The following is a 115,343-nucleotide window of genomic DNA, read 5'->3' as shown; positions in this document are numbered from 1 at the left end:
ACTAGCAATTTCTTGCGGTTGCTTCTGCTCGACGTTGCGGACGATGGGGGTAACCAGGCCGCGAGGTGTAGCGACCGCTACCGCAACATCAACCTGCTGGTGTTTGAGCATCGCTTTCTCGCCCCAAGACACATTGGCCTCCGGGACTTCACACAGGGCGAGAGCCACTGCGCGGACGATAAGGTCGTTTATCGATGACTTGACCTGCAACGCAGCGTTTAGCTGGCTGCGCAGAGAGATTAGGGCATCGATCCGGCAAGCGCCTTTCACATAAAAATGCGGAACCTGCTGCTTCGATTCGGTTAGCCGACGGGCAATGGTCAGGCGCGTCATGCTGTGGGGTACGCTCTCCGCTGCAGCAGCCGATTGTTGGTCTGTTGGTGCCGAAGGAGGAGCGGGCGTGTTAAGCGGCGCTGTATCGACTGCAGATTCGACTTCGTTGCTCATGGTTATGGAGTTCCTATGTCATCGCTCTATTCGCTAACTTATATAACTATTATATCTACTTATCAAGTGGTAGCTGAGAATGTGAGCGTCTGGTGAGCGAGGTTGACATGGTAATCTAGGTTATCTATGTTTGGCCTTGCTGAGTTAGCAATCAGTTTCGGCCCAGAACTATTAAACCAAGCAGGAATCCGCCCATGCCCAGCGATAATCAAATGCCTCCTCCTGCCCAATGCCCGCTGAATCGCTGGAGTCGGCGGTGGTTATCGGAGACCATACGGCAAGGTATACAGATCTTTCTTGCTGCCATGGCTGATACCGTGCCACGGTGATTTCACTCGGTTGGACAAGCGGCTTTCCCTTTGGGCGGCTCAGTTTGTGTGAGCCGCTTGGTCTTTTATTGCGAGGCTGGCTGCAGGTTTTGCAGAGCAAAAAGTGCCGCTGAAGAGGGTTTCCAGGCTCTCCTCAGTGGCAACGGGTGACGAGTGCTCCGGCCATCCGTGAAGAAGCAAAAGACACGCTCCGGAAAACATTACTGACAGCAGTACGATTGCGCCTGGGCCCGCCATTTTGCGATGCCAGTTGGCGAGTACCGGTAGCGCCGCCTTTGCGAGGCGAGTCGGTGACTGGAGCGCAGCCCGAACGCGCCGGGCGCCTTCAAGAAACAGCACGATGATCGACACTACCAATACGCAACAGCCGAACATAAATGACTCCTTACTCTTGACTCTGCGTTATGCATACCGAAGTTCGGCCGTTGAGCATTACCTCAAGTTCGACCGTACCAGCGGCGTCAGCGGTGAAATGCGTCTGCATCGTGCCTTTGGTGCTGTAATGGCCGTGTGGTTTCAGACGCTCGATGGTGATGCGTTGGGGGCCGGGAGCGGTTCCGGGATACAAGACCAATTCTAGATCCTGCCCATCGTGGCTTCTCGCTTTGGCTACCAGCACCTGCGGAAATTCGGCGCCCGTCAACAGTGGGCCTCGAAGCGCCTCGGCTGTAGGGCCCTGGGTCAGCGAATGGCGATAACCATCGCGCTGCATGAGTCGACCGAGAAAGGCGGTGGCATTGGCGAGATTTGAACCCTCGTATGACAAGACACCATTATCGAGCTTGCGGCCACATTGCTGATCGAGAGCGTTGAGGATCGCTTCGCTAAATTCGGTGTCGCCGATCTCTCGAGCCTGCATTAACAGGCCACCATAGATCATCGTGAATCCACGGCGATAATTGCCGAAATCCAGGCCCTTGCCGGGGATTTTCATTTGGCGCAAGCCGTTCTGTTCAACGATCAGGGGTGCCATGTCGTTTCTGGCCATGGCCCAGAAGCGCTTGGCATGCTCGCTGGAAATCAGGTTCATCCCCTGTACCGCACCGGCGTCTCCCCCTGGGAAGGGCGCGGTAGCCCCGGTCAGGCTGGAGCGAAGGGATACCACACTACCGCTGGCAGTCGTAAACTCACGCTCGAAGCTGTCCAGGAATGGTTGTCTAAGCTCATCCAGTTGGTGTGTGCCAAACAGGCGGTCATACACCGCGACGCTCCTGAGGGCGAAGAAGTTGCAGCCGGTGTAGATCCAGTTGGGTTCGCAAGGGAACAGACAGTAACTGCTGTTAGCAAAGTTCCACATCAGAGAGCGGTTGATGCTGTGTATGTCGTGCTCGTAGGCGGTATCGTCGTTCCAACGAAAGGTCAGGCTGCCAGGCTTGGCGTAGCGATGGTCTCCAGTATTGAGCATGTACATGCCGACCTGCTGCCCGAAGTAGCCAGTTAGCATGACGTTGTCTTTGTCGACGGGGTCGGGGTCGTACTTCAGATTGCCCCAGAGATTTTCCAGTCGCCAGTAGTCCCAGATCGGACGCTGCAAGTACTGCTCGATAAGCCGCCGCTGGGCTTCGCTCAAATAGCCATGGAAGTTGGGCGTGTATTGAGACTGCATTTGCGCCAACCCATAGCCCAGAAAGTTGAGCTGATAGCGTAGTGATGCAGTCTGGAACTGGTCGATTCGGTCAAAGTGTTCGAGCTGCCCGACGGGCTGCAGTGCCCTTTCGAGTATCAGTCTGGAAAGTGCGACCTCATCGGCCCCGAGCTCGTGGTTGGCGGGGGGAATGTGGGGCGCGGCTCTGGCTGTGACAGCCTGCATGGCATCGGGCAGATAGGCATTGCGTTGCTCACGTCGCCCCAGGTCGCGTTGATGCACCTTGCTGCGTTTTAGGTATTTGCGCACTTGCCAGGCTAGACATATGGCTGCTGTCAACCAGGGAGCCCAAGGCCAAGTGGCATCGCCGCTCAGTGTGCCAGCAAGAATTGCGCTACCGAGCCAGATCAATGGTGGTGCGACCACAACTCCTGTCGCGAACCAGGCGAAGAGAGCTGTTGCAAACAATAGCAACGTGACAGGAATAAGCAGCAGTGACCAGCCGCCCACGGCAAGAAAGCCTGCACCTGGAAACAATAGCCCCAGGCCACTAGCTTGCCAGAACGCTGACAAGTTCAGCAGCCACGGCAGAAGGCCCAGTACCACCGCCGATAAGTACAAAGCGGAGATCAGGCGCTGACGTTTTAGGGAAACAGGCCCCGTTCGTTCTGTGTTTTTGATGACTTCAGGCTGGATAGGGATGTAATTGTTCACGGCTTCACCCTCTCTTCGCTACGTCAGGAACTGAAAACACGGGGCGTTCATTGGATAGTTCGTTGAACCCGTGAATGCCGTGGTAACGGCCAATTCCGCTGCCGTTTATCCCGCCAAACGGTAGACCCGGATCTACTGCATGCAGGATGACGTCGTTATGAGTGACGCCGCCGGAAGAGGTATGAAGCAGTACATTGTCGACAAATGCGTCATCGTTGCTGAACACATAGAGCGCCAGCGGTTTGCCATGAGCATTGATCACGCGGATCGCCTCATCGATGGAGTCCCAGGTCATCACCGGAAGCAGTGGGCCAAAGATTTCTTCCTGCATAATTGTGGCAGTTGCCGGAACATCTATGAGCACCGTCGGGTGGACCGTGAGATCAGCTGCTTCTATTTCCCCTCCACAAGCCAGTGAAGCTCCGCGCTGCAGCGCGTCTTGTAGATAGCCCTGCAGGCGCTGCAGATTTCTTCCATTCACGATGCAACCAAATGCGTTTTTGTCGAGAAAGCCCTGGGGATAGAAGAGTGTCCTCACCGTTTCACACAGGTGCTGAACGAGTTCATCACGCAGGTCTTTGCGTACCCAGACATGATCAGGGGCCAGACAGAGTTGCCCGGCATTGGTGCAGCGGCCTCGAATGATCTTTTCTGCTGCGTCTTTGAGGTCGACAGTGTGGTCGATGATGACGGGGCACTTCCCGCCCAGTTCAAGCGTGACGGAGCTCAAGTGCCGCGCCGCGGCGGCCATGATGGTGCGACCGACTGCCGGGCTACCCGTGAAGAACACGTGATCGAAAGGTAGCTCCTGCATTTGCTCCGCGAGTTCTACACCACCTTCGAATACAGCGACCTCGGCTTCATCGAAGCTCTCGGCAATGATTCGGGCAATCACCTGGCTACTTGCGGGTGTTAGCTCGTTGGGTTTGACGATAGCGCAATTGCCCGCCGCAACGATTGCCACCAGCGGCTGCAGCACTAACAAAATGGGGAAGTTCCAAGGGCCATAAAGCGCGCAGACTCCGCGAGGCTCTCGCACGATGCGCGCGCTGGCGCCTGGTATGGGCAGTGAGGGATTAACCTCCAAAGGGGTCATCCATTTCTTCAAATGAATGACTGCATTATCGATCTCCGCGATGACTGCACCAAATTCTGGGGAGCTTGTGCGAGGGCGGCGAAGGTCGGTGGTCAGTGCTTCGACAATTTCTTCTTGGTTGCGGAGGATGGCCTGTTTGAGGCGCTGAAGCTTGTTGATTCGCGCATCAGCATTGGAGGCCTTTACCACTGCCTGATGCCGTTTCTGCATAGCGAACACGCGTTGCAGTTCTGCTAACGAGCTTTGCATTTTTGTTCTTCTTGAGTAGGGAGCTTGTAAAAAAGTCTGGTTTCAATGAGTGGCAGGAGTCCAATAGATTGCGGAGCGAGATTCATAGCGATAGCCTATAAATCAGCTCGCTGATTGGTACGTATGGATGAAAAGGCTCGACGCCAGACAGTTGAATTACTTTGTTGTGCTTGCTGAGGAGCGCTCGTTTACGCGCGCTGCGGCCAGGCTGCATGTGGCACAACCTTCCATTTCTGTTCAGATCCGCAAGCTGGAAGAGTTTTTTGGATTCGCCCTGTTCCTGCGCTCCACACGGAGTGTCGAGCTTACGAAGGAGGGGCAGGAGATTCTCGGCAGTGTGGCGGCCGTAGTCGATACCAGTCGCAAACTTCGGGAGCATGCCTCAGCTCTTCGGGAGCGTAACGACTTGTCCTGTCGCCTTGGCGCGACACCATTTTCGGTCTTCGTACCCGAGCGCACACAGGTGGTGTCGGCGGCCGCGAAGGACTATCCGTCGTTGCTGTTGGAGGTCATTGGTACCCCTCAGCCTGAGCAACTGGATGCATTACTGAGAATGGAGATTGATGCAGCGTTCTACATGGGCCACGAGTTGCAGGACTCGAAGCTGTTTGAACGCTTGGTGATCCGGCGGGTACCGTTCAACCTAGTGGTACCGGCGAACAGCGCGCTTGCGGCCAAACCATCCATTGCACTTGCTGACCTCGCGCAGACGCCCATCGCATTTTTTGCCCGAGAGCATGGCCCCGTGCTTTTCGATCAGCTAACCCAATGGCTTGTGCAGGACGGCGGTGCGCAATGCATCGTGCCTCCAGAATCCCATCCGTTTGCACTCGCTAGTTTTGCAGCGGCACAAGGTATCTGCGCGATCAGCATTGATTGGTTTGTTCGGGGAGACAGTGTTCCTGACGGGCATGTGGTGCGTCCATTTGCCGAACCGCGGGTGTCAGCAGAAATGTCGCTGGTGCGTCTTGCGCAGATGCAGCGAAAGCGCGGCCTTGAACAATTCTGGGCCAGTGCCCAGCACTACGTCCAAGCTATCCAGCACCCATAAACCTTTCCCATCATCCTCTCCTGTGTCTTTACAACTGTCTTCTGGACAGCCGCTTCCTGTTCGTGTCAGAGTGAGAAATGAAGGTTATCTAGGTTAACTACGATAACTAAAACAGCGCTACCCACACAGGGCGGCAGCCAAGCAGGCCAGTCCCGTCCCAGGAGAATAAAAATGCCCCTTTCGGTTAAAGCCGCCGTTGCATTCGGCCCCAACGAGCCTCTGCAGATTCGTGAAGTGACTCTTGCTGATCCAGGCCCTGGTGAAGTGTTAGTGAAGCTGAAGGCCACCGGCCTTTGTCATTCGGACCTGAGTGCCCTCGAAGGCAAGATCCCGCAGGCGTTCCCAGTGATATTGGGGCATGAGGGGGTAGGGGACGTGGTCGCAGTTGGTGAGGGTGTCAGCGAGTTTGCCGTGGGTGATCGGGTGATTCCGTACCTAGTGCCTGATTGTGGCGAATGTGCGTTCTGCAAGTCGGGGCGTACTAACCTGTGTGTGCAGATGCTGGCGCGCCGCCAATCCGCGAAAACACCGTTTTCGCTCGATGGTCAGCCAATTGCCTCTTACATGGGGCTCGGCACCTTCGCCGAAATGACCGTCGTGCCGGTCGACAGCCTGGTCAAGGTCAATGAGCAGGCACGAACTGATCATGCGTGCTGCATCGCTTGCGGCGTAACTACCGGCTTGGGGGCTGCGATGATCACCGCCAAGGTCACGCCAGGATCTTCAGTGGCGGTATTCGGTACCGGCGGCGTGGGGCTCAGTGTGATTCAAGGGGCCAAGATCGCCGGTGCGTCGCGAATCATTGCCATCGACACCAATTCGGCCAAGGCAGAGGTGGCTAGGAAAGTCGGCGCCACCGATTTCATCAACCCAAAGGAGGTTGAGAACGTTGTTGCCGAAGTCCAGAAGTTGACCGGTTTGGGCGTCGATTTTGCGTTCGAGTGCGTTGGAGTTCCAGCTCTGGCTCGACAAGCCTTGGAAAGTACCAACCCGGCTTGGGGACTTTCGGTATGCGTAGGGGTGATTCCTGCTGGCCAGGAGCTCAGCACTGTTCCTTTTACCCTAATGACCGGCCGGAAATGGACAGGCTCATTGATGGGCGGTGCCAAGCGCCAAGACGTAGCGCGCTTCGTCGACATGTACGTGGAAGGCCAATACAACTTGGACGATCTGGTCTCCCATCATCTCGAACTCGATGAGATCAATCGTGGTTTCGACATGATGCGCACTGGTGAGTCCGTTCGGTCGGTCGTGGTTTATTCGGCTGAGTGACGCATCGGGCAGTCTGTGCCGTCGACTCGGATTGAGCAGACGGCGAGGTACTGCCTCTCTTCAACAGCAACACCTTGCGCGACGCCAAAACTGGCCGGCGTCGCCAGCCAAAACAATAAGAGGATGTACAAACATGAGCAACGCACGCTTCACATCCGATCAATTGCGCGAATTGACCCAGTTCAAGGTCGAGGTTCATGACCCGCGTTATATCGTAGAACCCATCGTCTCGGGCGGTGAGTTTCTGTATGACCCCCAAGTGCTCTGGGATTGGCGTGAAGACTGCGCCTGGGGGCTGTCGGATGGGTCCATTTTAATCTCGGAAATCGGTGGGCAACCCCAGGCGCAAACTGACTGGTCGATGGGACACGGCGGTCTCTATCGCCTACATGCCGACAATCGCTGGGAAACGCTGATGGCTCCTGGCGTAGGGCGGCAAGCTGGCGTATTCCGGCCCATCATCGCGCCAGCGGATTGGGGCGATTGGGGTAATCACATTTTCTTTTGCAGCCAAGTGGTGCCGCACCGCCGGGGTGCCGTGATGGATCATATGATCTATTGCCTGGCGCCGGGCGAGAGCATTCCATATCCCTTCGCCATCGCACCGCGATCAGGCAAAGAACAGATCTCCGGCGCTTTGCTGCCGGGTGTATTCGGTCGCAAGGGCACACCGGAAGAAGGTCTGCTGCTGATTTTCAGCATGCATAACAGCACGATCTACGCAGTACGCCCGGATGGTTCTGTCACACCTTGGTTGGTGATGGACGGCGAACAAGGTCCGGGGCCGGTCATGCCGTATCGCTTGTATTACGCCGATCCGCAGGTGGTGGGCGAGGAGAACATGCTGGTGCTTGAAGGAAAATGGAGTACCAACTTCGGCGGAGAGCAGACTCATGAATTCCGCACAGCGAATTATCGTATCGCCGATGGCACGGTTCATCCGCAGCCTATTGCTGCCTTGCAGGGTGGCACTACACTGCGAGCCCCGAAGGGCTTCGGTCCGTTGGGTGGGGAGGCATTCCGTCCCGAGTACGCGGGGTTCATGTCTTCCGTTCATTGGGCAGAAGGTGATTCCAGCGCGCCTCTGCCTTATACAACGTCAATTATTCATCGCGACTCCGAGGGCCGGGAGCATGTATTCGCTTCCAATATCCAGGCGGGCCAGAACCTGATCGGTTTCGCCGGTGACCGGATGATCGTGACCAACACGGGCCACAGCTACTCCTCGGGGAATTTCAAATACCCCGACGGCTCAGTGTTCGCCATTCGTTACGTAGGCTGAGGGTTGAAATACATCCGCTGCGCGGATCCCGATGAATCTTCGGATTTTGCGCGGTGGATGAGTTAGACGGGGGATCACGCGATGCAAGAAAAAAAGCCGGCCCTGGAACTGGAAGGCAAGGTGGCCTTGATCAGTGGTGGGGCGCGGGGGATTGGTGCCGCCATCGCCACTTTGTTCGAGACACGTGGGGCGAGGGTGGTGGTGGCAGACATCAGCTTCAGCGAAGAACGCCATGAGCGAGGGCGCCTGTTTCTGCCACTGGATGTAAGTCAACCTGGGGCATGGGCTCAGACGGTGGCGAGTACTCTCAGGGTATTTGGTCGGCTGGATATCTTGGTCAATTCGGCAGGGATATTCACCGTGGCGGCGATCAAGGATGAGACCCCTGAACGTTTCATGCGCATGGCCCAGATCAACCAGCTGGGCGTTTTTCTCGGCATGCAGGCAGTACTCGAAGCGCTGCAAGCGAGTGGCGGCGGCAGCATCGTGAACTTGTCATCTGCAGCCGGGTTGACCGGAACGCCTAGGACCATTGGTTACTCGGCGACCAAGTGGGCGGTCCGGGGCATGACCAAGGTTGCCGCGCTTGAGTTCGCGCCCTTCAATATTCGGGTCAACTCCATCCATCCTGCAGCAGTGGCTACGCCGATGCTGGGGGACATGGCTGCCAACGCCGGAAAAAGCACGCCTATCGGACGCGTTGCGCTACCGGAGGAAGTGGCGGAGTTGGCGTTGTTTCTGGCCAGTGATGCCAGTCGTTACAGCACCGGCTCCGAGTTTGTCTGCGATGGCGGACTGACTGCGGGGTCGGCACTCCAAGGGTAAACGCCGGCGCCGGGAACACGATGTGCCTCGTGTTTCTTGGCATGTGTTCTCGTCGAGTGCTCATTCGCCGGTGGTGAGAGCGCTGATTGCGAGCTGCTGTTCGATTCGGCCTAGCCGGGCCACGACGTCCTCCAGTCCTGGGTCGCGCCGAGCTAGCAAGGCAGGCATCACGAAGTCGTTCACGTAAGCGAGCAGCTCGGAGAAGTTGTTTGACCAGGGGGGCGGCAACTGGCGTATGGAGCTCGCATTGCGAACCAACCACTCGGCCATCTGCTCTGGGCTCAGGTCGGTGCGCAAGCTGCCATCACGCTGACCGGTCTGTAACAGCGGGAGCAACGGAGCCGCCAGCAAACGCCTGGCTTCCTCCGTGTTGACGACCATGTTGGAGAGGCGCATCAGTTCGCCGCTGTCTTCGATCATTTTCAGAATGGGCGGGTCGGATTCGCGGCCCGATATACGCGTGACCACCCAGGCCACTCTAGCGCTTACCGGCATCGTGGCGTTTTCGCTGTCGTGAACAGCTGCCGCGAATAGATCGCGGGCGGAGCGAACGGCCAGTTCCACTATCACGGCATCTATGCCGGCGAATTGGCGGTAGAAGGTGCCGCGCGATACGCCGGCCTCCTGCAGTACATCTTCTACGCGTGCACCGCGCAACCCATGCTGCTCGAAGCAGGTCATCGCTGCAGTAAGAATGGCTTCGCGACTGTTGGGCGCCCGTTTTGGCGCCGAAGAAGGGGAGGTCATGAGTATACGTTCGTCTCTATATGTATTGTCATTGTGTGATTTATCAGGGATTATGTATATACATAGTCCGTTAAATGTCCAAGATTCAGGTGTGCAAAGTCGCCAATATGTTCAGTTCGGCGGCGGTCATTTTTCGCGACGGTTGGGCTGCCCGGCTACCTGCCTTTTCAGAAAAGTGCTGTCGGCAGCCGTAGGTATTGCCCATCGTTAGGTTGAAAAGGATCGCAAGCATGCCTCTAGATTCGCACAGCGCTGCACTCGCGGAGCTCTTTGCCAAGGCGAGAGTCACCCCCCTGAACGAAATGACTGCCTTACAGGTGCGTGAAGGCGCTTCCAAGTTGCGAGCAATGTACGGGCAGGGGCCTGAGATGGGCAATGTCCACGATGTGCTCGTGCACAGTGGCGGTGCCACTATTGAGGCGCGTCTGCTCGTGCCCCGTGCAACTCCTAAAGCCCTGATGGTCTATTTCCATGGCGGTGGTTGGGTCACCGGGCATATTGACGACTTTGACACACTGGGGCGCAAGTTGGCCGAGCGCACGGGGTGCGCGGTATTGCTGGTGAACTACCGTCTGGCTCCGGAAGCGCGTTTCCCCGCTGCGATTGATGATGGGATGAACGCCTTGCAGTGGGCCGCCGCGCAAGGGCGTGAACTGCTCGGCTCGGATTCGCTGCTTCCCCTTATTGTTGCCGGCGACAGTGCGGGCGGAAATATTGCTGCCGTGGTAACGCGCCGTGCGCGGGACAAAGGGCAGCCGCACATTGCCGCTCAGGTGCTTCTCTATCCGGTCACTGACGCGGACTTTGAACGACCTTCCTATCTCGATCCGAACCTGCAGCCGCTCCTGACTGGCGAAATGATGCGTTGGTATTGGGATCACTATCTGCCCGATGCCGCACAACGCCAGCATCCGGACGCGTCTCCGCTGCAGGTGAACGATGTGCGCGGGCTGCCTCCGACCCTGCTGATCACCGCCGAATACGACCCCCTGCGCGACGAAGGCGAGGCATATGCGGCTCGACTGGTCGATGCGGGCGTACCGATGCAGTTCGAGCGTTACCCAGGGCAGTTCCACGGCTTTGTTTCGTTCGTGAACGTACTGCCTGGTAGCGCTGCCGCAATCGAGCACATTGGTCGGTTCATCGACCATCGACTGGCACGCTAGTCCACCTAACCTTTAACCCCTGCTCGGTGTAACAGCTGGTGTCCTTCGCTCAGGCTGTTTAGCACCGAGTTCTCTTACCTACCCACGAGGATAGTCAGAGCATGTCCGAGCATTTCTCTTCCACCCCGCAAACAGAGGCGGATCATTCCGGTCAGGTCGATGCGGTTATCGTCGGCGCTGGCTTTGCTGGTCTTTACATGCTGTACAAATTGCGCGGCCTGGGCCTGCGTGTGCAGGTATTCGAAGCAAATGCCGACGTGGGTGGAACCTGGTACGCCAACCGTTACCCCGGCTTGCGCTGCGATGCCGAGAGCGTGGAGTACTCCTACTCCTGGTCGGAGGAATTGCAGCAGGACTGGTGCTGGAGCGAGCGTTTCGCGACCCAGCCGGAGATTTTCAGTTATATCCGCCACGTTGCTGAACGTTTCGACCTGCGGCGTCATATCCAATTCGAGACGCGCGTGACTTCGTCGTTGTTTGACGAGGCCACAGGGCTCTGGCAGGTGCGTACCAATCAGGGCAATGCCATCAGCGCGCGTTACTTCATCATGGCCAGTGGCTGCCTATCTTCGGCGCGCTTGCCGCATATCGAAGGGCTCGAAAGCTTTGCAGGTGAATCCTATCACACCGTCGACTGGCCCAAGGCTGGGGTCGATTTCCGCGGTAAGCGAGTAGGCATCATTGGCACCGGCTCGACCGGTGTTCAACTTATTCCGGTTGCTGCTCAACAAGCCGAGCACCTATATGTGTTCCAACGTACACCTGCCTATGTGGTGCCGGCGCGTAACGCTCCGCTAGAAGCTGACTATGTCAGCAAAATCAAAAACGACTACGCAGCGATCCGCGCGGCGGCGCGCCAGCAGGGACTGGGGCTGCATCCACGTCCGACCGAGTCTGCCGTTGAAGTTAGTGCCGAGACGCGGGAGCAGACATTCGAGCGCCAGTGGGCGGTCGGCGGCCCGCAGTTTATGTTCACCTACAAAGACATGCTGACCAACAAGGAGTCCAACCAGTACGCGGTGGATTTCCTGCATCGCAAGATCCGCAGCATCGTCACTCGGCCTGAGGTCGCGGACGAGCTCTGCTCGCACGATTACCCGGTAGGGGCCAAGCGTATCTGTGTGGGCACTGATTACTACGAAACTTACAACCGCGACAACGTCAGCCTGGTCAACGTACGCAAGTCGCCCATCGAGCGCATCGTGCCGAAGGGTATCCGCACCCGGGATGGTGAATACGCGCTGGACGCGATCGTTTTCGCCACGGGTTATGACGCCATGACAGGTGCCTTGCTCGATGTGGATATCCGTGGTCTTGGCGGCCGGCGTCTGGCGGACAAATGGGCGGCCGGGCCGCAAAACTACCTCGGCGTTTCGGTCTCCGAGTTTCCCAATTTCTTCATGATCACAGGGCCGGGCAGTCCGTCGGTATTCTCCAATGTCGTGCTGTCGATCGAACAGCATGTTGATTGGGTATCCGACTGTCTGCAGTACATGCAGGAAAAGGGGTGGTCGCGGGTGGTGGTCAAGGAGCAGGCTGTTCTCGACTGGGTAGAACATGTCAATCAGGTGGCCAACTCGACGCTGATTCCGCAAGCCAACTCCTGGTATGTGGGTGCGAATATCCCCGGCAAGCCCCGGGTGTTCATGCCCTACGTGGGCGGCGTCGGCCCCTTCCGCAAGAAGTGTGATGCGGAGGCAGAAAGCGGGTACGCCAGTTTCGAGTTCTCTGCCGTATAAAAACAGCAGGGAAGGCGAGTCGCACAAGTGCGATTCGTCTTCCCCGCAGTTCCTCCGCTGTCGAGTCCCCTTATAGGGGAGCCGCGGTGGCAAAGTTGTTCATTCGGGATGATGTGTTGTTAGCTCTTTGAGCAGCGCACAGTCAGTACGCCGCTCAGATAGGTCGAGGTGTTACTGATGAGTCATTCGGCTGTCTGACTTATCTACCCTGAACTGCAATAGGCCCTTCTCACCACTGCTGATGTGGCCGCGGCAGCCAATGGGGTCTGAACCCAGTAGTGCCTTGATCGATGCATCGTCGTTGCATGCCACCAGTGCCACAACTCGGTCCCCATTTGGGGTCCTGGTCACGACCGGTGCCTGGCTAGGCGCACCGTTGCGGTCGTAGATAATGGTGAAACTCTCGATCGTGGCGATGCCCTGGTAGCTTTCCAGGAGTGGCGGCTGAGGGCCGGCAGCCGCATTGGCATCAGCTTGCACATCGAGCATCTGCGGCGGCTGTTTCGGTGGTTTGGTGGCGAGCACGACGGCAGCATGCTTGGTGACGAACTCCCCTTGTCCATAGATCAGTGCAGTCTGCCCCTTGCGTTCCCGCAGAGCTCGAACGGCTGCCGCCAATGCATGGGTCATGTAGTTGTTCGCCGGACCGCCGAAAAAGGTCAAGCCTCCCGCAAGGCTCAACGGTTTCTGCTCTGGAAGGCCAAGGGCGCGGCGGGCCATTTTCGGTACGGTAGGAAAGCAGCTGTACAGCTCCACCAAGTCGATCTCGGACGGCTCCAGGTCAGATTGCGCTACGGTGCTGCGCAGTACAGCATCCTGGGCCGTGCTATGAGCAAAACTGTCGCGACTGAGGAAGTCCTTTGGCTCGTCGGCGCGGGCGCCGCTCCAGATGTAGATGAGCTGTTCTTCGGCAATGCCGGCGGCACGTGCACGGGCCAGGCTGGTTATCAGAATGGCGCCGGCCTGATTGACCAAGGGGTTTGCCACCATCAGTTTGCGATAGGGGTAGGCAATCAGGCGATTGCTGTCGGAGTCTTCGACAACCTGTTCAACGGTATGCGGTTTACCAAGCCAGGCGGTCGGATTATGCGCAGCCGCATCGGCGTTCTGACTCCAAATCAGGCCTGACTCCTGTTGCGCCTGTTCCAGGCTCTGCCCCCAGGCGTGGCGGGTGGCGTTCTCGTAAAGCGGATAGACCTGGGTGGGCTGCACCAGGCCATATCGTGCTGCATGGGGGGTGACGAAATCCAGGGCAGTCAGTTGCCTGGCTGCTGGATCCACCGGGCCCCATTCCAAGGGTTTGCTGTCCTGCGCGGCACGGGCACGCGTACGCGTTGCTTCCGCCCCGCACACGAGAGCCACGCGGCTCACGCCGGCAGCGATTCGTTCGGCAACCTCACCCAATAGTCGTACCGGCTTTTCACCGCCGGCCAGGCTTTCCCCGGTTCGCTCCGGCGTTACACCGAGATCACTGGCAAGCAACTGTCCGATGTTTTCGTATTGGCAGCTCATGATTGCGACAACGTCGATGGAGTCGATCTGTTCTAACAGGCCTCGTGCTTCGTCGCCTGCCAGCTTCGCCGCCATGGCGAGCAAGGTGCGGGGTTCGTGGAGGTTGTCACGGTCGAGGCATTCACCGACGCCCACGATCACGGGTATGCGCAGAGGATCGATCATCCCGGGCGCTCCTTCTTGTTGTTGGATTGAGAGGATGGGGACGCGCCTGAGGCGCCGGCAATAAGCCGGCAGCCTATAGCGTTACAGCAGGGTGTAAACGGACTTGGTTTCGAGGAACGGCGCGATGCCTTCAAAGCCAGATTCGCGGCCCCAGCCCGATTGTTTGAAACCACCAAATGGCATGGCCTTGTCGAGAATGCCATAGCAGTTGATCCAGACATTGCCGGCGCGAATCAGCTTGGCTGCTCGATGGGCGGTGCTGACATTGCTGGTATAGATGCCCGATCCCAAGCCGTACGGCGTGTCGTTGGCCAAAGCCTCCAGTTCATCCAGACCATCGAAGGGCATCGCCGTGACCACCGGCCCGAAGATTTCCTCTTCGGCAATGCGAAGGGCCTTGCGCTCCCGGTTGGCGAATACGGTGGGAGTGACGAAGAAACCCTTGTCTCCATGGCGTTGGCCGCCACACACCAGCTCGGCACCTTCGCCCACGCCACTCTCAACATAAGCCAGAACGCGGGCCATCTGTTGAGCCGAAACCAGCGGCCCCATCTGGGTTTGCGGATCCAGACCACTGCCCAGGCGCATCGCGGCACCCATCTTGGCGACACCCTCGATTACCTGGTCGAAGATGTTGCGCTGGATATACAGGCGAGAGCCGGCAAAGCAGACCTGGCCGCTGTTGGCGAAGATCGCCATGGCGGCGCCGGCAATGGCTTTGTCCAGGTCGGCATCGTCGAAGATGAACAACGGGGACTTGCCGCCCAGCTCCAGGGTCACGCGTTTGAGGTTGCTGTTGGCCGAGGCGTGTACCAGTTTCTTGCCTACTGCTGTCGAGCCGGTGAAGGTCAGTTTGTCGATATCTGGATGGTCCGACATGGCCTGGCCGGCGACATGCCCGTAGCCATTGACGATGTTGATCAGCCCTTTGGGAAATAGCTGCCATTCATCCAGCAATTCTCCGAGGCGTACAGCAGACAGAGGCGTCTGTTCAGCGGGCTTGCAGACGATGCTGCAACCGGCTGCGAGAGCGGGTGCGATTTTATTAACCAGGACACCCAGAGGGGCGTTCCAGGGCGTGATGGAGCCCACCACGCCCACTGGCTCGGACTGGGTATAGGCATGCAGCTCGCGGCCATTACCAGAAATTTCTGAAGTCTGGCCATGCAGTTTGGTGACCATGCCGGCGTAGTAGCGAACGCCGTTCACCAGGCTCGCGACTGTGGCTTTGGCGAACATCAGCGGCATGCCGTTATCCCGCACCTCCAGTTCTGCGAACTCGTCGACATGGGCTGCAATGCGATCAGCGAAGGTCCACAGCGTATTGGCGCGGTCATGGGCGCTGAGCTTGCGCCAGGCGCGGGAGTCGAAGCAGTCGCGCGCTGCTGCCACGGCCACATCGATATCTTCGGCAGTGCCGGCCGCCACCTCGCCAATTTTCTCGCCACTGGCCGGGTCGACTACTTCGATGGCTTCGGTGCCGGTGGAGGCTACGAATTCACCACCAATGTAATGACCACGGCTTCGATCGCCTTGCGAATGCTTTGACATTGCAACCTCCTATGTAACGTAGTTAACTATATTGACTTATTAAACTATAGTGACGTGGCGAAGGACAGGCAAGCCCCAACTGCTTGTCGAAATCCGGAGGTGGTGAGTGGACGAGGTATTGAAGGTTTCACGTGTGGGCGATCACGTACTGCTGGTAAAGATCAATCGACCCGAGAAGCGCAACGCCATTAATGGTGAGATTGCGCAAGGCATCGGCCGCGCCGTCGCTCTAGCTGAACAGGACTCGCAAATCCGTGCGGTGGTGTTGTCATCCACCGGCGACCAAAGCTTTTGCGCGGGTGCGGACCTGGCTGAGGTGGCCGCTGGCAACCACGCGGCGTTACTGACCAAAGAGGGCGGTTTTGCCGGCATCATCGAGGCGCGTCGCACCAAGCCGTGGATCGTTGCCGTAGACGCCCCGGCGTTTGGCGGTGGCGTGGAAATCTGTCTGGCCTGCGATCTGCTGGTCGCCAGTGAAGTCGCCAGTTTTGCGCTGCCAGAGGTCAAGCGCGGCATCTATGCCGGTGGGGGTGGTGTATTTCGCCTGCCGCGACGAATTCCGCCGGCGATTGCCTATGAAATGTTGCTGATCGGCGACGCCATCTCGGCCAAACGGGGTTACGAGTTGGGTTTGGTGAACCGTCTAGTGGCAACTGGGCAGGCTGAGGCGCAGGCCTTGAAGATGGCCGAACAGATTGCCGAAGGCGCACCCATTGCCGTGCAACAGAGCTTGCGGGTAGCGCGCTTGGCAGGGGATCCGGATGAGAGCGCCTTGTTCGTTGCCATGCGCGAAGCTGGCAAGCTGGTGCGTGAAAGCGCCGATGCAAAAGAAGGTACGCGAGCGTTTCTCGAACGCCGAAAACCGGTATGGACAGGTAGTTAAGACACTTAGCCTGGACGCAACCCGCATTGCAGCCCAGGTGAACTGGCCTAATGATTTTGGACACTTCAATCGGGCGCTATGATGGCGCCCAAATCTGAGGTGTTTGGATATGCGTAAATCTTATTCCAGTGAGTTCAAACTCAAGGCCGCCAGCATGGTGCTGGACGAGGGCCAGTCAGTTCCCGATGTTTGTGCCAGTTTGGATATTGGCCCTACCGCCTTGCGCCGTTGGGTCGACCAGGTTCGCAAAGAACGCTTGGGTTCGACCCCGGTGGGGGCCAAGGCAATCACTGCCGATCAGCGGGAAATTCAGCAGCTCAAAGCGTTGCTCAGGCAAAAAGACCTGGACATTGAAATCCTAAAAATGGCCAGTGCTCTCCTGCTTTTGGACTCCAAAGATCATTCTCGCTGATCAATGAGCTGGGCGAGCAGTACGGCGTTAACAATTGTTGTCGGGCGTTTGGAGTCACCCGTAGCAGCTTTTACGCCTGGCGTCAGCGCCAGGGCAAAGTGAATCCTGAGCGGGAGAAACTTAAGGCCGTGCTGGTCAAGCATCATAAGGAATCCAGAGCGTCCGCAGGGTCTCGCACCCTGTCCAAGGAGCTGCAAGCCAAGGGGTATCGTGTCGGGCGCCATATGGCTCGCAGCTTGATGCGCGAAGCCGGTGTTGCCAGTCATCAACGGCGGCGGCACAAGTACAAATCTTCCGGCGTTGAGGCGCTGGTGGCGCCGCATGTGCTCAAGCGCAAGTTTGATGTCACGGCGGTTAACCAAGTGTGGTGCGGCGATGTGACCTACATCAAAGTCGGCACACGCTGGATGTATTTCGCGGCGGTTCTGGATCTGTTTGCCCGCAGGATCGTGGGCTGGTCGTTTTCGATGATTTCCGATGCCACGCTGACCTGCGAAGCGTTGCGGATGGCGGTCGACCTGCGAGGCCGGCCAAAAGAGGTGCTGTTTCATTCTGATCAAGGTTGCCAATACACCAGCCACAAACTCAGGAATGAGATGCGCAAACATGGACTCCTGCAAAGCATGAGTCGCAAAGGTGAGTGCTGGGACAACGCCCCGATGGAGCGTTTCTTTGGAAGCCTCAAGTCAGAGCGGGTACCAGAAGATGGCTACCGCTCGGAACATGAGGCGCGGGTGGATGTGCAGCGTTATGTGATGCGTTACAACAACGTCAGGCTCCACAGCTACAACGACTACCGGTCGCTATGGAGAAGCTGGCGGCATGAAACCGTAACTGGTGTCCAAAATTAGTTGACCAGTTCAAGGCTGCACTCATCGTGGCAGTCCGAGGCCGCGCTGTGCAATCAACGTGCGTTGAATTTCCGCCGTTCCGCCGCCAATCACGGCCATGATCGAGGCGCGCACATGCTGCTCTATCGAGCCAGCTATAGGCGCCAAATCACTCTCTTCGCTGAGCGTGGCGCCGATGCCGAAAAGCTCTAGTGCGGTTTCGCCCAACCGTTCGGCGAACTCACCGGTGAACAACTTGCTTACAGCCCCTTCCAGCAAAGCGGGGGCGCCTTTTTGTAGCAGTTGGACGGAGCGCATGGCCAAGAGTCGAGCAGCGTGCAGCTCAGCGGCCAGACCACCGATACGATCCAGGACGACGGCATCGTTTCGGCGTTCGTGCAAGGCGCCGGCGATATTTTCCAGCAGTGCTTTCAGGCGAGCCACGCTGCCGCCCATGAGTACCCGTTCCGAGGCGAGAGCGGATGTAAGCACCCCCCAACCACCATTGAGTTCGCCCACCAGGTTGCTCGCCGGTATGCGCACGTCGTCATAGAACACCGTCGAGAACGTACGACCATAGAGCGCCATGCTGGGGTGTATATCGACGCCTGGCGCGTCCGTAGGAACAATGAACAGACTGATACCCGCATGTTTGGGTTTGGCGTCCGGGTCTGTGCGCGCTGCCAAAAATACATGGGTGGCGGTCTCGGCCAGCGTGGTCCAGAGCTTCTGGCCGTTAATCACGAATTCATCGCCATCCCGCGTGGCGCGGGTACGCAAGGAGGCGAGGTCCGAGCCTGCTTCCGGTTCGCTATAGCCTAGGCAGAAGCGTGCCGCTCCGCTGGCGATCAGAGGCAGAAATTGATCCTGAAGCTGCTGGGAGCCGAATTTGATCAACGCCGGTGCGATAAGCCAACTGCCTGCCTGGGACAAAGCTATAGGGGCTCCACAGCCATGAATTTCTTCAACAAATGCCAGTTGCTCGAGCGGCGATAGACCCAGGCCACCGTGGGACTCGGGCCAGTTGATACTGAGCCACCCCTGTTTACCCAACTCGCCAATAAAGTTGAGGTCCGAATCGCGCTCGGCAAAGGGACGCTGGCAGGACGCCGCGCGTGCTTCGGCATCCCAATGTTGACCCAGCCAGGTACGTACCTGTTGGCGCAAGCGCTCCGCATCTGGATCGTTCCGGAATGGCGGAAAGGGGGTGCCGTTTTGCAGCAGGTGCTTGCCCAGCTGAAGGCGAGCTTCAGGGGCGCTGCCAAGGCGCAACATATCGGCATGGATGCGGCGAAAGTGTCGAGGCAGTTCATGCTCTTCGGCATAACCGATGGCACCAAAGGCATGGTGTAGCTCCAGGGCGACCTTGCGCAGACCTGGGCTGGCGACAGCGAGGAGGGCGGCGGACTCAAAGGCTCCCTCGCCGGCTTCGATTGCGTCGGCGCAGTTGTCGATCATCAACTCGCAGATATCCAGGTTCACCATGCAATCTGCCAGCTTGTGCTGGACAGCCTGGAAGCGTCCGATAGGCTGGCCAAACTGTTCGCGCAAGCGCACATAGCTCACGGCCAGCTCCAATCCTCGACGTCCAGCGCCACTGGCGCGTGCGCAGAGCAGCAGGCGGGCCAGCCTGGCCGAGTGCTCAGCGAATCGAGGCACCAATGCAATCACCTTGCAGGCCACATTTTCCATTCGCAGTTGAACCAGTGCGGGGGTCGCGAAACCTGGGGTAGGCTCGGCCACCAATCCGCTGGCAGTGGTTTCGATCAGCGCGGCGCTCTGCCCGTCGTCGGCTATGGCCAACAGGTGAGTGGCCAAGGACCAGTCTTCGATGGCCGCCATTTGTCCGTTCGCCCGATCGCCTTCAAGTTGTAGAGAGCCCGCCAGTCTGTCGCCATCGAAGCGCCCCAGTGCGACAGTAATACGCAGATCGCCACGCGTCAGCGCGTTGGCTTGTGTCACGTCCAGAAGGGGAAGGGCGATGGCAGCGCCGATCAGCGGTATGGGCGCTGCGACGCGGCCGCATTCATTCATGACCATGGCCAGGTCCTGAGCAGAGCGCATCAACACCACATCGTTCGCGCATAGCGCTCGCCACAGGGTTTCCAGTGCGGCGGGGGAGGTTGAGCGGGTGACGGCCTCTTCTGCCGGCCAGATTCGCTTCAGGATGCTTCTCAGCGCCAGGCGTAGCTCTTCACGTTCTTCATGATTGCTGTGCATGAGTGTTCTCTTGTTATGGGTATGCTAACAAAGTAAACGTAGATTACTATGTTTGCTATATTGGCAGGGAGCACAAAGATTCCGCAAGCGAGGTGAACAAATGGCTGAAGATGTGAATGACAAGCGCCGGGTGTTGCCGCCGTTGCCGACGGTGGCGCCCATTGAGGCATTGCAATCCGAGGTCGGAGAAATCTTTATCGATGCCAACGGCCATATGGGGGCGGCCAACTACATCCTGGTTTTTCAACAAGGACTGCCGAAGCTCTTCCGTCCCCTAGGGTTTGGTCCGGCCTATCGTGCTCGTGGTCTTACCTGCTTCCAGCGGGAGGCGCATATCACCCATGAGCGCGAACTGCTTCTAGGGGACCCGATCACCCTCTACAGCTGGTTGATCGGCTTCGATGAGCGCTGCTTTCATCACTACCACGAGATGCGCAGAGGCCCCGATGGCCCGTTGGTGGCCACGATTGAATACTTGACGGTGAGCGTTGACTTGGCGACGCGCCGCTCTGCGCCTTTTCCAGAGGATGTCAGGGAGCGTCTGCATACCCTGATGCAGGTGTTTGCCAAGGTGAAGTGTCCTGGCCAAACGGGTCGCAAGATAGCTTTGCGCACCAAGCAACCACGTTCCGCTCATTAGCTGCTTTTATCGCCCACTCATGCGCTGCAGTCGCCATAAAAAAGAACCGAGATTCCGATAAGAAATCTCGGTTTTTTCACACATAGCAGGATTGCCGATGTCTTATTGTTTCTGTTGGGCTGCCCAAGAAAGCCACAGTTCCGAAACCACCAGAACCATGCTGGAGTCTTGCTGCGGTACGGTGCCCGGCTTGACCTGAAACTCGGGCATGCGCTTGAACCATTCTTCCAACCAGACCAGCATTTCCTTCTTGGCGAGAATCGAACCCGGGCAGCGGTGCGGACCATTGCCGAAGGTCGCATGGGGAATGGGCGCCGGACGATCAAAGTCGATCTTCATCGGATTGGGGACGGTCGCATCGTCCAGGCCGTAGAGATAGCTGAATTGCTGAATCTGGTCGCCAGCCTTGAGTTGCACGCCGAGGAAATCCATATCCTGGGTTACCAGGCGCGCTGTCATTGATACGCCGTGACGACGAATCAGCTCTTCAGCTGCGTGTGGAATTACGGCCGGATCCTCTCGCAAGCGGCGTTGCAACGCTGGATCCTGGGCCAATGAGAGGCAGCAGAACCCCATCAGGTTCTTCACGGTGTCCAGTCCGCCGGACAGCAGCAGGGTAAGCATGCCGACGGCTACGTCATGGGGAATCTGCTCACCGTCTACCTTGGCGTTGAGGATTTTGGTGATGAGGTCATCGCGAGGGTTCTTTTCGCGCTCGGAAACGGCGTCCTCGATGTAGCTCTTCAAGGCCATTCGCGCATGGTGGATTTTGGTCGGATCCGGCGAGCGGGCGATTTCGTTGGCCGGTGGCAGCAGGCGTTCGCGATCTTCCAATGGCAGATCCATCATGGTTAGAAACACCACGATTGGCAGTACCGAGGTGAACTCCGACACGAACTCGCATTCGCCTTTGTCCTTGAAGCCTTCGATCAGGTCGATAGCGAACTTACGCACCATATCCTCGGCGGCCTGAATCACCTTCGGTGAAAAGGCCGGCGAGATCAGAATGCGCCACTTGGCGTGCTCGGGTGGGTCTTTTTCCATCGGTGGCGCCGGGAAGGGACGCGGGTTGTTTGGCACTAGGGCTGCCCGCATGGAAAAACCAACCGCGTCGTTCTGCACTTTGAGAATGTCTTCGCCGCGCGTCACCATCCAGTAGCCGCCATGACGCGGCGTCCAGAAAATCGGTGGTTTGTCCTGCTGCACCTGCTTCCAGGCCGCGTGTGGACCTTCTTTGGCTCCTGGCAGGTTGAAAATGTCCACGTCATAGACCAGGTGCGGGGGGACGTGTGCTGGCGGATCGGTCAGTTCCGGGTACGTCCTGTAGAGCGGTTTCTCTTGGGCTACTGAAGTCATCTGGATACCTCGGTTAGGGCGAGTTGGTGTCAGCTGTGGCACGGGGCGGATGTCTGCGTGCCAATGCAAAGGAAAATGGCAGCCTCGAAGGGCTGCCGGGCGTGGCGTCAGATTGCGCCGCTATCTGCCAGGCTCTGAACCTGCTCGTCGCTGTAGCCCAGTACCTGGGTAAGCACCTGGTGGGTGTGCTGGCCAATGGTTGGGGGCGCGCTAAACGTATCGACAGGGGTCTTCGAGAGCCTCATCGGGCTTTTCACCAAGGGCACCTTGCCAACGGTGGGGTGGGGGACCTCAAAGAACAGTTCACGGTGGCGCACCTGGGGGTCTTCGACCACTTCATTGGCTTGGTAGATGGGGGCTACTACCACGCCTCTGGCGACAAGGTCGTCGAAGAGCTCGCGAGTACCGCGCTGTTTGATTTTCTCTTCCAGCAACGAAACCAGCAGGTCTTGATGAAGAACCCGGTCCTTACGTACCGCAAAGCGCGGGTCTTCCTTCAGTTCTTCCAGGCCCAGGGCATCGCACAGCTTGCGATAGTGCACTTCGGCACCCGCCTGAATATTGAGGTAGCCATCCGCGCACTTGAATACCTGCGCTGGGCATGAGCCCGGCGATTTGGTGCCCAGGCGCTCGGGAATCTTGCCTTGCAACGTCCATTCGATGGTCCGCGGTGCCATGGCCGCCACGCCGACGTCGAGCAGTGCCAGGTCAATGTATTGGCCACCACCCCCTGCATCGCGGTGACGCAGTGCAGCGAGGATGGCAACGGTGGCATACAGCCCGGTCATCTCATCGATGATGAAAACGCCAACCCGCTGAGGGCCACCGTCCGGTTCGCCGGTAACGGCCATCATACCGCTCATGCCCTGGAACGCAGCATCGTATCCGGGGCGTTTGGCGTAAGGACCGCTTTGGCCGAAACCGGTAATGGAGCAATAGACAAGCTGCGGATTGATCTTTGCCAGGCTGTCATAGTCGAGCCCGTAACGCGCCAGGTCGCCGACCTTGTAGTTTTCGATCAGCACATCCGATTCGGCAGCCAGTTTGCGAATGATTTCCTGGCCCTGCGCTGTGGTGATATCCACGGTGACGGAGCGCTTGTTGCGGTTCGAGCACAGGTAGTGCCCGGACTCAGGAGTCTCGCGTCCGTCCGCATCCACGGCATATGACGGGCCATAGCTGCGCATGTCGTCGCCGACCCCGGGACGCTCGATCTTGATCACGTCTGCACCCAGGTCGCCTAGGGTTTGACCGCTCCAGGGAGCGGATACTATCCGCCCCATTTCCAGTACACGCAGGCCTGCGAGTGATTGGGACATCATCTACTCCTGGCTGATCAGTATTGGGAGGCGGGGAGGTGTACCACCAGGCCGTCCATATCGTCGGAAACCACGACCTGGCACGTCAGCCGACTGTTGGGCCGGGCATCCACTGCACATTCGACCATCACCAACTCCTCGTCGGTTGGCGAAGGTATGCGGTCAACCCAATCATCATCCACATAGGCATGGCACGTGGCGCAGCTCAGGCAGCCGCCGCACTCGGCGGTAAGGCCTTCTACGCCATTGGCCAAGGCGACCTTCATCAGAGAGTCGCCACTCTGCGCCTCGACCTCGATGCGCTTGCCGTTGTGTTCGATGAAGGTAATTCGGGCCATTGTTGGCTACTCCTCAGTTTCTTGTTGGTTCCCGAATCCTGGTTAAGGAGTGGATCTCGGGTTTCTCTATGGAAATGCCCAGAAGGTTTGGTTATCCATGGGGCTTGCGTGCTTAATAGTCAACTTATATACCTAAGTTTGTCAACTTGCACTTTAGAGCGGTGGAGCACCCGATGATCGCCGGTGAAAAATCTGCGAACGAATGGGCTAGGCAGACGATTGTTCCTCCTTCTATACTAACTAGGTTAGCTTATTTAACTATTTGTCGGAGATGCCATGAATTTCTACCCTGGCGAAGAGGATAACCTCTACCGCGATCGCATGCGGGAACTGGCCGATAGCTACGGCTGGCCTGAGATGAAGGCGCTGCGGGGAGAGATTGAAGGCCTGCACATCGAGCGCTATTCGATGACATTCCAGCGCCAATTGGCTGCGCGGGGGCTGATTGGGCTGACCTGGCCAAAACCTTATGGCCAGGAGGCGCGGGTCGATCAGCAGTTGTTGATGGCGGAGGAGTTGGAGTGCCAGGGCTTCCCCGGTTATGGCCTGACGACCAACCAGCGCGGCGGCGGCATGTTGCTGCGCAGTGGTTCGCCCGAGCAGATCGCCGAGCATTTGCCGCATGTTGTCGATGGCAGCTGGACATACTGCCAAGGGCTTTCGGAGCCTGGCGCCGGCAGTGATCTGTTGTCCTTGAAGACCCGTGCGGTGCGCGATGGCGATCACTATGTGGTGAACGGTGCGAAACTCTGGACCTCGTCCGCGCATGTGTCGACTTGGTGCAGTCTGTTGGTGCGCACAGACCCTGAACAGGTACGTCATCGCGGCTTGTCGTTACTGCTGGTCGACCTCAAATCACCAGGAGTGACTATCCAGCCGGTCTGGGTGTTGGGTGGTTGGCGGGTCAACGCTGTTTTCTACGATGACGTTCGTGTACCTGCCGCCAATCTGGTCGGTGATGAGCATCAGGGTTGGCGCGTGATCACTGGCAATCTGGATGAAGAGCGAGCCATGAGTTTTGGTGGTACCGAAACTCGCCTGCTTTGCGCTCGATTGATTCATCGCCTATCGGAGCAAGCAGACCACCTGAGTGAAAATGATCTGACCACCCTGGGTCGATTCATCATGGATCTGGAAGCGGACCGCCTGTTGTATCTGCGCGTGGGGCTGTCGGCCGCACGTGGCGAGGACACCTCGGGTACCGGCCCCATGAGTAAAGTCCACGGCTCTGAACTGGCCCAGCGCTTCATCGAGTGGGCTACCGAATTGCTCGGTCATGTCACGCTCTATCCGGAAGGGGACGACGTGCTGGCAGCTGACTTTGAACAACAACTGCGCGTGGCCACCGTGCTGACTATTATCGGTGGGACCAGCGAGGTACAGCGCAACATCATTGCCAATCGCCAACTGGATCTGCCAAGGAGTAATTGAGCATGTTGGATGAACGTTGGAGCGACGAAGTCGAGGAAATTGGCGACACCTTGCGCAAGGTTCTTGCCAAGCAGTGCAGCTCTGTACAGATTCGAGAAGCGGAGGCGCTGCCCTCCGGGCTATCGCCGACGCTGGCTGATGAGCTGAGTGCATTCGGGCTGGATGATCTTCAGGCTGAGCCAGAGCTGTTCGCGCGAATCGCCTACGAATTGGGGCGAGCCTTGGCACCGACCGATTATATAGAAACCATACCGGTACTGGCACTGACCGGCACCTGTGGTGTATCGGTAGCTTTTGATGGACCAGTTCCAGCCTCCATCGGTCGCGTGGCGGTTAAACGCCAGGATGGTGTGTATATCGAAGAACTGCAGGGCGAAGCCAGGCGCACCACGGCTGGAGACAGTCTGGTTGAGCACCTGTCTGGTCAGGCATCCGCTGTAAAACTGGGTGACGCCGGGCTCGCGGATCGAATCGGTCGCTATGCGGCGTTGATCGAGGCCGCGCGCATGACGGGGGCTGGTCAGGCCCTGCTGCAGTATGGTCTGGCCTACGCTCGCGAGCGCGAGCAGTTCGGCAAGATCATCGGTAGCTACCAGGGAGTTGCCAATCGTTTGGCCAATGCGGCGGTCATGCTCGATGCAGCCGAGCTGTTGGTACGCAAAGCGGCATTTACGGCGGGTGCCGAGGTTGGTGGCGATGGTGCGCCGTCGGCGGAGTTCGCCATCATGGTGCGAGCCAAAGCGGTGGATGCGGCGCGTTTTGTCGCCACCACAGTACACCAGACGTTTGGTGGCAATGGTTTCGCTATGGAGTACGACGTACAGCTTTATAGTCGACGGCTGCGTAGCTGGGCCAACCGTGGTCAGCGACCCGGCAATGGCCTGGCCGAGCTGGCGCGAGCGATGCTCGACCCGACACGCCGCGATGCCGTACGCCTGCTATGGCATTACGAAAAGGGCATGCCGTTGCCGCGGTGGGCGCGCGAAGCGGATGCGAGCTGAAGCAGGTTCGTTCCTATGCCAGTGCCAGGACGCCGAGAAGTTAGCAGTGCCGATATGTCCGTCGGCACGCTCTCGCACATGACCACTACGCCATCGCTGCCACCCATTGCATTGCGACGTGTTAGCGGTTTGGCGATTTGCCATGGTCGCGATAACCGCTGGCTGATGCTCTTGCAGTTCCTGGTGGCCTGGCTTTTGATGATCCTGATTTCGCTCGGCGGAGGGCGCAGCATCGATACGCCTGCTCTTCATCTTCTCCGGCCAAGCACCTCGCAATGCGGTTGTTGTGCCCCCGCAGAGGCGGTGCAACGTAACAGTTTGCGTGAGCTGGCGGTGAGGTAAATGACCCCATGAGAGAACATTATGACTGACACGGCCCCTTCGGCGTCTGAGCGCCAAACTATCAGCTTTGCAGAGCTGCAACTGCTTCAGGGCGAACTCACCGGCATATCGGACTGGATCACCATTGACCAGATGATGCTGGATGGGTTTGCCGATGTGACCGGCGATGATGCGTTTATTCATACCGATCCTGAACGCGCTGCACAGACGCGATTTGGCGGTACCATCGCCCACGGTTTGCTGGCGCTATCGCTGCTACCTTCGATGATGCGAGCGGCGCTGCCCGCTATCGAGGAAAAAAAGATGGGTGTCAACTACGGCTACGATCGCATCCGTTTCACGGGTACGGTTCCGGTCGACAGTCGCGTAAGAGGTCATTTCACTTTTGTGGAAGTGACCGAGCGATTGCCGGGTTTCCATGTACTCCGTTATCACGCCACCGTCGAAGTTGAAGGGCAAAACACCCCTGCGCTTGTTGCTACTTGGTTATTGGGTTTGTGGGTGACCCATGGAGCCGAAAAGCGAACGGGCGCGTAGGACGGGCCACGCGCTTTCCAGCGTTGGCTAAAGTGATCCATCAGTAGTCTGGCGGGCGCTGATGGCACCCAATGCACCCAGAATCGAGTTGACCTCCATCACGTGTTCGGCCGTCTTGATTAGGCGATCAATATCGCTGGGCTGGGGTTGGAGAAATACCGACGGGCTCCAGGAGCCGTTCACCGCTTGACGCGCAATGAACCAGTCGACCATCTGTAAGAGGTGTGGCGTCCAGTCGCGCGTCGTATCGATTGTTGCAAGTGCGGCAGCCCCCCAGCCGAACTTGCAAAATTGCACCGACGCCAAGTCGTCGACTTGCGCCGCGCTTCCCGACAGATTCCTCGCCAACAGACTGGAAGCCAGATCCAGCGGCTGCTCAAGACGGTAACGCTGACCGTATGCGGATAGGAAGACCGCCGCCATGCCTGGGGTGTAATAGGTTTGACGAGGCAGGCTGAAGTCCGTGATCGACAGCCACTCCAGGCTTTTTTCCGGCGTCTCGAGCAGGCCCTTACCTTGGCGAAAGGTATAGAAGCGACTGCCGGCATTTGCCGGCTGGAGCTCCAGGAGTTCTCGAATCCATCGGTATACGCCATCGGCGATATCCTGCTGTCCAGTGATCACGGCTGCCTGGCCTACCTGAGCGGTAGATAGCAGGTCGTGAAGGTCTGCGCTTCTGTTTTGGGGCGGTGCGATAGGCAATCCACCAGTGGCGGGATCTTGCAGTTTGCGTAGTGCGATCATCGCGGCGGAGGCAGTGTCGAAGTGTTCAGTCAGCCAGGCGCCGATCGCGAAATGAGCCAGTGGGTAAGCGAGAAACCGTCCGCTACCCAGAGCCGGGCCGGGGGCAAAGCCCCCATCTGCTGCCAATTGTGTGCGCTCGGCCCAGGCGACCACCCGAGCCGCCGCGTCGCTTTCACCGGAAACGGCGAGCGCCCAGGGAACACGTGCCCAGCCGTTGCGTTCGCGTGCGCCAACCGGTTCTCCGCTGGTGCTGATGTGATCGAGAAGCCAGCGTACGCCACGATCGCGCGAGGCCCGGATATGCGAAATGCTGGCGGCGAGGCTGGTGCTCGGTGGCGAACCAAAAATGCTCATGTCGCTCAGCTCTCTGCCGGTGGAGTGAAGGTAGCGGGCATGCTCGAAATCCCGGCCGTGTTGGCGAAAGATGGATAGAGCGTGATCTGGCTGTGATCAATCTTGTAATCCGGAATTCTGTTGATGACGGCGCGCACCATCTGGCGAATTTCTACGCGAGCCAGGGGGGCTCCCAGGCAGCGATGCTCGCCACCACCAAATGAGAAGTGATCCTTGCCGTTGGCACGGTCCAGTCGAAACTCGGCCGGGCACTTGAAAACCGATGGGTCGCGATTGGCTGCCGCCCACGAGAGCAGTACCCGGTCACCCTGTTTCAGCTGCTGCCCATGGAGTTCGAAGTCGCGGGCGACGGTACGAGCCGTACCATGATTCGGCGGATTCAGGCGCAGCGTTTCTTCCACCAGACGATCCAGAAGGTCGTCATTGGCGAGCAGTTGCGGGTAGAGCTCACGATGATTTTCAAGCCACAGCAAAACACTGAGGGTGGCCGCCATCACCGTGCCAAAACCGCCAAAGATGGCGGCTGACAGCATGCCAACCTGTACATCTTCGGTCAGAGGTTCACCCATGGCCTTTTTGGTGGCCAGTGCACTGATGATGTCCTTGCGTGGGTCTTCTTTTCGCTCCCTGAGCACTTCGCGCATTTTCGTTTGAACGTTGAGAATTTCCTTGATGGGGTAATCCGGATGGTCTGTCGGCAGCAACGAGGCTTTGTGTGCGGCCAGCATGAACTCTTCCCAACGCTCGGGGTCGATGCCCACCAGCGCCATGGTGGTCTTGGCGGCGACGCGCATGGCGAAGTCGCGGGCAAAGTCCAGTTTTCCCAAATGAATTACCCGATCCAGTGCTTCTTCTACGTGCCCCTTCACCACATCTGCCTGCTGCCGCACGGCAACCGGAGCGAAGTAGGGCGCCTCGATCAGGCGGCGAGCATGGTGGACGGGCGGATCGCTTTCCGATAACGCCAGGGTATAGGGCAGTTCCGGAATCAGAATGCCTTTGGCCCAGGGCTTCTCTGGGTTGTTATGCGAGGATGAGAATGAATCCGGATCGCCAGCGGCCTGTGCGACATATTCGTGCTTGCTCAGAATCCAGTATCCACCGTGGGCCTCGGACCAGGCTACGGGGCAGCGTGTGGCACGTTGCTCGGCCTCTTCGGCCCAGTTGTGACGGTATGCTGGGTTGTGATGGTCGAAATCGATAACGAGCTTATCGGACATTATCAGGCTCCTTTGAATGCTGTGGCTGTTTCATGGGCGATATAGGTGCGCATTGATGCCCTGTCCATGAAGCGTTCCTCGTCTTTGGCAAGCACTTGGCCTTCTGGCGAGCGGGTGAGCTTCATGGTGGCAGCAAGACCCTCGGCATCGTCGAACCAGAATTCGGTTACGCAATCGAAAAGCGGTGCATCCTGACCTGGAAAGGCTTCGAGGTAGTTTCTGCAGTACTTACGCAGATGAGGGAGGGTCGCCACGGCAAGGGGGGCGTGCGTGGTTTCGTAGTGCTGACGAAATTCTTCGAAGCTCAACGAGGCTTTGCGTTTTATCAGGAGTACTAACTTAATCATTGCGTTTGCTCACTTTGCTGAACCAGACGGTCTAGGATGGGGAGGATGGCGTCGCAGAACCGTATCGGGTCATCCGAAGGGGCAAAGTGACCAAGGCCAGGAAGCACGATGTGCTCGACCCCGGGGATGTTTTTTGCTACCGCGGCGCCACCGTTTTCGGGGTACAACTGACTACCATCGAATTCGCCGGTCACCACGACCACCGGCGTTTTTTGGGTGTCGATCAGGTGGCCGTCCTCGCGCAAGTCATGCTGATTCATGAAGTAATCGTTATCGCCGGCGTAGACGCCAGGGAAGTTCGAGCGATACACCCAGTAAACTTCTTGCGCTGCGGCCTGAGGTGCGTCGGGTGCGGTGGCTGCCAGGATTCGGGAGGCGAAGAAGTCAGTCGATGTCGTGGGCTTGCGATGGATGTCGTTGTTGTATTGGCCCCGAGAGCGAATCTCATACCAGCCGTTTACCGCAACAAATGCTCGGTAGTGCTCGGCATGATGAGCCGCCAGGTCCAGCGCCAACTGCCCACCGACGGAGCAGCCAAGATAGATTGGCTTGTCGAGCTGGAGTGCTTTGACAATCGCTGTGCTCCAGTCAAGTAACTCGGTCTTGCTGGGTCGGTACGCCTCTTCCCACCAACGTGAGCCGATGGGGGGGAGCGATTTGCCATGGGAGGGAAGGTCCCAGGCAATCATGCGAAACCGTTGTTGTAGATCGGGGTTCGCCAGCATGTGCCGATACTGGCGGCTGTCGGCGCCGGCGGTGTGTTGCAGCACAAGGATTACCGGCCCGTGTCCGGCTTCTTCGTAGTAAACGCGTGCTTTCTGGCTACCGTTTTGAACAAAGACATAACGGCCGACAGCATTGTCGGTTTGCCAGTAGGGTTCCGGCTCGGCGTGGGGGGCGGGGCTATCACCAGCAACTGACCGGCGTAGCACAATAAACAAGCGTTGCAGTGCACCTTGATAGGGAGCGAGGAATCTCTCGAAATCGCCTTCTACCGTTGCGCCATACAATTGCCCGACTGACAGCGATTCGTAACCTACTTGTGGGTCTGCAACCAGTGCCTGGCTCCAGAAAGTGTCCGGTCCGGACACGGTGATATCTGCCGCACTCGTGTTGGCGTGGACTAGCGACAGAGCGCCATTCCTGACTTCGATTTCAAACGCGAAGTCACCCAATTTCACTCGTATAAGTGCGGTGAGATCGCGCAGCTTGTATAGCAACTCCTGATCGGCCTGTGCGGCCGCCAGAAACTGTTGCGCATCTATTTTCATGGCTACCTCAGTGGTTCAAAACGTCTGAGTGTTGTTTTCAAGGCGCACGAGCGCCGCCAGTCGGTGTTGGCTTGTCAGTGATGACCCAACACGGGATGGGGTTTGTAGGGTTCCTCCAACTTCGCGACTTCGTCTGCGGTGAGGGTCACCTGGAGCGCCTCTACGGCCTGGTCCAGTTGTTCGAGCTTGGTGGCGCCGATGATGGGAGAGGTCACTGCTGACCGCGAGGCAACCCAGGCAAGGGCAATTTTCATTGGCTCGACGCCCTTGGCGTTGGCGACTTCCGCGAGACGTTGCTGAACTTCGAAGTCGTCTTCTCTGAAATAGAGTCCACGAGCAAAGGTATCGTTTTGGGCGCGATCAGTCGCTCCACTGCCTTCCTTGTTGCGATTACCGGCCAGGAAGCCGCGGGCAAGTGGCGACCATGGGATCACGCCAATGCCCTGGTCTTGGCAGAACGGCAGCATCTCCCGTTCTTCTTCGCGATAAACGAGGTTGTACTGGGGCTGCATGGAAACGAATCGGGAGAAGCCGTTCTGTTTCTGGATGCCCAGGGCTTTGGCGAATTGCCAGGTGTGCATGGAAGAGGCGCCCAGATAGAGCACCTTGCCGGCCCTTACCAGATCGTTAAGGGCTTCGGCGGTCTCCTCGAAGGGCGTCTCGTAGTCCCACCGATGCAGCTGGTAAAGATCGATGTAGTCGGTCCCCAGTCTTTTCAAACTGGCATCCACCGCCGACACAATATGCTTGCGAGAGGCACCCCGCTCGTTCTGACCAGGCCCCATCGTTCCAAAAAACTTGGTCGCGATGACCACTTCTTCGCGGCGGGAATACTCCTTCACCATCTTGCCGAGCAGCAATTCGCTGGCACCTTCGGAATAGGCATTGGCAGTGTCGAAAAAGTTGATGCCATGCTCGAAGGCGCGCTTGAAGAACGGAGCGCTCTGTTCGTCGTCCAGTGTCCAGCCGCCGTGGTAGGTGCCTTTGCCATAGCTCATGCAGCCAAGGCAGAGTTTCGAAACCTTCAGTCCAGAATTGCCCAATCGAACGTAGTTCATTTTGTTCTCACCCAGTTGGCTAGTCGTGTATCGACGATGTCGAGTGCGTTGTTGATCTCCGTATTTCTTTTGCCCGAGAACTCACGAATTTTGGGGTCGGTGATAATCAGGAATTCGTCGTTTGCTATCCCTGCCAGGCAGAGCGCTGCGGTCAGGGCGGGATCTTGTCCCTGCGCCATCGCTGCGCTGGCGCGTGCCGCGTACTCCTGGGGCATGGCGGACTCACCGCCATATCGTTGCTGGCGAGTACGTCGAGCGTCGTAGAGCTTGGTGTCGACCAGGCCCGGACAAAAAATGGAGACCTTGACCCCGGTATCAGCCAGATCGCGACGCAGTGTTTCTGCGAGCGCCAGGCTTGCCTGCTTGGTGAGGGTGTAGATGCTGCTCGGGCCGGTCTTGGGAATGCCCAGGGAGTTCTCTGAACCCGTGATGACGAAACGGGCGATATGACCTGCTTCGGCAGACCGAAGCAGTAGTGGTACGAACACTTGGATGGTCGAGAACGTCCCTTTGATGTTTACGTCCAGGAGCCAATCGAACTCGGCCGGTGCCGTGCCAAGAATCGGCCCGGGAATGGCGACGCCGGCATTGGCGAACACGTAGTTGATCTGCCCGAAATCGTCGATGACTCGCTGGGCCAGCGTTTCGAGTTGGGATCGTTCCGTTACGTCGCATTGATAGGCGCGAACCCTGGGGCCTAGCTGCTCGGCCAACTGGGTGGCCTGGATAAGGTCGACATCGGCAATGGCGACAGAGGCGCCGCTTTCTGCGAGGGCGATGGTGAGGGATCGCCCGATCCCGCTCGCAGCACCTGTGATCACGGCGGTGGTGTTATTGAGGCTGCTCATATCTACTCCACTTCGTTTTTGTTTGATGAGTAGTATATTTACGAAGTGTCCAAAGAAACAAGCCGGCCGCAACGAATCGGGCTTGGTCATGCGAGAAGGAATAGGGAAGGTGGCCGGTACAAATGCCGAAATAACTTTATGCGTCAGGTGGATAGGCGCAGCCAGGACGGCGGCTTCACCATGTAAGCGAATATTTCACTGGGAAGACGGTTGAGGAGGGGGAGGAGGCGAGCAGAGGGGAAGGCGGAGCTAGATGGCTTACAGGTCCGCCAGAATCTTTATGAAGGTCTCGGCAAGCGGATTACCGTGATGATGCCGTGAGCCTGGCTCAGCGGCGGACAGCAAGCCTTCAAGCGCGTTGCGCACGCAGGCAGCTTCCGCAGGTTCCAGCCCTGTACGTCGCAGATAGCGACTGCTGGCGAGCGTCATCTGCACCGGGTCTGGGCGAACGACGCGTAGACCGCTGGCACCGCCTCTGCCCATTTCCACTACGCCTAAACGCTCAAGGGAGCGAATGGCTTCACGAACAACTGCGCGGCCAACTTCAAAGCGTTCCATCAGATCCGCTTCCGATCCCAGATGCATGCCAATAGGCCAACCTGATTCGAGTATCTGTTGGCGAAGCCTGCGGGCAATCTGCTCTGCTTTCTTTTGTGGGCGCCCTGCAGGAAAGAGCTGATCCGCGCGCTCTACCGCGCCTTCACGGCTGGATAAGCCACTCATTACTGCCGAGTGGCGGAACACCTCTTCGAAGTGTTCGAGAAACTCGTCGTCCCAGCTCAGCGCCTGCTCCAGCTCGCCATCGATCAATGCCTGTGCGGTCTTTTTGATAGACCGAGACATCGCACCCATAAGGCTTTGGAAGGTTTCATCATCCAGAGCCGAATACCATGAAGCGTGTATGAGGGCCTGGCCGATTGCGTGCACGAAAAGACTTAGCGCGGTGTTGTCTGCCAGCTCCAATAGAGCCTTGCGTACTTCTGCGGCGGCGGCAATGACACCTGGGTTGAAGTCATCGCCAATAGCTTGGGTGAGGGTCTGCAGGTGTGCGCGACTGGTGTCAGTTATCCGAGCTGCAGCCTGTCTGATCATCACGCTTTCAAGGGCTTTTCGAGCTACGCGGATCTCGGCTGGCGTCGGGCCGAGAAACTCCAGGTAATTGCTCAGTCCATTGCGGACCGCATCGAACAGCGTGGAGGCGACAAACAGCCCTCCGTTGCGGCCTCGTCGCGATTCGACCATGCCGATCTGTTCGAGTAGCACGATGGCTTCCCGAAAGCTCCAACGGCTTACATCCGCAGCAGCGGCCAGCTCCGCCTCCCTGCCCAACGAGAACCCCACGGGCCAGGCCTCGATGACAATGCGGTCCTCGATGATCCTGGCTATGCGTTCGGCCAGTTTCATCTTGCTCGATTGCTCGTTGTGGGTTCGACCCGTGTGTTCCAGGTAGCCGAGGAGGGGGCTGCTCGCCATAGGCAATCTCTTTCAACACCGCTTGCTGGGGTGGTGGATGGGATGCGGATTATGCGGGTTGCGACCGGTGTAGTCGATCCCTTTCGGGGGCGATCGATCTCAAAGGTATTACATTTAAATTTGAAAGGTATTATATTTTATTTGGCAAATTGACCCGCCTGCAAAATCGCGAGAACAACAATGACAGACGAAACCGGCTTCACCCTGGATGTGGACCTTCTCAACCCGGCCACTTTTGCAGATGGCCCACCGCATAAGCTCTTTGATCTACTGAGAAACGAACGGCCTATTTATGGGCAACCAAGCCCTATGGGCGGGACGGCATGGTCGTTGACGCGGTTTGCCGATATTCGTGCCGTGGGTACCGACTTGGAGCGCTTCACTTCTGCTGAGGGGATGCACTACCCGAATCTGCGTGAGCATGCGAAACACAAGTGCGACAACATCATGTTCAACGACCCGCCCACACACACACGGCTGCGCATGTTTGCAGCCAAGGCGTTCTCGGCGCCGGTAGTGGCCAGGTTTGATGGATGGATTCGCGAGCTCTGCGTGGAGATCGTCGACAAGGTGCTTCAGCAAGACCGCCTCGACATCATTCCTGCCATCGCGTCAGAGCTGCCGGGCCAAGTCATCGCCAAAGTCATGGGGGTGCCAGACCATGAGCGCCCGTTGATTATAAAGTGGGCGAACGACATTTTTGGGCGGTTGGACCCGTTGGTTGGTATCGAGCGCTCGATCAATGCGGTAAAGGAGTGTGAGGCGTATGCATTCGAGCTGCGCGAGCGCAAGCTGAAAGAGCCCGGCACGGATATGGCCACCGAGTTGGCACATGCTTCCCGAGGCGGTATGGGAATCACCGATGACGAATACAAGGAAATGATCAGCTCGTTGATCATCGCCGGATACGAGACTACCCATACCCTAATTGCGCAATCTCTGGTGCTGATGGCGCGGGACCCGCTGGTTCGCCAACAAGTTGAAACGACCCCAGCGGGACAGATGGGGCCGGTGGTAGAAGAGCTGTTGCGTTACACCTGCCCAGTCATGCACATGGGGCGTACTGCAAAAGTCGACTTGGAGCTCAATGGTCAGCACATATCGAAGGGGGACTTTGTGCTGATGTGGTTTACCGCTGCCAATCGAGACCCGGCCGTATTCAAAGACCCTCATTCATTCAATGCGGGGCGGCCTCGTGTTGGTCACGCCAGCTTTGGTGGCGGCGGCCCACACCTGTGCATGGGCGCGCATTTGGCAAGGCTCGAAGGCCAGATTCTCCTAGAGGAAATGAACAGGAGAAGTCTGCGACTGGAGTTGGACGGTGAGCCGGAGCGTTCGGTCGGGGTTTTCATCAACGCACTTAGAAAGGTACCGATGCGGGTAGTCAAATAAGCAACTGGGACCTTCGTCATTCAGCACAGGGTGATGGGTTACCCCATTAGTGGACATATGAACTCGTTTGCCTGAGGCTTGTGGCGCACTCCCTGGAGAAACCTGCGTGTGGCGCTGGTACTGAATCCGGGTTTTGCGCTATCTATGCACCCACATCTCCCAACTCGGTTGCATTGGGCGAGGAAGGTTGGGGAGGAACGGTACTTCAGCATCTGGTTAGGGCTCAATTGCCAGGCGCAGGTCCCAATTGAATGGATATTTGCTCGGGTTATGCACGGCGGTAAGGATGTGCGTGTGAGGACTATTTCCTTCCAGGTAAAAGCTATCGTCGGCGTTTTCGTTATTTCCCCGCTTACGTGTTCCGCTTATGTATATTTTTGCTGATCGCTCCGCTGGCGTTGTTGCTGACTGCGGCCGTTTTCCTGACCGTGGCAGGCATTGTCTTTGATCGTTCAGCAGCACACGCGGGACTGTCAGAAATTTTGTGTTCGGGCATAACATGCTGAAGAGGTGCATGTATGCCAACCAAAACCCGTAAATACGACCTGCACTATCGGGACCTCGAAGGCGATATCGAGGCTGAGGTCGTGATCATCGGGGGTGGTTTTTCCGGTATCAACACGGCGCTGGAGCTGGCCGAGCGGGGTATCTCCAACGTGGTAGTGCTGGAAGCAAATTACCTGGGCTTCGGCGGTTCAGGTCGCAACGGCGGCCAAGTACTGTGGCAGATAGCGACAATCGCTGCGGATAGCTAGTGGCTTTGTGGGTTTCATGCAGGGATTGACCGATGTTCAGGGTTTCCTGAGCTCCGAGTCCCAGTTTGCCTGAGCTAACTTCTTGCAGAGTACTTAGGTCGAAGGGCAGGGGCGGCGCCTCCCGGAAATGCTCAGTTTGAAGAGAGAGTACTGTCGCGGTCTTGCTACCTGAGATTGCTTCGACGGTCTTACAGGCAAGCGCCTGCTGCAGACAACGGCCAGCATCATCTCGCCCGGAGCGGCGTGGTAGCCACGACGCAATGAAAGGTTGCCAGTGCACGAAGCTGACGTCCAGCTGCTCCCTGTCGCATTGTCCTTACTCTTTCGGGTTGGGGCAGTGCTCGGGAACTAGGTTGTCGAGGTCCTTGTCTAGCGCGAGAATTTCATAGTCTTGAAACGTTCCACAGGTGCGGCACACGAACGTTAATGGTGCCGGTGTGTATTCCATGTGTGACGGCTTGCACAAATAGAAGCGGTCCTGGCCTGGTAGCGGGCACGCTCGGTGTCGTATTGATCGCATTCACAAGTGGCCTGGTGTGGATGAGCGGGCAGTCGCCACGCTAGTTTCTCGACGAATTGTTCGTGCCAAAACCGACTGAACATGAGTTTAAGCTCGTCGCTCATTCCGTTCAGCGTGTGCTCTTCCATGGGCATGGCTTGAGTTCCTTGGGGACGGGGAATGTGCGGTTTTTATAGCGGCTTTCATGGTGTCACCCCGGAAACCGATACTACCAGCCACTACTTCTGGACCTGGCCACTAATCCGCAAAGCGATCACGAGGCTATCAAGGCCAAGGTCATTGAGCAGACCATCCTGACTTTTGACGAAGACAAGGTGGTGATCGAGGCCCAGCACCGGAATATGTATCCCTTTGGTACGGGCCCGATGATCGATATTCATGTTGATGTAGGCGCCAATCGGGCGCGCAAGCTCATCGAGCGGTTGCGCCACGCCAACCTTTAAGTCCGCTTTGAAAAAATTTAATCGTGGCATTAGTCGAGTTGATCATTTGCTGCAGATACTCGCTGGCGACCTCGTCGCGGAAGCGCTGGTATGGGGTGCTCCTGTTTAGGCTCCTCATTCAGCGGTTGGTCAAAAGCTGCCATTGTTGTGACGGCGGAATATGTAGATATTTGTGATCGATCAGGTTATCTGCAGGACCTGTATCCCGTTGCCCATCATGGTTTGGGATGCCAGGGGTATGCCACTTGAGCAGCGTACCGTGCCGGCTTTCGATCCCAAGCCAGAGGCTGCTGTGCTGTACCAGATACGGTAAGCACACAGCGCCGCGCAACCAGATCAGGCCACGTTATAAATATGGGGGGCTACGGTGCCTGCGTCAGCTCCACATGTTCAGGCGCGGAAAGATCCTCGGGCAGCGCAGCACTATCGACGCTGGAGCGGGCGACGCTCGCCGTGCTGAACGTCAGGTTGCTGGCGTCGAGTTGTCCGGCAAAGTTTCCATCGAGCATCAGCTCGAAGCGTTGGCCGTCGGCATTGGCCTCGAAGCTTTTCAGATAGGTGCGGGTATCGTCTGCGTTATTTCCAATCAACAAGGTGCCGTCGTATCCGTTCCCGATCCCGGTGAAACCCAGGGCACTGAGGTCGATGCGATCCTCGGCAGGATTGAAATCGAGTATGCGGTCACTGTCATTGCTGTCAGCGGTGCGAAAACTGTCTGTCACGCTGGCATAGCGGAATACGTCGTTTCCCACACCGCCGGAGAGCAAGTCGCGGCCGTGCCCTTTGAGAGGCTCGACGTCGACCTCACCGCCAAGCCAGATTGGTTCCTGGCGCTTTCGCCGATGGGAAAGGTGCCGCTACTCAAGGTAGAGCTGCCGGATAGGACGTACGCGATACTCTTCTCACGCAAGGTCATCGATTGCTGAATTTTCGAATGGGTTAATGATTTCCGGCGGCTTGGGTCAAAATCGCATCAGGCGACTATCGCCGATTGCAGCGTTTGTCCGTCAAAAAGCCGCTGCACCAAAGCGAGCCGCCGCTACCTCACGCGCCACGCTCAAGAGGCCGCCTTTGAGCGAATGGAGCAACGAATGCGGGCCCATCCCGAGATGATGACCCGTCGGCGATCCATCGTCGAACACCCCTTCGGCAATCTCAAGCAATGGCTGTTTGGCAATGGCCGGTTCTTGCTGCGACAGCTGAAAGGCGCCAGAGCTGAAATGCCACTGGCGGTGCAGGCCTACAATTTGAAAAGAGCGATCAAGGTGCTGGGAGCACAAAAGTTGATAGCGCTGATGGGCTGAGAGGCCCTTTATTTTTCCGATTTCAGAAAAACAAATGCCCCGACAAGTCGGGGCATTTTGTTTTTGATCTTGGCCCCCGGTGTCAGGGTAGTTGTCGAGGAGAGATCACAACCTCTGTTTTCGTTCCGGCGCTTCCTGCGGAAGCTGCCTCTATACCCGTTCTTGAGGCCCCTAGGTGCAGGCAAGAGACCATTCGAAAAATTAGCCGCTGGTCGAAAAGCCATACTCCATCCAGGGTGTGGGCTGAAGTGTGGGCTGGGGGGGTTTACCAAACCCCAGAAACGACAAAGCCCTGAATAATCAGGGCTTTGTCGTATAAAGATGGCGGAGGCGATGGGATTCGAACTCATGGACCTGTTACAGTCGACGGTTTTCAAGACCGTTGCCTTAAACCACTCGGCCACACCTCCGTTTGCGTTGCGGGCGCCATAATACCTGAATGAAACACACTGTCAAACTCTCTGCATGGCTTGTTACAGAGCGTCTGTTATGATCTTTGCGACTGAACGTTTCAAACCCAACAGGAGTGTCGCCATGCGCGAACAGGATTACGCAGTTAATAACAGCGTGCAGGCTGAGCAGCTAGAGGTTAGCCGCGTCCTGCGCAACACTTACGGCTTACTCGCCCTCACCCTCGCATTCAGCGGCGTGATGGCGTTTGTTGCGCAGCAGATGCGTGTCGGCTACCCGAATATCTTCGTCGTGCTGATCGGCTTCTACGGCCTTTTCTTTCTCACCAACAAACTCCGTGATTCGGCATGGGGCCTGGTTTCTGCGTTCGCGCTGACCGGTTTCATGGGTTTCCTGCTCGGCCCGATTCTCAACCGTTACCTGGGTATGCAGGGCGGCGCAGAAGTCGTCAGCTCGGCCTTCGCGATGACCGCGCTGGTGTTTGGCGGCCTGTCGGCTTATGTGCTGATCACCCGTAAGGACATGAGTTTCCTCGGTGGTTTCATCACCGCCGGTTTCTTTGTGCTGTTGGGCGCGACTCTGGCGAGCTTGTTCTTCCAGATCAGCGGTCTGCAGCTGGCGATCAGCGCAGGTTTCGTGCTGTTCTCCTCGGTGTGCATTCTGTTCCAGACCAGCGCCATCATTCACGGCGGCGAGCGCAACTACATCATGGCGACCATCAGCCTGTATGTATCGATCTACAACCTGTTCGTCAGCTTGCTGCAACTGTTCGGCATCATGAGCCGCGATGATTGATCGTCAGCCTTGAGTAAAAAACCCGCTTCGGCGGGTTTTTTATTGTCTGTGATTTGGCTCAGCGTTGGTTTCAATCAGGCTCGTGGCAACACACGCAGAGTTTGTTGCCGTCCGGGTCGCGCATATAGGCGCCGAAGTAATCGGGACATGATAGGTCGGTAGAACGCTAATGCACGATCGAAATCGGTGATGCCGATAAAAACGTGAGACAACATTCACCTGCTCCTTATTCGGCCACAATGATGCTGCCATCAGCCTGTTGCCGATAAATGGTGTAGGGCAGCAGCATGGTGTCGAGAACGCCGGAAATCACTACGTCGATCAGTACAAAGGGCGTGCCGTTGTTGTATTTGTACTCATCGATGCCCGGGCCTGGAGGCGCATGCAGACTGCAAAAGTCATACGTCACGCCGCTATAGATCCGTGGAACCGCACCGCAGTAGGTTTTCTGTTCCTTGAGACTCTTCGCCGCTGCCTCGTCACTGCGCACCACGGTCTGAAACGTGCCGCAACCAGTGAGTATCATTACCGCCAGTAACATGACTTGAGTTTTCATACCGTCAATCCTTCGCCGGAAAAACCCCAATCTACCCCTTTGCGAACAAAACAGCACTCAAGCCATCGGTGGCAGCCGGCGCTTGACCGGGGTCTTCTTGACGATGGCGGTGTTGGTTTCGGCGTGGCTGTTGAGGCGATCGAGGAGGGTGTCCAGTTGTTCCATCGAGCGCACATGCAGGCGGGCGATGAAGCAGTCGTCGCCGGTGACTTTGTCGCACTCGGTGAATTCGGGGATGGCCTGAATCTGTCGCTCCACTTCCTGTAACTGGCCCGGCAATGGGCGAATACGGACGATGGCCTGGAGTTGGTAACCGAAGCATTTGGGGTCGATCTCGACGGTGTAGCCTTTGAGCACGCCACGTTCTTCGAGGCGGCGCAGGCGCTCGGCGACACTGGGCGAGGACAGGCCGCTGATCTGTGCCAGGGCCTTGAGCGAGCGGCGTGAGTCTTCCATCAACGCGCTAATCAGCACTTGGTCGATGTCGTCGGTCATGGCGAATCCCCTGTTAGGCAATCGGCTGAATTAGCCTTGATAAAAAAGGCAGAAGCCGAGTTTAGCCTGCTTTTTGCGCTGGAGTAGGCCCTCGGGTGGTTGGCATACTTTGGGCTCAAATACAGGAGGTGGATGATGGACAAAACATTACGTCGCGGCTCATTCGAAATGACCGCCGCCATGCTGATTTCCGGGACCATTGGCTGGTTCGTGCTGGTGTCAGGGCAACCGGTACTGGACGTGGTGTTCTGGCGCTGCGTGTTCGGTGCCGCCACCTTATTGCTGATCTGCGCGGCGTTCGGCTTTCTGCGTCCTGGCATTTTGACGTCCACCACTTTTTTGCTGGCCGTACTGAGCGGGGTGGCGATTGTCGGCAACTGGGTGCTGTTATTCGCGTCCTATTCCCGCGCCTCGATTGCCATTGGCACGGCGGTTTATAACGTTCAACCATTCATGCTGGTGGGGCTAGCCGCGTTGTTCCTGGGGGAGAAGATCACCCTGCAGAAGTTGTTCTGGCTGGGCATTTCGTTTCTAGGAATGCTGGCGATTGTCAGCGCACATGGTGAGCAGGGCGAGGGTGGCAACGATTACCTGATGGGGATTGGTCTGGCGCTAGGGGCTGCCTTTCTGTACGCGATTGCCGCGTTGATCATCAAACGCCTGACCGGCACACCTCCGCATCTGATCGCATTGATCCAGGTGTGCACCGGCGTGCTATTGCTCGCGCCCTTTGCGCACTTCTCGGCGATACCGCAAACGCCCGATGCCTGGGCCAGTCTGGTGACCCTGGGCATCGTGCATACCGGTTTGATGTATGTGCTGCTTTACGGCGCGATTCAAAAACTGCCGACAGCGCTGACCGGCGCGTTGTCGTTCATCTACCCGATTGCGGCGATTTTCGTTGACTGGTTCGCCTTCGGCCATCGCCTGGAGCCGCTGCAATGGATCGGTGTCGCCGCGATTCTGTTGGCCGCCGCCGGGATGCAACAGGGTTGGAGCCTGAAGCTTCGGCGGGTGGCGGCGCAGTAAACAGGCCTCAGAAAATGTAGTCAGTGGTCAGGAAGCTCGAGTTGCGTCCGCTGATGATCTCGCTGAGAAGCTCTTTGCTGCTTTCCTGGAACTTGGTCGCCACCAGAGTCCGAATCGAAAATACCCGCAGCGCATCGTGCACCGACAGCGTGCCCTCGGCGGAGTTCTTGCGACCGTTGAACGGATAGGTGTCCGGACCGCGCTGGCACTGGGCGTTGAGGTTGATCCGGCCGACCTGGTTGGCGAACGTGTCCACCAGCCTGCCGACTGCCACCGGGTTGGTGCCGAAGATGCTCAGTTGCTGGCCGAAGTCGGATTCCAGGACGTAATCGATCACGGTGTCCAGATGACGGTAAGGCACGATCGGCACGACCGGCCCGAACTGTTCTTCCTGGTAGACGCGCATCTGCGGTGTCACCGGGTACAACACGGCCGGGTAGAAGAACGATGCGCGGGACTCACCGCCATTGGGGTTGACCACGGCTGCGCCTTTGCTGACCGCGTCCGCCACCAGGGTGTGCAGATAATCGACCTTGCCTGATTCCGGCAATGGCGTCAGGGCCACGCCACTGTCCCACGGCATGCCGGGTTTGAGGCTGGCGAGTTTGGCGTTGAACTTCTCGATGAACGCTTCGACCACGTCTTCATGGACGAAGAGGATTTTCAGCGCGGTGCAGCGTTGACCGTTGAACGACAGCGAGCCGGTGACGGCTTCGCTGACCGCATTGTCCAGATCGACCTCCGGCAGAACGATACCGGGGTTCTTCGCATCCAGGCCCAGCGCCGCGCGCAAGCGGTGAGGCCTTGGGTGGAGTTTTTTCAGGTCGCTGGCGGCCTTGTTGGTGCCGATGAATGCAAAGATATCGATCTTGCCGCTGGCCATCAGTGCGCTGACCGTCTCGCGGCCGCTGCCGTAGATAACGTTGATGACACCGGCCGGGAAGCTGTCGCGAAAGGCTTCCAGCAACGGGCGAATCAACAGCACCCCAAGCTTGGCCGGTTTGAATACCACGGTGTTGCCCATGATCAGCGCCGGAATCAGCGTGGTGAAGGTTTCGTTCAGCGGGTAATTATAAGGCCCCATGCACAACGCCACGCCCAACGGCACGCGGCGGATCTGGCCGAGAGTGTCCTGCTCCAGTTCGAAGCGGCTGGAGCGGCGGTCGAGTTCCTTGAGGGCATTGATGGTGTCGACGATGTAGTCGCAGGTGCGGTCGAACTCTTTTTCCGAGTCCTTGAGGTTTTTACCGATCTCCCACATCAGCAACTTGACCACCGCCTCGCGCTGTTCGCGCATGCGAGCCAGGAAGGTTTCGACGTGCTGGATACGCTCGGCCACGCGCATGGTCGGCCACAGGCCCTGGCCGCGGTCGTAGGCGCGGACGGCGGCGTCGAGCGCGGTCAATGCGGTGTCCGCATCGAGCAGCGGCGTGCTGCCGAGGATCACCTGTTCATCACCATTCGCACCGCTCAGGTACACCGGGCTGCGGACTTGAGCGAGGGGCCCGGACCAGGTTTTCAGTTCGCCATCGACCAGATACTCGCGCTGTTCGATCGGGCCGTTGAGGCGGTACTTTTCCGGGACGTTGTCGGCGGTGGGAAACAGGTTGCCAAGGATTTGTGCTGTGGTCATATCGCTACCCCGTCTGGATTGGGTGATGCACTGATGAATCGTTTTAGCAGACCTCGGACTCGCTTGTCATGGCTCATCTTATGATTTTTTTTGCTCGGCGTTATGGATCGCGAATCTGTCGGCAGCTGCTACAGGTCGATCTTTTGCCCTGAAAACACACAAGTAACGATCCCCCGGTTAAACTTCACGCTCTTTCTCAAAGGAGTTCATATGAGTTATTACCAGCCGGGCATTCTCGCCACCCCTGTTCCGCCTCAAGCTCGTCATATGTTCTTCGCCCTTGAATCCGTTGAGGCACTGCCGGCTGCGCTGGATAACCTGATGCGCCTGGTGGACGGCAAGTCGGCTGTAGTCGGTTTTGGTGAATCCCTGGTCAAGGCGCTGCACGCACAGATCGATGGGCTGCGCGCTTTTCCTGCGCTGGTCGGTGTCGGTGTCGACAACCCCTCGACCCAACACGCGCTCTGGTGCTGGCTGCACGGGGTTGACCGTGGCGAACTGCTCAATCGCAGCCGTGCGCTCGAAGCCGCGCTGGCACCGGCCCTGCGTCTGGTGCAGATGAACGAAACCTTCCGCCACATGACCGGGCACGACTTGACCGGTTACGAAGACGGCACCGAAAACCCTCACGATGAAGCTGCTGTCGCCGCTGCATTGTTGAGCGACGGCGCGGACGGTCTGGTCGGTGGCAGCTTCGCCGCGATCCAGCAGTGGCAGCATGATTTGAAAGGCTTTCACGCAATGCCGCCCCATGAGAAAGACAACATCATGGGTCGTCGCTTGAGCGACAACGAAGAACTCGATGACGCGCCGATCTCCGCTCACGTCAAGCGCACCGCCCAGGAAAGCTTCACACCTGAAGCCTTCGTGGTCCGTCGCTCGATGCCGTGGATCGAAGGCGATCGTGCCGGCCTGATGTTCCTGGCCTTCGGTTTTTCCCTCGATGCGTTCGAATCCCAGTTGCGGCGCATGAGTGGTCTGGAAGACGGCATTACCGACGGCCTGTATCGCATCAGCCGACCGATCACCGGCGGCTACTACTGGTGCCCACCGCTCAAGGACGATCGCCTTGACCTGCGCGCACTGCGTGTCGGCTAAACCTCGAGTAAAGTCGGACACGCCGATGCCGGTTCTGCCTTGGTTGAAGCCTTGAGCGACGATTACTGGCAAGTCCGCCTGCGCGCCACTCGCAGTCACGAACGCGGCATCTACCCGTGGCCCTACCTCTCAGGACTCACCTGAAGCCTGTAGGAGCTGACGAGTGAAACGAGGCTGCGATCTTTTGATGTTGTTTTTAAAGAGCAAGATCAAAAGATCGCAGCCTCGTTTCACTCGACAGCTCCTACACAGCTCCTACAGGTCCTTGTCAGGAAAAGCTCAAAAGAGTACAAATGTACTCCATGACGACTTTAACTCCCCGCCGTACCGCCATCCTGACCTTTATCCGCGATCGAATCGCCGAGCACGGTCAGCCCCCGAGCCTCGCTGAAATCAGCGAGGCCTTTGGCTTCGCCTCCCGCAGCGTGGCGCGCAAGCATGTGCTGGCGCTGACCGAGGCCGGTTTTATCGAGGTCAATGCGCATCAGGCGCGAGGTATCCGGCTGCTGAATCAACCGCCGCGGCCCGAGCTGCTGGACGTTCCGGTACTCGGTCGAGTGGCGGCCGGTGCGCCGATCGATGCCGATGCCGAGGTCCACAGCCGTTTGCTGCTCGATCCGTCGATCTTCTCGCGGCTACCGGATTACATGCTGCGGGTGCAGGGCGATTCGATGATCGAGGACGGCATTCTCGACGGCGATCTGGTGGGCGTGCGGCGCAATCCCGAAGCGGTCAACGGCCAGATCGTCGTGGCGCGGCTCGACGGCGAAGTCACCATCAAGCGTTTCGAGCGGGTCGGCGATTCTGTTCGGCTGTTACCACGCAATCCGGCTTACAAACCGATCATTGTTCGAGCCGATCAGGATCTGGCCATCGAAGGCGTGTTCTGCGGTCTGGTGAGGCAAGGGTAATGGGCGCCGTCGTTGCGTTGGATACGCTGTTCAATGGCGGCCAGGTCTGGAAGGGCCGGCCTGCGCCACCGGCCGTCAGCCCGCAACCCACCGGGCATGCGGCGCTGGACGCGGCATTGCCCACGGGTGGTTGGCCGGAAGCGGCGCTGACTGAAATCCTGTTGGCCGGGCAGGGCGTGGGTGAGTTGCAACTGGTGTGGCCGGCGCTGGCGCGGCTGTCGGCGGCAGGTGAACGCATCGTGCTGGTGGCACCGCCTTACGTGCCGTATCCCCAGGCCTGGCAGAACGCCGGGGTCGATTTGCGGCAACTGTCGATCATCCAGGCCAGTGAGCGCGATGCGCTGTGGGCGGCGGAACAATGCCTGCGTTCGGGCAGTTGCGGGGCGGTATTGTGCTGGCCGCACAAAGCCGACGATCGGGCATTGCGACGTTTGCAGGTGGCGGCGGAAACCGGTCAGACCCTGGCGTTCGTCTATCGCTCGATCAGTGAAGCCATCAACCCGTCGCCAGCGGCCCTGCGCATCGCCATCGACGCCAAACCTGCGCAATTGCGAGTGCTCAAGTGCCGGGGCGGGCTGGCCCGTTCGGCGCCGATTGCCTTTGCCGTCGGGCATTGAGGTTGCCATGCGCTGGGTTTGCATTCTCTTCCCGCAATTGGCACTGGACGCGGTACTGCGTCAGCGCCCCGACCCCGATGAGCCGCTGGCGCTGCTGACCGGTCCGGCCCAGCGTCGGGTGCTGCAAGCGGTCAACGGTTCGGCGCGGGCGCTGGGCTTGCGTCCCGGTCAGTCGATGACCGCCGCTCAGGCCCTGAGCAAAGGGTTTTTCACCGCCGAATACGATGCCGCCGAGATCGAGCACTGGCAGCAGTTCCTGGCTGCCTGGGCCTATCGGTTCAGCTCTCAGGTCAGCGTGCATTACCCGCGCGCCGTGGTGTTTGAAATCGAATCCAGCCTGGGCTTGTTCGGGCCCTGGCCGCAGTTCGAGGCGCGGTTGCGGGCGGAACTTGGCGAACTGGGGTTTCGTCACCGGATTGTCGCCGCGCCCAACCCGGTGGCGGCGCGGGTATTGGCCAACGTTTATGACGGTCTGGTGGTGCCGGACAATGACGCTTTGCAGCACCATCTCGGGCAGTTGCCCGTTGACCGGATCGCCCTGGAGCCAAGCGTTGCCACGGCACTGTCGCGCATGGGGCTGCGCACCTTGAGTCAGGTGCAGGCGCTGCCACGACATAGCCTGGCCCGGCGTTTCGAAGCCCAGGTGCTCAAGCATCTGGACACCCTGTTCGGTTTACGACATTTGGCGCTGGCGTTTTACCTGCCGCCGGACCGTTTCGATGTGCGCATCGAACTCAACTTCGATGTGCAATCCCATCAGGCATTGCTGTTTCCATTGCGCAGGCTGACCGGCGATCTGGCGGCGTTCCTCTGCGGGCGGGATAGCGGTGTGCAGCGTTTTGACCTGCATCTGGAGCACGCCGGGTTGCCAGACACGCTGATCAAGGTCGGCCTGCTCAGCGCCGAGCGCGATCCGGCGATGGTGTTCGAACTGGCCCGGGGGAGGCTGGAGCAGGTTCAGGTCGAGGCGCCGGTGCGCGGTTTTCGTCTGCGCGCCGAAGACTTGCCGACCTTTGTGCCCCAGTACCAGGAACTGTTCGATGATCGTCCGCAGCAATCCTTGCCTTGGGAGCAACTGCGCGAACGCTTGCGCGCACGGCTGGGGGATGACGCGGTGCAAGGCTTGCGGTTCCAGGCCGATCACCGGCCGGAATGCGCGTGGCAGGCCAGTGTCGACAGCCAGACCTGTGAAGTATTGCCTGCCGTGCAACGTCCGGGCTGGTTGCTGACGGAGCCGCAGGCCGTACACGAAGGTTCGACGCGCATCCTCATGGGGCCGGAACGCATCGAGTCGGGCTGGTGGGACGGCGACGACGTGCGCCGCGATTATTACCTGATCGAAACCCGTTCCGGTCAGCAGGGCTGGGCCTATCGGGCGGTGGGCGAAGGCGGTCCGTTGTGGCTGCAAGGCTGGTTCGCATGAGTGTCGATTATGCCGAGCTGCACTGCCTGTCGAACTTCAGTTTCCAGCGCGGTGCTTCCAGTGCGCTCGAGCTTTTTCAACGGGCGAAAAAGCAGGGCTATCGAGCGTTGGCGATCACCGACGAATGCACCCTGGCGGGCATCGTCCGCGCCTGGCAGGCGGCCAAGGCCGTGGAATTGCCGCTGATCATCGGCAGTGAAATACGCATCGAAGACGGCCCGAAACTGGTGCTGCTGGTGGAAAGCCTGGAGGGTTACCAAACCCTGTGCCGCCTGATTACCCGCGCCAGACGCCGTACGCAGAAAGGCCAGTATCAGGTGCTGCGGGAGGATTTCGGCGAGCCGTTGCCGGGGCTGTTGGTGTTGTGGGTGCCGGACGCCGTCGATGACGTTGAGCAGGGTCACTGGCTGAAGCAGACCTTCGCCGAGCGCCTGTGGCTGAGCGTTCAGTTACATCGCGGGCAGGACGACACCCGGCGACTGGCGGCGCTGCTGACCCTGGCGCGGGAATTGCGGATCCCGGCGGTGGCCAGCGGCGATGTGCACATGCACGCCCGCGGCCGACGTGCCTTGCAGGACACCATGACTGCGATTCGTCATCACTTGCCGGTGGCCGAGGCCGGATTGCGCCTGCACCCCAATGGCGAACGGCATTTGCGCAGCCTCGACGCCTTGCGCGATCTTTATCCGCAGGCACTGCTCGACGAAACGCTGAACATCGCCCGGCGCTGCACGTTCAACCTCGGTCAGTTGCGCTATCAATATCCCCGGGAGCTGGTGCCTGAGGGGCGCACGGCCGCGTCCTGGCTGCGGGAGTTGGCCGAAAAGGGTGTTCGGTGGCGCTGGGAAAAAGGCCCTAAAGCCGAGGTGTTGGCGCAGATCGACAAAGAACTGCAACTGATCGCCGAGCTGGGGTACGAAAGCTATTTCCTGACCGTTCACGACATTGTCAATTTCGCCCGCAAGCAACACATTCTGTGTCAGGGGCGCGGTTCTGCGGCCAACTCGGCGGTGTGCTACGTACTGGGGATCACGGAGATCGACCCGGAGCGGAGCACGTTGCTGTTCGAACGTTTTCTCTCCAAAGAGCGCAATGAGCCGCCAGACATCGATGTGGATTTCGAGCATGAGCGGCGTGAAGAAGTCCTGCAATACGTGTTTCAGCGTTATGGTCGGACCCGCGCGGCGCTGACGGCGGTGGTCAGCACTTACCATGGTGCCGGCGCAGTCCGCGACGTGGCCAAGGCACTGGGTTTGCCGCCCGATCAGGTCAACGCCCTGGCCGACTGCTGCGGTCACTGGAGTGATCAGGCGCCTCCCGTCGAGCGCCTGCGTGAAGGTGGTTTCGATCCCGACAGCCCGGTGTTGCGCCGGGTGCTGAGCCTGACGGGGCAGTTGATCGGTTTCCCTCGGCACCTGTCCCAGCACCCTGGCGGTTTCGTGATTTCCGAGCAACCCCTGGACAGCCTGGTGCCGGTGGAAAACGCCGCCATGGCCGAGCGCACCATCATCCAGTGGGACAAGGACGATCTGGATGCGGTCGGGCTGCTCAAGGTCGATATTCTGGCGCTGGGCATGCTCAGCGCGATTCGCCGTTGTTTCGATCTGCTGCGTCGGCACCGTGGCCGGGACCTGAGTCTGGCAACGGTGCCGGCCGAAGATCCGCAAACCTACGAGATGATCGGACGTGCCGATACCATCGGGGTGTTCCAGATTGAATCCCGGGCTCAGATGTCGATGCTGCCAAGGCTCAAGCCCACGACCTTCTATGACCTGGTGATTGAGGTGGCAATCGTTCGTCCGGGGCCGATTCAGGGTGGGATGGTGCATCCCTATCTGCGGCGGCGTAAGGGCGAAGAAGAGGTGATCTACCCGTCGAAAGAACTCGAAGCGGTGCTGGAGCGTACGTTGGGCGTGCCACTGTTCCAGGAACAGGTGATGCAGATCGCGATTGTCGCCGCCGACTACAGCCCCGGCGAGGCCGATCAATTGCGCCGCTCCATGGCCGCCTGGAAACGCCACGGCGGACTGGAACCGCACAAGGAACGTCTGGCCGACGGAATGAAGAAAAACGGCTACACGGCGGAGTTCGCCGCGCAGATCTTCGAGCAGATCAAAGGCTTTGGCAATTACGGCTTTCCCGAATCCCACGCCGCCAGTTTCGCCTTGCTGACCTATGCCAGTTGCTGGTTGAAATGCCACGAGCCGGCGGCCTTCGCCTGTGCGCTGATCAACAGCTGGCCCATGGGTTTCTACAGCCCGGACCAGATTCTTCAGGACGCCCGCCGACATCATTTGCAGATTCGTCCGGTGGACGTGCGGGCCAGTGACTGGGATTGCAGCCTGGAACCGATCATCGGCGCGCAGCCGGCCATTCGCATGGGGTTGCGGATGATCAAAGGCTTTCGCGAGGACGATGCCAGGCGCATTGAAGTTGCACGGTCGAAAGGGGCGTTTGCCGACATCGCCGGCCTTGGCGAACGGGCGCGACTCGATGCCCGTGCCCAGGAGCAACTGGCCGATGCCGGTGCATTGCGCGGGCTGGCCGGTGACCGGCATCGGGCGCGCTGGGAAGTGGCGGGTGTGCAGAAGCAGCTCGGCTTGTTTGCCGGTTTGCCGAGCCAGGAAGAGCCGGCGGTGTCTCTGCCCAAACCCACCGTGGGCGAGGACCTGCAAGCCGATTACAACAGTGTCGGCACCACCCTCGGCCCGCATCCGCTGGCATTGCTGCGGGGTGAATTGAAAGCCCGGCGTTGCCGCAGTTCGAAAGAACTTATGGATGTCGAGCACGGCCGACCGGTCAGCGTCGCCGGGTTGGTGACCGGTCGGCAATGCCCGGGCACCGCCAGCGGCGTGACCTTCGTGACACTTGAAGACGAGTTCGGCAACGTCAACGTGGTGGTCTGGCGCGACCTGGCCGAACGGCAACGGCAGATACTGGTCGGCTCGCAATTGCTCAAGGTCGATGGGCGCTGGGAAAAGGAAGGGGAGGTGCGGCATTTGATTGCCGGGCGCTTGAGCGACCTGAGTTCACTGCTCGACGGTATCCATGTGCGCAGCCGGGATTTCCGCTGAACCGGCGACATTCAGCTATACCTCTATGAAACCATTGGCGTCGGCGGTGCTCGAAACAAACGGGCACGCACCGTCTCCTCACGCCGTTGCACTGCCTGAAAACATGTCATTCACAAGACATAGGCCAGTCGATGCAGTTTCTAGACAATAGCCACGGATGTACCGGCTGGAGCGGCGAAATGGCCGGACGCATTCGCGCGTTCGACTGGAGCCTGACCGAGCTCGGGAGCATCGATACCTGGCCCGGGAGCCTGTGCAGCACGGTGCAATTATTGCTCGCCTCACCCCTGCCGATGGTGATGCTGTGGGGCCGGCCCGGTTACATGATCTATAACGATGCCTACTCGAGATTTGCCGGTGGGCGCCATCCTTACCTGCTAGGTTCCCCGGTGGAGTTGGGCTGGCCAGAGGTCGCCGAATTCAATCGGCATGTGGTGGACACCTGCCTTGCGGGTGGCACCTTGTCCTATCACAACAAAGCTTTGGTGCTGTTGCGTGATGGCGTACCCGAAGACGTCTGGATGGATCTTTACTACAGCCCCGTCGCCGATGATGACGGGCACCCCGCCGGGGTCATGGCAATGGTGGTCGACACCACTGACCATGTGATTTCCGAGCGCCGCCGCCAGGAAGCCGAAAGCGCTTATCGCGCCGACAACGAAAGAGTTCGCCTGGCTCTTAATGCCGGGGCTTTGCTCGGCTCATTCGTCTGGGATATCAAGGCTGATGTGCTGTCTGCCGACGAACGCTTCGCCCGCACGTTTTCCTATCCGCCCGACCAGGACCTGGCCAACCTGTCACCGCTCATCGCCGAAATGCAGATCCATCCCGACGACCGCAGTTGGGTTCAGGAACGGATCAATCAGTCGGTGGAAACCGGCATACCCTATAACGCCGAATACCGGGTCCTGCGCCCCGATGGCAGTTACCTGTGGGTGCTGGCCAGCGGGTGTTGCGAGTTCGATGAGCAAGGCGAGGCGTTCCGCTTTCCCGGGGTGTTGATTGACATCCATGAACGCAAGAGCGCCGAAGAATCTTTGCTCAAATTCACCCGCAACCTGGAGCAGCGAGTCGCCGACGAAGTCGAGGCGCGGCTGGCGGCTGAAGAGCAGTTGCGCCAGTCACAGAAACTCGAAGCCATCGGCGGTCTCACCGGTGGTGTGGCCCATGACTTCAACAATCTGTTGCAGGTGATCGCCGGCAACCTGCATTTGCTGGCGCGTCACGAGCCGGACAACGCCAATGTGCAACGCCGGGTCAGCGCGTCGATTGCCGCGGTCGAGCGCGGTGCCAAATTGTCGTCGCAATTGCTCGCATTCGCCCGTCGTCAGCCTTTGTCGCCGGCGGTCTGCGATCCACGGCAGATCTTCGAAGGCCTGGGAGAATTGTTGCAGCGGGCGCTGGGGGAAACTATTCAGATCAAGGTGACGGCGCCTGACGATCCATGGCATCTCTACGTGGACCGCAATCAACTGGAAAACGCCATTCTCAACCTCGCGATCAACGCCCGAGACGCCATGAACGGCGAGGGGACCATTGCCCTGAGTGCCGAGAACATTGCCCTCGACCGCAAGTTTTGCGCAGGCAAGGGCATCGTCGCCGGCGACTATGTTTGCGTCGCGGTGGCTGACACGGGTGTCGGTATGCCGCCTCAAGTGCTCGCACAGGCCTTTGAACCGTTTTTCACCACCAAGGCCGACGGCCAGGGCACCGGCCTGGGTTTGAGTATGGTGTTCGGTTTTGTCAAACAGAGCGACGGGCATATCGAGATTTCCAGCGTCGTCGGGCAGGGCACTCGGGTGCAGCTGTATTTCCCGCGCAGCTTGCGCCCGTTGCCCGGTGAAACAACGCGCCATGATCCGCAGCACCGTGGCGGGCACGAAACCATTCTGGTGGTCGAGGACAACGAAGCGGTGCGTGGCTCGGCGGTGGATTTGTTGCGTGAAGAGGGCTATCAGGTTCTGACCGCGGCCAACGGTGACCTGGCCATGCAGATGTTGCTCGATGGCGTGGCAGTGGATCTGATCTTCACCGATGTGGTTATGCCCGGTCTGATCAAAAGCGCGGACCTGGCCGCCTGGGCCAAGGTACAGAATCCACCGGTGGCGGTGCTGTTTACCTCCGGCCACACCCGGGACATTATTTCGCGCAATCACCAACTCAGCCCCGACACTTATCTGCTGAGCAAACCTTATGGCCCTGAAGCGCTGTTGAGTAAGATCCGCAATGTGCTGGGTGGTTGAGACCTGTAGGCTGTAATGCGATCGCCCCTGTAGGAGCGAGGCTTGCCCGCGAACAAGAACCCCGCGGTGTATCAGGTACCCCGCGTCATCGTTCTTCGCGGGCAAGCCTCGCTCCTACAGGGGCTAACCGGCCGGCATCAAGGCTTACCCGCGCCGGGCAAGCCTTGTTCCTGTGGGGGTTATTTGTCGGGATGAGCCGCCTGGAGTTTTTTCGCCATATCCAGGTGTTTTTCCAGCGCCGGCAGCATTTTTTGTGCAAAGGCCTTGAGGTCGGTGGCGCCTTTGGTCTTGTCGTCCGTCACCGTATTGGCTTCTTTCTTGAACCGTTCAATGGCTTCTTCGTGAGCCTTCACCTGATTGTTGGCATAGGCCGTGTCGAAGGATTCATCGCGCAGGTCGAGAATTTTTTCCTTGGCCTGTTTAACCATCGTCGTCGTGTCCGGCACTTCGATGTCATGCTTTTTCGCCAGTGCCGCCAGTTCTTCATTGGCTTTGGAATGATCGGTAACCATCATGTTGGCGAACGCCTTGACGTCGGCCGATGAGCTTTTTTCCAGGGCCAGTTTGCTGGTCTCGACTTCCGCGATGCCGCCCGCGACCGCGTCATCGACGAAGTCGTTGGAATCGGCGGCAAAAGCTGTGCCCATGCTGGTGCTCAAGGCAACGGCCAGGGCTAGGTGACGCAGATTGAAGCCGTCCATTGATCATTCTCCACACAGGTTTCTATGGGCGATCCGGGTGATCGTTATTCAATGGAGGCGGGCGCTCGGGTAAAGGTTTTATCGCGTTTGCGACAGGACGACGAACGGACACCGCTGGTCTGATAGACGGTCGACAGAACCGGGTAAGCGAGGCCATTCTGATAGCTGGTGAACGCAATCGATCACGTTTGCCACCGATTAACAAACGGAGGTGTTCCATGCCGGTGACCCATGACCTTTATCAGGATTTGCGCTGCACAAAGGAAGAGATCCAGCAAAAACGCACCAAGGATCCGTTACTGGATTCACTGCTCAACAAGTACTCCCAGGCGGACGCCGAAGTGTTGAAGGCCGAATCCGCACAATCGGATGCGCCCAGCGATGATGCACTGAAGAAGCTCAAGGAGAAGCGCTTGCAGGTCAAGGACAAGATCGTCCAACAACTCCAGGCACGGTCCTGAGGCGCTATGTCGAGTCACCGACGACCGGTGACTGAAAAATTGGAACGGGGATAAATACCGGCACCTCGAACGATCAGAGCCGACTTTGCGGCCCATGCGAGGTGCCCCATGCCCCCTTCAGCCTTTCCCCATAAAGAAAAGTACCCCAGCGAACAACAGGGCGGCTATGACCCGATCCCGACTCATCCCGAACCCCTGAGCCCTGGACGCACCACCGTCAATCCCGAGGATGAACCGGGCATCGATGAATTGCCGGACAATGAGGACATAACGCCTCTGGAACAGGATGACGTCACTGACATCGACCCGGAGCGAGTGCGCGAAGAGACAGACAATTCGGTTCGTGATGGTGAGATGGATCCGCGTTGAGTCCACGAGGGATGATCACAAACTTCGCGGCAACCCCAATCAACTGTGGGAGCGGGCTTGCTCGCGAATGAGGCCATGCCAGTCGACATCAATGTTGAATGTCAGTCCGCCTTCGCGAGCAAGCCCGCTCCCACAGGTTGATCATCGTTACTACTGCAATGCCGTGCTCAACGGCAACCGCGCCATGTGCCGCGCTTTCAGCGATCCCAGATACAACCAGTCCCCATACTCGCGCACGGTGGTGATGGGGGAGTAGTTGCCGCTGCTGGCGTCCTGCAGATTGGCAATCACTTTACCGTCGAGGTCCAGGCCAAGGGCGAAGGCGCGTTTCTCCACCGGTTTGGGCAGGACCGTCATCGCGCGCACGATCATTTTGCGTACCAGAGGGTAGGGCGCCGTGGCGTCGAGCAGTGCATTGCGCGGTGCATACAGCGCCACCCAGAAACGGTCGCGACCATTGAATGCCAGGTTGTCCGGCAGCCCTGGCAAATTGTCGATGAACAGATCGTGGGTTCCGGCTTTTGGCCCGGTCAGCCAATAGCGGCTGATGCGATAGGCGCCGGTTTCGTTGACCAACACAAACGCATCGCCAGGCCCCAGGGTCACACCGTTAGCGAACTCCAGTTTGTCCAGAAGAACCGTCGTTTTGCCGGTCTGGAAGTCATAACGCAGCAATCGGCCGTCGCCGCCGTGCTCGATGATTGCCTCGCCATCTTTGCCGTAACCCCAACGGCTGGATGCATCGCTGAAATAGGCGTAATGCCCGGGCTTGTCGATGGCCACGTCATCGGTAAAACCGAAGGGCACGTTGTTGGCCGTGGTGCTCAATGCAATCAACCGGCCTTGAGCATCGAGCGACAGCAAACCCTTGACCCCGTCGGCGATCACCAGCAAACCATTGGGATGGCGCGCCAGGCCCAATGGCCTGCCACCGGTATCGGCCAGCACCCTGGTGGTCTTGCCGTCGAGGCTGGTGCTAATCAACCGGCCGTCATGCAGGCCGGTGATGAGGATGTTTTCTTCCAGAAGCAATGCTTCCGGGCCGTCGATGTCAGCGGCACCGACACGTTCCACGCCTTTGAGGCGCTGATTGTCTGTGTAGATGCCATCGATGAGGGAGGGCGCTGGTGACGGTGTCCAGGCGATCGGCTGGACCTTGGTGGGTAATAACAACAGGAAGCCGCCAATCACGATGATCAGCAGCAACAATAAATGCCGAAACCTGAAGGCTCTTTTCACGCGGTGACTCCTGTCGAGGCCAGATGTCTTTGCGCCATCTCGCGTAACGCCAGCATCGATTGCGCCGATTCATGCTCAATGCGCCGTTTGAGCAACAATCGATTGGCGATGCGCATCAGTACACCGCTAAAGCAATATTCCAGGGTGCGGACAAACCGCGTGCTGTCGCCAAAAGCCTCGCACTCGTAAGTCACCACCAGCGACAGTCCATGATCGCCCCGGGCCCGAGCGCTCCAGCGGCGACCGGGCAGGTATTCGCTGACCTCCCAGCGCAAATGCCCCTCGCGTCCGCCGGCCCGAATGTCTTCCTCGAACCGCGCCCCGGCGTACAACGGGCCGCTCTGGCCATCGACCTTGAGGGAGGACGGATGCCACTCCGGCCAACGTGTCGCGGTGCTGGCGTAGGCGAGCACGGCGAGCGGATTTCCAGCGATATCGACCACGTGCTGCAGGCGGGTGGGCGTTCTCGTCAGGTGTGGAGGCGCTTGTTCCGGCTCCCAGTGCAGGGTGCCGAACAGGTAGTCCATCAGTGGAAACACGATATTGAAATTGCGCTCCTGCATCAGTTCACGGCGGTGGTGCAGTTCATGCAGACGGCGCATCTGGCGAATCCACGGCAGACGTGTCAGCGGGTTGCCGGGCGGTAGATGTTCGCAGGCATGGAACACTTCATAAGTCAGGTAACCGAGGACCATGCAACCGCCGAACAGCCCCGCGACGTTGCCATTGAGCTGAGCCAGCAGCCACCACGCGGGCGCGGTAATGACGAGGGTGTGCAACACAATCAGCCAGGCCGGAAACAGAATCACCCGCCAGTCCCTGGCGCTGTCGTAGGTCATGTGGCCGGGGGTGAAAAAGCTGTGATGGTCACCGGCGTGACGGGCGTAGAACATTCGCGCCAAGCGCTTTTTATGGTGCCCCAGATGCCGATGCACGACATAGACGCCGAAGTTGAAGAACAACAGAGTCAGCGGCACCGCCAGCCATTCCAGGGGGTGTACCTGATGCACGGTGTTCCAGAACGCGCCGATGGCCAGCAACCCGAACAGCAGCACAAACACGCCGTGCAACCAAGGGTTGTAGAGCGGATGAATATCGGCACGGTAGCGCGCGCGGAATGCTTCGGTGGTCTGCCTCACTGCGTTCACCTGTGGTTATTGTTATAACCAGCAGATTAGCCGATCCCGCCGCAGAGGCTGGCCCAACCTTGAGGCCACATGCGCCATGCTCCGGTGCAAGACGCCTGGCGTCAGGTCAAGGGGTTCCAGCGCTGGGACCAGTCGTCGTCCGTCTTGATCACTTCGCGCAGCAAATCAAAGGCTCGTTGCAAGGTCGCCGAGTCGCGGTCCCGGGAGTAAACCAGGTAGGTCGGGTAGCTGAACTCCGGAGCTTTGGGCACTGGCTCCAGCACGCCGCTTTCCAGGTAGCTCTGGACCACGCGGGTGCGGAAATAGCCGCTGCCGCCGTTTTCCAGGATGTATTGCAAGGCCAACGGTCCGAGGTTGAAGCTCAGGGCTGCCTTGGCCTTTTCCGGCAACGCGGCATCGTGCTGACGACGGAAGTCCGGGCCCCAGTCGATATACACGTAAGGCTCGGGCTGGCCGGCCAAGCGTACCAGGATGAGTTTTTCTTCCAGCACCTGCTCGACTTGCAGGCGTGGCCAGTACTCGGGCTGATAGACCAGCGCCGCATCCAGCACCCCCAGCTCCAGTTGCCGCAGCAGGTTTTCGCCGTCGCGGATTTCCATGCGCAATGCGTGGCTGGGAATTTTCTCGCGCAACTCGCCGGCCCAGCTGAGCATCAACGGGTTGCACAGGCTGACCTCGCCACCAATGTGCAGCACGTCGCGGTAGCCCTCGGGCAGCGGCAAGTCACGACGCGCCGCTTCCCAGGTCTGCACCAGTTGATTGGCGTAAACCACAAAGGCCTCACCGTTCGGCGTCAGGCGCGCCCCGGCGCGGTTGCGCACGAACAGCGTGCTGCCGAGCTGGCTTTCGAGCTTTTGCACGCGGGCGGTGATCGCGGTCTGAGTGACGTGCAGCTTTTCAGCCGCCGCGGCCAGGCTGCCGTGGCGGACGATTTCCAGAAAGGTGCGGGCGAGGTCGATGTCCATGGGCAGGCCGATGCGGGAGGTGCGGGCATTGTAAGAGCAGCATTTGTCTTCCGATACCGCGTTATCGTTCTTCGCGAGCAAGCCCGCTCCCACATTCGATCTGCGGTGTTACAAAAATCTATGCCCAACACCCATTCAATGTGGGAGCGGGCTTGCTCGCGAAGAGGCCCTGTCAGGCACCGCAAATCAATCGGTTAACTCGATTTCCTGAACAGTGGCCCACTGCGCCACCAACCGCTGCGGCGTGCCACACACCCTACGCTTGAACACAAAATTTCGGCACTTCTCGGCAAATTGTTTGCGGTTCTGCACCATGTCCAGCAGCATCTCTTCCAGCTCGGCATTGCGACAGTGCTGCATCAGCTGAGTCTCGAGCTGGCTTTTGCGTTCACGCACCGCCTGATACGCCGGATCACTCAACGCACCATTGGCCCGCTGCAACAACCACAAACCAAACTCGTCGGGGCAGCGCGGGCCGATTTCCTGGACCATGCCCAGTTGCAAGGCTTGGGTGGCGCTGATCGGCAGACAGTCTTCAGTGAGTTTTTTCGCCTTTGCCTGGCCGACGGCACGGGGCAGGCTGTAGGTCCAGTACTCGGAGCCGTACAGGCCCATGGTTTTGTAATGAGGGTTGAGCACGATACCGGACCGGGCGAAGACAATATCGGCAGTCAGCGCCAGCATCACGCCGCCGGCCCCGGCATTCCCGGTCAAGCCGCTGACCACCAGTTGCCGGGCGCTGAGCAGTTCCTGGCAGACGTCATCGATCGCCTGAATATTGGCCCAGGCTTCCAGCCCCGGAACCGCTGCGGCCTGGATCACGTTGAGGTGCACGCCGTTGGAGAAACTGCCGCGCCCACCCTTGATCAGCAGCACCTGGGTGTCCCGGGACTTGACCCAGCGCAGGGCCTCAACCAGTCGTTGGCACTGTTCGGTGCTCATTGCGCCGTTATAAAACTCGAAGGTCAGTTCGCCGACATGCCCCGATTCGCGATAGCGGAGCGGTTGATAGCTTTCATTGCTGAAGGGCTGGGAGGCGATCGACCAATCAAGGGTAGGTATTTGCGCCAGCTGTTCGGCGAGCACATGCCGGGCCGGGCGCTTGAAGGTTTCTTCACCGGGCCTGGGTTTATGTCGCAACGAACCGATCCACAGACTGGTATCGCCGGTCGCCACCAGCACTGCATCGTCATGCACCGCGAGAATCTCCCCCGGCGTGCCGCTGCGTGAATCCAGGTGAGCGTCGTAGAGGTAATACTGACCGCCGGCCAGGCTCGCCAATACGCCGGGCTGGCCGTCGGCAGCGTCGATACGGCGTTTGATGAAGTGAGAGCTGTCTTGCCAGCTGAAGGATCGGTCGGCCTGCTTCATGTTCGGCTGCAAACGGCCAATCACGTGGCGCTGGTTGTAATCCAAGGGCACCGGCACGAAACCGTCGATGAATTTTTCCACCACTTCGCGGATGCAGGAGATCGCCGCATCGCTGACGCGCCCGTTGTACAACTCGGATTTACGCAGGCCTTGGGGCAAATTGAATTCACAGGTGGCCCAGACCGGCCCGGCATCCATTTCCTCCACCGCTTGCAACGCGGTCACGCCCCAGCGGCTGAGTTCGCGGGTGATCGCCCAGTCCAGCGCACTGGCGCCACGGTCGCCGACAATGCCCGGATGAATGATCACCACGGGACGCTGGCGGTTGCTCCACAACTGTTGCGGTACCCGGTCCTTGAGGAACGGGCAGATCACCAGGTCGGCGCCGGAGTGTTCGATTTGCTCGCATACCGCCTCTTCATCGGTGAACAGCACCACGCTGGGCGAATGACCGGCGTGACGCAAGTCTAGCCAGGCCCGCTGGGTCAGGCCGTTGAACGCTGACGCCAGCAGAATGATTTTCAATGACCGCACGATTGACTCTTCCTTGAGAATGACGGGCCGCAGGCTCCCAATGAGCCGTCCGTGGCCTTCGATGGAAGCGCGATAGTAGTGATTGCGAGGGGGGGAGCAACTGATCGAGGTCAAGCTTGTGTCAGTGGGTGTTACGGGACAGAAGGTTGAACAGCGATTCAATGTGGGAGCGGGCTTGCTCGCGAAGACGGTTCAACATTCAACAGTGATGTTGACTGTCAGTCCGCTTTCGCGAGCAAGCCCGCTCCCACATTAGATGGATGGTGTTTGGAAATATTTTGTTCAAAACGCAAAACACGAACAGCCAAACGCCCCCCAGAACCCTTGGAAGTCACTGACCGGCGCCGACGACAACCGTGCCCGCTCATGGCTGTGGGCATGCACCGCGCAAGCGCCCACGCATTGATGAACCTGAGCCGTCAGCGGCGCCAGGGGTTTCCAATGCCCCGGTACGTTCACCACCGGCGACCATTCAGGCACTACCGGAATCGGCGTAGGCCCCAGTTTTTCGAACTCGACGCTGCCGTAGACGATCTTGCCGTCGACAATGGTCAGCACCGACTCGATCCATTTGATGGCTTCGTCTTCGATGTGGAAGTAGTCCGCCGACAGCGCAATCAGGTCCGCCAGTTGCCCGACTTTGATCTGGCCTTTCTTGCCTTGTTCGGAGGAAAACCAGGCGCTGCCGTGGGTGAACAGTTCCAGCGCCGTATCACGGCTCAAACCTTGCGGGTACAGCGCCAGCCCGCCGACGGTGCGGCCGCTGACCAGCCAGTACAGGGAAGTCCAGGGGTTGTAGCTGGAGACTCGCGTGGCATCGGTGCCGGCGCCCACTGGCACACCCTCGGCCAGCATGCGTGCGATCGGTGGTGTCGCTTCGGCCGCCTTCGCGCCGTAACGGTCGACAAAGTACTCGCCCTGAAATGCCATGCGGTCCTGGATGGCGATGCCGCCACCGAGCGCTTTGACCCGCTCGATGTTCCGTGGGCTGATGGTTTCGGCGTGATCGAAGAACCATGGCAAACCGTCGAACGGAATATCCCGGTTGACCTTCTCGAACACGTCGAGCATGCGGCTGATGGATTCGTTGTAGGTGGCATGCAGGCGGAAGGGCCAACGCTGTTCCACCAGATGTCGCACCACCGGCTCCAGCTCCTGCTCCATGGTCTGCGGCAAGTCTGGGCGAGGTTCGAGGAAGTCTTCGAAATCGGCTGCCGAGAACACCAGCATTTCCCCGGCACCGTTGTGCCGCAGGAAGTCATCGCCCTGACCGTAATGGGAGCTGCTGGTCCAGTTTTTGAAATCGGTCAGCTCTTCCTTGGGTTTTTGGGTGAACAGGTTGTAGGCAATGCGCACCGTGAGCTGTTGGTCTTTGGCCAGTTGCTGGATGACTTGATAATCGTCCGGGTAATTCTGATAACCGCCGCCGGCATCGATGGCGCTGGTGACGCCCAGCCGATTGAGTTCACGCATGAACTGGCGGGTGGAGTTGACTTGATACTCCAGCGGTAATTTCGGTCCCTTGGCCAGGGTCGAGTAGAGGATCATCGCATTGGGCCGGGCGATCAGCATGCCGGTGGGGTCGCCATTGGCATCGCGCTGGATCTCGCCGCCCGGCGGGTTTGGCGTGTCGCGGGTATAGCCGACCACTTTCAACGCCGCGCGATTGAGCAGGGCGCGATCATAAAGATGCAGAACGAATACCGGGGTGTCCGGCGCGGCCTTGTTCAGTTCTTCAATCGTCGGCAAGCGCTTTTCGGCAAACTGGAACTCGTTCCAGCCACCGACCACCCGCACCCATTGCGGCGTCGGTGTGCGATCGGCTTGATCCTTGAGCATGCGCAAGGCATCGGCCAGAGATGGCACGCCTTCCCAACGCAGCTCAAGGTTGTAGTTCAGGCCGCCACGGATCAAGTGCAGGTGAGAGTCGTTGAGACCGGGAATCACCGTGCGGCCATGCAGGTCGATGATTTGGCTGCCGGGGCCTTGCAGGGCCATGGCCTGGGCGTCGCTGCCGACCACCACGAAGCGTCCGTCCTTGATCGCGACGGCACTGGCCTGGGGTTTCTTGCGGTCAACGGTGTGCAGGCGTCCGTTGTACAAAATCAGGTCGGCTGGGGTATCGGGCATGGCTTTACTCCCTGCGAATAGTGGGCTGACCCAGGCACCGACGGCGCCTGCCGAGAGGCCTTGCAGTACACGGCGACGGCTGAAGTCGTTGTGCTCGTCAGGTGGGCTCATGGCAGCGTTCTCCACAAAGTTCTTCACAAAGAAGCGGGGATCAACAGCCGATGTCTGACGCATGCGGCCAGAAGGAATATAGTCGGCAAATCCACAGATAGCCGTTTCCGAGGGCGAAAAACGACGAATCCCGCCACGAGGGGCGGGATTCGTTTGCAGCCAGACGTACTCCCGAAAGACGGGAGCGGCGTGCTTAGCCCGGGAACAGCTCGGACAGTTTCATGGCCAGCATCATGTCGCCTTCAGCGCGCAGTTTGCCGCCCATGAACGCTTGCATGCCGTCGGTCGAACCGTCGACGATGCCTTGCAGGGTTTCGCCGTCCATGACCAGAGTCACCTGGGCGTCCGGGTTCTCGCCTTCTTGCAGTTCGCAGGTGCCGTCTTTGACGATCAGCGAGAAATTCTTGGTGTCGTCGATGCGAAAACCGAATACCAGGTCCAGACCGGCAGCAGCGGCTGGGTTGAACTTGGCTTTCATTGCTTGTACGGCATCAGCTACGGAGGTCATGGTTCGATCCTTTCTTGGGTAATAAGAGCTGGGTGATTACAGCCAGGGTCACAATAATCCGGACTCAGCGAAACGTGATGAGTTCCGGGGCCTTCAGCAGTTGCAGGTGTGCATGACTGTTGAAGGAAGCCAGGGCCACCTCGCGCCCGCGAAACTTGAGCAGGTTGAGCGAGGTGTTGACGATTTGCCAGTTCAGTTCAAAGGCCTGCTTTGCGGGCATTTGCGTAATGAGGTGGAGCAGGGCAGTGATAGTGCCGCCGGAGGTGAACACAGCGATTTTCTGGGTATTGTCGGCTTGTTCGAGCAATCGATGCAGACCGCTCTGTACGCGTTCGACGAAGCCCAGCCAGCTTTCCAGTCCCGGTGTGTCGTAGGTGCCGGCGAGCCAGCGCTCGATGATCAAGGCAAAGATGCGTTGGAATTCAGCACGGTTTTGTGCGGCGTTGCGCAGGATATCCAGCGCTTGAGGCTCGTCCTCCAGCATCGCCGGCAGCAGGGCGCGGATCACTGCGTCGGCATCGAATTCGTTGAAGGCGGAATCGATTTCCAGCACCGGCACCGGCATCCCGACGGCGGCGAATTGTTCCAGCGCGCTGTTGGCGGTGTGTTGCTGGCGGCGCAGGTCACCCGACAGGCAGCGATCAAAGCTGACACCGAGTTCGGCCAAGTGCTGGCCGAGGAGTTCTGCCTGGCGAATACCGGTCGGCGACAGGACGTCATAGTCGTCTGCACCAAAGGAGGCCTGGCCATGTCGAATCAAGTAGATGCTGCCCACGTCCGCGTCATCCCGGTACGTTGAAGGTTTGGCGAGGTTATGAGGATGGCGGTGAGCTGTCAATGAAAAAACATACGCTTGTTTGAAATGCCCGTTACAGGCCTGTTGCCAGAGGTTTCACGGCTGGCCGTCGGGCCGGCGGATGGGTATGCTGGAGGTATCCCGCGCGTGTCTGTGCCGCGCATTGATTGAAGGAGTCCCTGTGGAGCTTTTGTTCGAGTACGCCATTTTTCTGGCCAAGACCGTGACTCTGGTGATTGCCATCCTGGTGGTCCTGGCCAGTTTTGCGGCGTTGCGCAGCAAAGGTCGGCGCAAGTCGGCCGGTCAGCTGCAGGTCAGCAAACTCAATGATTTCTACAAAGGGCTGCGCGAACGCCTGGAGCAAACCTTGCTCGACAAGGATCAGCTCAAGGCCTTGCGCAAGTCCCAGGCTAAAACCGAGAAAAAGCAAAAGAAGAAACCCGAGGTCAAACCACGGGTGTTCGTGCTGGATTTCGATGGTGACATCAGGGCGTCAGCCACTGAGAGCCTTCGCCACGAAATCACCGCGCTGCTGACCCTCGCCACGCCCAAGGATGAAGTGGTGCTGCGCCTGGAAAGCGGCGGCGGCATGGTCCACAGCTATGGCCTGGCGTCTTCGCAACTGGCGCGGATTCGTGAAGCCGGCGTGCCGTTGACCGTGTGCATCGACAAGGTCGCGGCCAGCGGCGGCTACATGATGGCGTGCATCGGCGAGAAGATTATCAGTGCGCCATTCGCGATCCTCGGCTCGATCGGTGTTGTGGCGCAGTTGCCCAACGTCAATCGCCTGCTGAAAAAACACGACATCGACTTCGAAGTACTGACGGCTGGCGAGTACAAGCGCACCCTGACAGTGTTTGGCGAAAACACCGAGAAGGGCCGGGAGAAATTCCAGGAAGACCTGGACATCACCCACCAGCTGTTCAAGAATTTCGTTTCCCGCTATCGCCCGCAATTGGCCATCGACGAAGTGGCCACCGGTGAAATCTGGCTGGGCATTGCGGCGCTCGACAAGCAACTGGTGGATGAACTCAAGACCAGCGATGAATACCTTGCCGAACGCGCCAAACAGTCCGAGCTCTATCACTTGCACTACGCCGAACGCAAAAGCCTGCAGGAGCGCATCGGTATCGCGGCCAGCGGTTCGGTCGATCGTGTATTGCTGAGCTGGTGGAGCCGCTTGACTCAGCAACGCTTCTGGTAAGCCTCTGGCAGGCGTCTCCGGAAAAAATCAAAACCGCGGATTTCCGCGGTTTTTTTTGTCCGGCATTTCAGACTGTTCACTTTCCTGCGAACTCTGCGAAACGTCCTAACTGGCCTGCCGATCATTCCGACTTACGCTTGAGTTGCGGCTGGGTATTCTGGTGGCTCCCAATAGTTTGCAATGGAATGCACATGAATGATCACGCCCATGGCGACGCCCCAACGCGCAATGTCCTGATGCGTAACGAACTGAAGGCCGCGGTGGAGACCGCACTTGCGCAAACTCCCGCTCAGTTTGGTGAGCGCTTGATCAAGGAGAAGTGGGGAGCCGACATTGATCCGCAGACAGCCCTGCTGGTAACGCTCGACTATAACTACCATGGGCATCCTCCTGAGAACGGTGTCCACCAGGGGCGGGTGGGAAGTTCTCGCACCCTGATCCAGGCGCTGCTTGGCAATTATCAGACGGTGGGCGACGGGCGCTTCGGCGAAACCGCGTTTGGGCTGTACACACCGCCCGACATCGGGCCGTCGGTGCGCATTGTCGAGAAGGTCGATGAGTTTGCCTATGTGGGCAGCGGCAACCATGACACCTATGAAGGGATTTACCGCGCCACGGTTCCGCAATCCTATGGCCCGCACACGCAAATCAATCTGCGGCCTGCCGATTTCAAACAGTGGGTCTGGGGGTTGTTTCTTTCCCGTCGATACCAGACTTATCTTGATCAGGCCTGGCCGTCGGACGCGGTCATTGCTGCTCCCGGTCCTTATGCCCTGAGGACATCAGTCAAGGCGGCTTTTGTCATGGCGGCCCGGCTGCAATATCAAGAACGGTGCCTGTCCCGAAAGGGACTGGAACTCGCCATGCAAGCCGCCGGGTTGCCTGCCGCGCAGACTTGGGAGACGCTGACAATCGAGCAACTGCAAGCGCCTACAAGGATGCCTTCGAGCGTCGAGGCGAGTCGGTTGAAACTGTACCGTTATACGGCAACCGATATCTGGTGTTTTCGAGCGCGATCAGGCGCCAGGGTGCTGCTGTACATCCCCGGCAATTCTTCACCGTTGCATGAATTCAACGATAGCCGGCAGTTGCGTCAATGGATCGTGGCTCAGGGCAGGGAGGCCGATACGAAACAGGCACTGGCGGCTCACTTTTGCGAAGAGGATCGCGAGGACGGCACCTTTCATGCGGGGGTACTGACCGCACTGGAGGGCATGGCGGTTTATCCCGGGATGCACAGGCTGACGAAGAATGCCGGGTTCTTCAACGATGATGGCCATTGGGATCCGGACGACTACATCAATTTTGATCGCTCACCCAGCTCATCCGACCCTTTTGCGCAGTTGGTGAGCTCCATGAAGCAGGCCGCCCAAGACAGCGTCAAGACCATCCGCGACGATGCCCAGGTCAACCGTGACAATCTGAGCGCTTTCGTCGAACCGATCGTGCAATGGATCAACCGGTTCGGGCCACTGGCGTTGTTTGTGCCCGGAGGTGAGGGATTGTTGGTGCTGGCCGGGCTTATTGACGCCGGTTACGGTCTGGATGAGGCCATCGAGGGGAAAACGGCCAGTGAGCGTTCTGAAGGCGTGACGCGAACCGTGTTCGGCTTGCTCAACGCACTGCCGCTGGCCGGGGCTGGCGCTTCGTTAAAAGGCGAAGGCGCCGAGGTCGCCGCGCTGGCCAGGGCCGTGCACGGGGCCGAGGAGCCCGCTGTGCGGCTCGATAGTACGCCGGTGGACGCTCCACCCGTTCATGTCGCCCCTCTGGAGTCGGCCGCGCAGATGCCGACCCGTCTGAGCCTGCTGCGAGGGATCGGCGCCCCGGTGGACGCCTTCAGCGACGAAGTGCTGACGCAAATCGGCAAGGTCAGCGCCGTTGATGACGATCTGCTGCGAATGATGCAGGCCGGTCGTCAACCCACGCCTGTGTTGGCCGACACTATCAGCCGCTTCAAAATCGATCAGGACGTCGTGGAGGCCATCGATAAAGCGCAGGTTGACGGGAACGAGGCATTGCAGGCCCGGCGAGTGGCGTTATTCAACGCTCGCTATCAGGCGCTCCAGCACTCGGAGCATGAATGGGTCCGATTGTTTCAACAGCAATATCCCGGCCTGCCGAAAAGTGCGGTGGAGCAGATGCTTGATCGCTGTGGCATAGCGTTCACAGAGACGCCGGATGCGATCGAGATCAAGAGGGTATTCAGGCAACTGGATGGCAAGGCACGCCAGTATCAGCAGCATGTGAGGCTGACCCGTGCTTACGAAGGCCTTTATCTGCGATCCGTGGCCCATTCTGATTCGGACACGCTGGCCTTGCATTCGCTGAGAAACTTGCCCGGATGGCCAAAAGGCCTGCGAATCGAGGTGCTAGACGGCTCGCTGCAAGGTCGGGTGCTGGATCGTTGCGGTTCGCTTGATGCGGCTGATTGTCGTCGCTTGATCAAAATCGGCGACCACTATCAATACGTCGATGTGGCCGCCCAGGCCATCGCGCACGCGGACTTTTACGGGGCCGTCATCGGGGTGTTGTCCGCGGATGAGCGGGCGGCGCTGCAGTTGCAGTCGCTGAACCCGGCCAACGAACTGAAGCTCAACCTTCGCGACCGGACGCTATCGCGCGCCGAGTTCGGCCTGGGCCTGGGCAGAATGGACGGAGGGTTGCCTTTTGAAATGCAGGGCTTGAGGGGCGGCGGCTTTCCGACGACCCTCCAGGCTGCAGCGTTGACTCACGAGACGATGAGACTGCAAGTCAAGGACCTCTATCCCGACTTCGGCAACGCGCAGGCCGATGAATGGCTGCAACATGCCGGAGCAAGCGCTCAATCACGCCTCGATGGTCTGAAGCAACAGTCTGAGCAATTGAGTACGGATTTGACCAGTTGGATCGACCGGTCCCTGCAGGATATCGATGACATGGACATCGACTTTCTGGCCGCTGGCGACGAGGACGCTGTGGGCATGACTCATGCGCAAATCGCGGAGCATAACGTCGCGCTGGTGCAGCACACGATGGAACTCGAGCGCGACACCCGGATAGAACTGGCTGACGAGCTGATCTCAATCTGGCAAAAGTGTCCGCCGCAGGCCAATCGCCTTTATTCCGGCGAAGCGTTAGCGGGATACAAACTGGATCTGGATTTCGAGGACTACCACCGCTTGCCGATCATGAACATCAAGTTCAACGAGGTGATCGAGTTGTCGATGCGCGGATTTCAGCTGACGGAGCGTGAGAGCTTGAACGGGTTCCTGGAGTCTTTCCCCAATCTGCGGGTATTGAATCTGGAGAAAGTCGATCTGCGGCTATCTAACGCCATGGGGGAGCTGGAGAGTGTTTTGCCGCCTGCAATCGCGCGAATGAGCCATCTCACAACGCTGAATCTGAAAGACACGTTTCTCAAATTCAGGGAGAACACGGCGTCGCAACTGAGTGACTTGATTAACTTGCAATCACTGGACCTGAGTGAAAACCCCCTGAGTGTTTCGCCTGTGTTGTTAGGGATGGACAACCTGCGCGAGGTGAATTTGAGGAAAACAGGGATCAGTACGTGCCCGATCGGGATTAGGGACGAGCCCTACCTGACGTCGCTGGACCTGCGTGACAACCGGATCACCCGGGTTCCGTCGGCGGTGTTGAGCCAGGCCATTGTTCGGGGGCGAGTGCAGCTTTGGGGCAACCCGTTAACGGACGAAGACACATTGCGGCGCCTGATCAGCCATCGACAGCGCACAGGGATCAACCTGTGGTTGAACGCGCCGGGTCCCGGTTATGGCAATCCAGAGGCGTGGTTACAACAGGGGGAAGAAGCGCTGCAGCAGGTCAGGCGAACGATCTGGCAGCAACTGGCGGTCAAGCCGTCAGGCAATCGTTTCCTGAGGCTCATCGACGGGCTCAGCCTGACGGCGGACTTTCAGGTCGACTATCTGGCGTTGCAAGCGAGGGTCTGGCAACTGTTGAGCGAGGCGCAGGCATCGGACGAGTTGTGGAACTGGCTGAACCGGGTGGTCGAGGTCACAGAGGTCGATGCTGAAAATCCGTTGGGGATTTTCATGTCGCTGGAGGATCGGGCCAGGCTTTATCGCGATTGGGTAGCGATGGGGCGGCCCTTTCCGGTGATCACCGAGCAGGCCTAGAAGAGGATGGCCTTGAACCCCGCAAAGGGTTCAAGGCCAGGACATCAACGGCGACGGAACAGCGGCAGCGGTTCGTCGGTGGCGGCCTGATAGGTCACAGAGAAGTCCTTGAGGCCTTCAAGGGCTTCGTACGGGTCTTTATCGGCGCGAATCGCAAACGCGTCAAAACCGCAGCGGTGCAGGTAGAACAACTGGTCGCGCAGCACATCGCCGATCGCCCGCAGTTCGCCTTTGAAACCATAACGGTCACGCAGCAAGCGAGCATTGGAGTAGTTGCGTCCATCGGTGAAGGCCGGGAAATTCAAGGCGATGACCTGGAAATTATCCACGTCTTCACCGATTTCTTCGGCTTCTTCATCGGCATCCAGCCACACACCCAAGCCGCCATCGCGGGCCTTGAGCATACGGCTGTGTTCGCGCCACAGCTGCAACGGGACGATCAGGTCGTCGCAGTTGCTGATCTCGTCGATATTGAAATCTTTCGGCAGCAAGTGCCAGGTTTCGTCGACGACTTCGTTGTTCTTAATTATTCGCTGCATAGACGCGCTCCTTGAAGAGGTCGATGCCGATACGCTGATAGGTGTCGATGAAGCGTTCGTCTTCGGTACGTTGTTCGATGTACACGTCGATCAGCTTCTCGATCACGTCAGGCATGGCTTCCTGTGCGAAGGACGGGCCGAGGATCTTGCCCAGGCTTGCATCGCGACTGGCGCTGCCACCCAGGGACACCTGGTAGAACTCTTCGCCTTTCTTGTCGACCCCGAGAATGCCGATGTGGCCGACGTGGTGGTGACCACAGGCATTCATGCACCCGGAGATGTTCAGGTCCAGCTCGCCAATGTCGAACAGGTAGTCCAGGTCGTCGAAACGGCGCTGGATCGACTCGGCGATCGGGATCGACTTGGCGTTGGCCAGCGAGCAGAAATCACCGCCCGGGCAGCAGATGATGTCGGTCAGCAAGCCAATGTTCGGCGTGGCGAAACCTTGCTCGCGCAACTCGCCCCACATCGCGAACAGTTGGGACTGTTCAACGTCGGCCAGAATAATGTTCTGCTCGTGGGAAGTGCGCAGCTGACCGAAGCTGTAACGATCGGCCAGGTCGGCAACGGCGTCGAGCTGCTTGTCGGTGATGTCGCCCGGTGCAACACCGGTCGGCTTCAGGGACAGGGTCACGGCCACATAACCCGGCTTTTTGTGGGCCAGGGTATTGCGGGTGCGCCAGCGCGCGAAGCCCGGGTGTTCTTTATCGAGTTCGGCCAACGCCAAGGTCTGGTTGTCCAGCGCCTTGTACTCCGGATCAACGAAGTGTTTGGCCACGCGATGCACTTCGGCCTCGGTCAGCGTGGTCTGGCCACCGCGAAGGTGTTCCATTTCCGCGTCGACTTTCTGCGCGAACACTTCAGGCGTCAGGGCCTTGACCAGAATCTTGATCCGCGCCTTGTATTTGTTGTCGCGACGGCCGTAGCGGTTGTAAACCCGCAGGATGGCGTCGAGATAGCTCAGCAAGTCCTGCCACGGCAGGAACTCGTTGATGAACGCGCCCACCACCGGCGTACGGCCCAGGCCGCCACCGACCAGCACACGGAACCCCAGTTCGCCCGCGGCGTTGTGCACTGGTTCAAGGCCAATGTCATGGACTTCAATGGCCGCACGGTCGGACGTCGAACCGTTGATGGCGATTTTGAATTTACGCGGCAGGTAGGCGAATTCCGGGTGGAACGTGGTCCACTGGCGGACGATTTCGCACCATGGACGCGGGTCGATCAATTCGTCGGCCGCGACACCGGCGAACTGGTCGGTGGTGACGTTGCGCAGGCAGTTGCCGCTGGTCTGGATCGCATGCATCTGCACGGTCGCCAGTTCAGCCAGGATGTCCGGGATATCTTCCAGGGCCGGCCAGTTGAACTGCACGTTTTGCCGGGTGCTGATGTGGGCGTAGCCCTTGTCGTAGTCGCGGGCAATTTTGGCCATCATTCGCGTCTGGCGCGAAGTCAGTTGGCCATAAGGCACCGCCACCCGCAGCATCGGGGCAAAGCGCTGGATGTAAAGGCCATTTTGCAGGCGCAGGGGGCGGAATTCTTCTTCGCTCAGCTCGCCTGCCAGATAGCGTCGGGTCTGATCACGGAACTGCTTGACGCGGTCCTCGATGATCCGCTGATCGTACTCGTCGTATACGTACATATAAGTCCTGTTCTCAGGCTTGGGCCGGTTGGATACAGCTGCGTTTTCGCTAGCTTTCATCCGATACAGCCTCGGCAATTCTGCGCGCACGGCCGCGCACTCCCAACGGAGCCGACGCAAGATACCAGTTTGCAGTTATGCGCAAAAGTGATGTTTGAGTATATGCAAAGAACCAAAACGACTAATGAAACTCATGGGGGTAAAACCCACATTTGTGGTGCGGGCAATCATCGTCTTAACTGTGGTCGAGTCTTTATGCAATCACCGATAAAACCGACAAGAGGCGATGCAATGAGCAACCCAACCAAAGCAGGGAAAAGCGATAGCACGGTCGATGCCTGGGCGATTTTGTTCCTGATCATCCTGGTCGTGGGCACAGCGGTGTTCTGGGTCAGTCATCAATAAACGACCCCGTCCGGGCCCGGCGCCGACGATTGTCGGACAGAAGCCGGAATAAGCGCCGTTCCAAGGGAATTCGCTGGCTATAATGCGCAGCGGATTTTCGGGGCTCGGACGATTAATGTTGAAGTTCTTCTGTGGTGTAGTGCTGGCGCTTGGTACGGTCTTGGGACCGTGTGCCCAGGCCGCGTCCGTATTGTTCCTCAATCCCGGGACTACCCAAGAGGTGTTCTGGGTCAGTTACTCGCAGTTCATGCAGGCCGCAGCCAAGAACCTGGGCATGGATTTGCGCATCCAGTATTCCGAGCGAAACGCTGAAACCACACTCAAGCAAGCCCGCGAAGCCCTGCAAGGGCCGAATCGACCGGATTATCTGGTGTTCGTCAACGAACTGTATGTTGCGCCCGAAATCCTGCGCCTGGCTCAAGGCAGCGGTGTGAAGCTGTTTTTGGTCAACAACGGCCTGACCGCAGACCAGATGCGCTTGCTCGGCGCCCAGCCGCAGAAGTATCCCGACTGGTTGGGCAGCCTGGTGCCCAACAATGAGGAGGGCGGCTACTTGATGCTCAAGGAGCTGATTCGCCTGCATCGACCGGTCGCGCCCGGTCAGGTCATTGATCTCGTGGCCTTCTCCGGCCTGAAGATCACGCCAGCCGCGCAACAGCGTGAGAAGGGCATGATGCGGGCATTGGCCGAACACCCTGAAGTGCGGTTGCGCCAGTTGGTCTATGGCGGCTGGACCCGCGAGCGCGCCTATGAACAGGCCCGGTTATTGTTCAAGCGTTATCCGCAAACGTCGCTGGTCTGGTCGGCCAACGATGAAATGGCCTTTGGTGCCATGCAGGCCTACGCCGAAACGGGCGGCCAACCCGGCAAGGACGCGCTGTTCAGCGCCGTCAACAATTCACCGACTGCGTTACAGGCGCTGTTGGAAGGGCGGTTGAGTGTGCTGTTGGGCGGGCACTTCACTCTGGGTGGTTGGGCCTTGGTGCAACTGCATGACTACGAGCAGGGCGTGGACGTCAGCCAGTACGGCGGGCGCGACCGGCAGATTCCATTGTTGCAGCTGATCAATCACGCACAAGCCAAGCGGTTGCTGGCGTTGAGTGCGACTCAGGATTATGGCGTGGATTTCCAGAAGCTCTCCGCCAAGGGGCGACCGACGTCGTATCGCTACCCGTTCAGCTTGCAAGCCCTGATGCACTGAGCCGGTTCAGATACCCGCCAGGTACACCACCAGTTTGACGATGCCAAACAGCGTCAACGCGAACACTGCCGTGAACAGAATCCCCAAAATCACGAAATGACTCGGCTTACCGTGGGTGAAATCCCGGGCCCGGTTCTTCCCGCTCTGCACCCCGAACGCCGCCGCCAAGACGCTGTGCAGCATCTGCCAGAAGGTCGGTGGCTTGTTGTTGTCGACTGGATCGTCCATAAATCCCCCGTCACGCATGCATGTAAAGCAAGCATAGACAATCCACGCAGTCCTGTAGGAGCGAGGCTTGCCCGCGAAGAACGATAATGCGGTTCCCTGTGAGACCGCGTTATCGTTCTTCGCGGGCAAGCCTCGCTCCTACAGGGGATGGGGGGTTAGTTGTCGTAACCCAGGTTAGGCGCCAGCCAACGCTCGGTCACGCTCAGCTCCTGGCCTTTGCGCGAGGTGTAGCTCTGCACCTGATCCTTGTCGATCTTGCCCACGGCGAAATACTGCGCCTGCGGGTGAGCGAAGTACCAGCCGCTGACCGCTGCCGCCGGGAACATGGCGTAGTGCTCGGTGAGGAACACGCCGCTGCGGCCGGCTTTGAGTTCTTCCGCTTCCGGGTCCAGCAGTTTGAACAGCGTGGCTTTCTCGGTGTGATCCGGGCAGGCCGGGTAGCCTGGAGCAGGGCGGATGCCGGTGTATTGCTCTTTGATCAGCGCCTCGTTGTCCAGCGTCTCGTCCTTGGCGTAGCCCCAGTAATCTTTACGCACCTGTTGGTGCAGCCACTCGGCACAGGCCTCGGCCAGGCGGTCGGCCAGGGCCTTGACCATGATCGAGTTGTAGTCGTCGCCCGCATCCTGATAGGCCTTGGCCACTTCTTCGGCGCCGATCCCGGCGGTGGTGATGAAGCCCCCCACGTAGTCGGTCACGCCGCTGTCCTTGGGCGCAACGAAGTCGGCCAGGGAGAAGTTCGGTTTGCCGTCGGTCTTGATGATCTGCTGGCGCAAGTGGTGCAGCTTGGCCAATGGCTTGCCGTCATCGCCGTAGACTTCGATGTCATCGTCGCGCACCTGATTGGCCGGCCAGAAACCGAACACCGCACGGGCGCTGATGAGTTTTTCGTCGATCAGCTTGGCGAGCATTTCCTGGGCATCGGCGTACAGCGCGGTGGCGGCTTCACCGACCACTTCATCCTTGAGGATGCGCGGGAATTTACCGGCCAGGTCCCAGGAGATGAAGAACGGTGTCCAGTCGATGTACTCGGCCAGCACCTTCAGGTCGATGTTATCCAGCACCTTGGCGCCGGTGAACGTCGGTTTGACAGGTTCGTAGCTGCCCCAGTCGAACTGCGGCTTCTTGGCGATGGCCACCGGGTAGCTCAGGCGTTCGGTACGGGCGCTGCGATTGGCGGTGCGCTCGCGAACGTCGATGTATTCCAGGCGAGTCTTCTCGACGAAACCGGCCTTCAGCTCCTTGGACAGCAATTGCGTCGCCACGCCCACAGCGCGGGAGGCGTCGGTGACGTAGATCACCGCGTCGTTGCTGTACTTGGGCTCGATCTTCACCGCCGTGTGCGCCTTGGACGTGGTCGCGCCACCGATCATCAGCGGCAAATGGAAGTCCTGACGCTGCATCTCGCGGGCCACGTGAACCATCTCGTCCAGTGAAGGCGTGATCAAGCCGGACAGGCCGATGATGTCGCATTTCTGTTCTTTGGCGACTTGCAGGATCTTCTCCGCCGGCACCATCACGCCAAGGTCGACGATGTCGTAGCCGTTGCAGCCCAGCACCACGCCGACGATGTTCTTGCCGATGTCGTGTACGTCGCCCTTGACCGTGGCCATCAGGATCTTGCCCTTGGCTTCCGGCTTGTCACCTTTTTCCAGCTCGATGAACGGGATCAAGTGGGCCACGGCCTGCTTCATCACGCGGGCGGACTTCACTACCTGCGGCAGGAACATTTTACCGGCACCGAACAGGTCGCCGACGATGTTCATACCGGACATCAGCGGCCCTTCGATCACTTCGATCGGGCGTGCAAAGGACTGACGCGACTCTTCGGTGTCTTCGACGATGTGGGTGGTAATGCCTTTGACCAGTGCATGTTCCAGACGCTTGTTGACGTCCCAGTTGCGCCACTCTTCGGTCTCGGCTTCCTTGACGCTGCCGTCGCCCTTGTACTTGTCGGCGATGGCGAGGAGGGCGTCGGTGCCTTCCGAAGTGCGGTTGAGGATCACGTCTTCGACGGCGTCGCGCAGCTCGGCAGGGATCTGGTCGTAGATCTCCAGTTGGCCGGCGTTGACGATACCCATGGTCAGGCCATTACGGATCGCATACAGCAGGAACACCGAGTGAATTGCCTCGCGCACCGGGTTGTTGCCACGGAACGAGAACGACACGTTCGACACGCCGCCGGAAGTCAGGGCGTACGGCAGTTCGTCGCGGATGTAGGCGCAGGCGTTGATGAAGTCCACAGCGTAGTTGTTGTGTTCTTCGATACCAGTGGCCACGGCGAAGATGTTCGGGTCGAAGATGATGTCTTCCGGCGGGAAGCCGACTTCGTTGACCAGAATATCGTAGGAGCGTTTGCAGATTTCTTTCTTGCGCGCTTCGGTGTCGGCCTGGCCAGCTTCGTCGAAGGCCATCACCACCACCGCGGCGCCGTAGCGTTTGCACAGTTTGGCGTGATGAATGAACTGCTCGACGCCTTCTTTCATGCTGATCGAGTTGACGATGCCCTTGCCCTGGATGCACTTGAGGCCGGCTTCTATCACTTCCCACTTGGAGGAGTCGATCATGATCGGCACGCGGGAGATGTCCGGTTCACCGGCAATCAGATTGAGGAAGGTCACCATGGCCTTCTTCGAATCTAGCATCCCTTCGTCCATGTTGATGTCGATCACCTGGGCGCCGGCTTCGACCTGCTGCAGGGCGACTTCCAGGGCTTCGGTGTAGTTGTCTTCACGGATCAGACGGGCGAATTTGGCGGAACCGGTGATGTTGGTGCGCTCGCCGACGTTGACGAACAACGAGCTGCGATCAATGGTGAACGGTTCCAGGCCCGACAGGCGGCAAGCCTTGGGAATGTCCGGAATCTCGCGCGGCGCATAGCCGGCCACCGCTTTGGCGATGGCTTCGATGTGCCCCGGCGTGGTGCCGCAGCAGCCGCCGACGATGTTCAGGAAGCCGCTTTGGGCGAATTCTTCGATGACCTTGGCGGTTTGGGCCGGCAGCTCGTCGTACTCGCCGAATTCGTTTGGCAGGCCGGCGTTCGGGTGCGCGGAAACGTGGGTGTTGGCCTTGTTCGACAGTTCTTCCAGGTACGGGCGCAACTCGCTGGCCCCGAGGGCGCAGTTCAGGCCGACCGAAATCGGTTTGGCGTGGGCCACGGAGTTCCAGAACGCTTCGGTGGTCTGGCCCGACAGGGTGCGGCCGGAGGCATCGGTGATGGTGCCGGAGATCATGATCGGCAACTCGACGCCCAGTTCTTCGAACACGCCTTGCACGGCGAAGATCGCCGCTTTGGCGTTGAGGGTATCGAAGATGGTTTCGATCAGGATCAGGTCGGCGCCGCCTTCGATCAGGCCTTTGGTGGCTTCGGTGTAGTTCTCCACCAGCTCATCGAAGGTCACGTTGCGGTAGCCAGGGTTGTTCACGTCCGGCGACAGCGAGCAGGTGCGGCTGGTCGGGCCGAGTACGCCAGCGACGAAACGCGGCTTGTCCGGGTTCTCGAGAGTTTTCGCATCGGCAATCTTGCGGGCCAGGCGAGCGCCTTCTACGTTCAATTCGTAGGCGAGTTCTTCCATGCCGTAATCGGCCATGGAAATCCGGGTGGCGTTGAAGGTGTTGGTTTCCAGTATGTCGGCGCCGGCGTCCAGATAGGCCTTCTCGATGCCGCCAATCACGTCAGGACGTGTCAGCACCAACAAGTCGTTGTTGCCTTTGACATCGCTCGGCCAGTCGGCGAAGCGTTTGCCACGGTAATCCTGCTCCTCGAGCTTGTAGCTCTGGATCATCGTACCCATGCCGCCATCGAGAATCAGGATGCGCTCTTTGAGGGCGTGCTTGAGAGCTTGAAGGCGAACGCTGCGATCGGACATTTGGACTACTCGGTAAGGCCATGACGAAGGGCCGGAATGATAACAAACCTGTGCGCTTTTGGAGCATGTACGGGTTTTGCATGAATATCGTTCATGTTGGTGCGCAGGCCAGACCGGTAGAATCGCGGCGTTTTCTCATGATCAGGACCAGGGATATGTCGTATCGCGTCGTCACCAGCCTATTGATGCTGTTTTTAAGCGGGGGCGCCGCTGCGCAAGGTCCGGACATTTCCTACGCCCGGGACATCCAACCGATCTTCACTGAAAAGTGCGTGGCCTGCCATGCCTGCTACGACTCCGCCTGTCAGCTCAATCTGGGCAGTGGTGAAGGGGCGGCCCGAGGTGCAACCAAGGCGCCCGTTTATGATGGCGAACGCAGACAGGCCGCAGCGCCGACCCGGCTGTTTTATGACGCCTTTGGCAAACGCGCCTGGCAGCAAAAAGGCTTTTATTCTGTGCTCGACGCCCAAGGCAGCCAGGCGGCGCTGATGGCGCGCATGCTCGAACTGGGCCACAAAACGCCGTTGCAACCCAACGCCAAATTGCCGGAAGACATCGTCCTTGGCCTGAATAGGGAAAATATGTGCGCCATGCCGGCGGAGTTCGACGGCTACGCCAGCTCCCACCCGAAAGAAGGCATGCCGTTGGCGGTCACCGGCCTGACCGATCAGCAATACCAGACGTTGCAACGTTGGCTGGCCTCCGGCGCGCCAATCGATGAACAGGGCCTGGTGCCCAGCGCCAAGGAAGCCTTGCAGGTGGTGCAGTGGGAAAACCTGCTCAACGCGCCGGGTGCCCGGGAGAGTCTGGTCGGGCGCTGGCTGTTCGAGCACTGGTTTTTGGCGCACCTCTATTTCAAGGACGGCGAGCCGGGGCATTTCTTTCAGTGGGTACGTTCGCGCACACCGACGGGACAGCCCATTGACTTGATCAACACTCGCCGCCCGAATGACGATCCGGGCACTCAGGTCTACTACCGTTTGTGGCCGGTGCAAGGCGTGATCGTGCACAAGACCCACATCACCTATCCGCTCAGCGCGGCGAAGATGGCGCGGATCAAAAGCCTGTTCTACAGCGGCAACTGGCAGGTCAACGCGCTGCCAGGTTATGGGCCGGAGCGACGGGCCAATCCGTTCACGACCTTTGAGGCTATCCCGGCTCAGGCGCGTTACCAGTTCATGCTCGATAACGCCGAATACTTTGTGCGCACCTTTATTCGTGGCCCGGTCTGCCGCGGCCAGATCGCCACCGACGTGATTCGCGACAACTTCTGGGCGTTGTTCCAGGCCCCGGAGCATGACCTCTATATCACCGACCCGAATTATCGCGGCCAGGCCACGCCGTTGCTGGCGATGCCAGGGCAGAACGATGATGTTGGCAGTGTCCTGAGCCTATGGCGCGACTACCGTGACAAACGCAACGAATACGAAGCCTTGCGCCGGGACAGCTACGCCGACCTGCCGGCACCGAGCTGGTCGACCCTGTGGGCCGGCAATGACAACGCTTTGCTGAGTATTTTCCGGCATTTCGACAGCGCCTCGGTGAACAAAGGCCTGATCGGTGACGTCCCGCAAACCATTTGGCTGTTCGATTTCCCGTTGCTGGAACGCACGTATTACCAGTTGGCAGTCAACTTCGATGTGTTCGGCAATGTATCCCATCAGGCCCAGACCCGGTTGTACTTCGACCTGATTCGCAACGGTGCCGAGCAGAACTTCTTGCGCTTGATGCCAGCCGACTCGCGGGACGGCTACCTCGACGATTGGTACCAGAACGGCGGCAAGCTCAAGATGTGGCTGGATTACGAGTACATCGACAATGACAAACCCACGGCACTGACGCTGGACGAAAAGGACCCGAAACGCGATTTCGCCCTGCAATTGCTGGCCCGGTACGGCGAACTCAACGCCAACCCCGACCCGATCAACCGCTGCGACGGTGCCTACTGCTCGCGGCCGAACATCGATCTGGCCTTGCAGAACGCCGAACAGGCCTTGAGCCGCCTGACTTCACGTCCGTCTGCGGGGCTGAAGGTCATCGATCAATTGCCAGAAGCCACGATGCTGCGCATCGAGACTCAAAGCGGCAAGCGCGGGGTCTATAGCCTGCTGCGCAACCGGGCCCACAGCAACGTGGCGTTCCTGCTGGGTGAGTCGCGGCGCTATCAGCCGGGGCTCGATACGTTGACGATTTATCCGGGTGTACTCAGCAGCTACCCGAACTTCATGTTCAACATTCCGGCCGGCCAAGTGCCCGCTTTCGTTGATGCGATGGAAACCGCGAAGGACGCTGCCAGTTTCGAGAAAATCGTCGAACGCTGGGGCATTCGCCGCAGTCATCCGCAGTTCTGGCAATATTTCCATGATCTGAGCCGCTACATCCACGACACCGACCCGGTGGAAGAGGGCGTGCTGGACATGAACCGCTATGAGAATCTTTGATTGAAGGCCTGAACACGCACCCCCGAACCCTGGCTGAACCCCTGTAGGAGCGAAGCTTGCTCGCGAAAGCGGTCTGACATTCAGCATAGATGTCGACTGTTGGACCGCTTTCGCGAGCAAGCTTCGCTCCTACAGGGGGCGACGGTGATCGGATGTTCATCGACAGGCACACTTTCCCGACAAAAATACTAGGACTTTGTCCGGCGCGATGATTGGCGTAAACTGCGTCCAAGCCTGCGAGGAGTTTCCATGACCGCTATTACCATTACCGACGCCGCCCACGATTATCTGGCTGATCTGCTCTCCAAGCAGAACACCCCGGGTATCGGCATCCGCGTCTTTATCACCCAGCCTGGCACCCAGTACGCCGAAACCTGCATTGCCTACTGCAAGCCGGGCGAAGAAAAACCCGAAGACACCGCGCTGGGGCTTAAAAGCTTCACCGCGTACATCGATCACTTCAGCGAAGCCTTCCTGGACGATGCAGTCGTCGACTACGCCACCGACCGCATGGGCGGCCAATTGACCATCAAGGCGCCAAACGCCAAGGTACCGATGGTCAACGCCGACAGCCCGGTCAACGAGCGCATCAACTACTACCTGCAAACCGAAATCAACCCGGGGCTGGCCAGCCACGGCGGTCAGGTCAGCCTGATCGATGTGGTCGAAGACGGCATCGCCGTGCTGAAATTCGGCGGCGGTTGCCAGGGCTGCGGCCAGGCAGACGTCACCTTGAAGGAAGGCATCGAGCGCACCTTGCTTGAGCGTATTCCTGAGCTCAAGGGCGTTCGTGACGTGACCGACCATACGCAGAAAGAAAACGCCTACTACTAAGTAAGGTGTTCGCTGCAAACATAAAAAACGGCGCCCCGTGAGCGCCGTTTTTTATGGGTGAAATTCACTGACGCCTTCGCGAGCAAGCCCGCTCCCACATTAGATCTTCACTGGACACAGTATTTGTGTTCGAAGCAGATCCACTGTGGGAGCGGGCTTGCTCGCGAATAGGGCCTATGGGCGATACAAATGCGCATGCCCCGCGCGATACAACGATGATTCACTGAAGTGATCGCTGCCCAACACCCGGCCCACCAGAATCAGCGCCGTCCGGCGAAATCCCTTGGCTTGAACCTTCCCGGCAATATCCGCCAGCGTCCCCACCACCCAGTCCTGATCCGGCCAGGTTGCCCGATGAATCACCGCGATCGGGCAATCGGCGCCGTAGTGCGGCAGCAATTCAGCAAGGATTTTCTCCAGATGATTAACCCCCAAGTGGATCGCCATGGTCGCCCCATGCTGCGCCAGACTGCCCAGTTCTTCACCGGCCGGCATGGCGGTCTTGTCGGCGTAGCGGGTCAGAATCACGCTTTGTGACACGTCCGGCAGGGTCAGTTCAGCACCCAAAAGCGCCGCGCAGGCGGCGGTGGCTGTGACGCCGGGAATGATTTCGAAAGGGATGTCGAGTTCACGCAAGTAGCGAATCTGCTCGCCAATCGCCCCGTACAGGCTCGGATCGCCGGAGTGCACCCGGGCTACGTCTTGGCCGTTGGCATGGGCGGTCTTGATCAGCTCGATGATCTGTTCCAGGTGCAATTCGGCGCTGTTGACCACCTGTTCGGCGCGGTGGCCGTCCAGTACAGCGGCGGGGACCAGGGAGCCTGCATAGATGATGACCGGGCAGCTACGAATCAGCCGCTGGCCTTTGACGGTGATCAGTTCCGGGTCGCCGGGGCCTGCGCCAATGAAGTAGACGGTCATCGTCGTGTCCTGTCAGAAAAAGGGTATGGGCACGCTTCAGATGAAGATTGCTCATGATCGAAGGCGAGGATTATCGGAGATTTTACGCGGCACTGGCCAATGCGAGGGTAGCCTGGGCGTATTTTTGTCGTGGAATCAGCAACTTTGCCGGTGCCTGAGCCAATTGTTCGGCCAGTGCCAGCGCGGCACTTTCCGCTACGCCGTAACAGCCGGTGCGTTCGAACGCGATGTCCGAGTGGTGGCTGAGTTGCGGTTCATAACCGGCCAATTGTTCGCTGCTGAAATACATCAACGGCAATGCCAGTTGTTCGGCCAGTTCGATCAGGGCGGGTTCTTCGCGCTTCAGGTCGATGCTGGCCAAGGCCTTGATCTCACGAAGCTCGATTTGATGGGCCTGTAATGCCTGATCAAGCAGCGCCCGCAGCGTGCTGACGGGGCAGCCGCGCTGGCAGCCCAGGCCGACCACCAGGGTCGGCGCTGCGCTTACGTCAGTCATGCGCAGTATTGGCCATCGCTTTTGCGGCGGAACAACCAGGCGCTGATCAGGCCCAGGGCCAGCCAGAACGCCATGTTGGTCAGCTGCGAAGCGATTTTGAACTGCGCTTCCAGGGCTTGCGGCGCGAGCATCGAATGGACTTCCGGTTGCGGCGCGCCAATCACATGAGGCACGGCCAGGATTGCCACACCAAGGATCTTCATCAGCCAGTGGCGGCTGAATGCGATCAGCGCGATGCCGACTGCTGTGGATGCGGCGGTGCCAATCCACCAGATCTGCCGTTGCGCCAGATCCGCCGCGGCAGTACCCGGCAGTTCAGGTGGCAGGCCGAGGGTGGGCGCCAGCACGAACGTCGCATAACCGGCCAGACCCCAGAGCAAGCCCTGAGAGGTACGGCGTGGAGCGCGCAAGGTGTAGAGGCCCGCGAGCATCAGGGCGAAACCGACCGCCACCACCAGATTGCCGCCGGTGGTCGACAGCACGCGCTGCCAGCCGTCTTCCGGCTCCCAGGCTTCGGCATCGTGGGTGTGAGCGGTGACAGCTCCCGCGGCGTGCTCGTGGATTTCAACCGCGGCAGGCTCGGATTTTTCGTAGGTCTCGGCCTGCAGAATCAGCGGAGCCACCCAGAAGCTTTGCAGCAGGGTCAGCAGCAGGGCGGCCAGCAGCCCGGTGAAACCTGCGGTTTGCGCAATACGCTTGATCATGTCAGCAGGTCTCAATGGCACGGGAATGCGGCGCTGTGACGGGTATCGTGCGCGGCGTTGTGTACCGCTTCGATGTGCGAGAAACCGGCGAAATACACAAGGCTGGCGCCAAGAATCGACGCACAACAAGCGGCGGTCAGGCGTTGGCTCAGGGTAGTGGTGGTGCTGATCGTGCTCTTTTTATCGGTGTTGCTGGCGGTGCTGCTGATGATCGACATGGCGCTTCCCTCTGGTCTGTCAGCGGGTGAATAGAGCGCATGAAAACCTCCGTACGCCGTGGCACGCAGAGATTTCGAACAGCGCCCGCCCACCGCGGGTTTGTTATTCAGTGAACGTAAAAGTCACTTTGTGTTGCGGGCCGGTCTCCGGGCTCGCGAGGGGCAGGGCTTGTGCCCAAACCTGCAAGCATCACCTTCCCATGCCGTATGACGGGCACAGTGGATTTGACGCTTCACTCGCTTACCGTTGCGGGGGCAGCACCGGACTGACATGGCTTTAGAGTAAAGCACATGATTCACCGGTTTCCCGTTTCACCCTGTGAAGGGCACCCGTAACAAGGCGTGTAGGAGAGCATGGGCGGGGGTTGGGCGTCAATTGGCATGGGTTCTCACTTGGATACCGAGTCGCTCCTTTCGCGAGCAAGCCCGCTCCCACAGGGGAACGCATTTCAAATGTGGGAGCGGGCTTGCTCGCGAAGGCGTCGGCTCAGGCGCCACAGAACTCAGGTGGACATTGACCCGCCCCCACACGATGCGTAGCCTTGCGCTTTCGAGGTTCTTCGGCGTCTGCCGAAGCTAAGAAGGGAACGCGGTCGATGCCGCGGCTGCCCCCGCAACTGTGAACGGTGATGTTCGCTGCCACGCCACTGCAAACCCTGATCTATCAGGTTCGCGGGAAGGCGCAGCAAACGCCAGTCGAACGATTGGCACACCGTCAGCCAGGAGACCTGCCTCGATACAGATTCTCACTACAACCGGGCGGGGTGATCCGGTGGCGGAACTCTTGCGCGCGTGCATCCGCCGCTGCGATTGTCGTCCCGTATGCCCGCCACCTTGCCAAAGGGCATCCGATGAAAACACTGGCCAAACTCCCCGTCACCATCGTTACCGGCTTCCTCGGCTCGGGCAAAACCACCTTGCTGCGCCACATGCTCGACAACGCCCAGGGCCGTCGCATCGCGGTGATCGTCAACGAGTTCGGCGAGCTGGGCATCGACGGTGAAATCCTCAAACAGTGCTCGATCGGCTGCACCGAAGAAGAAGCCAACGGACGCGTTTACGAACTGGCCAACGGCTGCCTATGCTGCACGGTTCAGGAAGAATTCTTCCCGGTGATGCGCGAACTGGTGGCCCGTCGTGGCGACCTCGACCACATCCTGATCGAAACGTCGGGCCTGGCCCTGCCGAAGCCTTTGGTTCAAGCCTTCCAGTGGCCAGAAATCCGCAGCGCCTGCACGGTTGACGCGGTGATCACCGTGGTCGACAGCCCGGCCGTCGCTGCTGGTACCTTCGCTGCGTTCCCGGACCAGGTCGATGCCCAGCGCAAACTCGACCCGAACCTGGACCACGAATCGCCGCTGCACGAGCTGTTCGCCGACCAACTGGCCAGCGCCGATCTGGTGATCCTCAACAAGGCCGACCTGATCAGCGCCGCAGACCTGGCCCGCGTGCGCCTGGAAGTCGCCGAAGAACTGCCGCCAGCGGTGAAAGTGATCGAGGCCAGCAGCGGTCGTCTGCCACTGGACGTGCTGATCGGCCTCGGTGCCGGCTCCGAAGAACACATCGACAGCCGCCACAGCCATCACGATCATCACCATGAAGGCGAAGACGATCACGATCATGACCATGACGCGTTCGATTCCATCTCCATCGAGCTGCCACAAGCCGACGAAAGCCTGCTGATGGACGCGCTGACGCAACTGGTGGTCCAGCACGGCATCCTGCGGGTCAAAGGTTTCGCGGCGGTACCGAACAAGCCGATGCGCCTGTTGATCCAGGGTGTGGGCACGCGTTTCGACAAGCACTTCGACCGTCAGTGGGGCGCTGAAGAAGCGCGCACCACCCGTCTGGTGTTGATCGGTCAGGCGCTGGATGCTGCGGCGCTCGAAGCGCAATTGCGCGCTGCGCTCAGCGTTTAAACCATGCACCTGCTCAGGACCCAGCCCGGCGGTTTCGTGTCGGATGACAACATTGCCGACCTTGGACAAACCCCCGCCGAGCTGGTGATTCTGTGCAGCGGCGATTCCAGCCTGGCGTTGCTTGCCGAAGCGGCGCAGCAGTTGCCCGACGATTACCCGAGCGTACGCCTGGCCAACCCGATGCAGGTGCAGAATCACGCCTCGGTCGATCTCTACGTCGACGAAGTGCTGCGCCACGCCAAGGTGATTCTGATCTCGCTGCACGGCGGCATCGCCTATTGGCGTTACGGCATTGAGCGGCTGGTGGAATTGTCCGAGCGCGGTGTGCAGCTGATTCTGGTGCCGGGGGACGATCGCCCGGACCCGGAACTCAGTGACCTGAGCACCGTAACCGCGCAAGACCGCGACCGGCTCTGGCACTTCCTGCGTCAGGGCGGCATGGCCAACGCGCTCGACCTGTTTCGCTGCCTCGCCAGTCGTTGGCTGGATCGCGACTACTCATGGTCCGAGCCGCAAACCCTGCCACGCACGGCGATCTACCACCCGCACAAAAGCCCCGCTGAGTTGAGTGATTGGCAAGCCGACTGGCAAGCTGATCAGCCGGTGGCGGCGGTGCTGTTTTACCGCTCGCATTTGCAGGCGGCGAACACCGGTTTCATCGATATTTTCTGCCAGCGTTTGCAGGCGGCGGGGTTGAACCCGTTGCCGATTGCGCTGGCCAGTTTGAAAGAGCCCGGCTGCCTGACGATGGTCGAGGACTTGCTGGATGAAGTCGAAGCGGGGGTGATTCTCAACACCACCGGTTTCGCCCAGTCCAGCCCCGAAGCGCCGCATCTGCGACCGTTTCGCCGCAACATTCCAGTGATTCAAGCGATCTGCGCCCAGGACAATGAACCCGGTTGGCGCGCCAGCGAACAAGGCCTCGGTCCCCGCGACCTGGCGATGCACATCGCGCTGCCGGAGCTGGACGGGCGGATCATCAGCCGGCCGATCAGTTTCAAGGACCTGGCCTGGCGCAGTGAGCGCAGTCAGTCAGACGTGGTCTGCTACCGGCCGCAACCTGAGCGCATGGATTTTGTCGCCGAACTGGCGCGGCGCTGGATCGATCTGGCGCGGGTGCCCAACGGCGAAAAACGCATCGCCCTGATCCTCGCCAACTACCCGACTCGCGATGGGCGCATCGGCAATGGCGTTGGCCTTGATACTCCGGCTGCGGCATTGAACATCCTCCGCGCGCTGCGCGCCGAAGGTTATCCGCTGCCGGCCGAGTTGCCGGACAGCGGCACCGCGCTGATCCAGCAATTGCTCGGCGGCGTCAGCAACGACCTCGACACCCTCGATCAGCGTCCCTGTCATCAAAGCCTCGCGCTGGACGACTACAACCTGATGTTCAACGCGCTGCCCGAGGCCAATCGTCAGGCGGTGCTGGAGCGTTGGGGCTCGGCCGAAAACGATCCGATGTTCCGTGGCGGACGAATGATGATTGCCGGTCTGCGCTTCGGCCTGACCTTTGTTGGCATTCAGCCGGCCCGGGGGTATCAGGTCGATCCAAGTGCTGTCTATCACGACCCGGACCTGGTGCCTCCTCACGGTTATCTGGCGTTCTACTTCTGGTTGCGCAACACCTATGGCGCTCACGGCGTGATCCATGTGGGCAAGCACGGCAACCTCGAATGGCTGCCGGGCAAGGGCGTCGGGCTGTCGGAAAACTGCTGGCCGGATGCGTTGCTCGGGCCGCTGCCGAACATCTATCCGTTCATCGTCAACGACCCGGGTGAGGGCGCCCAGGCCAAGCGCCGCACCCAAGCGGTGATCATCGATCACCTGATGCCGCCGCTGACCCGCGCCGAAACCTACGGTCCGCTGCGCAATCTCGAATTGTTGGCCGACGAATATTACGAAGCACAATTGCTCGATCCGCGCCGCGCCCGGGAACTGCAGCGCGACATTCTGCAATTGGTGCGTGACACGCACATCGACCGTGAACTGCAACTGGACGAGAGACTCGACAGCGATGCCGATGCGGCGATCTGGTTGCCGCGCCTGGACACGTACCTGTGCGACTTGAAGGAGTCGCAGATCCGCGACGGCCTGCACGTGTTTGGCGAGTCGCCAGTGGGGCGGTTGCGCATCGACACTTTGTTAGCTTTGCTGCGTATTCCTCGCGGCGATGGTCGTGGGGCGCAATCGAGTTTGTTGCGGGCGCTGGCCAAGGCGTTTGCGTTGGGTTTCGACCCGCTGGATTGCGTTTTGGCCGAGCCGTGGACCGGACCACGTCCTGTGGAACTGCAATCGCTTAACGATGAACCCTGGCGCACCGCTGGGGATACCCGTGAGCGCCTGGAGTTGTTCGCCACTCAACTGATTTCGCACACGTTGAACCAGCCTCAAGCCCAACCCGGCCCCTGTGGGAGCGGGCTTGCTCGCGAAAGCGGAGTGTCAGTCGACATTGATTTGCCTGATACACCGCTTTCGCGAGCAAGCCCGCTCCCACAGGAGGCAGGTTGGTCTGAAGTGAACGCCATCATCGACAGCCTGCGCGAAGTCGTTGCCCCACGCCTGGACGCCTGCGGCCCGGCGGAAATGCGCGGCCTGCTGGACGCCCTCAGTGGTCGATTCGTCCCCGCCGGGCCTAGCGGCGCGCCGAGTCGCGGCCGTCTGGACGTGCTGCCCACCGGGCGCAACTTCTATTCGGTGGATGTGCGCAACCTGCCGACCACCACCGCGTGGCGCATCGGCTTCCAGTCTGCGAACCTGATTCTTGAGCGGCACTTGCAAGACCACGGCGATCACCTGCGTCAGCTCGGCTTGTCGGTTTGGGGCACCGCGACCATGCGCACCGGCGGCGATGACATCGCCCAGGCCATGGCGCTGATGGGCGTGCGACCGGTGTGGGCGACGGGCAGCCAGCGTGTCGACGACTTCGAGATTCTGCCGTTGAGCCTGCTGGACCGCCCACGGGTGGATGTGACCTTGCGCGTCTCCGGATTCTTCCGCGATGCCTTTGCAAACCTGATCCGGCTGTTTGACGCCGCTGTACAAGCGGTCGCCGAGCTGGATGAACCGGACGATCTCAACCCGTTGGCGGCCAAGGTCCGCGCCGAGCGGCAAGCGTTGCTGGAATCCGGTCTGGATGAAGACGCTGCGCGGCGGCAGGCCGGCTGGCGCATCTTCGGGGCCAAACCGGGTGCTTATGGAGCAGGCGTGCAGGGCGCCATCGATGGTCGTCTGTGGCAAAGCCGCGACGACCTGGCTGAGGTTTACCTGAACTGGGGCGGCTACGCTTACGGCGGCTCTGACGAAGGCACCGCCGCCCGCGAACAGTTCGCCCAGCGTCTGAGCCAGGTGCAGGCAGTGCTGCAAAACCAGGACAACCGTGAACACGATTTGCTCGATTCCAACGACTATTACCAGTTCCAGGGAGGCATGCTGGCGGCGGTCGAAAGCCTCAGTGGTGAAGCAGCGGCCAGTTATCACGGCGACCACAGTCAGCCGGACTTGCCCAAGATTCGCACGTTGAAGGAAGAGCTTAACCGGGTGATCCGTTCCCGAGCGGCCAACCCGAAATGGATCGACGGGGTCAAGCGTCATGGCTATAAAGGCGCGTTCGAACTGGCGGCGACGGTCGATAACCTGTTTGCGTTCGACGCCACGACGCAGTTGATCGACGATCACCAATATGCGTTGCTGGCGGACGCCTATTTGCTCGATCCGGCAACCCGGGACTTTGTCCGCGAGCACAATCCCCATGCCTTGCGCGACATGACCGAACGCATGCTGGAGGCGCAGCAGCGGGGTCTGTGGAAAGAGCCGGGCGAGTACCGCGAGGCGCTGGAAAATTTGTTGCTGGACATAGAAGAAGACGGGTAACCATAAGAGGTGCGAGGACTTCGTCCTCGATCGCGGGCAAGCCTCGCTCCTACAGGACGGCGGCGCACTTGTAGGAGCGAGGCTTGCCCGCGAAGACGTACTGACAAACACCACCGACCACAATGAGTAATGCCACATGACCGACACCCCCCATTTCCCGCTCTCCGCCGTGGTCGGCGCCGATGACTTGAAGCTCGCGCTGTACCTGACCGCCATCGATCCAAAAATCGGTGGCGTACTGATCGAAGGCCCGCGCGGCATGGCCAAATCGACCCTGGCCCGAGGCTTGGCGGACCTGTTGGCCAGCGGTCAATTCGTCACCTTGCCCCTGGGCGCCACCGAAGAACGATTGGTGGGCACCCTCGACCTCGATGCGGCCTTGAGCGAAGGTCGCGCACAGTTTTCCCCCGGCGTACTGGCCAAGGCCGACGGCGGCGTGTTGTATGTCGATGAAGTCAATCTGCTGCCCGATCACCTCGTGGACTTGCTGCTCGACGTGGCCGCCAGCGGCACCAACCTGATCGAGCGCGACGGGATTTCCCATCGGCATTCGGCGAAGTTTGTGCTGATCGGCACCATGAACCCCGAAGAGGGTGAGCTGCGTCCGCAATTGCTCGACCGCTTTGGCCTGAACGTCGCCCTCAGTGGCCACACCGCACCCGCCGAGCGCGGTCAGATCATCCGTCGCCGACTGGATTTCGACAGCGACCCGCAAGGGTTCTGCGCCGAGTGGGAAAGCCAGCAACACGCACTGCGCGAGCGCTGCCAAAAGGCGCGCTCGGCACTGACGAACATTCCCCTCGACGATGCCGCGCTGGCACAGATCACCGAGCGCTGCTTTGCTGCCGGCGTCGATGGCCTGCGAGCCGATCTGGTCTGGCTACGTGCAGCTCGGGCTCATGCAGCCTGGAGGGGAGCGAATGCCATTGGCGAAGAAGATATCGACGCGGTCGCCGAGTTTGCCTTGCGCCATCGTCGTCGCGAACACTCGCCACCGGCGCCGCACCAATCACCCGCAGCGCAGCCGCCTTCCAATCAGAACCCCACCCCGAGCGAAGGTCAGGGCCAGTGGGGCGAAATGCCCGCCCAAGCGCTGCCGGTCGGCGCACGACGTGAAGTGCCGAGCTGGCCAAAAAAGCCCTAGGCATTCGCCCTCGATCGGACGCGGGGGCGAATGCCAGACCCCTCGCAGGACGGCTGGATCACGGTAAACAGGGCAAGCGTCACGCAGCCCTGAGCGGATCGATCAATTGGCCCGGCACCTTGCTCAATGGCCGACCGCGTCAACGCGACGATGTGCTGTTTCACCTGCGCACCCGCAGCCCTCATGAATTATGGCTGGTGATCGTCGATGCCTCGGCCTCGACCCGACGTCATCAAGCGTTGAGCGATGCCAAGGGCTTGTTGGCGCAACTATTCGACGATGCCTATCGACAGCGTGCGCGCCTGGCGTTGCTGACCGCCAGTGGTCATGTGCCGAAGTGGCAAGTGCAAGGGTTGAAAGCCTCCGCTGGCTTGCGCGACTGGCTCGACGGGCTCGGGGCTGGCGGCGGTACGCCGATGCTGGCGGCGTTGGGCGAGGCAGGGCGCTGGTTGGCGGCTCGGCAAAAACGTTTTCCTGCTGAACAGCAAAGGCTGTTGCTGGTGACGGATGGACGGGTGAAGGAATGGTCAGCGTTGCCAACACTGGATTGCCCCGGGCTGCTGATCGACATCGAGCGCGGGCCGATTCATCTTGGTCGGGCAAAGGTGTTGGCGACGCAGTTGCAGGTTGATTATCGACATATCGATGAGCTGATTTCAGGTTGAGTTTGGTGTTGATAGTGCTGGCCCCTTTGCGAGCAAGCCCGCTCCCACATTTAATCTGTTGCGTTCACAAATCCCATGTGGGAGCGGGCTTGCTCGCGAAGGCATCACCTCGGAATCGGATAAGTGCGGTTAGTCCGCATCGCTGCCCTATGCTCTGTAAGCAAGACAATCACAGGAGTGACCCATGCGCGTTCTAGCCCGCAACGATCAGGACGATTTCCGCGTCAAAGCCTACGCGGGCACCAACGGCGTGTTGCTGGCGATCGACCTGGCCGAACCCCGCCGCAAAGGCCTGCTGGGTTTCGCCATCGAAAAACAGCAAGGCAGCAAACCCTGGCTGTTTCTGTTCAACAGCCTGACCTTCCCCGGCAAGGCTCATACGTTCCCCCAGTTTCACGCTACCCCCAGCGATACCGCGCCATTGCAAAAATTTCGCTGGGCCGATTACGCGGTCAATCCGGGCGTGACGATCCATTATCGGGTTCACCTGGCCTACGGCACCGCCGATGCGCCGCAGCTGGGTGAGTTTCTGGAAGTGACGCTCACCACCGACAATGGCCTTCCAGCGGGCCAGAGCGTCATCTTCAACCGGGCGGTGGCGGCGAGTCAGGCCTTCCAGCGCAAATTCGCCGACCTCGATGCGCAGCTCAGCGCCAACAAAAAACTGCCCATCGAAGAATGGCCCGACGCTCCACGGCAATGGCTGGAAAACGGTCTGCTCGCACGCTTGCTGGGGTTCATCGAACGGGCCGAGGATGGCCGGTGGGCGCTGGACATCGCGATCTATGAATATCAGTTGAAGGTGATTGTCGATGCGGTGAACGCTGCGTTTGAGCGCGGCGTAAAGGTTCGGGTCCTGTACCACGCCCAACCCGACGAAGACACCACGGCGATGAACGAAGCCAGCCTGGAAAAAATCCCGGCGGCGAACAAGCGCGGGCGAGTCACGCATAACATATTCCACAACAAGTTCATGGTCCTCAGCCGGCTCGACGCAGCGGGGCAGCATCAGCCCGAAGCGGTGCTCTGTGGCAGCACCAACTTCACTCCCAACGGTGTTTATCGTCAGGCCAACGTGGTGCATGTGCTGGACGACGCCCGGATCGGCGCCAGTTATCTGCAAACCTTCGAGCAGGTCTGGGCCGACCCGACGGATGTCGGCGCCACACGGGAATGGCTCACGGAAAACAATCCGATGCAGCCGGAGCAGGCGCTGTTCGCTGGCTTCTCACCGCGCTCGGGCCAGGGCGACTTGCGTGAGTTCGTCGACATCATCAACGCCGCCAAAAAAGACCTGCTGTTTGTCACCGCGTTTGCCTTGCCGGACGAAGTGCTCAACGCGTTGCTCGGCCTGCCCCACGACGATATTTTGCGTTACGGCCTGCAAAACACCGTCAGCAGCATCACCGGTTTCCACGCCGACCGCACCGCTCAATTTGCCGCCACCGCGCTGCTCAATACCGGCCTGGAAGGCTGGCTCAAGGAAAACATGAAAGGCCAGAAGGGCAGACTGCTGGTGCATACCAAAGCCATCGTCGTCGACTTCACCAGCGACGCACCAACGATCATCAGCGGCAGCCACAACCTGAGTGAGGCGGCCAGTAACGGCAATGATGAGAACTTTCTGATCATCCGTGGCGACACCGACCTGGCCGATCGTTACGGGTTGGAACTGCTGCGCTTTTACGAGCATTACCGGTTCCGCTACTTCGCAAAAAAACTGGCACTCAAGCAGGTCCGACCGTTGGCGCCGGATGACAGCTGGACCGATGACTATTACCGTGAGGGCGATCTGCGCATGTTGTCGCGGTTGCGCTTTGCCGGACGATAAACAACTTGGCAAGGAATGGTACCTGTGGGAGCGGGCTTGCTCGCGAAAGCGGTGTGTCAGACGACATTAATGGTGACTGTGCCGCCGTTTTCGCGAGCAAGCCCGCTCCCACAGGGATTGCATCTAACTGACTATTTACCCATCGCCTGGCGGTACTGACGGGTACGTCGAGCGATGTACAACTGATCGAGGATCAATGCCCATACCGCCGAGACTTGCGGCCTGGGCTTGTGCCCGCGGCTCAATCGATGAAGCTGAAACTTCACCACGGCCATGTTTGCCAGCGCCGCCAGAGGTTTGCGTTTCCAGCGAATCGGTGGCAACTGCGGGTGACTGTTCTGGCCTTCACGCCAGCGTTTGACCAGGTTCGGTTCGATGGCCATTGCCGTGCCGATGCCGGCCATGGCGATACCGCTGTCGAGCACTTGTTCGACGATCGCCAATCGCCGTATGCCGCCAGTCACCATGACCGGCATACTCGCCACACTGGCCAGTTCACCGGCCATTTCCAGAAAGTACGCTTCTCGCGCCAGGGTCCGACCGTCGCGTGCCTCGCCTTGCATGGCCGGGGCTTCGTAACTGCCGCCGGAGAGTTCCAGCAAATCGATTTGCTGGTCGTTGAGCCACTGGATCACTTGCCGGGCGTCGTCGGCGTCGAAACCGCCGCGCTGGAAGTCCGCGGAATTGAGCTTCACCCCCACACAAAACTGCGGCGATACGCACTTGCGAACAGCGCTGAGCACTTCCAGCAGCAGGCGCGCGCGATTTTCCAGAGAACCGCCCCAGCGGTCGGTGCGGCGATTGGTCAATGGTGAGAGAAACTGGCTGATCAGATACCCGTGCGCGGCATGGATCTGCACCCCGGTAAAGCCGGCCTTTTCCGCCAGGGAGGCGCTGGTGGCGAAGCGTTGAATGACCTCTGCAATGTCGTTTTCGCCCATGGGTTTGGGTTCGGCAAACATCTTCGAAAACCCGCCCAGATCCAGCGCGACCGCCGAAGGTGCCCAGGCTTGCTGGCCGAGGTTGGCCATGGTCTGGCGGCCGGGATGATTGAGTTGCACCCAGAACTGCGCGCCACCGGCCCGGCCGATGGTTGCCCACTGACGAAAGCGTTCCAGGTCTCGCTCGTCTTCCAGCACCACGCCACCGGGGCCGGTCATGGCGCGGCGGTCGATCATCACGTTGCCGGTCAGCAACAACCCGGCTTCGCCGTCGGCCCAGGCTTGATACAGCCGAAACAACTCGCCGGAAGGCGCCTGCCCGGTATCGGCGAGGTTCTCTTCCATCGCGGCTTTGGCGATACGATTGCCGATGGTCTGGCCGTTGGGCAAATTCAACGCTTGGAAGGGCGACATGCTTGACTCCTCATCAGTGAAGCGTAGAGGCTAAGCTTAAAGTTAACTTTAATGTCAAGCGTGCAAACGAGGCCGTGATGAAGATTGGTGAATTGGCGCAACAGAGCGGGTTGAACGCCTCGCGCATTCGTTTTTACGAGGCTCAGGGCCTGATCCGCCAGGTCGAGCGGCAGGCCAACGGCTATCGGCGTTACCCGCCGCAAGTGTTGCAAACCCTGAAAATCATCCAGTGCGCCCAACAGGCCGGTTTCACCCTCGAAGAGCTGAAGTTGCTGCTACCGGATGCCACGACGGGTGAGGTCAATCACGACGAACTGGTGGCGAGCCTTGGACGCAAGGTCGAACAGATCGAAGCGATGCAACTGCACCTGGCCCAGAGCAAGGCGCAGTTGTTGGAGGTGATCGAGAATATCCAGGTGCGACCCGAGGGCATGGGGTGCGGTGCGAATGCCGAGCGGGTGCTGGCGTCGCTCAAGCATTAGCAGAACCTGTAGGAGCGAGGCTTGCCCGCGAAGAATGCACCGTGGTTTTTCAGGCGTTACGCGTCATCGTTCTTCGCGGGCAAGCCTCGCTCCTACAGGGTACTCATTGAACGTACATTCAACAGCTCTCGTGCCCGAGGCGCGGTGCATAACGATCGAAGGGTTTTCTGCAACCACGGCAAGTCATGGTGAGGTTTGCGGGCAACCTGTTTGGGCCTGAGCTTGCCGATGTGCTTTTTGAAATTTTCTTCCAGGGTTTCCCGGGTTCCAATTCCCTTGAGCTTCTTCAGCAACTTCCCCTCCTTGTAGAACAGCACAGTGGGTGTGCCGGTGACTTCCGGATGCCGAGGGGACTCGCTCGTGCTCAGCATGTAGACCTGCGCATGCTCCTTATACTGCTCGGCAATCGTGCGGAAAACCGGCTCGGCCATTTCGCAGGCGTAACAGTTTTTATTGCCGAAATACAGAATGACCGGGCGCCAGGTTTTCAGGGCTTTGCGATAGGCCGGAGCCAGCGTTGATGGGTGAGTCATCGAACTCATTGAAATCTCCTTTTCAAAGACTATCGAAGGCCTGTTGACGTTAAAGGAGGCAAGCAGGTGGGTCTACTGTCAGAAATTACAGGTAGGGCTCTGCTTCATTTTGAATCGCTATGGCTTCAGATGTGGTGCAAGTACTCGAGCGTTGTGTCCCACGGTAGCGTTCTCTTATTTGTGCGTTTCGTAACGCCTTCCTCGCGCTCACGCGCATCCATCTGATTCAAAACACTTTCCAGACTCCCCGAGATTCCGCCCACAACCTGTGGCACACTTTCTGCTGTCTATTCCGTTGTTACATACCTGTTTCCGGTATAGCGGAATAAACATCACCCTGGAGTGCTTGCCATGCATCGCCGACCTTCGTTGTTTAAAGCGTGTGTTTTTCTGTTCGCGGCTTCGGCCGTTGTCATGGGTGTCGCCCAAGCGGCAGACAGCAAGCTCGACAGCGTGCTGGCCCGTGGGAAATTGATCGTGGGCACGGGCAGTACCAATGCGCCGTGGCACTTCCAGGGCGCGGATGGCAAGTTGCAGGGATTCGATATTGATATCGCGCGCATGGTGGCCAAAGGGTTGTTCAACGACCCGAGCAAGGTCGAGTTCGTGGTGCAGTCGTCCGATGCGCGGATTCCCAATCTGCTGACCGACAAGGTCGACATGAGTTGCCAGTTCATCACCGTGACCGCCAGCCGCGCACAGCAAGTGGCGTTCACCCTGCCGTACTACCGCGAAGGCGTCGGTCTGTTGTTGCCGGCCAACAGCAAGTACAAGGAAATCGACGACCTGAAGGCCGCCGGCGATGGCGTCATCGTGGCGGTCCTGCAGAACGTGTACGCCGAGGAACTGGTGCATCAGGCGTTGCCCAAGGCCAAGGTCGATCAGTACGACAGCGTGGACTTGATGTATCAGGCCGTGAACTCCGGCCGTGCCGACGCGGCGGCCACCGATCAGTCGTCGGTGAAATACCTGATGGTGCAGAACCCTGGTCGCTATCGTAGCCCGGCTTATGCCTGGAGCCCGCAAACCTACTCCTGTGCAGTCAAGCGTGGCGATCAGGACTGGTTGAACTTCGTCAACACCGTCCTGCATGAAGGCATGACCGGTGTTGAGTTCCCGACGTATGCGGCGTCGTTCAAGCAGTGGTTCGGTGTCGACCTCCCTACACCTGCAATCGGTTTCCCCGCTGAATTCAAATGATCCCGTGAGAGCGGGGCGGTTTTAAATCGCCCCGCTCAAGGTACTGCTGACCATGAACTATCAGTTGAATTTTGCCGCCGTCTGGCGCGACTTCGACACCTTGTTGGCGGGGCTCGGTCTGGGCCTTGAGCTGGCGCTGGTGTCGATCGCCATCGGCTGCGTGATCGGCCTGCTGATGGCGTTTGCATTGCTGTCAAAGCACCGCGCATTGCGGGTGCTGGCGTCGGTGTATGTGACGGTGATCCGTAATACGCCGATCCTGGTATTGATCCTGTTGATCTACTTCGCGTTGCCGAGCTTAGGGATTCGTCTAGACAAGATCCCGTCGTTCATCATCACCCTGTCGCTATATGCCGGGGCGTACCTGACCGAAGTGTTCCGCGGCGGGTTGTTGAGCATTCCCAAGGGGCTCCGTGAAGCCGGCCTGGCGATCGGGCTCGGTGAGTGGCAGGTCAAGGCGTACATCACCGTGCCGGTGATGCTGCGCAATGTGCTGCCGGCCCTGTCGAACAACTTCATTTCGCTGTTCAAGGACACCTCGCTGGCGGCGGCGATTGCCGTGCCGGAGCTGACCTATTACGCGCGCAAGATCAATGTCGAGAGCTACCGGGTGATCGAAACCTGGCTGGTGACCACAGCGCTCTATGTTGCGGCCTGTTACCTCATTGCCATGATGCTGCGTTACCTCGAGCAGCGTCTGGCGATTCGCCGATAGGAGCCCCCATGTACGAATCTCCCAGTTGGATGCATGAGTTATGGGTGGCGCGGGAAGTCCTGTGGCAAGGCTTTCTGACCAGTGTGCAGTGCTCGGCGCTGGCGATTTTACTGGGCACGCTGGTCGGCATCGTTGCAGGTCTGGTGCTCACCTACGGCACGTTCTGGATGCGCGCGCCGTTCCGGTTTTACGTCGACATCATTCGCGGCACGCCGGTGTTTGTATTGGTGTTGGCCTGCTTCTACATGGCACCGGCCTTGGGCTGGCATATCAGCGCATTCGGTGCCGGCACCTTGGGGCTGACGCTGTTTTGCGGCTCCCACGTTGCCGAGATTGTGCGCGGTGCATTGCAAGCGCTGCCCAGTGGCCAGATGGAAGCGAGCAAGGCCATCGGCCTGACGTTTTACCAGGCGCTGGGCTACGTGTTGTTGCCTCAGGCGTTGCGGCAGATCTTGCCGACCTGGGTCAACTCGTCCACCGAGATCGTCAAGGCCTCGACGCTGTTGTCGGTGATCGGCGTCGCCGAATTGCTGCTCAGCACCCAACAGATCATCGCCCGGACGTTCATGACCCTGGAGTTTTACCTGTTCGCCGGTTTGCTGTTTTTCGTCATCAACTACGCCATCGAATTACTCGGCCGGCACATTGAAAAGCGGGTGGCTTTGCCATGACACAAGCTCAAGTTTCGACACAGAATCAAGCGCTGCTGGACATCCGCGGCCTGCACAAACAATACGGCCAGCTCGAAGTGCTCAAGGGCGTCGACCTGACGATGCAGCGCGGCAACGTGGTCACGCTGATCGGCTCCAGCGGCTCGGGCAAGACCACGCTGCTGCGCTGCGTGAACATGCTCGAAGAGTTCCAGGGCGGGCAGATTCTGCTCGATGGCGAATCCATCGGCTATCACGAGGTCAACGGCAAGCGCGTGCGGCACCCGGAAAAAGTCATCGCCCGCCATCGCGCCATGACCGGCATGGCGTTCCAGCAATTCAACCTGTTCCCGCACCTCACCGCGTTGCAGAACGTTACCCTCGGTTTGCTCAAGGTCAAAAAGCTGCACAAGGATGAAGCCGTGGCGCTGGCGGAAAAATGGCTGGAGCGGGTTGGCCTGCTGGAACGTCGCGATCATTACCCCGGCCAGTTGTCTGGCGGCCAGCAACAGCGCGTGGCGATTGCCCGGGCGATTGCGATGAACCCGAGCCTGATGCTGTTCGATGAAGTCACCTCGGCGCTCGACCCGGAACTGGTGGGCGAAGTGCTGAACGTGATCAAGGGCTTGGCCGAAGATGGCATGACCATGCTGCTGGTGACCCACGAAATGCGTTTTGCCTTCGAGGTGTCGGACAAGATCGTGTTCATGAATCAAGGGCGGATCGAAGAGCAGGGGCCGCCCAAGGAACTGTTCGAACGCCCACAGTCGCCGCGTCTGGCGGAATTTCTCAAGAACACCCGTTTTTAACGTTTTCAATCAGGAGAAACACCCATGAGCATTACTCGTTACGGCACCGGCAGCACCGCCGGTGGCGGCCAGCCCCGTCCTTTCGCCCGCGCCGTCGAAGCCGATGGCTGGCTGCACGTGTCTGGCCAGGTGCCAGCACTGGATGGCGAAATCATTGTGGGCGGCATTGTCGAGCAGACTCACCAGACCATGAAAAACCTGATCGCGATTCTGGAGGAGGCCGGGTACGGGCTCGAAGATGTGGTCCGTACGGGCGTGTGGCTGGAAGACCCGCGGGATTTCTGGAGTTTCAACAAGGTGTTCTCCGAGTACTTCAAAAGCGAACACGCCCCGGCAAGGGCCTGCGTACAGGCGAACATGATGGTCGATTGCAAGGTCGAGATTGATTGCATCGCGTACAAGAAAAAGGCCTGACCCGCGGTGAATTCTTCGCGGGCAAGCCTCGCTCCTACAAACGATGCGATCCTGTAGGAGCGAGGCTTGCCCGCGAAGGCGGCCTAACAGTCGCCACTGCACTCTGGGTAAACTCCCGGCACTTTAATGGGAACCTGAAGCATGACCGAAGACACCATCAAGCGCCGGGCTCGCGGACTGGACCGTGCGTTCGATATTCTCGATTTCCTCAAGGAAATCGGCCAGCCCCTGCGCCCGAACGAAATCGCCAGCGGCATCGGCAGCCCGAAATCCACGGTCTACGAACTGGTCGCCTCCTTGTTGGAGCGGCGTATTCTCGAACCTGTGGGTAAGGACGGTCACGTTTACCTCGGTCGTCAGCTGTACTTCCTCGGGCAGGCGCATTTGCGCCATTTCGACCTGACCCGCGAGGCCGATCTTGCCTTGCAAGAGATCGTCAGCCAGACACGTGAAACCGCGCAGATGTGCCTGCTCAACGGGCGCAAATACACCGTGGCGTTGATGAAAGAAGGCGAGCGGCATTTCCGCATTTCCTCGGACATCGGCGAGAACGCGCCGATCCCTTGGACCGCTTCCGGACGCTTGCTGCTGGCGCACCTGAGCGATCAGCAGATTGTCGACTTGATCGACCCGGACGACTTCGTCCTGCCCGACGGCGAACGTTTACCGCTGGAGCGGTTTCTCGAGGAAATTCGCCAGGCCGGTATCGATGGGTTCTTTTCCTTCGATAGCGTCGCTGACACGTTTACCCATTGCTTCGCCGCCCCGGTCAAAGACCCGAACGGCGTGGCCATCGCAACCCTGTGCATCGTCGCCCCAAGGGCCGATGCGAAGAACAATTACAACGACTATCGTCGGGTGCTGATCGACAGCGCCAACAGCCTCGCCCGGCGTATCAACGAATAACAGCGGCTGCCTGCGGCCGCGAGTGTGAGGAGATCGACCATGTATTCCGCCAAAAATACTGCCGCCGTGGAAAAGGGCTTTGCCCATACAGGCGCCAATCTTGTGCGCGACGTCAGCCTGCCTGCGCTGGTGCTGCACCGCGACGCGCTGGAGCACAACATTCGCTGGATGCAGGACTTCGTCAGCAACAGCGGCGCGGAACTGGCGCCCCACGGCAAAACCAGCATGACCCCGGCGCTGTTTCGCCGCCAACTGGACGCCGGTGCCTGGGGCATCACCCTGGCCAGCGCCACGCAAACCCGCGCGGCTTACGCCCATGGTGTGCATCGGGTGCTGATGGCCAACCAATTGGTCGGCACGCCGAACATGGCGCTGATCGCCGATCTGTTGGCAGACCCGACCTTCGATTTCTATTGCATGGTCGATCACCCGGATAACGTCGCGGACCTCGGCGCGTATTTCGCCTCGCGCGGGGTGCGCTTGAACGTGATGATCGAGTACGGCGTGGTCGGGGGGCGTTGCGGTTGCCGCACCGAAGCCGAAGTGCTGGCGCTGGCCAAGGCGATTGCGGCGCAACCGGCATTGGCGCTGACCGGCATCGAGGGTTACGAAGGGGTGATTCACGGCGATCACGCGGTGAGTGGCATCCGTGCGTTCGCTGATTCTTTGGTGCGCCTGGCGGTGCAATTGCAGGACAGCGGCGCGTTCGCCATTGCCAAGCCGATCATCACGGCGTCGGGTTCGGCCTGGTACGACTTGATTGCCGAATCCTTCGAAGCGCAGAACGCCGGCGGGCGTTTCCTCAGCGTGCTGCGCCCCGGCAGTTACGTGGCCCACGACCATGGCATCTACAAAGAAGCGCAATGCTGCGTGCTCGACCGTCGCAGTGACCTGCACGAAGGTTTGCGTCCGGCGCTGGAAGTCTGGGCACATGTGCAGTCGTTGCCGGAGCCGGGTTTTGCGGTGATCGCCCTGGGCAAACGCGACGTCGCCTATGACGCCGGTTTGCCGCTGCCGTTGCTGCGTTACAAGGCCGGTGTGGTGCCGGCGATCGGCGAGGATATGAGTGCCTGCAAGGTGACAGCGGTGATGGACCAGCATGCATTCATGACCGTTGCGCCAGGGGTTGAATTGCGGGTGGGCGATATCATTTCGTTCGGTACTTCGCACCCGTGCCTGACGTTCGACAAATGGCGCATCGGGTGTCTGGTGGATGAGCAGTTGAATGTCATCGAAACCATGGAAACCTGTTTCTAAGGTTTGAGACCGCGTCGCGGCCTTCGCGAGCAAGCCCGCTCCCACAGTGGATCTTCAGTGTTCACAAGACCCCTGTAGGAGCGAGGCTTGCCCGCGAAGGCGCCCATCCAGACGCCACCGAAACACCAGAGACACCACGTCAATGAACAGCATCAGCCCCCTGGGCCCCAACACCCCGCGCATCGCCCTGATCGGCGAATGCATGATCGAATTGCAGCAGCGCGCCGACGGTACGCTGCAACAAAGCTTCGGCGGCGATACCCTGAACACGGCGGTCTACCTGGCCCGTGAGCTGGGCGATGGCGGCACGGTGGATTACGTCACCGCCCTGGGCGATGACAGTTTCAGCGACGCGATGTGCCAGAGCTGGGCCAGCGAGAAGATCGGGTTGGACATGGTCCAGCGTTTGCCCGGTCGCCTGCCTGGCCTGTATTGCATCCAGACCGACGCGGCCGGCGAGCGGCGTTTTCTCTACTGGCGCAACGAAGCGGCAGTGCGCGATTGCTTTACCACACCGGCCGCCGCGCCGATTCTGGCGGCGCTGCCGGATTACGACGTGTTGTATTTCAGCGGCATCACCCTGGCGGTGCTCGGTTTGCAGGGCCGGGAAAAACTCCTGGAAACCCTGATCGAAGCCCGGCAGCGGGATGCGCGGATCGTGTTCGACAACAATTATCGACCACGCTTGTGGGCTTCGATTGAAGAGGCACGGGCGGCTTATCGCAGTGTTCTGCCCTATATCGACCTGGCGTTGCTGACGGTTGACGATGAGCAGGCGCTGTTCCATTTTTCCGACTGCGCGGCGGTGTTTGCCGCGTACGAGCAGATGGGTACGCCGGAAGTGGTGCTCAAGCGCGGGGCCGAGGCGTGTCTGATTCGTTGCGATGGAGAGTCGTTCGAAGTGCCGGCACAGGTGGTCGAGCGGGTGGTGGATACCACGGCGGCGGGGGATTCGTTCAGTGCGGCGTATTTGGCGTGTCGGCTCAAGGGTGGTAGCCCGGTTGAGGCTGCCGAGGCGGGGCATCGGTTGGCGAGTCGGGTGATTCAAGTGCCCGGGGCGTTGATCCCGAGATAAGCGGTGGATGGCCGTTTGCTGCGCAATCGGTTCGCGAGCAAGCCCGCTCCCACTCTAGATCTTCAGTGAACACACAATGGGTGACCACCACCGATCAAATGTGGGAGCGGGCTTGCTCGCGAAGGGGTCCTAAAGGCAACCCATCAATCCCGATAAAACACCTGCACCAGGTGATAACCAAACTTGCTCTTGATCGGCCCGTGCACCACACGCAGTGGTTTTTTGAAGATCACCGCATCGATCACGCCGACCATCTGCCCGGGCCGTACTTCGCCCAGGTCACCGCCGCGTTTGCCGGACGGGCACGTGGAGTATTTCTTGGCCAGCACATCGAAGGCTTCGCCCTTGGCGATGCGTTGTTTGAGCTGCTCGGCTTCTTCCGAGGTTTTCACCAGGATATGGCGGGCTTGGGCTTTCATTGGCAGTACCTTGCAACGGTGGTGGCTATGTTGGTGCCAGCGTGGGGCGCGCGATTATGCCTTAACTCAGTCCGCTTGGCCGATCATCGTGCGAATCTTGTTGGCCAACAGGTCAATGGAAAAAGGTTTGGCCACCATGTCCATCCCTTCCTCCAGGAACCCCTGGCGTTCGGCGGCTTTCTCCGCATAACCGGTCATGAACAGCACCTTCAGGTCCGGGCGATGCTGACGCGCGATTTCCGCCAGTTGCCGACCGTTCATGCCCGGCAGCCCGACATCGGTCACCAGCAGATCGACCCGCAGGTCGGATTCCAGCAAGGGCAGGGCGGCCTTCGCGTCTTCGGCTTCATGAGCGTGATAACCCAGTTCATTGAGCAGGTCGAGCACCAGCATGCGCACCGCCGGATCGTCTTCCACCAACACCACCGTTTCACCGGCCACCGCTGCCGGAGTTTCGCCGGTAAGCGGTTCCAGAGTGTGCTCCGGCACCGCGACGTGCAGCCGTGGCAAATACAGGCGAACGCAGGTGCCCTGGCCCGGCAGGCTGTGAAGGCTGACGTGCCCACCCGACTGCTGGGCGAAGCCGTAGATCATCGACAGTCCAAGGCCGGTGCCCTGGCCGATGGGTTTGGTGGTGAAGAACGGGTCGAAGGCCTTGGCCAACACTGACGGGGTCATGCCGGCGCCGTTGTCGCTGACGGCAATCATCAGGTAATCCCCGGCCGTGACCGGTTCCAGGGGGGGGATGTCGCTACCGTCAAGATGAACGTTGGCGGTTTCGATCAGTAGCTCGCCACCTTCGGGCATCGCATCCCGGGCATTGATCACGAGGTTGAGCAAGGCGTTTTCCAGTTGGCTGACGTCAGTGCTGACGGGCCAGACTTCATCGGCCAGCTTTATTTTGAGCTCGATAGAGTCGCCCTTGGTGCGGCGGAACAAATCTTCCAGAGAATGCACCAGCTGATTGGCATTCAGCGGCTTGCGATCCAGTGACTGACGCCGGGAGAACGCAAGCAGGCGATGGGTCAGGGCAGCCGCGCGGTGAGCCGAGGACACCGCGGCTTCGGTAAAACGACCGATCTCCGCGGCGCGCCCGTCGGCGATGTAGCGCTGCATCAAATCGAGGCTGCCGATGATCCCGGTGAGCATGTTGTTGAAGTCATGGGCGATGCCACCAGTGAGCTGTCCGACCGCTTCCATTTTTTGCGCATGCCGCAAGGCATCTTCAGCGCGCTCGCGTTCGAACATCTCGTTCTGCAGCCGCTGGTTGGCTTCGGCCAATTGCTGAGTGCGGGCGCTGACGCGTTCTTCAAGGGTTTCGTTGAGGTTGCGCAGTGCTTCTTCGGTCTGTTTGCGCTCGGTTTCGTCGATCACGAAAATGTAAAAACCATTGACCGCGCCGTCCGCGCCATGACGCGGCAGGTAGTTCATCAGGGCCTGGCGGGTGCTGCCATCGCGGTGCGCGGCGCTGATGCTGAAACTGCAGGCCTTGCCTTTCAGCGCATCGGCAATGTATTCGGCGCGCAGGGCATAGGCTTCGTCGCCCAGCACTTCACGGACGGTGCGGCCGTAAAGCTCCTGGGGCGTCAGGCCGTACCACTCCAGGTAGGCGGCATTGTTGAGGCGAAAACGCTCCTCGCTGTCGACGTAACTGATCAGGATCGGCATGGCGTTGATGATCAGTTGCAGCTCGGTCTGGCTCTGGCGCAAGGCCTGTTCGATGTGTTTGCGTTCGGTCAGGTCGAGTGCCGCGCCAAGGAAACGAATCGGCCGACCATGATGGTCCTTGTAGCAGCGGCCTCGGGCAAACACCCAGCGCAATTGGCCGTCGGGCTGCAGCAAGCGATATTCCTCGGCGTACTCGCTGCCATGGGTGATGCAGTGCTTGATGCTGCGGGCAATCATCGCGCGGTCTTCCGGATGCACGCCGTGGAGGTATTCGCTGATGGGCAACTGGCTGGCCATGGTCGGATCGACGCCATGCAATTGAGCGAAGTGGGCATCGGCGATGAAACGGTCTTCGCCGATGTCCCAGTCCCAGGTGCCGACGGCATCGGTGGCGGCCAGCGCCAGTTGCAGGCGCTGCTCGGTTTCGTGCTGGGCCTTGAGGCTGGCGGCGGAGCGTTGTTCGAGTTCCAGGGCGATGCGGCGGCGTTCGTTGGTTTCGATGGCCGTGACCAGAATCCCGGCAACCTCGGCGCTTTCATTGCGAATGGGGCTGTAGGTCAAATCCAGCCAGAAGTCGGAATCTCGTCCGTCGCGCTGCAAGGTAAAGCGCTGTTCGCTGTAGGTCCGCACCTGACCCTGTAGGACGGCGCTGTAAATCGGGTCGGTAAAGTCTTTCAGTTCTGGCCAGATCTGGTGCGTTGGTTGTCCGAAAGCGTGAGGGTGCTTGCTGCCGGCGAGGAGGGCGAAACCGTCGTTGTAGATCTGGGTGAGCTGCGGGCCCCACAGCAACAGCATCGGCATCGGCGAGTGAATCACAATGTCCACGGCGGTGCGCAGGCTCTGCGGCCAGTGATCAGCGGCGCCCAGCGGGTTGTTTGTCCAGTCCAGTCGGGCAATCAAGGCCTGGGCGTCGCTGGCGGTCGGTGGTGCGTTCATTGCAATGTCCTGCGTCAGTCGGTGTGGCGGCGTCTACTATCCTTGCATGGCGGTAGACGCTGGATGACCCAGATGGGGTCATTTTTTCAATTGAATGCTTCGCGGGTGTTTTTTGCCATGGAAATCGATGCACTGTTGCAGATTCTGTCCAGCCGCAATGGCTCCGATCTTTATTTGTCCACGGGCGCGCCACCCAGCGCGAAATTTGACGGTGTGCTCAAAGCCCTGGCTGAGCAACCGTTCAAGCCCGGAGAAATCGCAGCCATTGCCGCGTCCATCATGGACGCCGAACAGCGCCTGGAGTTCGATCGCGAACTGGAAATGAACCTGGCGCTTTCCCTGGCCGGGGTCGGGCGCTTTCGGCTCAATATCTTCAAGCAGCGCAATGATGTGTCGATCGTGGCGCGCAATATCAAACTCGACATTCCACGTTTCGAAGACCTCAAGCTGCCTCCGGTGCTGCTCGAAACCGTGATGCTCAAACAGGGGCTGATATTGTTCGTCGGTTCGACCGGTTCCGGCAAGTCGACCTCGCTGGCGGCGCTGATCGATTACCGCAACCGTCACAGCAGCGGCCATATCATCACCATCGAAGACCCGGTCGAGTTTATCCATCGGCACAAGAAGTCGATCATTAACCAGCGTGAGGTCGGCGTCGATACCCGCAGTTTTCATGCGGCGTTGAAAAACACCCTGCGCCAGGCACCGGACGTGGTGCTGATCGGCGAGATCCGCGATCGCGAGACTATGGAGCACGCGTTGGCGTTTGCCGATACCGGTCATCTGGTCATTTCCACTTTGCATGCCCACAACGCCAATCAGGCGCTGGACCGCGTGATCAACTTCTTTCCCGAAGAACGCCGGGCGCAACTGCTCCATGACCTGGGCAATAACCTCAAGGCCTTTGTTTCCCAGCGTTTGGTGCGTACCCGGGATGGGCAGCGCCGGGCAGCGGTGGAAGTGATGTTGGGAACGCCAACCATCGGCGACCTGATCCGGCGCAATGAGCTTGGCGAGCTCAAGGGGATTATGGAGAAGTCGTCAGACGCAGGAATGCAGACCTTTGATGGGGCGCTGTTCGGGCTGTTTGCCGAGGGCGCGATTGATGAGGCAGAGGCGTTGAAACATGCAGATTCGGTGAACAACTTGCGTTTGCGCCTGAAAATGCACGCCGAGGCCACGCCCGGGCCCCATACACCGCCGGGTGAGTGGGGATTGGTGGACTAGCGCCGGCAACGACGATCAAATGTGGGAGCGGGCTTGCTCGCGAAAGCGGTCTATCAGCCAACATCAATGTTGAATGTGAAATCGTCTTCGCGAGCAAGCCCGCTCCCACAATGGATCTACGTTTCAGTCGCTCAGTTCGGGGCGGTTGCGAAACTGCTCCAATGCCTCGGGATTGGCCAGTGCGTCGGTGTTCTTCACCTTCTGGCCATGTACCACATTCCTTACCGCCAGCTCGACCACCTTGCCGCTGATGGTCCGCGGAATATCGGTCACCGCAACTATCTTCGCCGGCACATGCCGTGGTGTGGTGTTGGCGCGGATGACTTGGCGAATCTGTTGTTGCAGTGCTTCGTCCAGCTCGACACCGTCACGCAACCTCACAAACAGCACCACCCGCACGTCATCCTGCCATTGCTGGCCGATGGCGACGCTGTCCAGCACCTGCGGGATTTTCTCCACCTGACGATAGATTTCCGCCGTGCCGATGCGCACGCCGCCGGGGTTGAGCACGGCATCGGAACGCCCGTGGATCAATAGGCCACCGTGGGGCAGTTGTTCGGCGTAATCGCCTTGGGCCCAGACACCGGGGAACAGGCTGAAATAGGACTTTCGCAGCTTCTCCCCATCAGGGTCATGCCACAAACCGATGGGCATGGCCGGAAAATGCCGGGTGCACACCAGTTCGCCTTTTTCCCCGATCACAGGCGTACCGGCGTCGTTCCACACTTCGACCGCCATGCCCAGGCCCTTGCACTGCATTTCGCCACGGCGCACCGGCAGGACCGGGTTGCCAATCACAAAGCACGAAATGATGTCAGTGCCGCCGGACATCGAGGACAGGCACAGGTCGGACTTGAACGCGCGGTAGACGTAGTCGAAGCTTTGCGGGGACAGCGCGGAACCGGTGGACAGCACGGTTTTCAGGCTGCTCAGGTCATGACTGTCGCAGGGCTTCAGGCCATTGCTTTCCAGCGCGGTGAGGAACTTGGGGCTTGTGCCGAAGACGTTGATGCGTTCGTCGTCGATCAGGTCGATCAAACGCTCCGGGCCTGGATGAAACGGCGAGCCGTCATACAGCACCACGGCGCTGTCGACCGCCAAGGCCGAGACCAGCCAGTTCCACATCATCCAGCCGCACGTGGTGTAGTAGAACAAACGGTCGCCCGGGCCAAGATCGGTATGCAGCCCATGTTCCTTGACATGTTGCAGCAGCACGCCGCCGGTGCTGTGAACTATGCATTTCGGCACGCCGGTGGTGCCGCTGGAGTAGAGGATGTACAGCGGATGGGCGAAGGGCACGGGAACGAATTGCGGCTCACCGCCCGGGTCGTAGAAATCGTCCCAGAGCGTCACGTTGGCCTGGCTGCGGAAGTCTTCGATGTGTGCCTGGGGTCGTGCGTAAGGCACAACGATCAACTGCTGCAAGGACGGCAGTTGCCCGAGGATTTCGTTGACCTTGGCGGTCTGGTCGATCTCTTTGCCGGCGTAACGGTAACCGGCGCAGGTGATCAGCACTTTCGGCTCGATCTGGCCGAAACGGTCGATCACCCCATGAGTACCGAAATCTGGCGAGGAACAAGACCAGATCGCCCCCAGACTGGTGGTGGCAAGCATGGCTACCAGGGTTTGCCAGGTGTTCGGCATGCACGCGGCCACGCGGTCGCCGAGGCCGACACCGGCGGCTTTCAGGCCGTTTTGAAAACCGGTGACATGGCTCGCCAGTTCGGCCCAGGTCAGTTGTTCCCGTTGGCCGTTTTCGCCGATGGCCACCACCGCCACGGCATCGTCGCGACGGCGCAGCAAGTGCTCGGCGAAGTTCAGCGTGGCGCCGGGGAACCACTGGGCGCTGGGCATTTGTGCGCCCTCAATCAGCACCGCGTCTGGCTGATCGTGAAAACGGATGTCGAAGAAATCGACGATGGCCTGCCAGAAAGCTTCGCGTTGATCGATGCTCCACTGGTGCAGGGCAGGGTAGTCGGCGATTTCAAGGGCATGTCGCTGATTGACGAAGCGCCGGAAGGCCTCCATGCGGGATTTGCCGATGCGCTCGGTGCCGGGTTGCCAGAGGATGTCGGACATGGCTTGGCCTCTTTTTCTGTCTTCAGATCTGTTCGCGGGCAAGCCTCGCTCCTACAGGGTATGGGGTTCGACACAAAACCTGTAGGAGCGAGGCTTGCCCGCGAAGAACGATAACGCGGTTTGGCGGCGGATTACTGCGCCAACCACCCACCATCAATATTCCACGCAGCGCCACGTACCTGGCTACCGGCTTCGCTGCATAAAAACAGCACCAACTCACCCAGCTGCGGCGGCGTCACGAATTCCAGCGACGGCTGCTTCTCGGCCAGCAAATCATGTTGCGCCTGCTGCGGGTCGATCCCGGTCGCGGCGCGATCATCGATCTGCTTTTGCACCAGCGGCGTCAGCACCCAACCTGGGCAAATGGCATTGCAGGTGACGTTCGTCGTGGCGGTTTCCAGGCCGACCACCTTGGTCAGGCCGATCACACCATGCTTGGCCGCAACGTACGCCGCCTTGCCCACCGAACCGACCTGGCCATGCACCGAAGCGATATTGATGATCCGTCCCCAGCCCTTGGTACGCATCCCCGGCAAGCTCAAACGGGTACTGTGAAACACCGACGACAGATTGATCGCAATGATCGAGTCCCAGCGCTCCACCGGAAAATCCTCCACCGACGCCACGTGCTGGATGCCCGCGTTGTTGACCAGGATATCCACGCCGCCGAACTCACGCTCGGCGTACTCGATCATGTCGGCGATCTGCGCCGGGTCGCTGACGTCGGCGGGGTGATGGCCGACCTTGCCGCCGCTTTTATTATTGAGCTGTTCCACCTCGGCAATCACCCTGGACGCATCGCCGAAACCGTTGAGGATGAGGTTGGCGCCAGCCTTGGCCAGGCTCAGGGCGATTCCCAGACCGATGCCGCTGGTGGAACCGGTGACCAGTGCGGTCTTGCCCGAAAGAGTCGTCATGAATACCTCACACAATGCCAGTGGCGTAGAAAGTACCGATCACCACAAAAACAGCGAGTGTCTTGATCAGCGTAATACAGAAAATGTCTTTGTAGGCCTCGCGGTGGGTCAAACCGGTGACCGCCAGCAACGTAATCACCGCGCCGTTGTGCGGCAGGGTGTCCATACCGCCACTGGCCATCGCGGCGACCCGGTGCAGCACTTCCAATGGAATGTTGGCGGCATGGGCGGCGCTGATGAACGTCTCGGACATCGCCGCCAGGGCGATGCTCATGCCGCCCGACGCCGAACCGGTGATGCCGGCCAGCAGGGTCACGGTAATCGCTTCGTTGACCAGCGGGTTGGGAATGCTTTTGAGCCAGCCGGACAGCACCAGAAAACCCGGTAGCGACGCGATCACTGCACCGAAACCGTATTCCGACGCGGTGTTCATCGCCGCCAGCAGCGCGCCGCTGACCGCACTTTTACTGCCTTCGGCCAACTTGCCGCGAATCGTCTGAAAGGCGAACACCAGCACCATGACGATGCCCACCAGCAAGGCTGCCTGGACCGCCCAGATCGCGGTCAGTTTGGCGATGTCGGTGGTCACCGGTGCTGCCATGCCTGGCAACGAGAGGCTGTGAGTCTTGCCGTACCACAGCGGAATCCAGCGGGTGAACAGCAGGTTCATCAGGCCCACCATCAACAGCGGCGACAGCGCGATCCACGGGTTGGGCAGCTTGATGTCCGGTGCGGTTTCCGGCTCGTTGCGCAGCTCTGAACCATACCCTTCACCACTGCGCTGGGCCTTGTTGCGCTGGCTTTGAAGGAACAGCATGCCGGCGCAGAACACGAAAATCGTGCCGATCACACCCAGCCACGGCGCGGCCCAGGCGGTGGTGTTGAAGAAGGTGCTAGGGATGATGTTCTGGATCTGCGGCGTGCCGGGCAGGGCGTCCATGGTGAACGAGAATGCGCCGAGGGCGATGGTCGCCGGGATCAGGCGCTTGGGGATATTGCTCTGGCGGAACATCTCGGCGGCAAACGGGTAGACCGCAAACACCACCACAAACAGCGACACGCCGCCGTAAGTGAGCAGGGCGCAGACCAACACGATCACCAGCATCGCCTGGCGAGTGCCGAGCAAACGAATGGCCGCTGCGACGATGGAGCGGGAGAAGCCCGACAACTCGATCAGCTTGCCGAACACGGCACCGAGCAGGAACACCGGGAAATACAGTTTGACGAAGCCGACCATTTTTTCCATGAACACCCCGGTGAAGACGGGGGCAACGGCAGAAGGGTCGGTGAGCAGGACGGCGCCGAGGGCGGCGATCGGGGCAAAGAGGATAACGCTGTAGCCACGGTAAGCAGCCACCATCAGCAGCGTGAGAGCTGCCAAGGCAATGATCACACTCATGGTGTGTCTCCTGAATTGTTATTTTTGTAGGGTGAAGCTTTGTGGGAAGGGCTATAGCGAGTTTCGTGCCAGAAGCTAAGTTGTTGAAACTTAAAGAAATTATTTATTGATGAGAGGGTTGTACGATTTTTTGTCTCTGTATTGAGATTTTTGATGCCGGGGCTGACGCTTTCGCGGGCAAGCCTCGCTCCTACGGGATTGTGGTTATTTGCGCCATTGCGTTACCTGTAGGAGCGAGGCTTGCCCGCGAAGAGGCCGCGTCTATCAATAGAGATCAATGTCTCTTTATGGAGACTCGGCAATCCCCAACGCCACCATCTTCTTGTACAACGTCGACCGCCCCAACCCCAAACGCGCCGCCGCTTCGATAACCTTCCCGTCGCATTGCGCGAGGGCGGCTTCAATCAACTGCCGATCAAACCGTTCACGAGCTTCGCTGAAGGTTTCATGGGCAACCGGCTCGATGGCCAAGGGCGCCACACGCTGCACCGGGATAAAACTGCCAATCGCCGCGCGGATATCCGTCGCGTTCAGCATCAAATCATCACTGAGCAACGCCGCGCGTTCCAGAACATTGCGCAGTTCGCGGATGTTCCCTGGCCAAGCGTGTTGACCCAACAAATCCAGGGCTTCGGGGTTCAGTTCGTGCTGACTGCGCAGCTCTTCGAGGATCGCTTCACTGAGGGCCGGCAGGTCGTCAAGGCGATCACGCAGGGGCGGGACCTGAATCGGCAGCACATTGAGGCGGTAATATAAATCGGCGCGAAACTCGCCGCGTTTGATCGCCGCTTCCAGGTCGGTGGAGGTGGCAGCGATCACCCGCACATCGCTCTGAATCACTTCGTTGGAACCCACCGGCTCGAATTCCTTTTCCTGCAACACCCGCAGCAATTTGCTTTGCAGCGGCAGCGGCATGTCGCCGATCTCATCGAGAAACAGCGTGCCGCCCTGAGCGATCTGCAACTTGCCGGTGCGGCCCTTGCGATCGGCGCCGGTGAACGCGCCGGGGGCGGTGCCAAAGAACTCGGCTTCCAGCAGCGACTCGGGGATCGCCGCGCTGTTGATGCTGACGAACGCTTTGTGCGCCCGGGGCGAGGCGCCGTGAATCGCCTGGGCCAGCAACTCTTTGCCGGTACCGGTTTCGCCCAGCAGCAACACCGGAGACTCGGCACTGGCGCTGCGCCGGGCGCGACGTTTGACTTCCAGGCTGGCGGCGCTGGTGCCGATGAAATGGGCGAAGTTGTACTTGGTCTGCCGTGCCCGCAACAGCGAGCGGGTGGAGGCGAGTTCTTCCTGCATGCTCAGGTAGCGCTTGAGCATCGGCGACAGGCTGCGCAATTCATCGAACAGGGCAAAGCCGATAGCGCCAATCACTGCGCCGGCATCGTCGTGAATCGGCAGACGCATCACCACCAGCGGTTCCTTGGGAGTGTCCTGCATGTCCAGCAGGATGGGGCGTCCGGTGCGCACCACCTCACGCAACAGGCTGCCAGGAATCACACTTTCACAGGCCCGGCCGATCGCACCTGCGGCCGATTCGAGACCGAAGCGCCGGGCATAACGCTCATTCATCCAGACGATGTTCGCGTCGCGGTCGACAATCACCGTGCCTTCGCTCGATTGCTCGATGATTTCGAACAGCGAACGGATCGCCAGGGTGCGAACGCGCTGGTAGTCCTTGAGGCTTTCGGTGGTGTTCATCGGGCTTCATTGTCCAGGATGTGTGGTGTTTGTTCGGGTGCCTTCGCGGGCAAGCCTCGCTCCTACGGATCACCTCGACCTGTAGGAGCGAGGCTTGCCCGCGAAGGCCGCGACGCGGTCCAACGACATGACGCAGATTATGCCCACCCCGGACGCGCCGCCGCCAACAGCTCTTTGGTATACGGATGCTGCGGCGAGTCGAACACCGTGTGGCTCGCGCCGCTTTCCACCACTTTGCCGTCCTTGATCACGATCATGTCGTGGGCCAGGGCGCGTATCACCGCCAGGTCGTGACTGATGAACAGGTAGGTCAGGCCGTATTTTTCCTGAAGCTGACGGAGCAGGGCGACCACTTGTTTTTGCACCGTGCGATCCAGCGCCGAGGTCGGTTCGTCGAGCAGGATCAGCGCCGGTTTCAGCACCAGTGCGCGGGCAATGGCGATGCGTTGGCGTTGGCCACCCGAGAATTCGTGCGGGTAGCGATGACGGCTTTGCGGGTCGAGCCCAACTTCTTCCAGCACCCGGATCACCTGGGCTTCGCATTCGTCGGGGGTGGATTGGCTGTGAACCTCAAGGCCTTCACTGATGATCTGCGCCACGGACATTCGCGGGCTGAGACTACCGAAGGGGTCCTGGAACACCACCTGCATCTTCTTGCGCCACGGTCGCAGCTGCTTCTGTGTCAAGCCATCCAGGGCCTCGCCCTGAAAGCGAATGCTGCCTTGCGAATCGAGCAAACGCAGGATCGCCTGACCGAGGGTGGACTTGCCCGAACCGGACTCACCGACGATGCCCAGCGTCTTGCCACGCTGAACATTCAGACTGATGTCGTCCACCGCACGCAGATAGGTTTTACGCTGGAACAGGCCGCCACCGATGACAAACCGGACCTGTAAATTATCCACTTCCAGCACTTTTTCACGCTCGTCCCGGGGCAGCGCTTCCCCTTCCGGCTCGGCGTTCAGCAACATGCAGCTGTAAGGGTGTTTCGGCTCGGTGAACAGCGTTTCGCAAGGTGCCTGCTCGACGATTTCCCCGGCGTGCATCACGCACACCCGCTGGGCCATGCTGCGCACCAGATTGAGGTCGTGGCTGATCAACAGCAGCGACATGCCGAGCCGCTGTTGCAGGGATTTGAGCAGCAGCAGGATCTTGCGTTGTACCGTCACATCCAGCGCGGTGGTCGGCTCGTCGGCGATGAGTAATTCCGGCTCGCAAGCCAGGGCCATGGCGATCATCACCCGTTGCCGTTGGCCGCCCGACAGTTGATGGGGATAAGACTTGAGCCGTTCTTCGGGTTTCTGGATGCCTACCAGTTGCAGCAACTCAAGAATCCGCGCTTGTGCTGCTTTGCCGCCCAGCCCTTTATGCAGCAGCAAGGTTTCGCCGATCTGCTTTTCAACGCTGTGCAGCGGATTGAGGGAGGTCATCGGCTCTTGAAAGATCATCGCGATCCGGTTGCCGCGCAGCTCGCGCAAGGTCTTGATGTCGGTGCCGATCAATTCCTGGCCGCGATAGCGAATGCTGCCGGTGGTTTGAGTGCCGGTCTCGGACAGCAGTTGCAGGATCGAGTGGGCAGTCACCGACTTGCCGCAGCCCGACTCGCCGACCAGCGCCAGGCATTCGCCGGGGCGGATGTCCAGGCACAGGTTGCGCACCACGGTCTGGCCGCTGAAGGCCACGTTGAGGTCACGGATTTCGATCAGGTTGTCACTCATATCAACAGTCCGCTTCAAGACCGAGGATCAAAGGCATCGCGTAATGCCTCCCCGATAAACACCAATAAAGAAAGAATCAGCGCCAGGGTGAAAAACGCCGTCAGCCCCAGCCACGGCGCTTGCAGGTTCTGCTTGCCTTGACCAATCAACTCACCCAGCGATGCACTGCCGGCCGGCATGCCGAAGCCCAGGAAGTCCAGTGCCGTGAGGGTGGAAATCGCCCCGGTCAAAATGAACGGCAAATAACTCAGGGTGGCGTTCATCGCGTTGGGCAGGATGTGCCGCACGATCACCTTGCGGTCGGTCAGGCCCAGCGCACGGGCGGCTTTGACGTATTCCAGGTTGCGCCCGCGCAGGAATTCGGCGCGCACCACGTCCACCAGGGCCAGCCAGGAAAACAGCGCCATGATCCCCAGCAGCCACCAGAAATTCGGCTCAACGAAGCCCGACAGAATGATCAGCAGGTACAGCACCGGAAGCCCCGACCAGACTTCCAGCAAGCGCTGACCGAGCAGATCGACCCAACCGCCGTAATAGCCTTGCAGGGCACCGGCGGCGATGCCGATCAACGCGCTGATGAAGGTCAGCGCCAGTGCGAACAGAATCGACACCCGCGCCCCGAAAATCACCCGGGCCAGCACGTCTCGGGCCTGATCGTCAGTGCCCAGCCAGTTGACCTTCGACGGCGGGCTCGGCGCCGGTTGATTGAGGTCGTAATTGGGCGTGTCGTCGCTGAACGGGATCGGAGGAAACAGCATCCAGCCACCGTCCTTATGAATCAGCTTCTGCACGTAATCGCTGCGGTAATCGGCCTGGAACGGCAGTTGCCCACCAAACTCCTGTTCGGTGTGGCGTTTGAACGCCGGGAAGTACAGCGAGCCCTGATAACTGACCACCAGCGGTTGGTCGTTGGCGATGAGTTCTCCGCCCAGGGTCAGCAGGAACAGGCCGACAAACAACCACAGCGACCACCAGCCACGGCGGTTTTTCTTGAAACGCTCGAAACGGCGACGGCCCAGCGGCGAGAGCTTGAACATCAGGCGTTCCTCGCGGCGAAGTCGATGCGTGGGTCGACCAGGGTGTAGCAGAGGTCGCCGATGAGTTTTATCAGCAGGCCGAACAAGGTGAAGATGAACAGCGAACCGAATACCACCGGATAGTCCCGTGAAACCGCGGCTTCGTAACTCAAGCGACCCAGGCCATCGAGGGAGAAAATCACTTCGATCAGCAGTGAGCCGGCAAAAAATACGCTGATGAAGGCCTGCGGAATTCCTGACACCACCAGCAGCATGGCGTTGCGAAACACATGGCCGTAAAGCACCCTGCGCTCGCTCAAGCCCTTGGCTCGGGCGGTGACCACGTATTGGCGAGTGATTTCATTGAGGAAGGAGTTCTTGGTGAGGATGGTCAGGGTGGCGAAACCGCCAACCACCAGCGCCGTCACCGGCAGTACCAGATGCCAGAAGTAATCGGCGACTTTGCCCAGGGTCGACAGCGACTCGAAGTTGTCCGAGACCAGGCCGCGCACCGGGAACCAGTTCAATGAGGTGCCGCCGGCGAAGACCACAATCAGGAACATCGCGAACAGGAACGCCGGCATGGCATAACCGATGATGATCGCGGTGCTGCTCCAGATATCGAAATGGCTGCCATGATGCACGGCCTTGCGGATGCCCAAGGGAATCGACACCAGATAAGTGATCAACGTGGCCCAGAGCCCGAGAGAAATGGTTACCGGCATTTTTTCCAGGATCAGGTCGGTGACCGTGGCACCACGGAAAAAGCTCTTGCCGAAGTCGAGGCGGGCGTAGCTCTTGAGCATCAGCCACAGACGTTCCGGGGCCGGTTTGTCGAAGCCATATTGCTTTTCAATCTCCTTGATCAGCTGCGGGTCGAGCCCTCGACTGGCCCGTGAGCTGCCATGCATGGTTTCGCTGGAACCGCCACCGACACTCGCACCGCCAATGCCCTGCAATTGCGCGATGGCCTGTTCCACCGGGCCACCGGGCGCGGCCTGGACGATGACGAAATTGACCAGAAGAATGATCACCAGTGTCGGAATGATCAGCAGCAGGCGCCGCAGTATGTAAGCCCACATCAGTGCGGTCCTCCGGGCTTGCCGCGTTTGATGAGCTCGGCGGTCATTTGTTGATTGGTCAGCGGGGTGGAGCTCACTTCCCACCAACTCTCGATGGCTGCGTCATTGCTCGCTTGCACAGAGGGAATGCCGAAGCGG

94 protein-coding genes, 1 tRNA gene, 5 pseudogenes and 2 riboswitches (2 of these 102 cut by a window edge) are annotated in these 115,343 nt (G+C 59.5%); of the genes and pseudogenes, 49 read left to right on the top strand and 51 right to left on the bottom strand.

The features are described 5' to 3' along the window. The 3 genes from KW837_RS12455 to KW837_RS12445 form a co-directional block, all read right to left on the bottom strand. A protein-coding gene (locus KW837_RS12455) for a 2-oxo acid dehydrogenase subunit E2 (protein WP_218396065.1) crosses the window boundary here: on the bottom strand, window positions 1-447 show its 5' portion. It extends 324 nt beyond the left edge of the window; the window shows 447 of its 771 coding nt (coding positions 1-447); its start codon is at window positions 445-447; its stop codon lies off the left edge, out of view. Window positions 448-1,161: 714 nt separating this feature from the next. Beyond that, on the bottom strand, window positions 1,162-3,075 hold the full coding sequence (locus KW837_RS12450) for a hypothetical protein (RefSeq protein ID WP_218396062.1): 1,914 nt from the start codon (window positions 3,073-3,075) through the stop codon (window positions 1,162-1,164). Between the two features lie 4 nt (window positions 3,076-3,079). Next, window positions 3,080-4,420 carry an aldehyde dehydrogenase family protein gene (locus KW837_RS12445; protein WP_218396060.1) on the bottom strand — a complete coding sequence of 447 codons (1,341 nt, stop codon included), beginning with the start codon at window positions 4,418-4,420 and terminating at the stop codon, window positions 3,080-3,082. Window positions 4,421-4,547: 127 nt separating this feature from the next. On the opposite strand from KW837_RS12445, the gene KW837_RS12440 reads away from it, so the two are divergent. From KW837_RS12440 to KW837_RS12425, 4 genes are all read left to right on the top strand, one after another. Continuing rightward, window positions 4,548-5,471: a LysR family transcriptional regulator gene (locus tag KW837_RS12440; protein WP_218396058.1), complete on the top strand. Its 924-nt coding sequence runs from the start codon at window positions 4,548-4,550 to the stop codon at window positions 5,469-5,471. A 171-nt stretch (window positions 5,472-5,642) separates the two neighbouring features. Then, window positions 5,643-6,743: an alcohol dehydrogenase catalytic domain-containing protein gene (locus tag KW837_RS12435; RefSeq protein WP_218396056.1), complete on the top strand. Its 1,101-nt coding sequence runs from the start codon at window positions 5,643-5,645 to the stop codon at window positions 6,741-6,743. A gap of 133 nt (window positions 6,744-6,876) precedes the next feature. Next, a complete protein-coding gene (locus KW837_RS12430; RefSeq protein WP_218396054.1) occupies window positions 6,877-8,025 on the top strand; it encodes a hypothetical protein in 1,149 nt (382 codons plus the stop codon). Between the two features lie 81 nt (window positions 8,026-8,106). Continuing rightward, entirely contained in the window at window positions 8,107-8,850 is a 744-nt protein-coding gene (locus KW837_RS12425) for an SDR family oxidoreductase (RefSeq protein WP_218396052.1), read from the top strand. Window positions 8,851-8,910: 60 nt separating this feature from the next. Here the strand turns inward: KW837_RS12425 and KW837_RS12420 are convergent, their stop codons facing one another. Next, window positions 8,911-9,597, bottom strand: coding sequence for a TetR/AcrR family transcriptional regulator (locus KW837_RS12420; protein ID WP_218396050.1), 687 nt, complete (start codon window positions 9,595-9,597; stop codon window positions 8,911-8,913). 230 nt (window positions 9,598-9,827) lie between these two features. Between KW837_RS12420 and KW837_RS12415 the strand changes: the two genes are divergently transcribed. Next, a complete protein-coding gene (locus KW837_RS12415) occupies window positions 9,828-10,763 on the top strand; it encodes an alpha/beta hydrolase (protein ID WP_218396048.1) in 936 nt (311 codons plus the stop codon). A gap of 101 nt (window positions 10,764-10,864) precedes the next feature. Continuing rightward, window positions 10,865-12,502 carry an NAD(P)/FAD-dependent oxidoreductase gene (locus KW837_RS12410; RefSeq protein WP_218396046.1) on the top strand — a complete coding sequence of 546 codons (1,638 nt, stop codon included), beginning with the start codon at window positions 10,865-10,867 and terminating at the stop codon, window positions 12,500-12,502. A gap of 171 nt (window positions 12,503-12,673) precedes the next feature. On the opposite strand, the gene KW837_RS12405 is transcribed toward KW837_RS12410, so the two are convergent. Continuing rightward, window positions 12,674-14,179 (bottom strand): hypothetical protein, encoded by a 1,506-nt coding sequence (locus tag KW837_RS12405; protein WP_218396043.1) that lies wholly within the window; start codon window positions 14,177-14,179, stop codon window positions 12,674-12,676. A gap of 81 nt (window positions 14,180-14,260) precedes the next feature. Then, window positions 14,261-15,730, bottom strand: coding sequence for an aldehyde dehydrogenase (locus KW837_RS12400; RefSeq protein WP_218396041.1), 1,470 nt, complete (start codon window positions 15,728-15,730; stop codon window positions 14,261-14,263). Window positions 15,731-15,836: 106 nt separating this feature from the next. Between KW837_RS12400 and KW837_RS12395 the strand changes: the two genes are divergently transcribed. From KW837_RS12395 to KW837_RS12390, 3 genes are all read left to right on the top strand, one after another. Then, a complete protein-coding gene (locus KW837_RS12395) occupies window positions 15,837-16,613 on the top strand; it encodes an enoyl-CoA hydratase-related protein (protein ID WP_218396039.1) in 777 nt (258 codons plus the stop codon). Between the two features lie 109 nt (window positions 16,614-16,722). Continuing rightward, window positions 16,723-17,025 carry a transposase gene (locus KW837_RS28755; protein WP_256348728.1) on the top strand — a complete coding sequence of 101 codons (303 nt, stop codon included), beginning with the start codon at window positions 16,723-16,725 and terminating at the stop codon, window positions 17,023-17,025. Further along, window positions 17,022-17,876, top strand: a complete 855-nt coding sequence (locus KW837_RS12390) for an IS3 family transposase (protein WP_371317130.1) — start codon at window positions 17,022-17,024, stop codon at window positions 17,874-17,876. The genes KW837_RS28755 and KW837_RS12390 overlap by 4 nt, the downstream gene beginning before the upstream one ends. A gap of 21 nt (window positions 17,877-17,897) precedes the next feature. Here KW837_RS12390 and KW837_RS12385 read toward each other — a convergent pair whose 3' ends face one another. Beyond that, window positions 17,898-20,075 (bottom strand): acyl-CoA dehydrogenase family protein, encoded by a 2,178-nt coding sequence (locus KW837_RS12385; protein ID WP_218396037.1) that lies wholly within the window; start codon window positions 20,073-20,075, stop codon window positions 17,898-17,900. A gap of 100 nt (window positions 20,076-20,175) precedes the next feature. Here KW837_RS12385 and KW837_RS12380 point away from each other — a divergent pair, with 100 nt between their 5' ends. Continuing rightward, window positions 20,176-20,715: a thioesterase family protein gene (locus KW837_RS12380; protein WP_218396035.1), complete on the top strand. Its 540-nt coding sequence runs from the start codon at window positions 20,176-20,178 to the stop codon at window positions 20,713-20,715. Between the two features lie 102 nt (window positions 20,716-20,817). Here KW837_RS12380 and KW837_RS12375 read toward each other — a convergent pair whose 3' ends face one another. The 3 genes from KW837_RS12375 to KW837_RS12365 all read right to left on the bottom strand — a co-directional run bounded on the left by KW837_RS12375 (window position 20,818) and on the right by KW837_RS12365 (window position 23,728). Continuing rightward, the gene (locus KW837_RS12375) at window positions 20,818-22,071 is read right to left on the bottom strand and encodes a cytochrome P450 (RefSeq protein WP_218396033.1); all 1,254 of its coding nucleotides are present in this window, start codon (window positions 22,069-22,071) and stop codon (window positions 20,818-20,820) included. Window positions 22,072-22,178: 107 nt separating this feature from the next. Beyond that, the gene (locus KW837_RS12370) at window positions 22,179-23,390 is read right to left on the bottom strand and encodes a CaiB/BaiF CoA-transferase family protein (protein ID WP_218396031.1); all 1,212 of its coding nucleotides are present in this window, start codon (window positions 23,388-23,390) and stop codon (window positions 22,179-22,181) included. 17 nt (window positions 23,391-23,407) lie between these two features. Continuing rightward, window positions 23,408-23,728 carry a 2Fe-2S iron-sulfur cluster-binding protein gene (locus KW837_RS12365; RefSeq protein ID WP_192343170.1) on the bottom strand — a complete coding sequence of 107 codons (321 nt, stop codon included), beginning with the start codon at window positions 23,726-23,728 and terminating at the stop codon, window positions 23,408-23,410. A 276-nt stretch (window positions 23,729-24,004) separates the two neighbouring features. Between KW837_RS12365 and KW837_RS12360 the strand changes: the two genes are divergently transcribed. The 4 genes from KW837_RS12360 to KW837_RS12345 are packed head-to-tail and all read left to right on the top strand — an operon-like array spanning window position 24,005 to window position 27,039. Further along, on the top strand, window positions 24,005-25,159 hold the full coding sequence (locus tag KW837_RS12360; RefSeq protein ID WP_218396029.1) for an acyl-CoA dehydrogenase family protein: 1,155 nt from the start codon (window positions 24,005-24,007) through the stop codon (window positions 25,157-25,159). A gap of 2 nt (window positions 25,160-25,161) precedes the next feature. Beyond that, window positions 25,162-26,160 (top strand): acyl-CoA dehydrogenase family protein, encoded by a 999-nt coding sequence (locus KW837_RS12355; RefSeq protein ID WP_218396027.1) that lies wholly within the window; start codon window positions 25,162-25,164, stop codon window positions 26,158-26,160. Window positions 26,161-26,214: 54 nt separating this feature from the next. Continuing rightward, entirely contained in the window at window positions 26,215-26,502 is a 288-nt protein-coding gene (locus KW837_RS12350; protein ID WP_218396025.1) for a hypothetical protein, read from the top strand. Between the two features lie 21 nt (window positions 26,503-26,523). Then, a complete protein-coding gene (locus KW837_RS12345) occupies window positions 26,524-27,039 on the top strand; it encodes a MaoC family dehydratase (RefSeq protein WP_218396023.1) in 516 nt (171 codons plus the stop codon). A 27-nt stretch (window positions 27,040-27,066) separates the two neighbouring features. On the opposite strand, the gene KW837_RS12340 is transcribed toward KW837_RS12345, so the two are convergent. From KW837_RS12340 to KW837_RS12310, 7 genes are all read right to left on the bottom strand, one after another. Further along, window positions 27,067-28,137 (bottom strand): hypothetical protein, encoded by a 1,071-nt coding sequence (locus tag KW837_RS12340; RefSeq protein ID WP_218396021.1) that lies wholly within the window; start codon window positions 28,135-28,137, stop codon window positions 27,067-27,069. A gap of 5 nt (window positions 28,138-28,142) precedes the next feature. Then, window positions 28,143-29,357, bottom strand: coding sequence for a cytochrome P450 (locus KW837_RS12335; protein ID WP_218396019.1), 1,215 nt, complete (start codon window positions 29,355-29,357; stop codon window positions 28,143-28,145). A 2-nt stretch (window positions 29,358-29,359) separates the two neighbouring features. Next, the gene (locus tag KW837_RS12330; protein WP_218396016.1) at window positions 29,360-29,704 is read right to left on the bottom strand and encodes an EthD domain-containing protein; all 345 of its coding nucleotides are present in this window, start codon (window positions 29,702-29,704) and stop codon (window positions 29,360-29,362) included. Then, the gene (locus KW837_RS12325; protein WP_218396013.1) at window positions 29,701-30,975 is read right to left on the bottom strand and encodes an alpha/beta fold hydrolase; all 1,275 of its coding nucleotides are present in this window, start codon (window positions 30,973-30,975) and stop codon (window positions 29,701-29,703) included. The genes KW837_RS12330 and KW837_RS12325 overlap by 4 nt, the downstream gene beginning before the upstream one ends. 74 nt (window positions 30,976-31,049) lie before the next feature. Beyond that, entirely contained in the window at window positions 31,050-32,033 is a 984-nt protein-coding gene (locus KW837_RS12320; RefSeq protein ID WP_192343179.1) for an aldo/keto reductase, read from the bottom strand. After that, the gene (locus KW837_RS12315) at window positions 32,030-32,881 is read right to left on the bottom strand and encodes an SDR family oxidoreductase (protein ID WP_218396011.1); all 852 of its coding nucleotides are present in this window, start codon (window positions 32,879-32,881) and stop codon (window positions 32,030-32,032) included. The genes KW837_RS12320 and KW837_RS12315 overlap by 4 nt, the downstream gene beginning before the upstream one ends. Window positions 32,882-33,139: 258 nt before the next feature. Next, window positions 33,140-34,354, bottom strand: a complete 1,215-nt coding sequence (locus KW837_RS12310) for a FadR/GntR family transcriptional regulator (RefSeq protein ID WP_218396009.1) — start codon at window positions 34,352-34,354, stop codon at window positions 33,140-33,142. Window positions 34,355-34,534: 180 nt separating this feature from the next. On the opposite strand from KW837_RS12310, the gene KW837_RS12305 reads away from it, so the two are divergent. Together KW837_RS12305 and KW837_RS12300 are read left to right on the top strand one after the other, a co-directional pair. Next, window positions 34,535-35,746: a cytochrome P450 gene (locus KW837_RS12305; RefSeq protein ID WP_218396006.1), complete on the top strand. Its 1,212-nt coding sequence runs from the start codon at window positions 34,535-34,537 to the stop codon at window positions 35,744-35,746. Between the two features lie 518 nt (window positions 35,747-36,264). Continuing rightward, window positions 36,265-36,468 (top strand): annotated as a pseudogene (locus KW837_RS12300) (FAD-dependent oxidoreductase); the annotation flags it as partial. On the opposite strand, the pseudogene KW837_RS12295 reads toward KW837_RS12300, so the two are convergent. Beyond that, window positions 36,466-36,808, bottom strand: a pseudogene (locus tag KW837_RS12295) (DNA topoisomerase); the annotation flags it as partial. The pseudogenes KW837_RS12300 and KW837_RS12295 sit on opposite strands and share 3 nt — an antisense overlap. Window positions 36,809-37,186: 378 nt before the next feature. On the opposite strand from KW837_RS12295, the pseudogene KW837_RS28750 reads away from it, so the two are divergent. After that, window positions 37,187-37,464, top strand: a pseudogene (locus KW837_RS28750) (aromatic ring-hydroxylating dioxygenase subunit alpha); the annotation flags it as partial. Between the two features lie 362 nt (window positions 37,465-37,826). Here KW837_RS28750 and KW837_RS12285 read toward each other — a convergent pair. Then, complete coding sequence (locus KW837_RS12285) at window positions 37,827-38,231, bottom strand: M10 family metallopeptidase C-terminal domain-containing protein (RefSeq protein ID WP_218396000.1); 405 nt, start codon at window positions 38,229-38,231, stop codon at window positions 37,827-37,829. 222 nt (window positions 38,232-38,453) lie between these two features. Between KW837_RS12285 and KW837_RS12280 the strand changes: the two are divergent. Next, window positions 38,454-38,768 (top strand): annotated as a pseudogene (locus KW837_RS12280) (transposase); the annotation flags it as partial. A gap of 322 nt (window positions 38,769-39,090) precedes the next feature. Here KW837_RS12280 and KW837_RS12275 read toward each other — a convergent pair. Next, window positions 39,091-39,178 (bottom strand) — tRNA-Ser (locus KW837_RS12275). Window positions 39,179-39,302: 124 nt separating this feature from the next. Here KW837_RS12275 and KW837_RS12270 point away from each other — a divergent pair. After that, entirely contained in the window at window positions 39,303-39,974 is a 672-nt protein-coding gene (locus KW837_RS12270) for a Bax inhibitor-1/YccA family protein (protein ID WP_007898177.1), read from the top strand. 226 nt (window positions 39,975-40,200) lie between these two features. Here KW837_RS12270 and KW837_RS12265 read toward each other — a convergent pair whose 3' ends face one another. Next, window positions 40,201-40,530, bottom strand: a complete 330-nt coding sequence (locus tag KW837_RS12265; protein WP_218395997.1) for a YceK/YidQ family lipoprotein — start codon at window positions 40,528-40,530, stop codon at window positions 40,201-40,203. 57 nt (window positions 40,531-40,587) lie between these two features. Further along, window positions 40,588-41,025, bottom strand: coding sequence for an Lrp/AsnC family transcriptional regulator (locus KW837_RS12260; RefSeq protein ID WP_008006559.1), 438 nt, complete (start codon window positions 41,023-41,025; stop codon window positions 40,588-40,590). Window positions 41,026-41,160: 135 nt separating this feature from the next. Here KW837_RS12260 and KW837_RS12255 point away from each other — a divergent pair, with 135 nt between their 5' ends. Next, the gene (locus tag KW837_RS12255) at window positions 41,161-42,054 is read left to right on the top strand and encodes a DMT family transporter (protein WP_192343720.1); all 894 of its coding nucleotides are present in this window, start codon (window positions 41,161-41,163) and stop codon (window positions 42,052-42,054) included. 7 nt (window positions 42,055-42,061) lie between these two features. On the opposite strand, the gene KW837_RS12250 is transcribed toward KW837_RS12255, so the two are convergent. Further along, window positions 42,062-43,687 (bottom strand): NADP-dependent glyceraldehyde-3-phosphate dehydrogenase, encoded by a 1,626-nt coding sequence (locus KW837_RS12250; protein WP_218395995.1) that lies wholly within the window; start codon window positions 43,685-43,687, stop codon window positions 42,062-42,064. 210 nt (window positions 43,688-43,897) lie between these two features. Here KW837_RS12250 and KW837_RS12245 point away from each other — a divergent pair, with 210 nt between their 5' ends. From KW837_RS12245 to KW837_RS12220, 7 genes and pseudogenes are all read left to right on the top strand, one after another. After that, complete coding sequence (locus KW837_RS12245) at window positions 43,898-44,785, top strand: Dyp-type peroxidase (protein WP_218395993.1); 888 nt, start codon at window positions 43,898-43,900, stop codon at window positions 44,783-44,785. Further along, window positions 44,786-44,881 (top strand): annotated as a pseudogene (locus KW837_RS29050) (HEAT repeat domain-containing protein); the annotation flags it as partial. Between the two features lie 197 nt (window positions 44,882-45,078). After that, a complete protein-coding gene (gene lexA / locus KW837_RS12240; protein WP_218395991.1) occupies window positions 45,079-45,696 on the top strand; it encodes a transcriptional repressor LexA in 618 nt (205 codons plus the stop codon). Further along, entirely contained in the window at window positions 45,696-46,313 is a 618-nt protein-coding gene (gene imuA, locus KW837_RS12235) for a translesion DNA synthesis-associated protein ImuA (RefSeq protein ID WP_218395989.1), read from the top strand. The genes lexA and imuA overlap by 1 nt, the downstream gene beginning before the upstream one ends. Window positions 46,314-46,320: 7 nt before the next feature. Then, window positions 46,321-47,736: a DNA polymerase Y family protein gene (locus KW837_RS12230; RefSeq protein WP_218395987.1), complete on the top strand. Its 1,416-nt coding sequence runs from the start codon at window positions 46,321-46,323 to the stop codon at window positions 47,734-47,736. Continuing rightward, entirely contained in the window at window positions 47,712-50,810 is a 3,099-nt protein-coding gene (locus KW837_RS12225) for an error-prone DNA polymerase (RefSeq protein ID WP_218395985.1), read from the top strand. The genes KW837_RS12230 and KW837_RS12225 overlap by 25 nt, the downstream gene beginning before the upstream one ends. A gap of 131 nt (window positions 50,811-50,941) precedes the next feature. Further along, entirely contained in the window at window positions 50,942-53,053 is a 2,112-nt protein-coding gene (locus KW837_RS12220) for a PAS domain-containing sensor histidine kinase (protein WP_218395983.1), read from the top strand. Between the two features lie 179 nt (window positions 53,054-53,232). Here KW837_RS12220 and KW837_RS12215 read toward each other — a convergent pair whose 3' ends face one another. Beyond that, entirely contained in the window at window positions 53,233-53,754 is a 522-nt protein-coding gene (locus KW837_RS12215) for a DUF4142 domain-containing protein (protein ID WP_008066959.1), read from the bottom strand. A gap of 218 nt (window positions 53,755-53,972) precedes the next feature. On the opposite strand from KW837_RS12215, the gene KW837_RS12210 reads away from it, so the two are divergent. After that, window positions 53,973-54,215 carry a YdcH family protein gene (locus tag KW837_RS12210; protein WP_008066957.1) on the top strand — a complete coding sequence of 81 codons (243 nt, stop codon included), beginning with the start codon at window positions 53,973-53,975 and terminating at the stop codon, window positions 54,213-54,215. A 108-nt stretch (window positions 54,216-54,323) separates the two neighbouring features. Then, window positions 54,324-54,584 (top strand): hypothetical protein, encoded by a 261-nt coding sequence (locus KW837_RS12205; protein ID WP_123495043.1) that lies wholly within the window; start codon window positions 54,324-54,326, stop codon window positions 54,582-54,584. A 150-nt stretch (window positions 54,585-54,734) separates the two neighbouring features. Here KW837_RS12205 and KW837_RS12200 read toward each other — a convergent pair whose 3' ends face one another. From KW837_RS12200 to KW837_RS12170, 7 genes are all read right to left on the bottom strand, one after another. Next, entirely contained in the window at window positions 54,735-55,823 is a 1,089-nt protein-coding gene (locus KW837_RS12200) for an SMP-30/gluconolactonase/LRE family protein (RefSeq protein ID WP_218395981.1), read from the bottom strand. Further along, the gene (locus tag KW837_RS12195; protein ID WP_218395979.1) at window positions 55,820-56,962 is read right to left on the bottom strand and encodes an SRPBCC family protein; all 1,143 of its coding nucleotides are present in this window, start codon (window positions 56,960-56,962) and stop codon (window positions 55,820-55,822) included. Before KW837_RS12195 ends, KW837_RS12200 begins: the two co-directional genes overlap by 4 nt. 110 nt (window positions 56,963-57,072) lie before the next feature. Next, complete coding sequence (locus tag KW837_RS12190; protein WP_008066951.1) at window positions 57,073-57,936, bottom strand: LysR family transcriptional regulator; 864 nt, start codon at window positions 57,934-57,936, stop codon at window positions 57,073-57,075. A gap of 186 nt (window positions 57,937-58,122) precedes the next feature. After that, a complete protein-coding gene (locus KW837_RS12185; protein ID WP_218395977.1) occupies window positions 58,123-59,841 on the bottom strand; it encodes a hydrogenase maturation protein in 1,719 nt (572 codons plus the stop codon). A gap of 282 nt (window positions 59,842-60,123) precedes the next feature. After that, window positions 60,124-61,971, bottom strand: a complete 1,848-nt coding sequence (locus KW837_RS12180; RefSeq protein ID WP_218396728.1) for an amidohydrolase — start codon at window positions 61,969-61,971, stop codon at window positions 60,124-60,126. A gap of 304 nt (window positions 61,972-62,275) precedes the next feature. Beyond that, a complete protein-coding gene (locus KW837_RS12175; RefSeq protein ID WP_123495039.1) occupies window positions 62,276-62,590 on the bottom strand; it encodes an SCP2 sterol-binding domain-containing protein in 315 nt (104 codons plus the stop codon). A 64-nt stretch (window positions 62,591-62,654) separates the two neighbouring features. Then, on the bottom strand, window positions 62,655-63,365 hold the full coding sequence (locus KW837_RS12170; RefSeq protein WP_218395975.1) for a histidine phosphatase family protein: 711 nt from the start codon (window positions 63,363-63,365) through the stop codon (window positions 62,655-62,657). A gap of 202 nt (window positions 63,366-63,567) precedes the next feature. Here KW837_RS12170 and sohB point away from each other — a divergent pair, with 202 nt between their 5' ends. After that, window positions 63,568-64,590, top strand: a complete 1,023-nt coding sequence (sohB, locus tag KW837_RS12165) for a protease SohB (RefSeq protein WP_218395973.1) — start codon at window positions 63,568-63,570, stop codon at window positions 64,588-64,590. Window positions 64,591-64,781: 191 nt separating this feature from the next. Next, window positions 64,782-68,723, top strand: a complete 3,942-nt coding sequence (locus tag KW837_RS12160; RefSeq protein ID WP_218395971.1) for a dermonecrotic toxin domain-containing protein — start codon at window positions 64,782-64,784, stop codon at window positions 68,721-68,723. Between the two features lie 44 nt (window positions 68,724-68,767). Here KW837_RS12160 and KW837_RS12155 read toward each other — a convergent pair whose 3' ends face one another. Both KW837_RS12155 and KW837_RS12150 read right to left on the bottom strand, forming a co-directional pair. Beyond that, window positions 68,768-69,262, bottom strand: a complete 495-nt coding sequence (locus KW837_RS12155) for a DUF934 domain-containing protein (RefSeq protein ID WP_063340169.1) — start codon at window positions 69,260-69,262, stop codon at window positions 68,768-68,770. Then, window positions 69,246-70,904 carry a nitrite/sulfite reductase gene (locus KW837_RS12150; protein WP_192343736.1) on the bottom strand — a complete coding sequence of 553 codons (1,659 nt, stop codon included), beginning with the start codon at window positions 70,902-70,904 and terminating at the stop codon, window positions 69,246-69,248. Before KW837_RS12150 ends, KW837_RS12155 begins: the two co-directional genes overlap by 17 nt. A 520-nt stretch (window positions 70,905-71,424) precedes the next feature. Between KW837_RS12150 and KW837_RS12145 the strand changes: the two genes are divergently transcribed. Further along, window positions 71,425-72,510, top strand: coding sequence for an ABC transporter substrate-binding protein (locus KW837_RS12145; protein ID WP_218395969.1), 1,086 nt, complete (start codon window positions 71,425-71,427; stop codon window positions 72,508-72,510). Window positions 72,511-72,516: 6 nt separating this feature from the next. Here KW837_RS12145 and KW837_RS12140 read toward each other — a convergent pair whose 3' ends face one another. Together KW837_RS12140 and metH are read right to left on the bottom strand one after the other, a co-directional pair. Continuing rightward, the gene (locus tag KW837_RS12140) at window positions 72,517-72,738 is read right to left on the bottom strand and encodes a DUF2970 domain-containing protein (RefSeq protein WP_123356846.1); all 222 of its coding nucleotides are present in this window, start codon (window positions 72,736-72,738) and stop codon (window positions 72,517-72,519) included. 155 nt (window positions 72,739-72,893) lie between these two features. Beyond that, window positions 72,894-76,604, bottom strand: coding sequence for a methionine synthase (gene metH / locus KW837_RS12135; protein WP_218395967.1), 3,711 nt, complete (start codon window positions 76,602-76,604; stop codon window positions 72,894-72,896). Window positions 76,605-76,759: 155 nt separating this feature from the next. On the opposite strand from metH, the gene KW837_RS12130 reads away from it, so the two are divergent. After that, window positions 76,760-79,045, top strand: a complete 2,286-nt coding sequence (locus KW837_RS12130) for a fatty acid cis/trans isomerase (protein ID WP_218395965.1) — start codon at window positions 76,760-76,762, stop codon at window positions 79,043-79,045. 249 nt (window positions 79,046-79,294) lie between these two features. Further along, complete coding sequence (gene nfuA, locus KW837_RS12125; protein WP_007941757.1) at window positions 79,295-79,879, top strand: Fe-S biogenesis protein NfuA; 585 nt, start codon at window positions 79,295-79,297, stop codon at window positions 79,877-79,879. 174 nt (window positions 79,880-80,053) lie between these two features. On the opposite strand, the gene cobM is transcribed toward nfuA, so the two are convergent. From cobM to KW837_RS12105, 4 genes are all read right to left on the bottom strand, one after another. After that, complete coding sequence (gene cobM / locus KW837_RS12120; RefSeq protein WP_063340164.1) at window positions 80,054-80,800, bottom strand: precorrin-4 C(11)-methyltransferase; 747 nt, start codon at window positions 80,798-80,800, stop codon at window positions 80,054-80,056. Window positions 80,801-80,882: 82 nt separating this feature from the next. After that, complete coding sequence (locus tag KW837_RS12115) at window positions 80,883-81,296, bottom strand: cobalamin biosynthesis protein (RefSeq protein ID WP_007898224.1); 414 nt, start codon at window positions 81,294-81,296, stop codon at window positions 80,883-80,885. Beyond that, window positions 81,293-82,000, bottom strand: coding sequence for a CbtA family protein (locus tag KW837_RS12110; protein WP_218395963.1), 708 nt, complete (start codon window positions 81,998-82,000; stop codon window positions 81,293-81,295). The genes KW837_RS12115 and KW837_RS12110 overlap by 4 nt, the downstream gene beginning before the upstream one ends. 11 nt (window positions 82,001-82,011) lie before the next feature. Then, the gene (locus KW837_RS12105; protein WP_218395961.1) at window positions 82,012-82,218 is read right to left on the bottom strand and encodes a CbtB domain-containing protein; all 207 of its coding nucleotides are present in this window, start codon (window positions 82,216-82,218) and stop codon (window positions 82,012-82,014) included. Between the two features lie 120 nt (window positions 82,219-82,338). Further along, a riboswitch (cobalamin riboswitch) is annotated at window positions 82,339-82,567 on the bottom strand. A gap of 187 nt (window positions 82,568-82,754) precedes the next feature. Further along, a riboswitch (cobalamin riboswitch) is annotated at window positions 82,755-82,969 on the top strand. A 100-nt stretch (window positions 82,970-83,069) separates the two neighbouring features. On the opposite strand from KW837_RS12105, the gene cobW reads away from it, so the two are divergent. The 5 genes from cobW (at window position 83,070) to KW837_RS12080 (ending at window position 91,647) form a co-directional block, all read left to right on the top strand. Next, window positions 83,070-84,137, top strand: a complete 1,068-nt coding sequence (gene cobW, locus KW837_RS12100) for a cobalamin biosynthesis protein CobW (RefSeq protein ID WP_218395959.1) — start codon at window positions 83,070-83,072, stop codon at window positions 84,135-84,137. A 3-nt stretch (window positions 84,138-84,140) separates the two neighbouring features. After that, window positions 84,141-88,007 (top strand): cobaltochelatase subunit CobN, encoded by a 3,867-nt coding sequence (gene cobN / locus KW837_RS12095; RefSeq protein WP_218395957.1) that lies wholly within the window; start codon window positions 84,141-84,143, stop codon window positions 88,005-88,007. Window positions 88,008-88,143: 136 nt separating this feature from the next. Then, the gene (locus KW837_RS12090) at window positions 88,144-89,151 is read left to right on the top strand and encodes an ATP-binding protein (RefSeq protein WP_218395955.1); all 1,008 of its coding nucleotides are present in this window, start codon (window positions 88,144-88,146) and stop codon (window positions 89,149-89,151) included. Window positions 89,152-89,270: 119 nt separating this feature from the next. After that, window positions 89,271-89,816, top strand: a complete 546-nt coding sequence (locus KW837_RS12085; protein WP_218395953.1) for a VWA domain-containing protein — start codon at window positions 89,271-89,273, stop codon at window positions 89,814-89,816. Window positions 89,817-90,000: 184 nt separating this feature from the next. Next, the gene (locus tag KW837_RS12080; RefSeq protein WP_218395951.1) at window positions 90,001-91,647 is read left to right on the top strand and encodes a phospholipase D-like domain-containing protein; all 1,647 of its coding nucleotides are present in this window, start codon (window positions 90,001-90,003) and stop codon (window positions 91,645-91,647) included. Window positions 91,648-91,778: 131 nt separating this feature from the next. Here the strand turns inward: KW837_RS12080 and KW837_RS12075 are convergent, their stop codons facing one another. Beyond that, window positions 91,779-93,002 (bottom strand): NADH:flavin oxidoreductase/NADH oxidase family protein, encoded by a 1,224-nt coding sequence (locus KW837_RS12075; RefSeq protein ID WP_218395949.1) that lies wholly within the window; start codon window positions 93,000-93,002, stop codon window positions 91,779-91,781. Window positions 93,003-93,079: 77 nt separating this feature from the next. Here KW837_RS12075 and KW837_RS12070 point away from each other — a divergent pair, with 77 nt between their 5' ends. Beyond that, complete coding sequence (locus tag KW837_RS12070; RefSeq protein WP_218395947.1) at window positions 93,080-93,484, top strand: MerR family transcriptional regulator; 405 nt, start codon at window positions 93,080-93,082, stop codon at window positions 93,482-93,484. Window positions 93,485-93,576: 92 nt separating this feature from the next. On the opposite strand, the gene KW837_RS12065 is transcribed toward KW837_RS12070, so the two are convergent. Continuing rightward, window positions 93,577-94,026, bottom strand: coding sequence for a co-chaperone YbbN (locus KW837_RS12065; protein WP_218395945.1), 450 nt, complete (start codon window positions 94,024-94,026; stop codon window positions 93,577-93,579). 342 nt (window positions 94,027-94,368) lie between these two features. Here KW837_RS12065 and KW837_RS12060 point away from each other — a divergent pair, with 342 nt between their 5' ends. The 8 genes from KW837_RS12060 (at window position 94,369) to KW837_RS12025 (ending at window position 101,043) form a co-directional block, all read left to right on the top strand. Beyond that, window positions 94,369-95,217, top strand: coding sequence for a transporter substrate-binding domain-containing protein (locus KW837_RS12060; RefSeq protein ID WP_218395943.1), 849 nt, complete (start codon window positions 94,369-94,371; stop codon window positions 95,215-95,217). Between the two features lie 52 nt (window positions 95,218-95,269). Further along, window positions 95,270-95,932, top strand: coding sequence for an amino acid ABC transporter permease (locus tag KW837_RS12055; protein WP_105341167.1), 663 nt, complete (start codon window positions 95,270-95,272; stop codon window positions 95,930-95,932). Window positions 95,933-95,940: 8 nt separating this feature from the next. Further along, a complete protein-coding gene (locus KW837_RS12050) occupies window positions 95,941-96,603 on the top strand; it encodes an amino acid ABC transporter permease (protein ID WP_218395941.1) in 663 nt (220 codons plus the stop codon). Continuing rightward, window positions 96,600-97,391, top strand: coding sequence for an amino acid ABC transporter ATP-binding protein (locus KW837_RS12045; protein WP_063340152.1), 792 nt, complete (start codon window positions 96,600-96,602; stop codon window positions 97,389-97,391). Before KW837_RS12050 ends, KW837_RS12045 begins: the two co-directional genes overlap by 4 nt. Before the next feature lie 24 nt (window positions 97,392-97,415). After that, window positions 97,416-97,805 (top strand): RidA family protein, encoded by a 390-nt coding sequence (locus KW837_RS12040; RefSeq protein WP_007898265.1) that lies wholly within the window; start codon window positions 97,416-97,418, stop codon window positions 97,803-97,805. Between the two features lie 141 nt (window positions 97,806-97,946). After that, window positions 97,947-98,711 carry an IclR family transcriptional regulator gene (locus KW837_RS12035; RefSeq protein ID WP_218395939.1) on the top strand — a complete coding sequence of 255 codons (765 nt, stop codon included), beginning with the start codon at window positions 97,947-97,949 and terminating at the stop codon, window positions 98,709-98,711. A 39-nt stretch (window positions 98,712-98,750) separates the two neighbouring features. Continuing rightward, window positions 98,751-99,968 (top strand): amino acid deaminase, encoded by a 1,218-nt coding sequence (locus tag KW837_RS12030; protein WP_218395937.1) that lies wholly within the window; start codon window positions 98,751-98,753, stop codon window positions 99,966-99,968. Window positions 99,969-100,110: 142 nt separating this feature from the next. Next, on the top strand, window positions 100,111-101,043 hold the full coding sequence (locus KW837_RS12025; protein ID WP_218395935.1) for a sugar kinase: 933 nt from the start codon (window positions 100,111-100,113) through the stop codon (window positions 101,041-101,043). 143 nt (window positions 101,044-101,186) lie between these two features. Here KW837_RS12025 and KW837_RS12020 read toward each other — a convergent pair whose 3' ends face one another. Both KW837_RS12020 and KW837_RS12015 read right to left on the bottom strand, forming a co-directional pair. Continuing rightward, on the bottom strand, window positions 101,187-101,462 hold the full coding sequence (locus KW837_RS12020; RefSeq protein WP_007898282.1) for a peptidylprolyl isomerase: 276 nt from the start codon (window positions 101,460-101,462) through the stop codon (window positions 101,187-101,189). 66 nt (window positions 101,463-101,528) lie between these two features. After that, a complete protein-coding gene (locus KW837_RS12015; RefSeq protein WP_218395933.1) occupies window positions 101,529-104,066 on the bottom strand; it encodes a PAS domain S-box protein in 2,538 nt (845 codons plus the stop codon). A 117-nt stretch (window positions 104,067-104,183) separates the two neighbouring features. Between KW837_RS12015 and KW837_RS12010 the strand changes: the two genes are divergently transcribed. Beyond that, a complete protein-coding gene (locus KW837_RS12010; protein ID WP_218396726.1) occupies window positions 104,184-105,293 on the top strand; it encodes a PilT/PilU family type 4a pilus ATPase in 1,110 nt (369 codons plus the stop codon). A gap of 123 nt (window positions 105,294-105,416) precedes the next feature. Here the strand turns inward: KW837_RS12010 and KW837_RS12005 are convergent, their stop codons facing one another. The 8 genes from KW837_RS12005 to KW837_RS11970 all read right to left on the bottom strand — a co-directional run. Beyond that, on the bottom strand, window positions 105,417-107,372 hold the full coding sequence (locus KW837_RS12005) for an acetoacetate--CoA ligase (RefSeq protein WP_218395931.1): 1,956 nt from the start codon (window positions 107,370-107,372) through the stop codon (window positions 105,417-105,419). Between the two features lie 131 nt (window positions 107,373-107,503). Continuing rightward, window positions 107,504-108,289: a 3-hydroxybutyrate dehydrogenase gene (locus tag KW837_RS12000; RefSeq protein WP_218395929.1), complete on the bottom strand. Its 786-nt coding sequence runs from the start codon at window positions 108,287-108,289 to the stop codon at window positions 107,504-107,506. 7 nt (window positions 108,290-108,296) lie between these two features. Next, window positions 108,297-109,688: a GntP family permease gene (locus KW837_RS11995; RefSeq protein WP_192343757.1), complete on the bottom strand. Its 1,392-nt coding sequence runs from the start codon at window positions 109,686-109,688 to the stop codon at window positions 108,297-108,299. A gap of 285 nt (window positions 109,689-109,973) precedes the next feature. Continuing rightward, complete coding sequence (locus tag KW837_RS11990) at window positions 109,974-111,389, bottom strand: sigma-54-dependent Fis family transcriptional regulator (protein WP_218395927.1); 1,416 nt, start codon at window positions 111,387-111,389, stop codon at window positions 109,974-109,976. Window positions 111,390-111,526: 137 nt separating this feature from the next. Then, complete coding sequence (locus KW837_RS11985) at window positions 111,527-113,107, bottom strand: ABC transporter ATP-binding protein (protein WP_218395926.1); 1,581 nt, start codon at window positions 113,105-113,107, stop codon at window positions 111,527-111,529. A gap of 14 nt (window positions 113,108-113,121) precedes the next feature. Then, complete coding sequence (locus KW837_RS11980; protein WP_218395924.1) at window positions 113,122-114,144, bottom strand: ABC transporter permease; 1,023 nt, start codon at window positions 114,142-114,144, stop codon at window positions 113,122-113,124. After that, the gene (locus KW837_RS11975; protein ID WP_218395922.1) at window positions 114,144-115,205 is read right to left on the bottom strand and encodes a microcin C ABC transporter permease YejB; all 1,062 of its coding nucleotides are present in this window, start codon (window positions 115,203-115,205) and stop codon (window positions 114,144-114,146) included. The genes KW837_RS11980 and KW837_RS11975 overlap by 1 nt, the downstream gene beginning before the upstream one ends. Continuing rightward, window positions 115,205-115,343, bottom strand: partial view of an extracellular solute-binding protein gene (locus KW837_RS11970; RefSeq protein WP_218395921.1) — the 3' end only. Its footprint extends 1,730 nt past the window's final position; the window shows 139 of its 1,869 coding nt (coding positions 1,731-1,869); the start codon falls outside the window, past its right edge; its stop codon occupies window positions 115,205-115,207. The genes KW837_RS11975 and KW837_RS11970 overlap by 1 nt, the downstream gene beginning before the upstream one ends.

The organism is Pseudomonas sp. PDM24 (assembly GCF_019218905.1).
In the GTDB taxonomy this organism is placed as follows: domain Bacteria; phylum Pseudomonadota; class Gammaproteobacteria; order Pseudomonadales; family Pseudomonadaceae; genus Aquipseudomonas.
The sequence above is the reverse complement of the archived record's forward strand: the minus strand, read 5'-3'. Positions and strand labels throughout refer to the sequence as shown.

Bases quoted from the DNA above. Each gene is read 5' to 3' on its own strand.
- KW837_RS12445 (WP_218396060.1), bottom strand. From the start codon at position 4,420: ATGCAAAGCTCGTTAGCAGAACTGCAACGCGTGTTCGCTATGCAGAAA.
- KW837_RS12440 (WP_218396058.1), top strand. From the start codon at position 4,548: ATGAAAAGGCTCGACGCCAGACAGTTGAATTACTTTGTTGTGCTTGCT.
- KW837_RS12435 (WP_218396056.1), top strand. From the start codon at position 5,643: ATGCCCCTTTCGGTTAAAGCCGCCGTTGCATTCGGCCCCAACGAGCCT.
- KW837_RS12430 (WP_218396054.1), top strand. From the start codon at position 6,877: ATGAGCAACGCACGCTTCACATCCGATCAATTGCGCGAATTGACCCAG.
- KW837_RS12425 (WP_218396052.1), top strand. From the start codon at position 8,107: ATGCAAGAAAAAAAGCCGGCCCTGGAACTGGAAGGCAAGGTGGCCTTG.
- KW837_RS12420 (WP_218396050.1), bottom strand. From the start codon at position 9,597: ATGACCTCCCCTTCTTCGGCGCCAAAACGGGCGCCCAACAGTCGCGAA.
- KW837_RS12415 (WP_218396048.1), top strand. From the start codon at position 9,828: ATGCCTCTAGATTCGCACAGCGCTGCACTCGCGGAGCTCTTTGCCAAG.
- KW837_RS12410 (WP_218396046.1), top strand. From the start codon at position 10,865: ATGTCCGAGCATTTCTCTTCCACCCCGCAAACAGAGGCGGATCATTCC.
- KW837_RS12405 (WP_218396043.1), bottom strand. From the start codon at position 14,179: ATGATCGATCCTCTGCGCATACCCGTGATCGTGGGCGTCGGTGAATGC.
- KW837_RS12400 (WP_218396041.1), bottom strand. From the start codon at position 15,730: ATGTCAAAGCATTCGCAAGGCGATCGAAGCCGTGGTCATTACATTGGT.
- KW837_RS28755 (WP_256348728.1), top strand. From the start codon at position 16,723: ATGCGTAAATCTTATTCCAGTGAGTTCAAACTCAAGGCCGCCAGCATG.
- KW837_RS12385 (WP_218396037.1), bottom strand. From the start codon at position 20,075: ATGCACAGCAATCATGAAGAACGTGAAGAGCTACGCCTGGCGCTGAGA.
- KW837_RS12380 (WP_218396035.1), top strand. From the start codon at position 20,176: ATGGCTGAAGATGTGAATGACAAGCGCCGGGTGTTGCCGCCGTTGCCG.
- KW837_RS12375 (WP_218396033.1), bottom strand. From the start codon at position 22,071: ATGACTTCAGTAGCCCAAGAGAAACCGCTCTACAGGACGTACCCGGAA.
- KW837_RS12370 (WP_218396031.1), bottom strand. From the start codon at position 23,390: ATGTCCCAATCACTCGCAGGCCTGCGTGTACTGGAAATGGGGCGGATA.
- KW837_RS12365 (WP_192343170.1), bottom strand. From the start codon at position 23,728: ATGGCCCGAATTACCTTCATCGAACACAACGGCAAGCGCATCGAGGTC.
- KW837_RS12360 (WP_218396029.1), top strand. From the start codon at position 24,005: ATGAATTTCTACCCTGGCGAAGAGGATAACCTCTACCGCGATCGCATG.
- KW837_RS12355 (WP_218396027.1), top strand. From the start codon at position 25,162: ATGTTGGATGAACGTTGGAGCGACGAAGTCGAGGAAATTGGCGACACC.
- KW837_RS12350 (WP_218396025.1), top strand. From the start codon at position 26,215: ATGTCCGTCGGCACGCTCTCGCACATGACCACTACGCCATCGCTGCCA.
- KW837_RS12345 (WP_218396023.1), top strand. From the start codon at position 26,524: ATGACTGACACGGCCCCTTCGGCGTCTGAGCGCCAAACTATCAGCTTT.
- KW837_RS12340 (WP_218396021.1), bottom strand. From the start codon at position 28,137: ATGAGCATTTTTGGTTCGCCACCGAGCACCAGCCTCGCCGCCAGCATT.
- KW837_RS12335 (WP_218396019.1), bottom strand. From the start codon at position 29,357: ATGTCCGATAAGCTCGTTATCGATTTCGACCATCACAACCCAGCATAC.
- KW837_RS12330 (WP_218396016.1), bottom strand. From the start codon at position 29,704: ATGATTAAGTTAGTACTCCTGATAAAACGCAAAGCCTCGTTGAGCTTC.
- KW837_RS12325 (WP_218396013.1), bottom strand. From the start codon at position 30,975: ATGAAAATAGATGCGCAACAGTTTCTGGCGGCCGCACAGGCCGATCAG.
- KW837_RS12320 (WP_192343179.1), bottom strand. From the start codon at position 32,033: ATGAACTACGTTCGATTGGGCAATTCTGGACTGAAGGTTTCGAAACTC.
- KW837_RS12315 (WP_218396011.1), bottom strand. From the start codon at position 32,881: ATGAGCAGCCTCAATAACACCACCGCCGTGATCACAGGTGCTGCGAGC.
- KW837_RS12310 (WP_218396009.1), bottom strand. From the start codon at position 34,354: ATGGCGAGCAGCCCCCTCCTCGGCTACCTGGAACACACGGGTCGAACC.
- KW837_RS12305 (WP_218396006.1), top strand. From the start codon at position 34,535: ATGACAGACGAAACCGGCTTCACCCTGGATGTGGACCTTCTCAACCCG.
- KW837_RS12270 (WP_007898177.1), top strand. From the start codon at position 39,303: ATGCGCGAACAGGATTACGCAGTTAATAACAGCGTGCAGGCTGAGCAG.
- KW837_RS12265 (WP_218395997.1), bottom strand. From the start codon at position 40,530: ATGAAAACTCAAGTCATGTTACTGGCGGTAATGATACTCACTGGTTGC.
- KW837_RS12260 (WP_008006559.1), bottom strand. From the start codon at position 41,025: ATGACCGACGACATCGACCAAGTGCTGATTAGCGCGTTGATGGAAGAC.
- KW837_RS12255 (WP_192343720.1), top strand. From the start codon at position 41,161: ATGGACAAAACATTACGTCGCGGCTCATTCGAAATGACCGCCGCCATG.
- KW837_RS12250 (WP_218395995.1), bottom strand. From the start codon at position 43,687: ATGACCACAGCACAAATCCTTGGCAACCTGTTTCCCACCGCCGACAAC.
- KW837_RS12245 (WP_218395993.1), top strand. From the start codon at position 43,898: ATGAGTTATTACCAGCCGGGCATTCTCGCCACCCCTGTTCCGCCTCAA.
- lexA (WP_218395991.1), top strand. From the start codon at position 45,079: ATGTACTCCATGACGACTTTAACTCCCCGCCGTACCGCCATCCTGACC.
- imuA (WP_218395989.1), top strand. From the start codon at position 45,696: ATGGGCGCCGTCGTTGCGTTGGATACGCTGTTCAATGGCGGCCAGGTC.
- KW837_RS12230 (WP_218395987.1), top strand. From the start codon at position 46,321: ATGCGCTGGGTTTGCATTCTCTTCCCGCAATTGGCACTGGACGCGGTA.
- KW837_RS12220 (WP_218395983.1), top strand. From the start codon at position 50,942: ATGCAGTTTCTAGACAATAGCCACGGATGTACCGGCTGGAGCGGCGAA.
- KW837_RS12215 (WP_008066959.1), bottom strand. From the start codon at position 53,754: ATGGACGGCTTCAATCTGCGTCACCTAGCCCTGGCCGTTGCCTTGAGC.
- KW837_RS12210 (WP_008066957.1), top strand. From the start codon at position 53,973: ATGCCGGTGACCCATGACCTTTATCAGGATTTGCGCTGCACAAAGGAA.
- KW837_RS12205 (WP_123495043.1), top strand. From the start codon at position 54,324: ATGCCCCCTTCAGCCTTTCCCCATAAAGAAAAGTACCCCAGCGAACAA.
- KW837_RS12190 (WP_008066951.1), bottom strand. From the start codon at position 57,936: ATGGACATCGACCTCGCCCGCACCTTTCTGGAAATCGTCCGCCACGGC.
- KW837_RS12180 (WP_218396728.1), bottom strand. From the start codon at position 61,971: ATGCCCGATACCCCAGCCGACCTGATTTTGTACAACGGACGCCTGCAC.
- KW837_RS12175 (WP_123495039.1), bottom strand. From the start codon at position 62,590: ATGACCTCCGTAGCTGATGCCGTACAAGCAATGAAAGCCAAGTTCAAC.
- KW837_RS12160 (WP_218395971.1), top strand. From the start codon at position 64,782: ATGAATGATCACGCCCATGGCGACGCCCCAACGCGCAATGTCCTGATG.
- KW837_RS12155 (WP_063340169.1), bottom strand. From the start codon at position 69,262: ATGCAGCGAATAATTAAGAACAACGAAGTCGTCGACGAAACCTGGCAC.
- KW837_RS12150 (WP_192343736.1), bottom strand. From the start codon at position 70,904: ATGTACGTATACGACGAGTACGATCAGCGGATCATCGAGGACCGCGTC.
- KW837_RS12145 (WP_218395969.1), top strand. From the start codon at position 71,425: ATGTTGAAGTTCTTCTGTGGTGTAGTGCTGGCGCTTGGTACGGTCTTG.
- KW837_RS12140 (WP_123356846.1), bottom strand. From the start codon at position 72,738: ATGGACGATCCAGTCGACAACAACAAGCCACCGACCTTCTGGCAGATG.
- metH (WP_218395967.1), bottom strand. From the start codon at position 76,604: ATGTCCGATCGCAGCGTTCGCCTTCAAGCTCTCAAGCACGCCCTCAAA.
- KW837_RS12130 (WP_218395965.1), top strand. From the start codon at position 76,760: ATGTCGTATCGCGTCGTCACCAGCCTATTGATGCTGTTTTTAAGCGGG.
- nfuA (WP_007941757.1), top strand. From the start codon at position 79,295: ATGACCGCTATTACCATTACCGACGCCGCCCACGATTATCTGGCTGAT.
- cobM (WP_063340164.1), bottom strand. From the start codon at position 80,800: ATGACCGTCTACTTCATTGGCGCAGGCCCCGGCGACCCGGAACTGATC.
- KW837_RS12115 (WP_007898224.1), bottom strand. From the start codon at position 81,296: ATGACTGACGTAAGCGCAGCGCCGACCCTGGTGGTCGGCCTGGGCTGC.
- KW837_RS12110 (WP_218395963.1), bottom strand. From the start codon at position 82,000: ATGATCAAGCGTATTGCGCAAACCGCAGGTTTCACCGGGCTGCTGGCC.
- KW837_RS12105 (WP_218395961.1), bottom strand. From the start codon at position 82,218: ATGTCGATCATCAGCAGCACCGCCAGCAACACCGATAAAAAGAGCACG.
- cobW (WP_218395959.1), top strand. From the start codon at position 83,070: ATGAAAACACTGGCCAAACTCCCCGTCACCATCGTTACCGGCTTCCTC.
- cobN (WP_218395957.1), top strand. From the start codon at position 84,141: ATGCACCTGCTCAGGACCCAGCCCGGCGGTTTCGTGTCGGATGACAAC.
- KW837_RS12090 (WP_218395955.1), top strand. From the start codon at position 88,144: ATGACCGACACCCCCCATTTCCCGCTCTCCGCCGTGGTCGGCGCCGAT.
- KW837_RS12080 (WP_218395951.1), top strand. From the start codon at position 90,001: ATGCGCGTTCTAGCCCGCAACGATCAGGACGATTTCCGCGTCAAAGCC.
- KW837_RS12075 (WP_218395949.1), bottom strand. From the start codon at position 93,002: ATGTCGCCCTTCCAAGCGTTGAATTTGCCCAACGGCCAGACCATCGGC.
- KW837_RS12070 (WP_218395947.1), top strand. From the start codon at position 93,080: ATGAAGATTGGTGAATTGGCGCAACAGAGCGGGTTGAACGCCTCGCGC.
- KW837_RS12065 (WP_218395945.1), bottom strand. From the start codon at position 94,026: ATGAGTTCGATGACTCACCCATCAACGCTGGCTCCGGCCTATCGCAAA.
- KW837_RS12060 (WP_218395943.1), top strand. From the start codon at position 94,369: ATGCATCGCCGACCTTCGTTGTTTAAAGCGTGTGTTTTTCTGTTCGCG.
- KW837_RS12055 (WP_105341167.1), top strand. From the start codon at position 95,270: ATGAACTATCAGTTGAATTTTGCCGCCGTCTGGCGCGACTTCGACACC.
- KW837_RS12050 (WP_218395941.1), top strand. From the start codon at position 95,941: ATGTACGAATCTCCCAGTTGGATGCATGAGTTATGGGTGGCGCGGGAA.
- KW837_RS12045 (WP_063340152.1), top strand. From the start codon at position 96,600: ATGACACAAGCTCAAGTTTCGACACAGAATCAAGCGCTGCTGGACATC.
- KW837_RS12040 (WP_007898265.1), top strand. From the start codon at position 97,416: ATGAGCATTACTCGTTACGGCACCGGCAGCACCGCCGGTGGCGGCCAG.
- KW837_RS12035 (WP_218395939.1), top strand. From the start codon at position 97,947: ATGACCGAAGACACCATCAAGCGCCGGGCTCGCGGACTGGACCGTGCG.
- KW837_RS12030 (WP_218395937.1), top strand. From the start codon at position 98,751: ATGTATTCCGCCAAAAATACTGCCGCCGTGGAAAAGGGCTTTGCCCAT.
- KW837_RS12025 (WP_218395935.1), top strand. From the start codon at position 100,111: ATGAACAGCATCAGCCCCCTGGGCCCCAACACCCCGCGCATCGCCCTG.
- KW837_RS12020 (WP_007898282.1), bottom strand. From the start codon at position 101,462: ATGAAAGCCCAAGCCCGCCATATCCTGGTGAAAACCTCGGAAGAAGCC.
- KW837_RS12015 (WP_218395933.1), bottom strand. From the start codon at position 104,066: ATGAACGCACCACCGACCGCCAGCGACGCCCAGGCCTTGATTGCCCGA.
- KW837_RS12010 (WP_218396726.1), top strand. From the start codon at position 104,184: ATGGAAATCGATGCACTGTTGCAGATTCTGTCCAGCCGCAATGGCTCC.
- KW837_RS12005 (WP_218395931.1), bottom strand. From the start codon at position 107,372: ATGTCCGACATCCTCTGGCAACCCGGCACCGAGCGCATCGGCAAATCC.
- KW837_RS12000 (WP_218395929.1), bottom strand. From the start codon at position 108,289: ATGACGACTCTTTCGGGCAAGACCGCACTGGTCACCGGTTCCACCAGC.
- KW837_RS11995 (WP_192343757.1), bottom strand. From the start codon at position 109,688: ATGAGTGTGATCATTGCCTTGGCAGCTCTCACGCTGCTGATGGTGGCT.
- KW837_RS11990 (WP_218395927.1), bottom strand. From the start codon at position 111,389: ATGAACACCACCGAAAGCCTCAAGGACTACCAGCGCGTTCGCACCCTG.
- KW837_RS11985 (WP_218395926.1), bottom strand. From the start codon at position 113,107: ATGAGTGACAACCTGATCGAAATCCGTGACCTCAACGTGGCCTTCAGC.
- KW837_RS11980 (WP_218395924.1), bottom strand. From the start codon at position 114,144: ATGTTCAAGCTCTCGCCGCTGGGCCGTCGCCGTTTCGAGCGTTTCAAG.
- KW837_RS11975 (WP_218395922.1), bottom strand. From the start codon at position 115,205: ATGTGGGCTTACATACTGCGGCGCCTGCTGCTGATCATTCCGACACTG.